89 protein-coding genes and 2 riboswitches (1 of these 91 cut by a window edge) are annotated in these 115343 nt (G+C 57.7%); of the genes, 11 read left to right on the top strand and 78 right to left on the bottom strand.

Translation table 11 applies throughout. The features are described from left to right. The 6 genes from EAV92_RS23860 to EAV92_RS23835 form a co-directional block, all read right to left on the bottom strand. Positions 1-416, bottom strand: the 5' end (the start) of a protein-coding gene (locus tag EAV92_RS23860; RefSeq protein ID WP_123043389.1) for a carbohydrate ABC transporter permease. Its footprint begins 472 nt before the window's first position; 416 of the gene's 888 nt are visible here — the first part of the coding sequence; the start codon lies at positions 414-416; its stop codon lies beyond the left edge, outside the window. A gap of 13 nt (positions 417-429) precedes the next feature. Beyond that, on the bottom strand, positions 430-1362 hold the full coding sequence (locus EAV92_RS23855; RefSeq protein WP_241158380.1) for an ABC transporter permease: 933 nt from the start codon (positions 1360-1362) through the stop codon (positions 430-432). A gap of 77 nt (positions 1363-1439) precedes the next feature. Further along, a complete protein-coding gene (locus EAV92_RS23850) occupies positions 1440-2957 on the bottom strand; it encodes an ABC transporter substrate-binding protein (protein WP_123043388.1) in 1518 nt (505 codons plus the stop codon). A 94-nt stretch (positions 2958-3051) separates the two neighbouring features. Then, the gene (locus EAV92_RS23845) at positions 3052-4647 is read right to left on the bottom strand and encodes a response regulator transcription factor (protein WP_123043387.1); all 1596 of its coding nucleotides are present in this window, start codon (positions 4645-4647) and stop codon (positions 3052-3054) included. 35 nt (positions 4648-4682) lie between these two features. Continuing rightward, positions 4683-6446, bottom strand: a complete 1764-nt coding sequence (locus EAV92_RS23840) for a sensor histidine kinase (RefSeq protein ID WP_123043386.1) — start codon at positions 6444-6446, stop codon at positions 4683-4685. A gap of 124 nt (positions 6447-6570) precedes the next feature. Beyond that, positions 6571-7314, bottom strand: a complete 744-nt coding sequence (locus tag EAV92_RS23835; protein WP_123043385.1) for an IclR family transcriptional regulator — start codon at positions 7312-7314, stop codon at positions 6571-6573. A gap of 210 nt (positions 7315-7524) precedes the next feature. Here EAV92_RS23835 and EAV92_RS23830 point away from each other — a divergent pair, with 210 nt between their 5' ends. Then, positions 7525-8559 carry an alpha/beta hydrolase gene (locus EAV92_RS23830; protein WP_123043384.1) on the top strand — a complete coding sequence of 345 codons (1035 nt, stop codon included), beginning with the start codon at positions 7525-7527 and terminating at the stop codon, positions 8557-8559. Positions 8560-8642: 83 nt separating this feature from the next. Next, a complete protein-coding gene (locus tag EAV92_RS23825) occupies positions 8643-9770 on the top strand; it encodes a Fe-Mn family superoxide dismutase (RefSeq protein WP_123043383.1) in 1128 nt (375 codons plus the stop codon). Between the two features lie 285 nt (positions 9771-10055). Here EAV92_RS23825 and EAV92_RS23820 read toward each other — a convergent pair whose 3' ends face one another. The 10 genes from EAV92_RS23820 to EAV92_RS23775 form a co-directional block, all read right to left on the bottom strand. After that, the gene (locus EAV92_RS23820) at positions 10056-12872 is read right to left on the bottom strand and encodes a hypothetical protein (RefSeq protein WP_123043382.1); all 2817 of its coding nucleotides are present in this window, start codon (positions 12870-12872) and stop codon (positions 10056-10058) included. Between the two features lie 6 nt (positions 12873-12878). After that, positions 12879-13805 (bottom strand): S-layer homology domain-containing protein, encoded by a 927-nt coding sequence (locus EAV92_RS23815; protein ID WP_123043381.1) that lies wholly within the window; start codon positions 13803-13805, stop codon positions 12879-12881. 712 nt (positions 13806-14517) lie between these two features. Then, entirely contained in the window at positions 14518-15594 is a 1077-nt protein-coding gene (locus EAV92_RS23810) for a Gfo/Idh/MocA family protein (RefSeq protein WP_123043380.1), read from the bottom strand. 164 nt (positions 15595-15758) lie between these two features. Continuing rightward, the gene (gene folE / locus EAV92_RS23805) at positions 15759-16352 is read right to left on the bottom strand and encodes a GTP cyclohydrolase I FolE (RefSeq protein ID WP_123043379.1); all 594 of its coding nucleotides are present in this window, start codon (positions 16350-16352) and stop codon (positions 15759-15761) included. A gap of 64 nt (positions 16353-16416) precedes the next feature. After that, positions 16417-16638 (bottom strand): YneF family protein, encoded by a 222-nt coding sequence (locus tag EAV92_RS23800; protein WP_123043378.1) that lies wholly within the window; start codon positions 16636-16638, stop codon positions 16417-16419. Between the two features lie 134 nt (positions 16639-16772). Beyond that, entirely contained in the window at positions 16773-17795 is a 1023-nt protein-coding gene (locus EAV92_RS23795) for an HD-GYP domain-containing protein (RefSeq protein WP_123043377.1), read from the bottom strand. 75 nt (positions 17796-17870) lie between these two features. Beyond that, entirely contained in the window at positions 17871-19010 is a 1140-nt protein-coding gene (gene queG, locus EAV92_RS23790) for a tRNA epoxyqueuosine(34) reductase QueG (protein ID WP_123043904.1), read from the bottom strand. Positions 19011-19074: 64 nt separating this feature from the next. Then, on the bottom strand, positions 19075-19668 hold the full coding sequence (gene lepB, locus EAV92_RS23785) for a signal peptidase I (protein ID WP_123043376.1): 594 nt from the start codon (positions 19666-19668) through the stop codon (positions 19075-19077). After that, complete coding sequence (locus EAV92_RS23780; RefSeq protein ID WP_123043375.1) at positions 19665-20246, bottom strand: DUF402 domain-containing protein; 582 nt, start codon at positions 20244-20246, stop codon at positions 19665-19667. Before EAV92_RS23780 ends, lepB (EAV92_RS23785) begins: the two co-directional genes overlap by 4 nt. A gap of 159 nt (positions 20247-20405) precedes the next feature. Further along, complete coding sequence (locus EAV92_RS23775) at positions 20406-20828, bottom strand: GNAT family N-acetyltransferase (protein ID WP_123043374.1); 423 nt, start codon at positions 20826-20828, stop codon at positions 20406-20408. 336 nt (positions 20829-21164) lie between these two features. On the opposite strand from EAV92_RS23775, the gene EAV92_RS23770 reads away from it, so the two are divergent. Further along, a complete protein-coding gene (locus tag EAV92_RS23770; protein ID WP_123043373.1) occupies positions 21165-21776 on the top strand; it encodes a superoxide dismutase in 612 nt (203 codons plus the stop codon). A 109-nt stretch (positions 21777-21885) separates the two neighbouring features. Here EAV92_RS23770 and mutY read toward each other — a convergent pair whose 3' ends face one another. The 8 genes from mutY to EAV92_RS23735 all read right to left on the bottom strand — a co-directional run bounded on the left by mutY (position 21886) and on the right by EAV92_RS23735 (position 28086). Beyond that, positions 21886-22992, bottom strand: coding sequence for an A/G-specific adenine glycosylase (gene mutY / locus EAV92_RS23765; RefSeq protein WP_123043372.1), 1107 nt, complete (start codon positions 22990-22992; stop codon positions 21886-21888). Next, positions 22989-23867 (bottom strand): AraC family transcriptional regulator, encoded by an 879-nt coding sequence (locus EAV92_RS23760; RefSeq protein WP_123043371.1) that lies wholly within the window; start codon positions 23865-23867, stop codon positions 22989-22991. Before EAV92_RS23760 ends, mutY begins: the two co-directional genes overlap by 4 nt. A gap of 45 nt (positions 23868-23912) precedes the next feature. Then, positions 23913-24305: a holo-ACP synthase gene (acpS, locus tag EAV92_RS23755; RefSeq protein ID WP_123043370.1), complete on the bottom strand. Its 393-nt coding sequence runs from the start codon at positions 24303-24305 to the stop codon at positions 23913-23915. Between the two features lie 14 nt (positions 24306-24319). Then, complete coding sequence (gene nadE / locus EAV92_RS23750) at positions 24320-25129, bottom strand: ammonia-dependent NAD(+) synthetase (protein WP_123043369.1); 810 nt, start codon at positions 25127-25129, stop codon at positions 24320-24322. 88 nt (positions 25130-25217) lie between these two features. Continuing rightward, positions 25218-25652 (bottom strand): BrxA/BrxB family bacilliredoxin, encoded by a 435-nt coding sequence (locus tag EAV92_RS23745; protein ID WP_123043903.1) that lies wholly within the window; start codon positions 25650-25652, stop codon positions 25218-25220. 100 nt (positions 25653-25752) lie between these two features. Further along, a complete protein-coding gene (locus EAV92_RS23740) occupies positions 25753-26202 on the bottom strand; it encodes a DUF3905 domain-containing protein (protein WP_123043368.1) in 450 nt (149 codons plus the stop codon). A 24-nt stretch (positions 26203-26226) separates the two neighbouring features. Then, positions 26227-26352 (bottom strand): hypothetical protein, encoded by a 126-nt coding sequence (locus tag EAV92_RS25090; protein WP_277424212.1) that lies wholly within the window; start codon positions 26350-26352, stop codon positions 26227-26229. Positions 26353-26421: 69 nt separating this feature from the next. Beyond that, the gene (locus EAV92_RS23735) at positions 26422-28086 is read right to left on the bottom strand and encodes an ATP-binding protein (RefSeq protein WP_241158379.1); all 1665 of its coding nucleotides are present in this window, start codon (positions 28084-28086) and stop codon (positions 26422-26424) included. A gap of 138 nt (positions 28087-28224) precedes the next feature. On the opposite strand from EAV92_RS23735, the gene EAV92_RS23730 reads away from it, so the two are divergent. After that, entirely contained in the window at positions 28225-29511 is a 1287-nt protein-coding gene (locus EAV92_RS23730; protein ID WP_123043367.1) for a BaiN/RdsA family NAD(P)/FAD-dependent oxidoreductase, read from the top strand. 22 nt (positions 29512-29533) lie between these two features. Here EAV92_RS23730 and EAV92_RS23725 read toward each other — a convergent pair whose 3' ends face one another. The 11 genes from EAV92_RS23725 to xylA form a co-directional block, all read right to left on the bottom strand. Then, the gene (locus tag EAV92_RS23725) at positions 29534-32131 is read right to left on the bottom strand and encodes a carbohydrate-binding protein (RefSeq protein WP_241158378.1); all 2598 of its coding nucleotides are present in this window, start codon (positions 32129-32131) and stop codon (positions 29534-29536) included. 156 nt (positions 32132-32287) lie between these two features. Continuing rightward, the gene (locus EAV92_RS23720) at positions 32288-38566 is read right to left on the bottom strand and encodes an S-layer homology domain-containing protein (protein WP_123043366.1); all 6279 of its coding nucleotides are present in this window, start codon (positions 38564-38566) and stop codon (positions 32288-32290) included. A 102-nt stretch (positions 38567-38668) separates the two neighbouring features. Then, a complete protein-coding gene (locus EAV92_RS23715) occupies positions 38669-40108 on the bottom strand; it encodes an ABC transporter substrate-binding protein (protein ID WP_241158377.1) in 1440 nt (479 codons plus the stop codon). Positions 40109-40245: 137 nt separating this feature from the next. Further along, positions 40246-41124, bottom strand: a complete 879-nt coding sequence (locus tag EAV92_RS23710) for a carbohydrate ABC transporter permease (RefSeq protein WP_241158376.1) — start codon at positions 41122-41124, stop codon at positions 40246-40248. Then, the gene (locus tag EAV92_RS23705; protein ID WP_123043365.1) at positions 41121-41993 is read right to left on the bottom strand and encodes a carbohydrate ABC transporter permease; all 873 of its coding nucleotides are present in this window, start codon (positions 41991-41993) and stop codon (positions 41121-41123) included. Before EAV92_RS23705 ends, EAV92_RS23710 begins: the two co-directional genes overlap by 4 nt. Before the next feature lie 86 nt (positions 41994-42079). Further along, positions 42080-43435, bottom strand: coding sequence for a response regulator transcription factor (locus tag EAV92_RS23700; RefSeq protein WP_123043364.1), 1356 nt, complete (start codon positions 43433-43435; stop codon positions 42080-42082). Next, positions 43428-45239: a cache domain-containing sensor histidine kinase gene (locus tag EAV92_RS23695; protein ID WP_123043363.1), complete on the bottom strand. Its 1812-nt coding sequence runs from the start codon at positions 45237-45239 to the stop codon at positions 43428-43430. The genes EAV92_RS23700 and EAV92_RS23695 overlap by 8 nt, the downstream gene beginning before the upstream one ends. A gap of 242 nt (positions 45240-45481) precedes the next feature. After that, the gene (locus EAV92_RS23690) at positions 45482-45856 is read right to left on the bottom strand and encodes a hypothetical protein (RefSeq protein ID WP_123043362.1); all 375 of its coding nucleotides are present in this window, start codon (positions 45854-45856) and stop codon (positions 45482-45484) included. 57 nt (positions 45857-45913) lie between these two features. After that, on the bottom strand, positions 45914-46774 hold the full coding sequence (locus tag EAV92_RS23685) for an SDR family NAD(P)-dependent oxidoreductase (protein WP_123043361.1): 861 nt from the start codon (positions 46772-46774) through the stop codon (positions 45914-45916). A gap of 121 nt (positions 46775-46895) precedes the next feature. Next, entirely contained in the window at positions 46896-48395 is a 1500-nt protein-coding gene (xylB, locus tag EAV92_RS23680; protein ID WP_123043360.1) for a xylulokinase, read from the bottom strand. Positions 48396-48417: 22 nt separating this feature from the next. Beyond that, positions 48418-49731 carry a xylose isomerase gene (xylA, locus tag EAV92_RS23675; protein ID WP_123043359.1) on the bottom strand — a complete coding sequence of 438 codons (1314 nt, stop codon included), beginning with the start codon at positions 49729-49731 and terminating at the stop codon, positions 48418-48420. A 147-nt stretch (positions 49732-49878) separates the two neighbouring features. Between xylA and EAV92_RS23670 the strand changes: the two genes are divergently transcribed. Both EAV92_RS23670 and EAV92_RS23665 read left to right on the top strand, forming a co-directional pair. Beyond that, the gene (locus tag EAV92_RS23670; RefSeq protein WP_123043358.1) at positions 49879-51042 is read left to right on the top strand and encodes an ROK family protein; all 1164 of its coding nucleotides are present in this window, start codon (positions 49879-49881) and stop codon (positions 51040-51042) included. Between the two features lie 114 nt (positions 51043-51156). Beyond that, a complete protein-coding gene (locus tag EAV92_RS23665; protein WP_241158375.1) occupies positions 51157-51483 on the top strand; it encodes an ArsR/SmtB family transcription factor in 327 nt (108 codons plus the stop codon). A gap of 50 nt (positions 51484-51533) precedes the next feature. Here the strand turns inward: EAV92_RS23665 and EAV92_RS23660 are convergent, their stop codons facing one another. Beyond that, the gene (locus EAV92_RS23660; protein ID WP_123043357.1) at positions 51534-52511 is read right to left on the bottom strand and encodes a quinone oxidoreductase family protein; all 978 of its coding nucleotides are present in this window, start codon (positions 52509-52511) and stop codon (positions 51534-51536) included. Positions 52512-52669: 158 nt separating this feature from the next. On the opposite strand from EAV92_RS23660, the gene EAV92_RS23655 reads away from it, so the two are divergent. Next, the gene (locus EAV92_RS23655; protein WP_241158589.1) at positions 52670-53236 is read left to right on the top strand and encodes an Hcp family type VI secretion system effector; all 567 of its coding nucleotides are present in this window, start codon (positions 52670-52672) and stop codon (positions 53234-53236) included. An 8-nt stretch (positions 53237-53244) separates the two neighbouring features. Here the strand turns inward: EAV92_RS23655 and EAV92_RS23650 are convergent, their stop codons facing one another. The 13 genes from EAV92_RS23650 to EAV92_RS23590 form a co-directional block, all read right to left on the bottom strand. Next, positions 53245-55005, bottom strand: a complete 1761-nt coding sequence (locus tag EAV92_RS23650) for a glycoside hydrolase family 2 protein (RefSeq protein WP_123043355.1) — start codon at positions 55003-55005, stop codon at positions 53245-53247. 14 nt (positions 55006-55019) lie between these two features. Next, positions 55020-57029, bottom strand: a complete 2010-nt coding sequence (locus tag EAV92_RS23645) for an alpha-L-arabinofuranosidase C-terminal domain-containing protein (protein ID WP_123043354.1) — start codon at positions 57027-57029, stop codon at positions 55020-55022. A 20-nt stretch (positions 57030-57049) separates the two neighbouring features. Continuing rightward, on the bottom strand, positions 57050-57943 hold the full coding sequence (locus EAV92_RS23640; protein ID WP_123043353.1) for a carbohydrate ABC transporter permease: 894 nt from the start codon (positions 57941-57943) through the stop codon (positions 57050-57052). A gap of 15 nt (positions 57944-57958) precedes the next feature. Further along, complete coding sequence (locus EAV92_RS23635) at positions 57959-58867, bottom strand: ABC transporter permease (protein ID WP_123043352.1); 909 nt, start codon at positions 58865-58867, stop codon at positions 57959-57961. Positions 58868-58974: 107 nt separating this feature from the next. Next, positions 58975-60570, bottom strand: coding sequence for an extracellular solute-binding protein (locus EAV92_RS23630; RefSeq protein WP_123043351.1), 1596 nt, complete (start codon positions 60568-60570; stop codon positions 58975-58977). A 126-nt stretch (positions 60571-60696) separates the two neighbouring features. After that, entirely contained in the window at positions 60697-62301 is a 1605-nt protein-coding gene (locus EAV92_RS23625) for a response regulator (protein ID WP_123043350.1), read from the bottom strand. A gap of 3 nt (positions 62302-62304) precedes the next feature. Continuing rightward, positions 62305-64098, bottom strand: a complete 1794-nt coding sequence (locus EAV92_RS23620) for a sensor histidine kinase (protein ID WP_123043349.1) — start codon at positions 64096-64098, stop codon at positions 62305-62307. Positions 64099-64166: 68 nt separating this feature from the next. Further along, positions 64167-65024, bottom strand: a complete 858-nt coding sequence (locus tag EAV92_RS23615; protein ID WP_123043897.1) for an AraC family transcriptional regulator — start codon at positions 65022-65024, stop codon at positions 64167-64169. Between the two features lie 274 nt (positions 65025-65298). Further along, complete coding sequence (locus EAV92_RS23610; RefSeq protein WP_123043348.1) at positions 65299-66042, bottom strand: hypothetical protein; 744 nt, start codon at positions 66040-66042, stop codon at positions 65299-65301. Positions 66043-66191: 149 nt separating this feature from the next. Further along, positions 66192-66983: a class F sortase gene (locus tag EAV92_RS23605; RefSeq protein WP_123043347.1), complete on the bottom strand. Its 792-nt coding sequence runs from the start codon at positions 66981-66983 to the stop codon at positions 66192-66194. After that, positions 66971-67999 carry a sugar-binding protein gene (locus EAV92_RS23600; RefSeq protein WP_123043346.1) on the bottom strand — a complete coding sequence of 343 codons (1029 nt, stop codon included), beginning with the start codon at positions 67997-67999 and terminating at the stop codon, positions 66971-66973. Before EAV92_RS23600 ends, EAV92_RS23605 begins: the two co-directional genes overlap by 13 nt. 171 nt (positions 68000-68170) lie before the next feature. Continuing rightward, complete coding sequence (locus EAV92_RS23595) at positions 68171-69409, bottom strand: MFS transporter (RefSeq protein ID WP_241158374.1); 1239 nt, start codon at positions 69407-69409, stop codon at positions 68171-68173. Positions 69410-69560: 151 nt separating this feature from the next. Then, complete coding sequence (locus tag EAV92_RS23590; RefSeq protein WP_164472911.1) at positions 69561-70514, bottom strand: ROK family protein; 954 nt, start codon at positions 70512-70514, stop codon at positions 69561-69563. A 236-nt stretch (positions 70515-70750) separates the two neighbouring features. Here EAV92_RS23590 and EAV92_RS23585 point away from each other — a divergent pair, with 236 nt between their 5' ends. After that, the gene (locus EAV92_RS23585) at positions 70751-71977 is read left to right on the top strand and encodes a WD40/YVTN/BNR-like repeat-containing protein (protein WP_123043343.1); all 1227 of its coding nucleotides are present in this window, start codon (positions 70751-70753) and stop codon (positions 71975-71977) included. A gap of 51 nt (positions 71978-72028) precedes the next feature. Here EAV92_RS23585 and EAV92_RS23580 read toward each other — a convergent pair whose 3' ends face one another. Next, complete coding sequence (locus EAV92_RS23580; protein ID WP_241158373.1) at positions 72029-72574, bottom strand: VUT family protein; 546 nt, start codon at positions 72572-72574, stop codon at positions 72029-72031. A 15-nt stretch (positions 72575-72589) separates the two neighbouring features. Next, positions 72590-73093 carry a preQ(1) synthase gene (gene queF / locus EAV92_RS23575; protein ID WP_123043342.1) on the bottom strand — a complete coding sequence of 168 codons (504 nt, stop codon included), beginning with the start codon at positions 73091-73093 and terminating at the stop codon, positions 72590-72592. A 159-nt stretch (positions 73094-73252) separates the two neighbouring features. After that, a riboswitch (PreQ1 riboswitch) is annotated at positions 73253-73296 on the bottom strand. A 140-nt stretch (positions 73297-73436) separates the two neighbouring features. Then, positions 73437-73523, top strand: a riboswitch (cyclic di-GMP riboswitch). A gap of 164 nt (positions 73524-73687) precedes the next feature. On the opposite strand from queF, the gene EAV92_RS23570 reads away from it, so the two are divergent. After that, entirely contained in the window at positions 73688-74716 is a 1029-nt protein-coding gene (locus EAV92_RS23570) for an HD-GYP domain-containing protein (protein ID WP_123043341.1), read from the top strand. 75 nt (positions 74717-74791) lie between these two features. Here EAV92_RS23570 and EAV92_RS23565 read toward each other — a convergent pair whose 3' ends face one another. The 10 genes from EAV92_RS23565 to EAV92_RS23520 all read right to left on the bottom strand — a co-directional run bounded on the left by EAV92_RS23565 (position 74792) and on the right by EAV92_RS23520 (position 85667). Next, complete coding sequence (locus EAV92_RS23565; protein ID WP_123043340.1) at positions 74792-75892, bottom strand: Gfo/Idh/MocA family protein; 1101 nt, start codon at positions 75890-75892, stop codon at positions 74792-74794. Between the two features lie 30 nt (positions 75893-75922). Further along, on the bottom strand, positions 75923-76588 hold the full coding sequence (locus tag EAV92_RS23560; protein ID WP_123043339.1) for a ThuA domain-containing protein: 666 nt from the start codon (positions 76586-76588) through the stop codon (positions 75923-75925). Further along, the gene (locus EAV92_RS23555) at positions 76585-77628 is read right to left on the bottom strand and encodes a LacI family DNA-binding transcriptional regulator (RefSeq protein ID WP_123043338.1); all 1044 of its coding nucleotides are present in this window, start codon (positions 77626-77628) and stop codon (positions 76585-76587) included. Before EAV92_RS23555 ends, EAV92_RS23560 begins: the two co-directional genes overlap by 4 nt. A gap of 128 nt (positions 77629-77756) precedes the next feature. Then, positions 77757-78677, bottom strand: a complete 921-nt coding sequence (locus tag EAV92_RS23550; RefSeq protein ID WP_123043337.1) for an NAD(P)/FAD-dependent oxidoreductase — start codon at positions 78675-78677, stop codon at positions 77757-77759. A 54-nt stretch (positions 78678-78731) separates the two neighbouring features. Continuing rightward, a complete protein-coding gene (locus tag EAV92_RS23545) occupies positions 78732-79217 on the bottom strand; it encodes an RrF2 family transcriptional regulator (protein ID WP_123043336.1) in 486 nt (161 codons plus the stop codon). A gap of 127 nt (positions 79218-79344) precedes the next feature. Beyond that, positions 79345-80739 (bottom strand): MDR family MFS transporter, encoded by a 1395-nt coding sequence (locus tag EAV92_RS23540; RefSeq protein ID WP_241158372.1) that lies wholly within the window; start codon positions 80737-80739, stop codon positions 79345-79347. 84 nt (positions 80740-80823) lie between these two features. Then, entirely contained in the window at positions 80824-81657 is an 834-nt protein-coding gene (locus tag EAV92_RS23535) for a sugar phosphate isomerase/epimerase family protein (protein WP_123043335.1), read from the bottom strand. Positions 81658-81956: 299 nt separating this feature from the next. Next, positions 81957-83411, bottom strand: coding sequence for a nicotinate phosphoribosyltransferase (locus EAV92_RS23530; protein WP_123043334.1), 1455 nt, complete (start codon positions 83409-83411; stop codon positions 81957-81959). 22 nt (positions 83412-83433) lie between these two features. After that, positions 83434-84552 carry an acyltransferase family protein gene (locus EAV92_RS23525; RefSeq protein WP_123043333.1) on the bottom strand — a complete coding sequence of 373 codons (1119 nt, stop codon included), beginning with the start codon at positions 84550-84552 and terminating at the stop codon, positions 83434-83436. 131 nt (positions 84553-84683) lie between these two features. Beyond that, a complete protein-coding gene (locus EAV92_RS23520) occupies positions 84684-85667 on the bottom strand; it encodes an aldo/keto reductase (RefSeq protein ID WP_123043332.1) in 984 nt (327 codons plus the stop codon). Between the two features lie 166 nt (positions 85668-85833). On the opposite strand from EAV92_RS23520, the gene EAV92_RS23515 reads away from it, so the two are divergent. Further along, a complete protein-coding gene (locus tag EAV92_RS23515) occupies positions 85834-86046 on the top strand; it encodes a hypothetical protein (protein WP_123043331.1) in 213 nt (70 codons plus the stop codon). Here the strand turns inward: EAV92_RS23515 and EAV92_RS23510 are convergent. From EAV92_RS23510 to EAV92_RS23495, 4 genes are all read right to left on the bottom strand, one after another. Next, complete coding sequence (locus tag EAV92_RS23510) at positions 86043-87479, bottom strand: amidase (protein ID WP_123043330.1); 1437 nt, start codon at positions 87477-87479, stop codon at positions 86043-86045. The genes EAV92_RS23515 and EAV92_RS23510 overlap by 4 nt on opposite strands. 118 nt (positions 87480-87597) lie before the next feature. Further along, entirely contained in the window at positions 87598-89322 is a 1725-nt protein-coding gene (gene cysI / locus EAV92_RS23505) for an assimilatory sulfite reductase (NADPH) hemoprotein subunit (protein ID WP_123043329.1), read from the bottom strand. 40 nt (positions 89323-89362) lie between these two features. Then, positions 89363-91189, bottom strand: a complete 1827-nt coding sequence (locus EAV92_RS23500; protein ID WP_123043328.1) for an assimilatory sulfite reductase (NADPH) flavoprotein subunit — start codon at positions 91187-91189, stop codon at positions 89363-89365. Positions 91190-91380: 191 nt separating this feature from the next. Beyond that, entirely contained in the window at positions 91381-93021 is a 1641-nt protein-coding gene (locus EAV92_RS23495; protein ID WP_123043327.1) for a cellulase family glycosylhydrolase, read from the bottom strand. A 417-nt stretch (positions 93022-93438) separates the two neighbouring features. Here EAV92_RS23495 and EAV92_RS23490 point away from each other — a divergent pair, with 417 nt between their 5' ends. Further along, positions 93439-94341 carry an aldo/keto reductase gene (locus EAV92_RS23490; RefSeq protein WP_123043326.1) on the top strand — a complete coding sequence of 301 codons (903 nt, stop codon included), beginning with the start codon at positions 93439-93441 and terminating at the stop codon, positions 94339-94341. A gap of 58 nt (positions 94342-94399) precedes the next feature. Here the strand turns inward: EAV92_RS23490 and lepB (EAV92_RS23485) are convergent, their stop codons facing one another. The 13 genes from lepB (EAV92_RS23485) to EAV92_RS23425 all read right to left on the bottom strand — a co-directional run bounded on the left by lepB (EAV92_RS23485) (position 94400) and on the right by EAV92_RS23425 (position 115309). Further along, positions 94400-94948: a signal peptidase I gene (gene lepB / locus EAV92_RS23485; RefSeq protein WP_206424264.1), complete on the bottom strand. Its 549-nt coding sequence runs from the start codon at positions 94946-94948 to the stop codon at positions 94400-94402. A 91-nt stretch (positions 94949-95039) separates the two neighbouring features. Beyond that, positions 95040-96194 carry an SGNH/GDSL hydrolase family protein gene (locus EAV92_RS23480; protein WP_123043325.1) on the bottom strand — a complete coding sequence of 385 codons (1155 nt, stop codon included), beginning with the start codon at positions 96192-96194 and terminating at the stop codon, positions 95040-95042. 15 nt (positions 96195-96209) lie between these two features. Then, on the bottom strand, positions 96210-101090 hold the full coding sequence (locus tag EAV92_RS23475; RefSeq protein ID WP_241158371.1) for a X2-like carbohydrate binding domain-containing protein: 4881 nt from the start codon (positions 101088-101090) through the stop codon (positions 96210-96212). An 84-nt stretch (positions 101091-101174) separates the two neighbouring features. Beyond that, positions 101175-102872, bottom strand: coding sequence for an extracellular solute-binding protein (locus EAV92_RS23470; RefSeq protein WP_420888794.1), 1698 nt, complete (start codon positions 102870-102872; stop codon positions 101175-101177). Positions 102873-102972: 100 nt separating this feature from the next. Then, on the bottom strand, positions 102973-103872 hold the full coding sequence (locus tag EAV92_RS23465) for a carbohydrate ABC transporter permease (RefSeq protein WP_123043324.1): 900 nt from the start codon (positions 103870-103872) through the stop codon (positions 102973-102975). Positions 103873-103887: 15 nt separating this feature from the next. Then, positions 103888-104811: an ABC transporter permease gene (locus tag EAV92_RS23460; protein WP_123043323.1), complete on the bottom strand. Its 924-nt coding sequence runs from the start codon at positions 104809-104811 to the stop codon at positions 103888-103890. A 393-nt stretch (positions 104812-105204) separates the two neighbouring features. Continuing rightward, positions 105205-106851 carry an extracellular solute-binding protein gene (locus EAV92_RS23455; protein ID WP_123043322.1) on the bottom strand — a complete coding sequence of 549 codons (1647 nt, stop codon included), beginning with the start codon at positions 106849-106851 and terminating at the stop codon, positions 105205-105207. A 15-nt stretch (positions 106852-106866) separates the two neighbouring features. Beyond that, positions 106867-109167, bottom strand: a complete 2301-nt coding sequence (locus tag EAV92_RS23450) for an AraC family transcriptional regulator (protein WP_123043321.1) — start codon at positions 109165-109167, stop codon at positions 106867-106869. A 182-nt stretch (positions 109168-109349) separates the two neighbouring features. After that, on the bottom strand, positions 109350-111659 hold the full coding sequence (locus EAV92_RS23445; protein WP_123043320.1) for a glycoside hydrolase family 95 protein: 2310 nt from the start codon (positions 111657-111659) through the stop codon (positions 109350-109352). A gap of 10 nt (positions 111660-111669) precedes the next feature. After that, on the bottom strand, positions 111670-112569 hold the full coding sequence (locus EAV92_RS23440; protein ID WP_123043319.1) for a fumarylacetoacetate hydrolase family protein: 900 nt from the start codon (positions 112567-112569) through the stop codon (positions 111670-111672). 36 nt (positions 112570-112605) lie between these two features. Further along, positions 112606-113379, bottom strand: coding sequence for an SDR family NAD(P)-dependent oxidoreductase (locus EAV92_RS23435; RefSeq protein WP_123043318.1), 774 nt, complete (start codon positions 113377-113379; stop codon positions 112606-112608). Between the two features lie 21 nt (positions 113380-113400). Continuing rightward, positions 113401-114498 carry a mandelate racemase/muconate lactonizing enzyme family protein gene (locus EAV92_RS23430; protein WP_123043317.1) on the bottom strand — a complete coding sequence of 366 codons (1098 nt, stop codon included), beginning with the start codon at positions 114496-114498 and terminating at the stop codon, positions 113401-113403. Positions 114499-114523: 25 nt separating this feature from the next. Further along, positions 114524-115309, bottom strand: a complete 786-nt coding sequence (locus tag EAV92_RS23425; RefSeq protein ID WP_123043316.1) for an SDR family NAD(P)-dependent oxidoreductase — start codon at positions 115307-115309, stop codon at positions 114524-114526. Positions 115310-115343 lie beyond the last annotated feature (34 nt).

Here is a 115343-nt window from a genome sequence, read left to right as displayed (position 1 = left end):
ATCGTGTTCTTCATGTCGAAGTACTGCGTGTAGATGAGGTAAGTCGGAACCAAACCGCCGTTGAACAGGATCGTGAAAAAGACGATGAACGTCAGCGGCTTGCGGGGGCCGAAGCTCTTCTGCGATAACGGAAAGGCAAGCATGGCCGTTAATATCAGCCCGGCCGTCGTGCCCACGATCGTAATGAGCACGGTGATTCCGTAGGCGCGAAGCAGCTGCGAGGATTCCCGCGCCAGGTACCGATACGCCTCGCCGCTGAACGCCGACGGAAACAAGGAGTAACCGTCGCGGATGATCGCTTGCTCGTCGGCGATCGAACTCATGAACAGCAGCAGGAACGGAAGGATGCACGCGAGCGCGATCAGCATGAGGAAGACGTGCGCCGTCCATTGAATGAGTCGGTTTTGTTGGGTCATGGTCGCGCTCCTTTCAGAACAATGCGTGGTCTTTGTTGATCTTGCGTACGACGTAGTTCGAGAGAAGGACGAGAAGGAAACCGACGATGGACTGGTAGCAGCCCGCGGCCGCCGACATTCCGATATCCCCGATCTGCATCAATCCGCGGTAGACGTACGTATCGATAACGTTGGTCGCGTTCATGATCGGACCCGATTCCATCGGAACCTGGAAGAACAGTCCGAAATCCGCGTAGAAAATGCGCCCGATCTGGAGAAGCAGCATCATGACGATAACGGGCGAGATGAGCGGAATCGTGATCGTGCGGATCTGTCTCCATTTGGAGGCTCCGTCCAGCGTCGCGGCCTCGTAATATTCTTTGTCGATGCTGATGATCGCCGCCAGGAATACGACGCACAGGAAACCGGCGTTTTTCCATAGGTTGACGAACACGAGAATGAATGGCCAGTAGACCGATTCGTTATACCAGGAAATCTCATGGATGCCGAGCATCGGGAGAATCGTGTGGTTCATCATGCCCGTATCCGAGCTTAGCAGAGCGAATACGAGGTAGCTGACGATGATCATGGAAATCAGATAAGGAAGCAGCAGCACGCTCTGGTAGAAACGCGAGAAAAACTTCGAAGTGATCTCATTCAGGAAAATCGCGATGGTGATGGAGAACACGAAGTTCACGACGATGAACACGGCGTTGTAGCCGATCGTATTGCGCGTGATGATCCACGCGTCCGACGTTTTGAACAAATATTCAAAATTTTTAAAACCGATCCAGTCGCTGTGCAGGATGCCTATGGCGAAATCGACGTCTTTGAATGCGATGACGAGGCCAAGCATCGGCAAATAGTTGTTGATCAGCAAGTAGAGGATTCCTGGGAGAACCATCAAGTACATGGCTTTGTTCCGGGAGACGTTCCTCAGCACTCGTTGCCATACGGTCAAACCCATAGGCTCCTCCTTCCTGGGGGTCGAACGGGCCTCCGCGATGGAGGCCCGCCGCCTTTCCGGTAACGGTCAAACGTCCGTTACTTGGAGGCTGCCCACTCGTCCAGCTGTTTTTGTTTTTCCGTGATGATTTTTTCGAGGCCAGCGTCTTTAAGCTTCTTGTTGAATTCCGGCAGCACTTTGGCCGGGTCTACGGTGCCCCACTCGAGCGCCATCTTGTATTGGTTGAGCACGTTCTGCACCGCCGCGACTTCCGTTTTTACCGGGGTTTGGTCGAACGTGAAGCCGAGCGCTTTCGATTGGACGGCAGAGTCGTTAAACGCCTGCAATTGCTTCCACAGGTCGGTAGAATCCCCTTGCCATACGTGAGTCAGGAACTGGTTGCCGAACATCCAGCCTTGGTTCAGGTTGTACCCGCTGTTGTTCTGGTCGACGCCTTGCGGGTATCCGGCCGTTCCGTCCGAGTTCACGACGTAATGCTTGCCTTCGATGCCCCAAGCGAGCAGGTTGGCTACATTGGTGTCCGTGAACATCAGGTTGAGCAGCTGCATCGCTTTCTCCGGGTATTTGGAGTTGCGCGGGATGCCCCACATCATGTTCGCGACGGAGCTCGTCCGTGCTTGCGGCTGGAGCAGCGGGATCGTGACGACCTTCTTGCCGATCAGACGGGATTCTTGTTCCGCGTAGCCCGGCTTGATCCGGGTCAGCAGGACGTCGCCGCGGCCTGCTTTCACGAGCTCAAGTCCGCTGTCTTTGTTCGTTGCCGCATCCTTCATGATGTAACCGGCTTGATACCAGCTTCTTACTTTGTTCAGCAGGGCGGCATATTCCGGCTGCTCGAACCAGTTGACGACTTTGAGATCCGTCGCGTCGCCTTTCAGTACGCCGAGCTTATCGCCCAGGTTGTCGTAAGTCATGTAGTTGTCGAGCAGGGAATCGCCGGGGCCGAACGGCACCAGAGGAGTCGAGTTCGGGTCGTTCTTTTTGATCGCGGCGAGCAACTTCTCCACGTCGTCGAACGTCTTGATGTCTTCCGCCTTGACGCCGTTCTTGTCGAGGATTTCCTGCGGAACGACAAGTCCGTACTCGTCGGCGAGGTCGCGCATCGTGGCGACGCCGTAGGTTTTGCCTTTGACCTTGCCGGCGGAAACGTATTTATCGCCGAGCGTCTTCACGACGTCTTGGCCGTATTTCTGGAGCAAATCGTCGATCGGCTGCAGCTGATTTTTCGCCACCTGGGTGGTGTAGTTGAACCAGGTACCGACGACCATCAAGTCGACTTGCTCGTCGCCCGTCAGCATCAGGTTCGTCTGCTGCGCGTAGGTTCCGTAGCTGATCGGCAGCAGCTTCACGGTCGCGTTGATTTTCTCTTTCGTGATTTTGTTGATTTCGTCGTTGACCAGTTGGATGTCTTTCGGTACGCCGTTCAAGACGAAGAAAGGCATCACGAGCTCGGCTGTCTTGCCGTTATCCGCGGAAGCCGATGCCGAACCGGAACCGGAGGATTCCGACTTGGATCCGCCGCCGCATGCCGACAGTACCAGCATCAGCGCCAACACGAACGATAAACCGCTTACAACCTTGCGAAATCTGTTCATACCTGAGCCCCCACGCGTTCGTTTTGTGAATCTGAGTTGATTGTAGGACAGGAGGCCATGGTGACTCTACCTGCGGTCTGACGTGTTCCTAGCTCTAATCTGACCTCCGGTTTTGAGGGTCGGCATGTGAACGCCGATAATCGACGGGGTTCATGTCGGTGGCTTGTTTGAACATTTTCGAGAAATAGGAGAAGTTCGTGTACCCGACCCGGGCCGCGATTGACTGCACCGACATGTCGGTTTTCTGCAGCAGGTCCTTGGCGATCTCCACTCGCAGCTGCGCGGTATATTCGGTGAGAGACAAGCCCGTTTTCTTGCGGAACAGACGCGAAATGTAATCCGGATTCAGGAAGACGTGCTGCGCGATATCGTTCCGGGTCAGCTCTTTGTCCAGATGGTTCCGGATGTGGGTCTTGATGCGTTCGATCACCATCTCCGGTTTTTGCTCCACGTTCAAATAGGTTTCGGCCTTCTCGGTCACGTGCCGGAGCCAGCGCTTCATGTCTTCCAGGGAAGACGTCGAACGGGCGGTTATGTCCACGGAGGTTTTGTCCCGGTACAGTTCTTCCGCATGGATGCCTTTTTCGTTCAACGACAAATAGAGGGCTTCGAGAAAATGGTGATAAAACCGGTGAAGCATGTCCGAATCCAACGCTTTCTCGTCGACCAAGCGGTGCAGGAAACTTTCCGAGTCCTGCAGGAGAAGCTGCGTTTTGCCCTCCTGGAGCATGACCTTCCACAGCCGGCCGTCCGGCAGTTGAACCGTCCGATTGGACGCGGCGGTTTCTCCGGGCATGAACACCTTATTCAGCATGGCGACGTTCGACTTCATCCCTTGTTTTAAGCGCTCGAACGATTCGTGCAAGTCCGTCATCGGACCGGCTTGGCCTACGTAACAAGACAGGTCCCAATCGCAAGTCTCCCGGCAGTAAGCGATAAAACCTTTGCATGCGCTCCGCAGGGACTCAGGGTCATACGGTACATCCCGCTGCAGCGGGTTGATTATGACCAGCGACTTCGCGTCGTGAGCGACGGAAAAAACTTCGACGAATCGTTCCGAGACATAAGACGCAGCGGCTTCTTTGAGCTTATGCTCCGCGGAACCGCCGTCTACTTCCCGTTGGAGACCGACGAGAACGGGAACGTATTGCTCGGAGTCCGGCAAAACGATGTTCCGCGACGCCGCCGCTTCTTCCAGTGCCCGGCTTTCCGGCGGAATTGAACCATGAAGGACGTCATGCCAAAAACGCTCCATCACGAGCGGTTTGTTCTTCTCCCACAGCTCGCTGTTCTTGTGATGGCTCTCCCGGACTTGCTTGTCGAGCAGCAGATCCTTCGCCTTGCCGACCGCCTCGGACAGCTCATCATACGGAACCGGCTTCAGCAAATACTCAAGGCCGCCGAGCTGAATCGCCCTCTTGGCGTAGGTAAACTCCGCGTGGCAGGTCAGGATGATGGTTTCCACCCTCGGGTGAAACTCCTTCACCCAAGCGAGCAGCTCCAGGCCGCTTCCTTCCGGCATCTCGATATCGCAGATCATGATGTCGACGGATTCGTTCTCGAACACTTCCTTGGCCTGACGGATATTGTTGGCCGTGAAAACGGACGATATGCCCAAGCCGTCCCAATCCAGAGCGTCGCGAAGGCCCTCCAGCGCATGAACCTCGTCGTCTACCAGAAGCATGTTCATCTTGTATGCAACCTCCTTGAGGAAATCGGCTGATTTTAAACGGGAATGAGCATTTCGACCGAAGCGCCGCCCTCGGGCCTGTTGGTGAACGTCAGTTCGCTGCCCGGGTTCAAATGGTGTAGGCGTTCGCGGATATTCGAGACCCCGATGTGTTCCCCGTCTTCATCCACGATGCGCTCTCCTGCCCGCAGCTTGGCCAGCGCCTCTTCCGAAAATCCGGTGCCGGTGTCCTGCACGCGAATCCATAGCCGGGTACTCTCCTCGTCTTTTCTGAGCTCGGCATCGATCGTCAGCTTCATCACCCTGTCCATGGACATGGCGTGTTTCACCGCGTTTTCCACGAACGTCTGCACGGCCAGAGGCGGCACGGGGATCGGAAGCGCTTGGTTTTCCACGTTGATTTCGTATTGGAACCGGTTCGGAAAACGATGCTCCTGGATCACGAGGTAATTCCGGATGTGCTTGATCTCCTTGTCGAGTGGAACGGAATACTGGTTCGTCTGCAGCATGTAGCGGAAATATCGGGACAGGCTGATGGACAGCTCCTGGATGAGCTCATATTTCTTCACTTGCGCCAGGTTGTAAATGATGTTGATCGCGTTCAGGAAAAAGTGCGGTTTGATTTGCAGTTGGTAGTATTTGAGCTCCGCCTGCTGTTTCTGGAGCTGTTCTTCGTAGTAGCTGATTTTCAGCGTTTCGATCTCCTGGATCATGCCGTTGAACGAGTCGTTCACGATTTCGAATTCGTCGGACGTCCGGTAAGGGGTGATGGCGGCTTTCAGGTTGCCTTCCTTGACCAGCTTCATCGCCATTAGAATGCGCCTGAGCGGGAGCAGCACCGTCTTACGGAGCATCATGAGGGAGAACGGAACGAGCAGCGCGACCGCCAGAAAACAGAGAATGATGACCCTCGTCAAATAAGGAAGCCCTTTCAAAATGTCGCTGTCCGGGACGAGCGCGATGAGACTGATGTTGCTGATGCTCGATTTTTGGCCGACGACAAGGAATTGCTCTTTCGATCCCGACATGTAGTAGGAGTCCGTTTGCCGGTTGAGGTCGATCTGATGCTCGCGGACGAAATCCTCGTTAACGAGCGGCTCTCCCCGGTCCGTCGCGAACAGAGGGGTGACGTTTTCTCCCTTATTCACGTAACTGATCGGCGTCAGCAGGTTTTTCACGTTCACCCACGCGCCGATGATGACGTTGTCCGTTTTGGAGTAGGTGACGAGGTAATGCTCTTTGCCGATCGTTTCGGCGTACCACTGCTTCGTGATGTCCTCGTTCGATTGCATTTCAGGCTGCAGCCTCGTCATTAATTGCGAATAAACGAATAAAGCGTCGGACGGGGAGTTCCGGTACGTTTTCAAAATGTCTTGGTTCGGAATCGAATAGACGAACATGGAGTCGACCGCCTTGAGCAGAAGGATGTCCTGGGACAATTCGTTGGACAGCCGCACCTTGGAGAGCATGTAGCTGTCCGTCAATCCCTTCTGGTTCAACTCGATCAGGTCGGGGTCGCTTAACGCCAGTTTGTAGATGTATTTGGAGACGTCGTCGAGATTCTCGTCGATCTGGCGCATGTACAGCGAGATGGTGTTTTTGTTGGAAACGGATATTTGGTCGCGGACGACGTGAATGGCGTAGTAATTGTTGAAAAAGAGGAGAGCAATCAAGGGGACCAGGACGATGAGCACGCCTGAGAATAATTTGAACTGGATGGAATTCCTTTTGAGCTTGAGCGGATTCAGATAGATCCCTCCCATGAGGACTGCAGGCTGCCGGTCTGCCGAGGGCGGCAAGGTTAACGGTAACCTCCATTCTAGCAGAAAACGTGGGAGAATCGTCAGGGAGCAAAATGGAAAAGCCGCCAGTCCGACGACTGGCGGCTTCTACCATTGTTCATTTGTCCACTTGTTCCTACTGTTACCCTAACAGCCGTCCCATCCGCTTGGCCGCCTCCATGATGGCCGGCGCATGCTCGTGCATGACGTCCGGCGTCAGCCGGTTGGATGGCCCCGACACCGCGAGCGCGGCGACCAACTTGCCTGCGCGATTGAAGATCGGAGCCGATACGGCAGCCGCTCCCGGCTCGCGTTCCTCGAAGCTTGTCGCGTAGCCCAGACTGTGGATCTCGTCCAATTGCCGGGCGTAAGCCGTCCGGTCCAGTCCCGCGGGCCATGTGGGCTCCGCCATGGCGGAATCACGAACGGATGGCTCGTCGAACGCCAGCAGCACTTTGCTGGACGCGCCCACGGACAAAGGCAGCCTCGCCCCCACGGTGGCAACCCGGCGGATCGCCTGGCCGCTCTGCACGGCTTGGATCCGAACCCTCTCGTTCCGGTCTCTCACATAGAGGCTGACCGTCTCGTCGATTTCGTCGCGCAACCGCTCCATATCCGGCAGCAGCACCACCGACGGATCGCCTTCGCGGGCCAAGTTGGATGACAATTCAAGTACGCGCAGGCCGAGCCTGTATTTTTCCGTCGCGTCGTCCCGAATGACGAAGCCCCGGTCCTCAAGCGTCGCGAGCAGCCGGTGAACCGTACTCTTGTGAAGCCCGATCTGTCCGGCGATTTCCGACAATCCCCACTCCGGTTTTCCCGTAAAACACAATAAGACGTCCAACGCTCTCTCCACGGCGCGGACGGTTCGTTTTTCTTCTTCCATTTTGCGTATTCCCTCGTTTCATCCTATGAAACACCGTTATGCCTAGTATAACGCAATCGCCCGCCGGAGTAAATGACTTCCAGCTTGGATTACAGTTTGATTACACCGGATTTACATTTCGTTCAGGCTCATTGACGCCCTAGGTCTCTGGGTCTAAGATGAGAACAACCCGCTCCATAAAAACGCTTACAAAAAAGAGGCGATGCCCGAATGACAACGCTGCCCGCACCAGTCGCCCTTGGAGGAAACATCCCCCTCCCGCTCCTTCCGGAACCCGGAGAGCAATCCCTCGTCCGCCGCATCGGCCGTATGATGATGTATGTTTTCCTATCGGGCGTACTTGCCCTCGTTCTGATATATGCAGGCTTTCATGCCTATATGGCTTGGAAATTGACCCATCCTAACGTGTCGCCGCTGACGTCGAATCCGATGTTGGCGAAAAATCTGGCGTATTCCGACGTGACATTCCCCAGCTCGGACGGCAAAAGCACCGTAGACGGCTGGTGGATTCCGGTAGAAGGCAGCCGGCAAAGCATCGTCCTCAGCCACGGGTATGGAGCGAACCGCGAGGAAAGCTGGGTTCCGATGTACGACTTGGCGGACATGCTTCACAAACTCGGTTATAACGTCCTCATGTTCGATTACGGGTTCGCGAACGGCAAGCACCGCCTCTCCGCGACGGGCGGCGTGCGCGAGTCCAAGCAGCTGCTCGGCGCCATCCAATACGCGCGTCAGCAAGGCTCCGAAGAGCTGATCGTCTGGGGCTTCTCCATGGGAGCCGGAACGGCGCTTCAAGCGGCCCTGCAGCATGCTCCCGTCGACGGGATGATTCTGGACAGCACGTTCCTGCCGAACGAAGATACACTATACTATAACCTCGAACAGACCCAGTTGAAACTTCCGAGATATCCGACTTTGTCGCTGATCAAATGGTTCCTGCCGATCATGGGCGGAACGTCGCTGGACCAAGTTCCCGCAAAGCTGGCGCAGGATACGCCGTTCGACTTCCCGATCTTCCTGATCCACGGAACAAACGACCGCAAAGCTCCCGTTTATTTGGCCGAAAACGTCGCGAAGGTCCAGACCAATCCCTACTCGCAGCTGTGGGTCGTCAAAGGCGCCATTCACGAAATGATTTTCCGCACGCACAAAAAGGAATACGTAGACCGGCTCACCGTGTTCCTTAAGGAAGTGCACACCGCGACGGTTACGAAAAAGTTCGGCACCCATGCCGTCAGCGTTTGATTTTCATAGGTCGGCATATTCGGCCCCTCCCCGGCATACGTTGGGTACGTAAAGTACCCAATCGCCTCGGGAGGGGTTTCGCCATGCTTCGGGTATACGGGGACAGGATGCCGATCCGCATTCTGGAGGAAATCGTGTTGTGGAAAAGGCGCGAAAAAGAACATGCGGCGGTCATCCGGGAAATCGTGCCCGGGCTGGAGTGGCCCTATGTCCGATTGATGCAGGAGTGGGAGAGCGTGTTCGGCCGAACGTCGGAGCAGGCGCAAGATCAGCTTCGTTCTGCAATGGAAGGCGGGGGCAGCGAGGAACTGTCCAAGCTGCTGGAAGGAGCGCGCCACCAGACGTTGGAATTCGTCCGCCAGCTCGGCCTTCTGCAACAGCATAGCGCCGCCGTGCGCCGAATGCCGTCCGCGCCGGCGTTGCTCGACTTCGTTCGCAAGGAGTCGGAAGCTTTCCGATCGGACGTCGACGAGCCCGAAGGAATGGACGATTTCGTCGGTCCTGAGCCTGCGGACTCTCCTCTGCGCCCCGAAGGAACGTGGTCGAATCCCCTCGGCATTGCAGGAGCCTGGGGAGGGACCCGAGCGGTGGCGATCGGCGGGCATACGCTGCCTCCATTGCCTTATCCCTATAACGCGCTGGAGCCCTGGATCGACGAGAAAACGATGCGCATCCACCACGACAAGCACCACCAATCCTACGTCGACGGGTTGAATAAAGCTGAAAAGAAGCTCGAGGAAGCCCGCAGGACCGGCGACTTCGATCTGGTGAAGCATTGGGAACGGGAACTCGCCTTTAACGGCGCGGGCCACTATTTGCATACGATTTTCTGGGACGCGATGACGCCGAGAGCCATCGGCCAGCCCAGCGGCGCGCTCGCTGCCGAGATTGGCAGGAGCTTCGGCAGCTTCGACGGGTTCAAGAGGCAATTTTCCGAAGCGGCTATTAAGGTCGAAGGCGGAGGCTGGGCCATCCTCGTCTGGAGCCCCCGCAGCGGGCGGTTGGAGATTCTGACGGCGGAGAAGCACCAAAACCTGTCGCAGTGGGACGTCATTCCTTTGCTGCCGCTGGACGTGTGGGAGCACGCCTACTACCTCAAGCACCAGAACGACCGTGCCGCCTACGTCAGGGATTGGTGGAACGTCGTCAACTGGCCCTTCGTCTCCGACCGCTTCGCCCGGGCGCGGACGCTGCAGTGGGTGCCTTATTGAGGGATGCCGGTGCGCTGAAAGACGATCCATCGATTCAATTGATGCAAATGTGCATTAATTTCGAAACCGGTTCTCGGCGGGGATTCAATTGATGCCAAAATGCAGGTATTCCATGACGAATCCGCTTTGGGAGCCATAACGGGGCTCAATACCTGCACGATTGCACCAATTTACGTCCGTTGAACGGGATTCGGCTAAAATACATGCACATTAGCAGGTATTTGGAACAACGGTGACTTGCACAATAAAAGCCGACAGGAGCTTAACTCCTAGTCGGCTTTTGATTCAGGGTTGCCCTGCAACTGGAGGATAGTAAAAGGTTGAGGGGTCGGATTCTGCCTTTCCGACGCTCTCTCTCGTAATGGATAGAATGCCTCCTGTGTCATCCAAGGAAACGCCGGTGATAGTTATTGTTGATTTTCCCGGGGGCACGATTTCGGTTTTTACGGGTATGCCCAAGGGATTCATAAAGTCCCTGACTCGAATAACGTCCCCTTCCGTTATTTGACTGACGATGATCTCATCTTCTACACCTGCGACGTTATGCAATTGTACCTGGTTAGAAACTAAAGTCGGGGTTATCGCGAGACGCACCTCTTTAGCGCCCCCTCCGAGAGCAATAAATAAATAGCGGCCGGGTGAAAGACCCGTTGTCGCAAGAGACAGGAGTTGGTTGGCCGTTTCCTGTGTAATCACTATTTTCAATGCTTTACCTTGCGCGATTAACTGTTCGAGATTTTCCGGAGTTAACGGGCTGCCAAAAGGCGTGAGATAGATCGTGGACGGCCTGTCGACCATAAACGTAAAAGAATCTCCAATATTGTTCAAGATCACGGGCCCAGGTGAACTTGGAACCGTCACGATCGGCCCTTCTGCGAACGCTGGACTGATGATATCTTGTGCCAACGCTTCTTGCGTTTGCTTATTCTTCAACGCTCCATGGGCAATCTTGATCCTATTAACGGTTCCTGTATAAGGTTGACCGAATGTAATGAAAAGCAAATCCCCGACAGTGGACACTGTGTCGTCTGCAGTAAGCGGCTGAAAATTCACTCCATCGTTGGCGAACGAAATGCTCGCTTTTAAAGATGCCATGTTCTCCTTGTTGTTCTCAATTTGCGCATTAAATCGTAAGATGACGCCATTATTGTACATTTGGGAAAGCGTACCCGTACTGCTGAGATCAAGCGGCACCGGTGCGGGATCACCTATCGTAATGGCTATCGGCGAAGTAATGTTTCCGTTTACGTCAATACCATAGAGATTCCAAGACCCTGCAGGCAATTCGTTCAGAGGCATAAACGTAAGGTTTCCAGTCTTCATTGCTTGAGCTGTCCCTTGCCCCGATTGCACCTTTTGTTGAAGTTCCATCCTCGAGTTGTAGGTAGTTCCTGAAGGTACCAGGTACGCAACTCCTTCTTCGCTGCTGGTCAGTACCAACTCGCTTCCGACGGGAACCACCGAAGATACCACGGAAAGGGACGGAGCTGATACGTCTGAAGGATTCAGAATGGGCGACGCATTCTTCATCGCCGTTGCCCCATTGCTTACATGTTCTTCGTCGTATTTAATCAGTATTGCCATGTATCCTATAGGATGTCGTTCTTCGTCATATAAAAACAGATATACATAGCTATCATAAACTTGTGAGATTTCGAGATCATAGTGCCGATAAGAAGCACCCAAGAACGCAATATCTATCGGTGAAGCTAATGGGATAATCTGCTTCACATCTTCCTTGACTGCAGCGTAAGGTACAGGAAAGTTACCCAAAGTGGGTGTGCTGTAAATATCGATAAACTTTGCGCTTTTCAAAAGTGGACCCATCGCATCGCGGTTAAAGCTTACTTCGTAGCCATTTGTAATACCTGGATTCGTTTCGCTCGCAATGTTTAACTCATTCCGGTTCAACGGTCGGACTGCTACGCCAGCACTATCGGTTATAACATTTAACGGTTCCCCATCATAGTGGTAATCGCCTTCGCTGATCGTTGAGCCTGCGCGTTTGACTTTTATATATAGATCGGAATCTTGACCTGAAGTTGGATGATAGCCAGAAAGACTTTCAAATGCGTAACCAGGGTTGACTGTCAGCGTCCAGCTCGGATTTCCATCTGTTGGCTTTCGGTAAACTTCCACTTTATCTCCAGGCTGAAGCACCAAATGGTCAGCAATCAATGAATAATATTTCATATATTGGCCTGCTTCATCGTAAAAGGCATGACTGCGGATCAGGAACTCTTCTTGTATCGTTCTGTGGTAATAGAAGATAAAGTGGTAATACTGGCCCTGACCGTTCGGACTCGTGACGAAGACTTCGATATCAACATCCTCAAGAGGCTTTAGCATGATATTAAAATGAGCCGTTCCCTTTTGCGTCCCCGTTGGGGTAGCGCCAATTGGCACTTTTCCGTACGAAATATAGTAAACAATTTCCGCATCCGGGTCTTCCGGTGTCAATGTAATAGGTACCGTTGAAGAAGCAAGATCCCTCGGAGTTTCAACTGAGTACCGAAAAATATTTTTATCGAATCCCGTGCCAACCCTGACACTTTGGTCATTTCTTTTTTCCCAAACATAGCCCTCTGCCGTTACCATGGACAAAAGAGCACTATGGCATTGGGTACAAGACGGACCTCCGCCATCTCCATTCCCGTTCCCATTTCCATTTCCGCCTCCACCACCTCCGCCGCCTGCGAAGATAGGAATGAACGGCGCCGTCACATCAATTTTATCCTTGCCGGTGCCGTCCACTTCCGCGGGCTTCTTCTCGAAAGAAGAGCCTTGGGCGCCCTCGTTCACCGTCGCTTTATCGATTGAGCCTCCGCCCGTTACCTTGATCACGGCATTGAGGACAAGTTTCAAAATCTTTGCTTCGTTCCCTACGTCGACCGTGTTGCCGGAAGCGCCCCCAGCTACCGTTACATTACCGACCGAACCTTTCGGGATGTTGATTTTGACGCTCATAGAGGCAACGCTCACATCATCGAACATTCCGATCAAGTCGACCGTCGCATCTTTCGGAAGCAGCTTTGCCAACTCTACATCGGCAAAACCGGTTCCGGTTAGACCGTTTTCCTCAATGAACGCGGATGATTGCACGACGACCTATTGCACGCTTGTCGAACCGGATGCGACGATCCGAACTTTACCGCCGGTCTTATCCACGATAACCCGAACCAACACGGAGTCGGTCACATGGATGGAATGCTCCCCTCCGCCACGCACGGTCGTCGTTCCTTTAACGTTTACGTGATCCAGAGTGACGTCGCCATCTTTAATTTCTTGGCCGAGCAGCAGATTGCCCGTGATGACCATATTGCGTAATGTGACACCTGCCGAAGTGATGGCCACATTGCCGACAATCGTCTCGGGTGCGGAAGCCGCCGAACCGTATTCACCGGGTTTGTCAAAAGTCTTGGTCGCTTGGGAGAGACCTAAGGCGGCATCCAAAGAAGCTACCGTTTCCGCACGCGTGATGAAGGCTTTCGGACGGAATTTGCCACTGGCGTCGCCTTTCATGATTCCTGCCGCAGCCACGGCCGCGATGGAGGATTTGCTCCACTCGGCGATTTCGGACGCATCGCTCCATGCAGACAGGTCAACAATGGTCGGAGCAGGAAGCTTCAGCAATGCCGCGATCATGACGGCGGCTTCTTGCCGAGTCGTGCGGCTGTCCGGGTTCACTTTGTTTTGGTCATTTCCCTTCAAGTATCCCGCCTCTACCGCAATGGCGATCTCATGAGATGCCCAGTGCGAGGCCGGAAGATCGACAAATGAGACGCCGGCCTTCTCCTCTTTCAACTGGAAAGCTCGGTTGATCAGGGCTGCGAACTCTGCCCTCTTTACAGGTGCGTCAGGCTTCAAGGAGCCATCCGGATACCCGTGGATCCAGCCATTATCTTGCCACTTCTGCAACACGGATGCCGCCCAATGGGTTCCGGTTTGCGAATCTCCTGCCGCGAATGCCGTCGCAACCCAAGAAAAGACGAGAATCAAGCATAAGGCCCTGCACGTCCACTTGCGCAATATCATCACCAAACGTCCTCCCCAACGCGAACCGAATCGAATCTCACAAAGGATAAACCGTTTTCTTTTGCTATTATATAAACTTCTGGTAACTTCTTCCTACGGTTCCAAAAGACTATAAAAGTGTGCCTTTTCAACACGCCGCGCGTTCCAGGTCGATTCTGCTCAAAGGATGAACGATCAACCATCAGATTTCGATTGTGTTCGCTAATTGTGGCGGATGGCGGGAGTGCGTGCGAGGTTAAGTAGTCGTGGTTTACTTATTGCGGCGGATGGCGGGAGTGCGTGCAAGGTTAAGTAGTCTTGGTTTACTTATGGCGGCGGATGGCGGGGGTGCGTGCGGGTTTAAGTAGTCGTGGTTTACTTGTTGTGGCGGATGGTGGGAGTGCGTGCGAGGTTAAGTAGTCCAGGTTTACTTAGCGTGGCGGATTGCGAGGGTGTCTGCCCCCACTTCGTCACCCATTTTAAAATAGAAGGAAAAGTTCCCACTAAAATGGCGGCTTTCTCGAAAATCACGCAAATAGCTCCGAAAACTCCCACTAATTCAGCCCGGACATAAGCGTTGGCAAGGAATCGGCAAAATTTGTTGGAGCTTTTCCCACTAATTCGCATCAACCCCCTTCCAGCGGCTAAATAGTTGGAGTTTTTCCCACTAAATAAAAAAACGGCAGCCCCAGGGCTGCCGTTCGCTCGTTCGGCTATGTCGCGATAAGCTCGCTTACAAACTCCAGTCCAGCTTCACTTCGTTGCCGGTGCGGGAAGATTCGTAGATCGCGTCGATGATCAGGTTGCTGCGGAGGCCCGTTTCGGCGGACGTCCAAGGCTGCTTGCCCTCGCGGACGCACTCGAGGAAGTGGCGGCTGAGGCGCACGCGGCCGCCTTCGTCGCCGGCAGGCTCCGAGAGCGCGGCTTCCATCGGCTGATCGAACTGTTCCGTCAGGAACTTGCCTTCGGAACCGCGCAACACGGCGCCGCCTTCGGTGCCAATCAGCTTCACGAACGGCATGTCATCCGTATCGGTGTGGACCGCCCAGCTGACGTCCAGCGTCAGCGTACTGCCGTCTTCCATCTTGATGATCGCGGTCGCCAAGTCTTCGACGTCATAGGTGCCGTTCCAATCCGGCTTGCCCCAGGTGCCGATCCCTTTCTTGCGCGGACCGAACTCCGCGTATGCGGCGCCATACACCGACACCGGCTTCGGCTCGCCCATCAGGAAGAACGTCAGGTCCAGCATGTGCACGCCGATATCGATCAGCGGGCCGCCGCCGGATTGGGCTTGCTGGGTGAACCAGGTGCCCCAGCCGGGGATGCCCTTGCGGCGCACATAGCTGGCTTTGGCCGTATAGATGCGTCCCAGTTTGCCCTGCTCGACCTGCTGCTTCACTTGAAGCGGCAGCCACTCCCAGCGCATCTGGTGCGCGACCATGACGGTCAGCCCGGTGCGTTGCTGGGCGCGGACGATTTCCTTCGCCGCGGCGGCGTTTAGGCCCATCGGCTTCTCGACGAGCACGTGCTTGCCGTGCTCCAGCGCGAATATAGTGAGCGGAGCATGCGCCTGGTTCGGCACGGCCACAATGACGGCATCCACGTCTTCGCGCATGATGAGCTCCTCCGGGGAGCTGGCCACGACCGGAATCCCGTATTGGGCGGCGCGCTGACCGGCCAGCGGCAAATACGCGTCCGTAATGGCGGTAAACTCGCATTGGTCCTTCAGCTTGCCGAACTCCTGCAAATGCACGTTGCCGATATTGCCCGCTCCGATCAAGCCGATGCGGATTTTCTTCATGGTACTCATGGGTGGTCCTCCAGTCAGTTTCCCTCAAACGGGTGATAAGAATATCATAGACGATGGCGCCGGACGAACGTCATACCCGCAATAGTCTTGTTTCTCCACTTATTTGATATACCCATGGCACGCAAAAAGGCACCCTCCGCCAAGGAGAGTGCCCTCACGCCTGCTTATTGTTTCAGCAACTCAAGGAATTCCGAGCGCAACGCGGCGCTGTTGCGGAACTGACCGCGTACCGCCGACGTCACCGTTTTGCTCCCCGGTTTTTTGACCCCGCGCGCGCACATGCACAAATGCTCGCCTTGGACGACGACCATCACGCCGTTCGGCTTAAGCACCTCGTCCAGCGTATCGGCGATCTGCGACGTAATCCGTTCCTGCACCTGAAGCCTCCGAGTGACCGCCTCGACGAGCCTCGCCAGCTTGCTGAGACCCGCGATTTTGCCGCTCGGTATGTATCCGATATGCACTTTCCCGAAGAAAGGCGCCATATGGTGCTCGCACTGGCTGTAATAGACGATGTCTTTCACGATGACCAGTTCTTCGTGCTGTTCGTCGAAGGTCACGCCAAGCACGTCCCGCGGGTCGATCGAATAGCCTGCGAAAATTTCCTCGTACATGCGCGTCACGCGAGCCGGCGTCTCCAGCAAGCCTTCCCGCTCGACGTCCTCGCCGATCAGCTTCAAAATCTCGCGCACGTGCGACTCGATTTTTTCCCGGTTGCTTTCCACGTTCCGATTCACGTAATCTTTCATGCCCGCCATGAATACTCCCCCTCTTGCCCGAACCCGGCCCTGGCCGGATTCCGACGCCGCCCCTGGCCGCCGATTACCGGCGCTTCTGGTTTTGGCCTTGGTTTTTCATCATTTGCTGGGCTTTCTGCAGCTGTTGTTTGTTCATATTGTAGCCCATTTGCTTGGCCATCTTGGCCAGCATGTCCGGATCGTTCTGCATTTTGGTGAGTTGGTTCTTCAAATAGAAGACCCCTACGGCAAACCCGATAATCGCGCCGACGACCAGCGTGACGATCGGAATGATGATGCTCCACATATGGAAGTTCCCCCTGCTTGATCAAAATAAAACCCTGCTGCCTCGGGCACGAGTGCGCAGGGTACTTGCCTACATGATAGCATGGCGTCCGGGTTCTCGCAAACCGCCTGTCCGTGACGAAAATCCCCGGAAAATCAGCTTAAAACGGCTTCGATGAAAAGGGTATGATGCTGCGCGAGATCGATCTCTTTGGCCTCGACGGTATCCTCGTCTTCCCGGCTGATGATCCGCACGATCGGCCGTGTCGGCAAGCCGCGGTGCTGGCCGACGACGACGCCGATTTTGCGGTTCGAGAGTTTGACCGAAATGCCGTTCGGATACACCGAGACGACCTTCATGAACTGGGTCAGCACCTCGTGATCCAGCAGCGTTCCGGACATTGCGCCGAGGCGCTCGCAAGCCTCGTGGGGCAGCATCGGCGTTCCTGATTCCGGCTGGTAAAGCAGATTATCATAGGTGTTCGCGACGGCGACGATTTTGGCGTACGTATGGATCTCGTCTCCCGTAATGCCCCGCGGCAACCCCGACCCGTCGACCGCCTCATGATGCTGGAACGCCACGTGGGCGACCAGGAGACTGTACTCGCGTTTCATTTTCAGGATTTCGAATCCCCGCCAAGCGTGATGCATCCGGCCTTCCTGTACTTCGGGCGCGTTCAGCTTGCCGATGTCGTGCAACAAAGCCCCGATGCTGAGGTCCTTCAGCTGGAGCATGTTCAGGCCCATGTTCAAGCCGATGAGCGTGGACAGCATGCAAACGTTCATGGCATGCACGTAAGCCGCATTGTCCGCCGTCCGGATATCGGACAGGTGGACCATCACGCCCGAATTGCGCATCACGTCGTCGAGGAGCTGATCGATCGTCTGGCTGATCGCTCTCGTGCTGAATTCCTTGCCGGAGCGCAAAGCTTCGAACGTCTCCGACATCTGCTTGATGACGGCTCGCTTCGTTTCGTCGGACAGCATGTCTTGCGATTCGATGTCCCGGAATTGCGGGTCGTCGATGTAAATGGTCGAAACGCCGAGCCTTTTCAGAGTGCTGATCATGAAAACGGTCAACTGGACGCCGGTGGACAGAAGCACCGTGCCGTTGTCCGAAAATATCGTTTTGCCGAGATACTGCCCCGGTTCGACGGATTCGATGTTAATGAGTCTCATCCAATATTCTCTCCCACGGTGTATATCTGGATGTCTTCTATTCTACCGTATTCAGGCAATTTTCGACAGTACCTATCAAAGTTCGCCACGGCTCCCGGAAGAAACCTTACGGATCTGCCGCAAAGCCCGTTCTGCAGCCTCCCGAACGGCAGGCTCCTGCTCCCGTTCCCCGGCAAGCGCTTCGGACAACGCGGCTTCCGCCGCTTCCCCGCCGATGCGTCCGAGCGCCCAAGCCGCCGTCGCCCGCAGCTCCGGACGCGGATCTTCCGTGAGCACCCGCGCCACGTCCGGCACGGATTCGGAATCGCGGAAATTGCCCAGCCCGATCAGCGCGTTGCGCTGGATCGGCTTGCGGCCCCGCCAGGCAGCCGCGCTGGCGCCGAACTTCTCCTTGAATTCGCGGTTGCCCATTTGGAGCAGCGGCCGGAGCAGCGGCTTGGCCACCTCCGGATCGGGGAGCAGCTCTTCATGATGCCGGAAATCCACGCCTTTATTGATCGGGCACACGATCTGGCACGTATCGCAGCCGTACAGCCGGTTGCCGATTTTGAGCATCAGCTCTTCTTCTACGTACCCTTTGGTCTGGTTGACGTAGGAGATGCACCGCTGCGCGTTTAACTGCCCCGGACCGACGAGTGCGCCGGTCGGACAAGCGTCGATGCATCTCGTGCAATCGCCGCATCCTTCTTCGACCGGCTGATCCGGCGGAAGCGGCAGATCCGTGAGCATTTCGCCCAGGTAAATCCACGACCCGAACTCATGCGTAATGATGGAACAGTTTTTTCCCGACCAGCCGATGCCGGCCCGTTCAGCCACCGCGCGGTCCGACAATGCGCCGGTGTCGACCATCGACATGAGGCGCGCTTCCGGCACCCGCTCGATCAGCCAAGCCGCCAGCTTATCCAACCGCCTGCGAAGCGCATGGTGGTAATCCTCGCCCCAGGCGGACCGGGACAGGATGCCTCTTCTGAGCCCCGGCTCCGACACCGGCGCATCCTTCAGCTTGGACGGATAAGCCACGGCGATCGACAAAATCGTCCGGGGCTCTGGGAGCAGAAGCGACGGATCCGTCCGCTTGTCCAAATCCGGCTCCTCGAAGCCGGATTCGAAGCCTTGTTCCCGGTGCTTCACGAGACGCTCTTTCAACACGGTGAACGGATCGGCCGCGGCCACGCCGATTTTATCGATGCCGAGACCGGGAGCCGCGGCGACCATTTCTTCTTTCAGCAGGCGCCAGAATTCCGCGTCCCGCTCCGATGGAGCCACTTGGCATCCCTCCTTACAGTTTCGTCCAACGTACGATCGGCCAGATGACGGCTTCTGCCTTTCCTATAATCATGTCCTCGGGAACCTCTTTAAACGCGCGGCTGTCTTTGCTGCCTCCGGCGTGACGGTTGTCTCCCATGACGAAATAATGGCCGGGACTGACCTGCGTCGGCCCGAAATCGCCGTCCTCGATCGCCGAGTCCGTATACGGTTCGACGGTCAGTTCGCCGTTCAAGTACAGCTGGCCGCTCCGGATTTCGAGCTTGTCTCCCGGCATGCCGACGATGCGTTTAACCAGGTAATCTTTTCGGTCAGCCCCGTCGCTCGGATCTTTCAGAATGACGACGTCTCCCCGCTCGGGGTGGCCGAACTCATACGAAATTTTATTCACGAACAGCCATTCCTTCTCTTGAAGGGTGGGCTGCATGGAGTGCATTTTGACCGTGGAGAGCTGGAAAACGTAAGCCCGCAGGAGCAGCACGACAACGGCGGCGACGATGAGCGCTTTGGCCCAATCCCACAATTCCTTGCGCCAGCCGGTCAGCCAAGGCCCCCGATCGGGTTTCGTTCTGCGCGCGGACGACAACGTTTCGGTCTCTTGGGTCATGGCCGATCTGGTCTCCTCTGCGTTTTTTTCCACTCTTCGTAATAACGGCGGACCTGCTCGTCCCCAAACGGGACGGACCGGCACTCCAACCGCTCCTTCAGCCTTGCGAGCCCGTCGTCGATGCGGGCGAGCACTTCGGCGTCATAGCGGTACTCGAGCCGATGGCGGTTGAATTCGTCGCGGTCCAACTCCATCACCGTGCCGTCCGGAAGCTTCACGATGTCCAAATCGTAGTCGATGTACGTCCATACGTCGTGATATTGGTAAAAAGGAGAGGCGACGTTGCAATAGTAGCGGATACCCCGGTCTTCCAGCAGCGCCACCACGTTAAACCATTCTCCCGGAAGGAAAAACGCGGCGGCGGGCACCCGGCTGATCCACTCCTTGCCGTCCGCTTCCCGGATCAGCGTGCGCTCGTTCAGCAGCACCTGCACGCCGGCTTCGGCGTGCTCCGGTTGAAGCAATTCGGCAGGCACGATCCAATTCTCCAGCCACATCCGATGCAAGGAGCCGTCATGTTTGAAGCTTTTGATAATGCCGCGGCGATATGTCGTTGAGATTCTTTCGCTTTCTGCCATGCCTGCCCTCCGCAGCATCCCGTGATCGCAAGTAACCGCTTCGCCTATCCTCCGGATTGGCGGATTAATTTAAGAAAAGCATATCCCCCCGCCAAATGCAATGGCGTAACGGATATGCTTTCAAAAGAGCGAATAGGTAAGGCCTATATCTCCATAAAATCAGCCTGCTACGATAGCAAGCGGCCGGGACGGTCTGGCGAAATCGACCGGCGCGAGACCGAGCGCTTCGTAGAACGGTCGAAGCACCTCGTTGTGCTTGTCCCCTGCGATAAGTACTTTCAAAACATTGCGCTGGCGGAACCGGGCGTTCATCGCCGATACAAGAGCCTTCCCGACGCCTTGGCGCTGATATTCCTTATGAACCGCGATGCGGTAAACGTAACCCTTCTGCTGATCGATCGTGCCGATCAAAACCCCTGCGATGACGTCATCGATCGAAGCGACAAGCACCAGCTCGCTGTCCCACGACAGCTGCCGCGCGAACGCGCCCATCGTCTCCTCGCAGCACTCTTCCGACAGCACTTCCTTAAGAAGCTCGGCAACGGACCGGTAGTCCGAAAGTTGGAAAGAACGGATCTGCATGTTGCACAATCTCCCCGGGCAAAAGATTTACGTCCATTTAACGCACTATTAATATTACGACAATAATATGAATTTTTCATTCCCTTTTGTGAAAAAAACATAAATTAATTTTGGGAAAGCCAGAGAAATCCTTATGAAAACGCTTTATATCGGATGATAACTATAAATTTACGTATAAAAATGGGGGAATCGGACGAAGGATGTCTTTTTTTGCGCGTATTTGAGTTATTTACCCGGGTTTTCGACTTTTCAAACATCCGTGTTGATTTACTCCGGCAAATTTAGGATAATAATAAACGTGAGTTACATATGACACCCAATCAGGAGGTATTTCACATGGCACACCAACTGCCCGAACTGCCCTACGCGAAGGACGCGCTGGAGCCGAACATCGACGCGACGACGATGGAAATCCATCACGGCCGCCATCACAACACGTACGTGACGAACCTGAACAAAGCGCTGGAATCCGCTCCCGAGCTGGCCGGCAAAACGGTCGAAGACCTGATCGCCGACCTGAATGCCGTTCCGGAAAACATCCGCACGGCCGTTCGCAACAACGGCGGCGGACATGCCAACCACTCCCTGTTCTGGGTGACGATCTCCCCGAACGGCGGCGGCGCTCCGTCCGGCGCGCTGGCTCAAGCCATCGACAGCGAGCTCGGCGGCTTCGAGAAGTTCAAGGAATCGTTCGCGGCTGCCGCGACGACCCGTTTCGGCTCCGGCTGGGCATGGCTCGCCGTGGGCAAAGACGGCAAGCTGAAAGTATACAGCCTGCCGAACCAAGACAGCCCGATCATGGAAGGCGACAAGCCGATCCTGGGCCTGGACGTATGGGAGCACGCTTACTACCTGAAATACCAAAACAAGCGCCCGGACTACATCGCGGCGTTCTGGAACATCGTCGACTGGAACAAAGTCGGCCAACTGTACGAAGCTTCGAAATAAGCAGCTGCAGACGAACGCTCTCTCCCGCTTGGGAGGGAGCGTTTTTCCATTGCGGACAAAACAAAAAACCACGATACCCGTGGGTCGAACCCCGGACATCGCGGCTTAGCTATCCTATATTCCGTTCCTGCGAGAAGTATGCTCCGAGCAGCGTCTTGAACACCTTCGGCCAAGCCAGCCGTTCGAAATCCGCCCGGTCGATCCAGCGGTAAACTTCCGTTTCCGGGGAGCCTGCCAGCTCCGCTGACCATACGCGCACGAACCAATGCAGATGCGTGAACACGTGCTCCGCGCTCGCCACATGCTGCTGCGCTTTGACGCTCAGCCCTTCGGCGGCCAGCGCCCCCGCAAGCCAGACCGGCGCGTCGTCGCCGGACGACCAGACCGACTCATTCGGTGCTTCCACGTGAGGCAATTCCCACATGCCGGCAAGAAGCCCTTCCGCAGGACGCCTCCTTACGAGCACGCGGCCCGCCCATTCCCCCTCGCCTTCGATCAGAACCGCCAGCCGGTGCACCGGTTTCGGCGGCTTGGCTTTCGACTTCACCGGCAGCTCGCGCTCGCGGCCCGCCAGCCTGCCGGCGCAATGCTCCATCACGGGGCAAGACAGGCAGCCCGGAGACCGAGGCGTGCACACGAGCGCGCCCAGCTCCATCAGCGCTTGGTTGAAGCTGGACGCTTCTCCTTCGGGAATAAGCTCCTGCGCCAGCCGCTCCATGCCGACGCGGACCGAGGGCTTCGCGATGTCGTCGTCCAGGTTGTAGAAGCGCGACAGCACCCGCATGACATTGCCGTCCACAGCGGGCTCAGGCAAGTCGTACGCGATGCTGAGAATGGCTCCCGCCGTATAAGGGCCGACGCCCTTCAATGCGGAGACCGCGGCCTTGTCGCGCGGCACGGCGCCGCCGTGAAGCTCGGCCACTTGCCGTGCGGCCGCCTGAAGATTGCGGGCGCGGGAGTAATAACCGAGCCCTTCCCAGGCCTTCAGCACGTCGGCTTCAGGCGCCTCCGCCAAGCTGCCGACCGTCGGGAAGCGTGCCATGAACCGCTCGAAATAAGGGATGACCGTGTCGACCCTCGTTTGCTGCAGCATGATTTCCGATACCCATATATGATAGGGGTCCCGGCTTCTCCGCCACGGCAGATCCCGGCGTTCCCGCCGGTACCAGGCGAGCAGCTCCGTACCGAAAAACCGGTTGATATCGTCTCGGGTCATTCTTCCGCTCCCGCTCCCGGTTCCGCATCCGTACCCGATTCGGCGATGCCGAGGCTTTGCTTGCGGTACCGGCTCGGCGTGAGGCCGGTGTGCGCCTTGAACATCCTCGAGAAGTAATAAATCTGCATGCCGACGCGGGCGGCGACGTCGGAAACGTTGCACTCCGGCTGAAGCAGCAACGCTTTGGCCGTTTCCATGCGCCTATGGTTGACGTACTGGATCGGCGAGTAACCGAGCATGGCCTTGAAGAACACGATGAAATAGTTCGGATGCAGATACACCTGGCGGGCCAATTCCTCTACCGTGATGTTTTCCGCCATATGCTCGTCGATATATTGCAGGACCGTGTCGATCTTCTGCAGCTCCTGCGTCGGATAAACCTTGCCGATTCCCTTGGGGAGTTCCTCCAAATACATGCTGACCAGCTCCAGCATGATGGCTTTGACGCGGAGCCTCGACGTGAGCTGGTCCTTCTTCAATTCTTGGATCAGCCTGTCGAACAGCTGGCTGACGGCCGACTTGTTCTCGACCCAGACGGAAATCGGCAGGTTCAGCGTACGGTAAATGTCCCTGTCCCCATAGCTCGCGTGAAAATGGCACCATTGGATGTTCAGGACTTCCCCCGGATCCACCGCCACCCGGTGGGGCGTTCCCGCCAGCAGGATGCACAGGGTGCCGGGCACCAGCTCCAGCTCCTTGCCAAGCGCCCACAAGCGGCCTTTGCCCGACCGGACGTACAAAAAGCGGTTGCAGTCATAGACCACATCCCGCGGTTTCACCGATATAGCCCCTACTTCCGTTTCCGATGCGGAGGCGACTTCGATTTGCATTTGCTCCAGGTGCTTCATCAGGATGGTAAAATAAGTCGTTGTCATGTAGGCTCCCCGTTATTTGTTGCCATGTGAATGCTCCGGATTCCGTTACGTACGTTCGACGATCGCGGTGGAAGCGGCAAGGGTTCTTTCGTGGGTGATCGCCACATGGATCGTCCACTCTCCTTCCCGCAAATCCAGCCGCTCCCGGCAAGCCTCGGACAATCGGCATACCGGCTTGCCGGCCGCGTCCGAAAGGATTTCGACGTCATGAAACCCCGCCGACGAACCGATCCCGCAGCCCAGGGCTTTGACGACCGCCTCCTTGGCCGCGAAACGTCCGGCGATGAACTCGAGGGCGCGGCGGGCGGGAAGTCCCGCCCACCGGCTCCTCTCCTTCTCCGTCAGCACCCTCTGCGCGAATCGCTCGCCGGAGGGCTTCGACAGGAGACTCTCGATCCGCTTCAACTCCACAACGTCCAGGCCGACTCCGACGATCATCGCGCTCGCCGGGGTCAAATGCCCGGAATAGGGCGCCGCTTATGCTGCGTGCGGAGGTAATGCTTCTCCAGGATCTCGCGGGCTTTCGGATCGACTTCCTTGCCTTCGAGGTAATCGCTGTTGGCTTCGTACGAGACGCCGAGTTCCCCTTCGTCCGTCTGCCCTTCCCACAAGCCTGCGGTCGGAGCTTTGTGGATCACGGAGTCGGGTACGCCGAGCGCTGCCGCGAGCTGCCCGATTTGGCGCTTGTTCAGGCTGCTGAGCGGAGTGACGTCCACCGCGCCGTCGCCCCATTTGGTGAAGAAGCCGGTCAACGCTTCGGAGGCGTGGTCCGTGCCGACGACGAGCAGATTCAGGTCGAACGCGAGCGCGTATTGCACGACCATGCGGGTGCGGGCCTTGATGTTGCCTTTGCCTCCGCGGCTGACGTGGCGGGACATGTTCAGAGATTTGAAGGCGAATTCGGTTTCCAGCGCGATTTCGTCCACCGCTTCCTGGATGTTCGTCTCCGCCGTGTGCGTCAGCTTGAACGCTTCGGCCACCGCGTAGCTGTGCCCGATGTCCACTTGTTCCCCGTAAGGTTGGAACACGCCGAGCGTCATGTACTCTTTGCCGGTTTCCAGGCTAAGCTCGTCCGTCGCGCGTTTGCACAGCCCCGCGGCTACCGCGCTGTCGATGCCGCCGCTGATGGCGATCAACAAGCCTGTTGCGCCTGCTTGCTTAACGTAATCCTTCAGAAAGCCGACCCTGCGGGTAATCTCTTCTTGGACGTCGATGAGCGGTTTGACCTTGAGCTCCGAGATGATTTGCTGCTGCAGGCTCATGTCCCATTCCTCCAATGCGCGTAAATTCCTTCCTAAATACACAAATAACCCGGAGGTTCGGCTGCCGAACCCCCGGGATGCGCGTTTCTTACCGGCAATAGCGGTCGAATGCGGCGGTCAGGTCGCCTGCGATCTCCGCTGCGCTTCGGTTTTCGATTTGATGGCGCTCGATGAAGTGGACGAGCTCTCCGTCCTTCAGCAAGGCGATCGACGGAGAGGAAGGAGGATACGGCGCGAAGTATTCGCGCGCTTTGGCGGTCGCCTCTTTATCCTGGCCGGCGAATACCGTGTACAGATGATCCGGCGTGACGTCGTGGCCCAGCGCTTGGGCGACGCCCGGGCGCGCTTGGCCGGCCGCGCAGCCGCAGACGGAGTTGACGACGACGAGCGTCGTGCCTTTGGCGTCAGGCAGGTGCTGCTCGACGTCATCCGGCGTTTTCAATTCCTGGATGCCCAGACGGGTCAGTTCGTCCCTCATCGGCTGAACCATATCCAGCATATATCTTTCAAAAGACATCGACATGTAAAACTCCTCGCTTTCCATATGGACGCTTGAATATATCGGCAATGCCGCTTTTTTCATTATACCGCGAGTGCAGACAGAAAGAAAACCCCGACGCGCGTCAGGGTTCGTCCAATACGTATTCGTCATCCGAGTCGAGCCAATCATAGAATCCGGTCTCCTGCTTCCCTTCGTCCAGTTCCGGCTCGTCCCCGGCGGACACCTGGAGGGTCGGGTGCATGAACGTCCCGGCTTGCGGCCGGATCCCTCTCTCGAATAAATCGCGGTTTTCCCGTGTCCGGAATCCGATGTCCTTGTAAGGATGGACCCATTGCTCTCCCGCCATGACGGCCGGGTCGGTGTCGCGGTTCCATTGCTCCAACGGGGATTGGGGCGACGCATAATCATGGTCCCCGATCACGACGCCTTGCGCATTGACGAACGGTTCCTGCGGCCCCCGATTCCCGCGGAATTCCGATTTGAACTCGATTTCGAACGGATCCAGCGAGGAGTCGTCCCGTCCCGGTGCGGGAGTAACTCCTTCATAGGAAGCGGACGGTTGCTTGTTCATGTCGGGAATGTCGCCGTTCCTTCTTTAAGTAGAAGGACGGTTCGGGCCATCCAGCTTCTTGTCGAATCCCGGGGACAAAGGCGAACGTTCGCGTTGCGGGTTGCGGCCTTTCCGTCCGGTCACGGATGGGCCTTGGGGCGGTTTGGTCATGGCGAGATCCTCCTTACTGGCTGATTCTCCCTTATTATTGCCCTTCTCCGCGCCATTATCCGCCGCGGATCAATTTTTTGCCGCCGCCATCCGATACTGTTTGAAAAACGATACGATAAACGTCGTTCCTTCGCCGACCTTGGATTCCACCTGGATTTTTCCGTTGTGCCGCTCCACGATGCTCAAGCAGAGGGCCAAACCGAGGCCCGTTCCGTTCGTCTTGGTCGTGAAAAACGGCTCGAACAGCCTTTCCAGCTTTTCTTGGGGAATCCCGACGCCGTTATCCGTGACGCGAAGCTCGACGGCGTCTTCCCGGTCGGAGGTCTCGATCCGCAGGACGCCCTTGTCCGACATCGCCTCCATCGCGTTCCGCGCCAGATTGAGCACGAGCTGCTTGATTTCCTTGCTGTTGATCTCCAGCGGACTCGCCTCTTCGCACAGACGCATCTCGATCAGTTGTCCGCGCATATTGGCATCCGCCGAGATCAGCGGCACCAGTTCGTTCAGAACGTCGTGCAAATTGCCGGTCTCTTTCTCTACGATGCGGTTTTGGGCCAAGGACAGAAAATCGTTGATGATGCCGTTAGCCCGATCCAACTCTTCCATGACGATGCGAAAATAGGACTGCTGATCGTCGGAACTCCTCTCATTAAGCAACTGGACGAATCCGCGGATCACGGCCATCGGATTACGGATTTCGTGCGTGATGCTCGCCGCCATTTGGCCCACGAGGCTGAGCCGTTCCATTCGTCCGACCTCGTCTTTCAATTGGTTAAGCTCGGTGACGTCATGCCCGATAAACAGGATGCCTTCCGAGGACTGGCCGGGAATCCCCCGCACCGCGCGCGTAACGGTATAGACCGTTCTTCCCCGGATTTTCAGCACCTCCACGACCCGTTCTTCCCCCCGCATCACCTTGTCGAAAGGTGAGGGGAATTCGAATTGCATCAGCCGGGCGAAAACGCGGTAGTGCCGGTTCAGCACTTCGGTCGAGACGGTAGGTTGTATCATTTGGAGGGTAAAATCGTTGATATGGGTGATGATGCCCGTGGTGTCGGCATACATGACGGCGAGCGGCGCCTGGTCGATGAACAGCTGCAGCCGCCGAACCTCCCCGCGGTAATTCCGCGACATGACTTGGAGTTCGTTTTGAAGGCCGACTCTCTCGAATCCGAGTTCGATGAACATCGTGCCGGCGATCAACGCCAAGAGGAATACCGCCCAGTTCACGGACAGATCGTAGAGATGGTTATTCAAGACGGCTGCCGGTCCTCCATGGTACCATACCGGAAACGAAGCGCAGAAAATAAGGAACATGGCGGAGAAAAAGAGAAGCACGATTTTCAAACGTTTGACGCGAGGGCCTTGGCGGAACGTGGACGAAACGCGAATCATGGGAACAAGGACGGCGAGGAGAAAAACGGTCAGATAGACGTACTCCCACCAGTTTCGAATTTCCGTGCCGCTATAGAGGAGGAACTCTATCGTGAGAATGACGGCAGCGGCCATTCCTCCGTATAAAGACCCGATCAAGAGCGGGACATAGCGGAAATCGGAAGAAAGCCCCCCATCGATGTTGATGGCGAACTTGGCATTCAACAGGAAAGCGATTCCACAAACGATCGCCATGAAGTGAGGAACGTAACGGGTGCGCTTAGGACGGTCATACCATACTAAAAAAAGGAATACAGGCAATAAAGCGATCAAGCCTTGCAGCAGCGTATCCTTCCACACACCTGGGGCCCCCTGTGACGAAACGGTCGGTGCAATCGGTACCACGGTTATCTTGAATTAAAACATATCTCCTAATAAGTTACAATGATTTCGGTATATAATGGTAAGATACGACAGCAGATAACGGAGATTGCGAAAATGGACAACTACGATATTACGATCCTGGGCGGAGGCTCCGCGGGACTGATGGCGGGAGTCGCGGCCGGCCGGCATGGCTTGAACGTCATCCTCGTCGACAAAGGGGACAAGCTCGGCCGCAAGCTGGGCATCTCCGGCGGCGGCAGATGCAATGTGACGAACAACAAAGAACTCGACGAACTGGTCCAACACATTCCGGGCAACGGCCGGTTTCTTTACAGCGCGTTAAGCACCTTTTCGAACAAGGATATCGCCCGTTTTTTCGAGGATTTGGGCATCGCATTGAAAGAGGAAGACAACGGCCGAATGTTCCCCGTGACCGACAAAGCCAAGACCGTCGTGGACGCATTGGTGGGGCAGGTGCGGAACGAAGGCGTGAAAATCCTCGTCAACTCGCCGGTCGACCGCGTTCTGTTCGACGACAATGGCGTTGCCGGCGTTAGACTGCAGAACGGGCAGGAGTGGCGCAGCAAAGCCGTCATCGTCGCCGTCGGCGGCAAATCGGTCCCCCATACCGGGTCGACCGGCGACGGATATGCTTGGGCGGAAGAGGCGGGCCATACGATCACCACGCTGTTCCCCACCGAAGTGCCGCTGACCTCCCGGGAGAAAATCATCGCCAGCCGGGAGCTTCAGGGCCTGTCGCTGCGCGACGTGACGCTGTCCGTCTGGAACGAGAAAGGGAAGAAAATCGTTTCGCACCGCGGCGACATGCTGTTTACGCATTTCGGCCTGTCGGGCCCGATCGCTTTGCGGTGCAGCCAATTCGTCGTCAAGCAGCTCGCGAAAGGGCATTCCGCGGTGAAGTTGACGATTGACCTGTTCCCGGACAGCACGGTGGACGAACTGTACGGGGAGACGCTGCAGCTCATGAAAGAGGAGCCGAAGAAAGCGGCGGTCAACGTGCTGAAAGGGACCGTCCCCGAGAGGCTGCTGCCCTTCCTGTTCGGCAAGGCTTCTCTCGACACTCACGTCACGTACGACAACATCCCCAAGCAGCCCTGGCGCGAGCTGTGCCAAACGATGAAAATGCTCCCCCTGGACGTGAACGGAACGTTGTCCATCGAGGAAGCCTTCGTGACGGGCGGCGGCGTCAATTTGAAGGAAATCGACCCCAAAACGATGCAGTCCAAACTCAAAAAGGGGCTGTTTTTCTGCGGCGAGATTTTGGACATTCATGGATATACGGGCGGCTACAACATTACCGCGGCGTTCTCGACAGGCTATACCGCAGGCACCAGTGCCGCGTTGTTGGTGAAAGAGACGCAAGAAGCCCCGCAGTCATAGACTGCAGGGCTTCCGACCCGTGTTACCAGTTGTTGCCCGAACCCGAAACGGTAAAGCTCGGGGAAGCATTCATGAATTTGCCCGAAGGAGCGCCGTTTACCGTATTGCCGTTAAAGGTCGAGCTTCCGGTCGCGGAGGCTCTGATATAGACCCCGTACGTGCCGGCATTCGTGACGGTATTGGAGCCATAAGTAACGGATATTCCAGGCGCCGGTTCTTCGATGAAAACGCCGGAGTAGACGCTGTCTTGAACGGTATTTCCGGATACCGTTACGGTGAGGTTCTGGGCTTTCCCGTTGTTGTTCACCCAATAAGCCCAAATCGCGCCGATCTGATAACCGTAATCCTTGTGATAGGAGCCTGCCCGCACAAGCAGGTTGTTTTGAATCGTTAACGTTCCGGTCATGGACGGAGGATTGAAATCCGTGCCCAAGGAGATACCCGATCCGTTGACGATCGTGTCCGTGCACAGGTTCCAGATGACCTTGTTGTTCTGCCCTCCGTATATCGCGATGTTGTTTGCCAGGGTCGGAGTTTGCACCGTATTGTAGCTGAACGTGTTGTTCGTATCCAGGTAAGTGTCCGACCACATCGCCAATCCGTCGTCTCCGCTGTTGCGGATCGAGTTGTTGGTGACGGTGGTATTCGACGTGCCGTAATGAAGATTAAGGCCGTCCGCCCAGACGTCCCGGATCCGGCTGCCGGAAACCGTGGCGGCATTCGTCTGGTTCGTGAGCCAGACGCCGACTTTCGTATGCTCGATCCACAGGTTGGACAGGGTCGAGTTGGTTCCGTTGCCTTCCACCCCCGCCACGCCGTTGTAGTCATCCCGGATCAAGTCGTTTGCGCTGATTTTGAAATCGGACAGGGTGACGTTGCCGCCCCGCAGGTAGATGCCGGCGAAATTGCCCGAAAGCGCGGAATACCAAATGCCTGCGGCTTTCACCGATACTCCGCCGTCGAGGTACAGTCTCGTGCCCGTGCCGTCCCAGCCGGCGCCTCTCGTTCCGTTATTCAAGGTAAACGTTCCGGACGGAATCCAGATGCCTTTATACGTACCTCCGGAGTTTTTCACGTTGTTGATGCAGGCGTTGATGGCAGCCGTGTCGTCTAGGCCGTCGTTCGCGGCCGCCCCGCAGCTCGTAATGGACAGATAGCCCGCGGGCTGCGTTAACGGAGCAGGAACGGCTTCGGTTTCGATGAGATCGATCGTGACGTAAGCCGTGGAGCCGAAGTTCAAATTGTTGGAGTTCCGTTGCAGCTTGATGACCGTACCGGCCGGATAGGACTGATCCAGAATAAAGGACACTTCGTCATACATATGGTGCGGCGTCGTCGGCACGGCATTCGGGTTGTTCGACCAGCGGATCTGTCCGCCTTCCGTCCCCCAGGCTCCATAATTCCAGCTGTATTTGGAAGTGAGCGGAATGTCTTTTTTGAACGTTCCTCCGACATACAGTCCGATCGCCGAATCGATTCCCGTGCCTGCGGCGTTATCCGGAATGGAATAACGGACCGTAACGCCTTGCGCGGCTTTCGTCAACGTGATCTGGACGTACTGTCCCGCGGAGGTCAGTTTGACCGCTTTTCTTCCCGAAGCCTCGGAAGCCGGATCCCCGAACGTGGTGGAAGGACCGATCAGCGTTCCCGTGAAGGAGGCGTTTTCCGCTTCATAAGTGTCGTACGGCATCGTGGCGCCGTAAGATCCCGGAGGCGGGGGCGGCGGGGAAGCCGATGCGGACAGCTGGATGTTATCCAGGTTCACGTTGCCGGAATCGGTCGTTTCGAATTTGTAGGCGATCGTGTTGGTTCCCGCGTTCAAGGTCAGCGTTTCCGTCTGGGTGCCCCAAGCGTCCCAGTTGGCCAAGCTGGCCATCGAAGCTTGCTTGATCTTCGCGCCGTTCACGTAAATCGTCAGCGTGCGGGCGCTGCCCGTCGCGTTGGCATATCGCAGCTTCACGTCGTAAGTGCCCGCGCTTGCCGCGCTGACCGTGAATTGGGCTTGCGCGCTGCCTTTGTTCGCGTCGACGAAACCGGCCGCGAAGCCGGTCCCCGTATAGCCCGCGTGGTCATTCGCCACGACCGCGCCGCCCGTCAATGCAGCGGATTCCGCCTCGTATTGGCCAGTAGGGGGCGAGGAAACCGGGTTGACGTCGATTTTGTCCAAATTGACGTTTCCCGTGTCCGTCGTATCGAACTTGTAACGGACCGTATTGCTCCCCGCGGTCAAAGCGACGCTGTCGGTTCGGCTGCTCCAGGTATCCCAGTTCGCCGTGGCCGGAAGCGAAATTTGCTTCACCTTCGTATTGTTCACGTACAAGCTCAACGTTTGGGCGCTGCCCGTCCCATTGGCATACCGGAGAACGACGTCATAGCTGCCGGCCGACGACGCGCTTACCGTGAACTGCGCCGCCGCATTGCCTTTGTTGGCATCCGTGAAACCGGCTGCAAAGCCGCTGCCCGAATAGCCGGCGTGATCGCTTGCGGAGACCACGCCTCCCGATAAAGCGGCGGATTCCGCTTCGAACGATGCGGCCGAAGCCGCGGGAACGAACGCCATTTGCGCCCAGACGAGACAGGCCGCCAACAGAACCGTCAACGCTCCTTGTTTCCGCAACACTCGTTGCTTCACCTTCATTCTCATTCACCCCGTTTTCCGATTGTAACTTCCTCCATCCTCCCGACTGCCGACATCCACGGATTGCGCGCCTGCCGATCCACCTCCTTTCCAAGAGAGCGGGCCGGCGGAACTACGGCCGGCCAGCCCACGATCGTTTTACTGGGCCGCATCCGCCAAGCCCGACGCAACGAGCAGCCGGCTGACGACGGAAGCCGCTTCCGCCCGGGTTGCGGGATCGCGCGGAGCGAACGTGTCGGCGGATCGGCCGGTCATCACGCCGCTGCGAAGCGCCTCGCGCACCGCAGGTTCCGCCCAGCCGCTCACGCGGTCTTTGACGCCGGGCCGCGCGTTCCAGCCGGCCGTCTCCGCTTGTGCGGCATCCGCCGGCACGGTCATCTTCAGCGCGGCCGCCAGCATGACCGCCATCTCTTCGCGAGTGATGGTGCGTTCCGGCCGGAAAGTGCCGTCGGCGAAGCCGTTCACCAGCCCGTAAGCGGAGGCGGTTCGCACTGTACCGGCATACCAGGCGGCGGGCCTGACATCGGCGAACGATACGCCGCCGGAAGCGGACGTTTCGGGCAGTCCGAGCGCCTTCACCAGCATCGCGGCGAACTCCGCCCGGGTCACCTTGGCTTCCGGCACGAAGGCTGCTTTCGAACTGCCGATGACGATTCCTTTGGCCGCCAGAAGCTCGATCGCTTTCCTTGCCCAATGCCCCTCCAAATCCGCGAACGATTTCCGGTTCACGATGACGCCGTACAAGCTGTTCGTCACGCTGCGGACTGTCACGATCGTCCGGTTCCCCTCTTTCCGGAATAGGGCCGGCACCGCGCGGAAGCTGCCGGTTTCCGGATCGAAGACGACGACGGAAGCGGCACTCGAATCGATCTCCCCCTCTACCGTCATCGTCCTTGTCACGAACGTACGGCCGAAGGATCGGATCGGAACGACGGAACTGCCCGATTGCAGGCTGACCTCGAAAATCATCGGCGAGCCGACGAGTGCAGCACCCGTGCTCTGCGCGGCTTTCTTCATCGCGTCTGCGATTGTCGGCGCGGCAGGCATGATCTTCATCGTCAAAGTTCCCCCGGACGGATCGAAGGGCACGTCGTTATTCTGGAGCACCGTGTCCAAGACGCCGATCGGAAGCTCATAGGCGGCATCCCCGTACTCCAGCCGAATGACGGCGTCTTTCACCGCTTTGCCCGTTTTCCGCAGCGCATCCAGCGACACCGTCGTTTCCGCGCTCGGTTTGGCGGTGTCGGCTTTGAAAATGATCAATTTATCGCCGGCTGCCGCCGCTTGCTCCAATCGCATGTCGTTGTCCGACACGCCTCCGTCTTTGCCGCCGCTTCCGTTGTCCTTCGGATTGCCGGAAGGGCCGGGATCGGGGTTCCCCGGCGGAATGGGCGTCACGTCGCGAATCGCGAACGCATCCCCGACGGCGTTGAACATCCGCCCTACCTTGGCGTTCCGGATGATGACGTTGTTCGTTTCCACGGACCCGGTCACGCTGCCGTTCACATGGATGCCCCATGTTCCGGCCTTATCGATCACCAGATTTTCGATGCTCACCTTATGTCCCCCGGCCTTGTTGATCCCGAAGGGCCCGTTGATGTAAAGCCCCTGGAACGTACTGTCCAGCACGGTATTGTCGCGAATCGCGATATCCGCATCGATCGCCTTGTCGCCGGTGAACAGCCAGATCGCGCCGAAGTCCTGGTTCCAATTGAATTCCCGTCCGCCCGTACGAATCAGCGTGTTCCTTTCCACGATCGTGGTGCCGCTGAACGGCACCGGGTTAAATCGGGTGGAGACGGCGATGCCCGCTCCGAATCCCATCGTGTCGGACACCAGATTGTCCTGGATGCGGTTGTCCTTGCCGCCGAAGACGGCGATGTTGTCGGCCAGCCAAGGAAGCTGGACCGTGTTGAAACGCACCGTGTTCGAGTCAGTCTGCGCTTCCTGATCGGACACGCCGTCCGGCTTATTCGACCAGAGCGCGATTGCGTCGTCCCCCGAATTGCGGATTTGGCTTTGCTCGACCATGGCGTTCTTCGTACCGGTCGAGAAATGCACGCCGTCCGCATAGGTGTCCCGAATGCGCACGTTACCGATATATAGTCCATCCGTAGAGATGCCGTCCTCGCTCCGCACGGTCCAAATGCCGGCTTTGGCGTGTTCGATCCAGACGTTCTGGATCGTTGAGCCGGTACCGAACGTTCCGTCGAAGCCGGATTCCGGCAGCTCGTCATGGCGGCCGGCCACGCCGGCGTCAATGGCCAGATCATACACGCCCACGTTGCTGCCGGTTCCCATAAATCCCGCACCCTTGAGCACCGTGTGCCACATGCCCGCTCCGCGGATCGTGACGTCCGACACCTCCAGAGGCCCCTGCTTCAAATCGAACGTGCCGGCCGGAATCCACACCCCCTTACCTTGCGAGCGCGCATCGGCGATCGCCGCTTTCAACGCGTCGGTATCGTCCGCTCCGTCGTCCGCGGCCGCGCCGTAATCCGCCGCGGAGAGATATCCGGCCGGCAACCCGTAAGCATCGGGCGCCTGCTCCAATTCCGCCAGATCGATGACGTAGTAATCGGCGCTGTCGCCGGCGTCCTTCTGCAGCCGGACGGTCGCTCCGGCGGGAATGTCGCCGACGATCCGATGGATTTCATCGTAGAAACGATGGGCATCCCCGTCCGCCGGGTCGTTCGACCATGGGTATTTCCCGTAAACCCAGCTGTGGCGGGAGCTTAAAGTAAGCTTTCTTTGGAAGGTGCCGTTGACGTATAAGCTGATCGTCGCCGTCTGTCCCAGCCCGTCCGGGCTGTCCGGAATGACGTAGCGGAGCGTCATCGCGTTCGCCTCCCGCGACGTCCGGAATTCCACGTATTGGCCTTGGGTATCCAGGCGCACCGCCTTCCGGCCCGAGGATTCGGCCGCGATCGTATAGTAGCTGCGGTCAGGTCCGAGGACGGTTCCGTTCGTCACGCCGTCTTCCGCTTCATAAGCGACATAAGGCAGCGTGGCGCCCCGGAAAACCGGAGCGACGGCGTCCCGGACGGTCAAACGGTCGATGTCGGCCAATCCGCCGGTCCCGGTGTCGTTCTGCAACGCGACCGTGTTCATCCCTTCGCGCAGCGGCAGCACGATATCGATCGTACCCCAGCTTTTCCCCGGGGTAACCGGCAGAGAGAGCGGCGTCTGCTTTAAGCCGTTGACATAGAGAGACAAGCTTTGGGGGGACGTCTGGGTGTTGGCAAAGCGCAGCGTTGCGGTATAGGCGCCCTCTGCGGCGGCGTTCACGGCGAAAATCACCCGGGCACCCGCAGCCCCGCCGGCGTGGAAGGCCGATTCCGCTTCATAGATGACGTCCTGCGCCACGGCCGTCGCGAACCAGCGTGACGCCGCGGAATCGTCCGCCGCCAAAGCGGCCGTCCCGCCGTTCGCGGCCAAGCGCTGGCCCGGCGATTCGGCGCTGGTCAGCGTAAGGGCGCCCAGCGTTTCCGCAAGCGACCATTCCGCCGAATCGCCGCTGCCGCTCGCGGACAACCGGAGCGTCCGGCCGGCACCTGCAGCCAGATAATGGCCGGTGAGCCGGTTTTTCAGGCGTTTGCGGCCGTCGATCTCCTCGAACTGCCATTGCGCGGACCGGTCTTGCGCTGTGGGACTTCCCAGCGTGAGCGCGTTGCCCGACTCGTACAGCCACCCGCCGGTCAACTCATTGCGCAGCTTTACGTAATTCGGATCCGAAAACGCGCGCGTAGGCAGGGTGGCCGGCCCCGTATCGGCCGGGGGAACGAATGCATCGGCCGGTGCCGGCCGGAAAGCCCATTGCACCCCGGAGCTTTCAACGGATCTCAGCTCATGCTGAGGATATCCCTGGTTATCCTCCGCATGGACGTACTCGTCCTCATATCCGGCCGCGAGACTTCGCAGCAGGTAAGAGGAAACGGCCGCAGCCTTCTCTACGGCCCAATCAGCCCTTCCGCCGTATACATCGGCAGTCACCGAAGTCTCCAAGTATGGCTTCAGGTTCTCCATGGACAAGTAGTGTCCGGTCGCGCGGTTTTTCACCCGCACCGTTTCCCCGCTGCTTTCCAGCAGCCAATGGGAGGTTGCGTCGCCTTCGGCCGGCGTTCCGTAAACCACGACTTGGCTTCCGTTTTCGTAGAGATACTTGCCGTTCGCCTTGTTCTGGATTCGGATCGGGCCGGACGGAAGCTCCGGAGGCAGCTCAGGCGCGGGCTCCAGCAGCCAGTGGCCGCTTCCCCAGGCCGGATCGAGCCCGCTCGCTTGGACGAACCCCTTGTTATCTTCTTCGTGAAGGATCCAATCCGGTTTCCAGACGTTTCGGAGCACTTTCGCGTCAGAGTTCGCGACCGCATCGATCGTCCATTGAACGCTGCCCCAGGTCGGGTCGAGGTCCAAGCTTTCCACCGGGTCGTTATAAGTTTGGACATGCTCGACCGTTATGGAATGACCCGTTGCCCGGTTCACGATCCGCTTGCCCTGCGTGGAATCCACGAAAGCCCAATGAGACGACGGATCCTTCGCGTCGGGCGTGCCGAACTTCACTTTCCCGTCTTCTTCGTATAGATAATTGTTGCGGCAATCGTTTTTGAGCCTTACGTAGGCCGGGGCCGCCGAAGCCTCTACGGGGACGAATTCCCATTTCGGACTGCCCCAATCGCGGGTAACGATGCCGTATTGCGCGCCCTTCAGCTTGTTTTCCACGTGGATGTAGGACTGGCTCCCCGGCACGTCGTTCGCGTCGCCGGCACTGTGGATCTCTTTGAAGCCCTGGTAGTCTTCGATCACCCAATCGCCAAGCGCGGAGCCGGCCGCGATATCGGCCGCATGCAGCAAATCCCGCGCTCCCGTTTGCCCCTCGAGCGTGATATAGTGGCCGGTTGCCCGGTTTTGGATGCGCTTCTTGCCGTTCGCCGCCACGATTAGCCATTGGGCGTTGTAGTCATCCGCCTTGGCGTTGCCGTAATGGACGATGCCGTCCTTCTCATAGAGGTAGAGCTGCAGCCAGTCGTTCTTGATCCGGATGTACGGAACGGAAGGTTCGCCCGAATCGCCGGACGGAGGCGCCGGATCTTCCAGCTTCCATTGGGCGCTGCCCCAAGTCGCTTGTGCCCAGTTGTTCCCGTGCGCATAGCCGTCTTGGCTCTGGACGTTGAGGTAGCTGGCGGCATTCTCGGCGCTTTGGAACGTGAAATACCCCTCTACCCCGTTGCCGTCTCCGTCCTTGGCTCCACCCCTATTCCAATAGGAGCCGGCCGACGCGGAATATACGGCGTCCGTCACCGCGGCTTCTCCGCCCGCATGATCCACGGTCGCGATATAATGGCCCGTCGACACGTTGCGCAGCCGGACCTGAGCGCCCGCGTCCTCCACGATCCATTGGGAAGCCGGATCGTCATAGGACGGGTTCCCGTAAGCAACCCGCCCGTTCTGTTCGAACAAGTATTGGCCCTTCCATTGATCCTTGAGCCGTTTCGGCGTCGTATCCGCCGCCGTTTCCAGCTTCCACTTCGCGCTCCCCCAGGACGATTGCGCCCAATTATTCCCGTGCGCGTACCCGTCCTGGCTCTGGACGTTCAGGTAGCTGGCCGCGTTATTAACGCTTTGAAACGTGAAATACCCGTCCCCCGCATCCGCCATCCTCCATTGCGCGCCGGTACTCGCGCCTGCGACCGCTTGCGCCGCGCCCCCGCCCGTATGATCCACGGTGGCGATCTCATGGCCGGTCGCCCGGTTTTGAAGCCGCTTATATCCGTTATCGTCCACCACAAACCATTGGGACGCGGGATCGTTCAACGCGGGCATTCCGTATTTGACTTGGCCCGCATCCTCATAGAGGTAGTTCCCTTTCCATTGATCCTTCAGGCGGATGGGTTCCTGCTCGGCCGCGGGCTCCAGCAGCCAGAGAGCGCTGCCCCAAGCCGGCTGGGCCCAATCATTGGCTTGCGCAAAGCCGTTCTGGATTTGCACGTTCAGCAGCCGGTTCGGATAATCGACGCTGACCACGTTGTAATACCCGGGCTGGCCCGCGGCCGCCGCCACCGTCCACTGGTCGCTGGTCCAAGCGTCGGCTACGGCGCCGCTCTCCACGGGGTCGGTGATATGATCGGACGCGATTTCGTTCTGCATGTTCAAGTAATGGCCGGTCGCCCGGTTCTTGATCCGCTGGTGCGTGCCTTCCGTTTCGACGAGCCATTGCGCCGCCTGATCCGTGATGGCGGGAAATCCGTAACGGACTTTGCCGTCGGCTTCATAGAGATAAGTGCCTTTCCACTGGTTTTTCAGCCTGACGTAATCGCTTACATTTTGGGCCGATACAACCCCGTCCGACTTCCAAATCACGGACGGCAGCAGCAGCGCCAGCGACAGAACGAAAGCGAGCAGCTTGCGGAAACGTAACATTCAGAATCACTCCTTGCCTGAATATTGGGAGACCGAGAAACGGCCTTTTTGTTAAGGAAACCGGCTCTGCGGAAGCGGAGCCGGTTTCGGACGGGTTCTTGTTTACTGGACTTTGACTTTATCGAAGTTTTCCTTCTGTACCTTCTCCACGGCCTGGTCGAGCAGCTTCTTGGAGTCCGCGTTTTTATTGGAAAGCGCGCCCTGCACCGCGATCGTCATCGCCGCATAGTAGGATTGGGCCTCATATTGCGCTTCCGGTTTGCCAACGGCATATTGGAAGAACTGCGGATCATACTGCCAGACGTTGTCGTACTTGTCGTAGACGGCTTTCATTTTCAGGCCGTAATCGGAATCCGCCTTCCAATAGCCGAGCTCGCGCTGCACGAAATACTTGCCCTGGTCTTTCAGTTGTTTGATGGAATCCTCCGTCGATTTCAGTCCGGCGTCGCCGAAAAAGTCGAACGTTACCCAGTCGAACGCCGCTTTCTGCTGGTCGCCGGAAGCGTTGGCGTTGATGACCCAGCTGTTGCTGCCGAGTACGCCGACATGCTCCCCGCCCTTTTCCATCGAAGGCATCGGGTACGCCGCGAAGTCCTCGATTTTGCCTTGCCCGTTATTCAGCGCGCTTACGATCGCGTCGGTCGGACCGACGTAGACCATGGCCGCGCGTCCTTGCGTGAATGCGCCTACCGCGCCGCCCCAATCCAGGGACCAGCTTTCCGGGAACGCCTTCGCTTCCCAGTTCAGCTTCTTGTAGAAGTCGAGCGCTTTGACGCCGGCGTCGGAATTGAACGTGGCCGTCACTTTGCCGTTTTCCACCTTCTGTACGTCTCCTCCGGCTTCGTAGAAGAAGTTCGTCCAACCCCAGCCGGCTTCGTTGCCCTTGCCCATCACTGCGATGCCCGCGATGCCTTTGGCGGGATCGCTTACCTTTTGCGCGATTTGCAGGAAATCGTCCCACGTCCAATCCATCGGCGGAAGCGGAATCCCTTTGTCCGCGAGCAGCTTCTTGTTCAGCGCGATGCCGATCGTATAACCGCTGTCCGGTATGCCGTAAATTTTACCGTTGATGGTATACGGCTTGAGCAGGATGTCGTTGAATTGGTCTTTGTAGGCATATTGATCGAGGAGTCCCGTCAGATCCGCGATCCAGCCCTTGCCGGCCAGGAAGTTGCCGTCCGTCGCGTATGCGCTGTACACGGTCGGCGCTTCGTTCGCGGCCATCTTGATGCCGATTTCGTTCGGGCTGTACGCCCAATCCGTCGTGTTGACCTTGACGTTCGGGTAAGCCTTCTGGAACCTCGCGATTTTGTCGTTGAAGTTCTGGACGTCGGCTTGGTTGTTCTTGTCCGGCGCTTGAACCGTGATTTCAACGTTCGCCGGCGCTTCGGACGAAGCCGGAGCCGATGAGGATGCGGACGCGGAAGGCGACGAGGCCGCGCTTGCGGGGGATGGGGAATCGGATCCCGATTTGGATCCGCAGCCCGCGATGATCAATGCCAGAATGATCGTGCAGGAAGCCAGAATGTTTCGCAATTTCACGTTGAACCCCTCCGTATTTGGGTCTAGGTTTTCTTACAGTTGCATCATAGCAAACCCTTTCGGGGACCACGATGTGCGTTCCGGGGAGAAATGTGTCCGATTCGATTATCGTGGCGGCACCCCTCTCCGAGGCCTCGTTACCCTTTGACCGCCCCGAGATTCATCCCCCGCACGATGTATTTCTGGAAGAAGACGAAGAACAGGACCGGCGGGATCAGAAGCAGCACCAGCACCGCGAATTTCACGTTCCAGTCGATCGAGCGGGATGGAATCACGTACTTGTAGACGGCCGATGCCAGCGGATACATATTCTCCTTCTGCATGATCAGGGAAGGCCAAAACCAGTCGTTCCAGCTCGAGCTGAACGTGAAAATGAGCAGCGTGATGAGTACCGGCACGGAGAGCGGAACGGCGATGCGGAAAAAGCAGCGGAGCTCGGAAGCCCCGTCCAGCCGGGCCGACTCGAACAATTCCTTATGGATGGTGCCGAAGAAGCTCCGGATCAGCAGCAGATTGAACGCGTTCGCGGCCGACGGAAGCCAGAACGCCCAGAACGTGTTGAGCAGGCCCAGGCTTTTCAGATTGAGAAAATTCGGAATGATGTAGGTGGAAGGCGGAATGAGCAGCGTCAACATGAAGAACATCGTGAACCATCTGCGCTTAGGCACCTCCAGATGCGCAAGGCTGAAAGCGGCGAGCCCGATGATGACGAGCGAGAACGCCATGTTTCCGGCCACGATGAAGATCGTGTTCTTCAAATAGTGCCAGAGCTGCAGGAACTTCCACGCTTCCGCGTAGTTGTGCCATTTCAGGTGATGCGGCCAATATTGAACCGGGAAAACGAACACCTCTTCCCTGGCCTTAAGCGAGTTGAGAATCGTAACGGTGTAGGGGTATAGAGTAAACAGTGCCGCGATGACGACGAGCAGAATCAACAGCGCATAAACGGCCAAGACGGTCGGTTTCTTATAGTCATAAGGCGAAAGGATGCCTCTCTCGGCGATCGACTTCTTCATCTGGATATCACCCCGTCCTTGTCCAATCTCATGTAGAGCACCGACAAACCGCCGAGCACGATCAGCATCAACACGCCCATGGCGGACGCGGTCCCGTAATTGAGGTTCGTGAACGCCTCGCGGATGATCATGAGTCCGTAAGTCAGCGTGGCGTTAACCGGACCTCCGTCCGTGATGGCCTGCTGGCTTTGGTAAGCTTGCGAGGTGGCGATGAGCTGCATGATGAACATCAGGACGAGCAAATGCCGGATGCCCGGCAGCGTAATATGGCGGATGCGCTGCCACACGCCGGCGCCGTCGATTTCGGCCGCTTCGTATAAATCTCTCGGTATGCCGGCCATGCCCGCGATGTAAATGATGAAAGCTCCGCCGAACTGCTGCCACGTTTCCATCAGGACGATGGAAGGCATGGCCCAGTGGGTGTCGGTCAAAAAGGGAATTTTATCGAGCCCCAGGCTGGCGAGAAAGGAATTGAACGGGCCGACGCTGTCGTAGAACCACAGCCACATGCCGTACAAGGCTACGGAAGGCACGAGCGTCGGAAAATAGAGGAGCGATCGGGCGAAGCCTTGGAATCTCCGAAGCTCGGAGACGATCACCGCGAACAGGCAGGGAACCCAAAAGCCGATCAAGACGCAGAGCACCATGTAGTATAAAGAATTGCGGACCGATTGGAGGATCTCGCTCCTGCTCAGGATATCGCGGTAATTGTCCAGTCCGACGAATTGAATGCCGGCGACGAAATCCACCTTTTCGAAACTGTAGACGATTCCCCTCACGATCGGGACCCACAGGAACAAAAGGAACACCGCGATTTCCGGAAGCAGAAAAAGCAATCCCCATCGGTATTTCTTGATCCATTTCGCCATGCTGCATAACCTCCACTATACGGTATCGCCCGTATTATAAAGGGAGGCCACCGAAAGAACGATGTGCGTTCCGACCAGAAGTGTGGTCAATCCGGGGTTTCGCTTCCGGCGCTTCGGATTTCCGAAGGGCTGACCCCGTAATACTTCTTGAACAGCTTGCTGAAATGCTCCGGCGCCTCATAGCCGATCGCTTCCGCGATTTCGTAGCGCTTCATGTCCGTCGTGAGCAGCAGCTTCTTCGCCTGCTCCATCCGGAGCTTCAGCACGTAGTCCCATACCGTCATTTTCAGGAATTTGCGGAACAGATAGCTGATATGGTTCGTGCTGAGATGAACGTGATCGGCGATATCCTGCAGCTTCAGCCCTTTCTGGTTGCAGTTATCCTTCAGGAAAGCCTGGATCTTCTGGAGAAGGCTGTGGTTCACCACCCCGAACGCTTCTTTGCCGGTCTCGGAGCCGTCGGGCTCGGCTTTGTAGTCGTCGAAATCCTGGATGTAGAACACGGATTGGTCGGGCATCATTTCCTGCCAGGCCAACGCTTTGGAACTCTCGTTCTTCAGGTCGTGAAGGCTTTGAAGGCCGAATTTCACGCTGCTGATGCCGACCGCGTTCGGAATCCGCAAATAAGTCGAGATATTGTCGCGGACCAGTTGGCCGAGCATGCCGAGACGATGCCCCGGCTGAACCGGCAGCCGCCCGTATTCTTCCTCGTTGAACGGGAGGACGATCGTGATTTCCGACCCGGGCTGAGGGATGATGACCGGTGCCCATTGCTGCAAGGATTCCGCGATCACGTTCGCCGCGGCGTATTTGAACAGGTTCCGGTCTTTCAGGGAAGAGACCGCCTCTTTGCGGCTGCCTCCCTCTCCCAGCGCCAGACGCACCCTCATCAAACAGAAATAAGGTCCAGAATCCGGCAAGCCTGCCCGGTTCCATACCGCTCGGACCTCGCGTTCCGTCAATCCCGGCGTTTCGAGCAGCTCGTTGAGCACGTAGGTTTCGGGAGGCGGCAGGTCCGCCCGCTCGAAAGCTTTCGTCAGCGACGATGCCGTCATCTCCCGGGCGGCGATCTCTCCGGCCTCCAGCCATTTACGCACCGATTTCAGGAACAACGGAACGTCGATCGGTTTTACGAAATAATCTTTGGCGCCCATGCGCAGCACTTCCTGAGCGTATGAAAACTGTTCATGCGCGGAAATGATGATGACGGGCAGGTTCGGTTTTTCGAGATTTACCGCCCCGAGCAACTCCAAGCCGTCCATCTCGTCCATTCGGATATCCGAAATCATCAGGTCGACCGCTTCCATGCGCAGGTAATCCAACGCTTCGTAGCCGTTCCGCGCCATCCATACGTGTTCGATGCCGAAGCCGGCTTCCAGCAAGACCGTCCGGATGCCTTCGCAAATGTTGATTTCGTCGTCCACGACCAATACGTTACGCATGATGTTCTCCTCCCGTTTCCCCTGAACGTTCTTGATCCGGAATCGTGATCCTCGCCGTTACGCCCCCTCCGGGGTTCGATTCGTAGAAGAGGCCGTACCGGTCGCCGAAATGAAGCTTCAGGCGCTTCTGCACGTTGCGGATGCCGTAACCTTCGTTCGGACTTTCCTCGCCGGCGATCGCGTTCAACCGATTCGAATCCACCGGTTTATAGCCGTTGTCCGAAACGGTTATTTCGATATCCGCCTCGTCCATCCGGCGAATTCGGATGACGATGCGGCCTTCTTCCTCCATTTTGGCGACGCCGTGCTGAATGGCATTCTCGAGCAAGGGCTGCAGCGTGATTTTCGGGATTTGCGCCTGCAAGCAGGCTTCGTCGATCTCCCACTCGACCCGGAACGCCGTTTTATCCCGCCGCTGCTGCAGCCGCAAATACGCTTCGGCATGCTCGATTTCTTCCCCGATGGAGATCACGTCCCGGCCCCGGCTCAGCCCGATCCGCATCAGCTTGGACAAATCCTTCACCATCTCCGCCACGTCTTTCTGCCCAAGGGCGATGCCGTGCCAATAAATCGATTCGAGCGTGTTATAGAGCAGATGCGGGTTGATCTGCTGCTGCAGCATCGACAGCTCGGTTTCTTTTTGCTTGATTTCCATCACGTACCGCTCATGGATCATTTCGTTCAAGCGTCGGGTCATCCGGAAGAAAGAAAGCGTCAACTCCCCGATTTCGTCCCGCTTGCGTCCCGGCGGATGCGCCAGCACCAGCTCCTTGCCGGGCACGAAAGACCGGACGAGCGCGCCCAGCTTGCGGAGCGGTCTGAGGAACGTGCGAATGAACAGGCTGACGGTCAGAAGGATCAGGAACACGTAAAATGCCGTTATGAAGACGATCAGCCGATGGGTTTGGGTCGCTTGCGAGGTAATGATGGACACGGGCGTGAGGATAATCAGTTTCGTATCATAGGGATAGCTGCGGTGGTACGCGAGCAAATAGGTTTTCTGATCGAGCGTGACGACCGAATTGCTCTCCTCCTGCTTCAGCCATTCGCCCGGAATCCGGACTTTCTCCCCCATCTGTTTGTTCGTCTTGCTCGCCAGGATGCGGTTGTCCCGGTCCGTGAAATAAATTTCGCTGCTTTCCGGCAGTTCGATCGCTTTCATATCGTTGGAGAGCACGGTTTGCAGATCGGTCACGGCGATGATGCCGATGTCGGTCTTCAGGTCCGTGGCGAAATCTTTGACGACCCGCAGGAACGTGAGCGATTTGCCGGCCCCTTGGGCTCCGAAGTGGTCCAACACCTGCAAATTCCCTTTGCCTTTCAAGTCGAATACAGTTTTGTACCAGGGACTGGTTTTGGGATCGACGAAAAAAACGCCGTTGGCGAGCTGCTGATAGCTCGGCGCGAATTTGTACCGGGAAGGGTCGTTTACGGGGATGAGGAGCGAGTATTTGAGACCGGAGTAGAAGGAGTCGCTGACTCCGTATTTGTTCATCAGTTCTCCGAGGGCGACGTATTGCCGAACCAATTCGAACGGGGTGCCGGCCATCTCCTTCGCCATCGATTGGACGAGCGGCTCCTGGATCATCTTGATCGTGTTTTCGCTGATGCCGAGAATGTCCCGGTCCAGCGTGGTGTGCGTTTGCTTCGCGAGCTGAAGCAGCGCGCTGCCCACCTGTTTTTTCGTCTCGTTGCCGGATACGACGGACGCGTACCAGCTGAAGACGAAAATCGGCGTCACGATGGCCATCAGGTAAATGAGCGTTTTGGTGCGCAAGCTAAGTCCGATCGTTCGGTTCGGCATAGTCGGTTTCCCTCATCTGCAGCTCGAATATCCTCGCAATAAGAATATTTTACAAGATTATGGGCAAGCGGGAATACGTAAGCGCTTCCTAATTCATCAAAATAACAGAAGAAATTTGCGGCGGCGAGGAGCGAACCGACGAAAAATGGGAGTGATACGGAGAAGCTTTCATGCGAACGCGAAAAAACCCGGCCACCGCTGGGGCCGGGGTCACTGTCGTCTTTATTCGGCTGTCGTTCCGATCAGGTCGCTTCGAAATGGTCGTAAGAGCCGTCATCCGTTCGGTAAGCCGATTCCGCGGATTCGGCGCCCGGCTCGGACGTGGCGTAGGCGTCGACCCAGTCCTCGTTCACGGTGTGGGCCGGAATCGGGATCGCGTCCATATCGTATGCTTCCTCCGTCAGCGAGAGCGTCTCGGCGGGCGCCCGCTCGACGATGCGGCCTCCGTGGCACTGCAGGATTTCCAGCGCCGAGGTCAAATCTTCGTTGCGCACGTGGATGTGCATTCTCCCGCCTTCGTGAACGCGGGGCTCATAGCCCAGTTCCTCAAACGTATCCGCGGCAAGCCGGGCCGTGGATTCGTCGCGGAATTCGAACATCAGGGCATCGTGTTCCATCGGGCTCCATCTCCGTTCGTGGATTGATCCTTCGTCCCGAATAGGATACCCTTTCCTTTACCGTTTGACTCCCAATACACGCAAAGCCGCACGCTCAATCCAGCTCCAAGGAAGAAACCGTTTCGCCCCGACCGTCCAGCGTTCGCTCCAGCTCGGCAAATAGCGCAGCTTGGGCTTCTTGTCCCGGACCGCCCGGACGATTGTTTCAGCTACGAGTTCCGGGTCTCCCCCGCGGGCGGCGCTTTGCTCGAGCATCGGCCGGATTCTCGCGAACAGGCCGGCATACGGAGATTGCGGCCCGGGAGCCGTCACGCTTGCCAGGCTTTTCTGCCAAATCGGCGTCCGATACGGGCCGGGCTCGACCAGGCTGACCGCCACGCCGAACGGCGCCAGCTCGAGCCGCAGCGACTCGCCCAGTCCCTCCAAGGCGTGTTTGGACGCGCAATACGGACCCAAAGCCGGAAAACCGATCCGTCCGCTGATGCTGCTGACGAGCACGATCCTTCCTCCACCGCTCTGCCGGAGCAACGACAGTGCCGCGCGGGTGACCGCCACGACGCCGAACAGATTCGTGTCGAACTGCTCCCTCCATGCGGACAGCGGCAGCTCTTCCACGAACCCGCCGACGGCGAGGCCCGCGTTATTCACCAACGCATCCAACCGCCCCGCCTCCCGCTCGATCCGCGACAAGGCTTCCCGAATGCCCGCTTCGTCCGTTACGTCCAAACGAACAGGGCGGATCCGATCGGCGCAGCCGGACGATGCCGCTTCCGCCGCCAACGTTCCGCTTGCCGCGACATCCCTGAACCCGGCGTAAACCGTCCACCCCAGCCTGGCTAACCTTAGCGCCGTCAAGTATCCGAACCCGCTCGAAGCTCCCGTCACCAGCGCCGTCCGTCCCCTTTGGTCCCCGCTCATCCCGCCGACTCCTCCTCCGCCTCATGAAAAAGAGCCCCCGCCCGGTTACCGGCCGGGAATGCTGGGGGCTCTTGCCGGAAAAGGGAGGCAACCCTTTCTCCTGTATTTATTGTAGCTTACGTCAGCCGTTTCGGAAAGATGAGAGCGCTTGGTTCAGCCCGCGGGTTTGGGCGTACACGTCTTGATAGACGCGGAACAGGGATGCATAGCGCTCAGCGTTGGCCGCATTCGGACGGTAGGACCGGGACCGCTTGACGAACGCGGTTGCGCAATCGTCGAGGCTGCGGAACCAGCCGCAGCCGACGGCGGCCAGCATGGCCGCTCCCAGGCCGGGGCCTTGTTCGTTCTCCAGCGCGATCACTTCGGCGTTGAAAATGTCCGCTTGCATCTGCAGCCAAACCGGGTTTTTGGCCCCGCCGCCGATGGACACGATCCTGTCGGCCTTTTTGCCTGCCGCACGGAACAAATCCACGGACTCGTTCAGTGAGAACGTGATCCCTTCCATCACGGCACGCGCAAAATGGGCCCGGGTGTGGCTGCCGTCCATGCCGATGAAGCTTGCCCGGATGTCGGGGTCGGCATGCGGCGTGCGTTCGCCCACCAAGTACGGCGTGAACAGCAGTCCGCCGGAGCCCGCCGGAATGTCCTCGACGCCGCTCAGCAGCGAGTCGTAAGACTCGCCGGCCGCGAACGTCTTGCGGAACCAGCTCAGCGAGTAGCCCGCGGCCAGCGTTACGCCCATGGAGTAGAAAGCGCCGGGCTTGCCGTGGTTGAAGAAATGGACTTTCCCGCCATAGTCGGCTTCCGAGTCGCCCTCGTAAGTGAGGATGACGCCGGACGTTCCGATGCTGCACAAGGTGAGTCCTTCCTCCAGAATCCCCGCCCCGATCGCGCCGCAGGCATTGTCCGCGCCGCCGGCGAACACCTTCGTATCCGGCGACAGGCCCGTCGCTTCCGCCGCCTCGGCGGTGAGCGTGCCTATGCATGCCCCCGCTTCGACCAGCGGCGGGCAGAATTCCGCGCCGATGCCGAAAGCTCCGAGAACTTCCGGGCTCCAATTCCGGTTCGCGACGTCCAGCATCAACGTGCCCGCCGCATCCGACAGGTCCATATGGATCCCGCCGGTCAGCCGGTACCGCAAATAATCCTTGGGCAACAGGAACCGCTTCGATGCTTCGAAAGACGCGGCTTCGTTTTGCCGGACCCACAGGATCTTCGGCAGCGTGAAGCCTTCGAGCGCCGGATTTCTCGTCACCCCGAGCAGATTATCGCCCAACGTCTTTTCGATTTCCCGGCATTGCTCCGTCGTCCGCGTATCGTTCCACAGAATCGCCCTGCGCACGGGGCGGTTCTCCCCGTTCAGCAGCACGAGACCGTGCATCTGTCCGGAAAAGCTGATGCCTTCGATATCCCCGGCAGACACGCCGGAAGCCTGGACCAGCTCGCGGAGGCATTCCGTCGTGCCCCGCACCCAATCCTCGGGCTCCTGCTCGCTCCAGCCGGAATGCTCATGGTACAGCGGGTATTCGCGGGACGCTTCCGCCGTTACCGTGCCTTCCCGGGACACCAGCAGCGTTTTGACCGCGCTGGTTCCCAGGTCGACTCCGATCACGTATTTCATCCGGTCTTCCTCCCTCCGGCGATTATACGCTGAAAATGATTTCGTTGACCGTCGCGCGGATTTGCTCCAGACGGCCGGATTCGTTGCGGATCGGATTGTTCTGCAGCGCGTAGGCCTCGAGGGACGCCAGCGTCGCTTTGCCGGACACGATGTCCGCGCCGATGCCTTCCTGGAAGCTGCGGTAACGGCGTTCGACGATCTCGTCGAGCACGCGCTCTTCGACCAGCTTGGCGGCCGCTTTCAAGCCGCGGGCATAGGAATCCATGCCGGCGATGTGCGCGAAGAACAAATCCTCGTCGTCGAAGGAGCTGCGGCGTACTTTCGCGTCGAAGTTGACGCCGCCTCTGCCGAGACCGCCGTTTTTGAGGATTTCGTACATGGCCAGCGTCGTCGTGTACAGATCCGTCGGGAATTCGTCGGTATCCCAGCCCAGCAGGACATCGCCTTGGTTGGCGTCGATCGATCCGAGCACGCCGTTGATCCGGGCCACGTGCAGTTCATGCTCGAACGTATGGCCGGCCAGCGTGGCATGGTTGGCTTCGATGTTCAATTTGAAATGCTCTTTCAAGCCGTAGTTTTGCAGGAACGCCAAAGTGGTCGCCGCGTCGAAATCGTATTGGTGCTTGGTCGGCTCCTTCGGTTTCGGCTCGATCAGGAATTGGGCGTCGAAGCCGATTTCCTTCGCGTAGTCGACCGCCATGTGCAGCAAGCGGCCGAGGTTGTCGAGCTCCAGCTTCATGTCCGTGTTCAGCAGGGATTCGTAGCCTTCGCGGCCGCCCCAGAAAACGTAGTTCGCCGCGCCGAGCTCTTTGCCGACTTCAAGGCCTTTTTTGATCGTCGCGGCGGAGTACGCGAATACGTCCGCGTTGTTGGTCGTTCCGGCGCCATGCACGTAACGGGGGTTCGTGAACAGGTTCGCCGTGTTCCACAGCAGTTTTTTGCCGGTCGATTTCATGTTGTCTTTCAGCAGCGCGACGATCGTGTCGAGGTTTTTGAAAGACTCGGCCAGCGTAGCGCCTTCCGGAGCCACGTCAACGTCGTGGAAGCAGTAGAACGGAATGTTCAGCTTCTCCATCAGCTCGAAGTTCGCTTCCACGCGCGCTTTCGCCTTATCCATCGGGGACAGCGAATCCCAGCTGCGGACGGCCGTGCCGACGCCGAAAGGATCGGTGCCGGAGGCCACGAAAGTATGCCAGTAAGCGACGGCGAAGCGGAGATGCTCCTCCATCGTTTTGCCGAGGACGACTTCCTGCGGGTTGTAGTGCTTGAACGCGAACGGGTTTTTCGAGCCCCGTCCTTCATACTGGATTTTCGGCACGTTCGGGAATAAGCTCATGCGATGAATCCTCCTTGAAAGCGGTTTTAGTAAAGCTTTGCTATTAGCATATCACCCGAAACTTAGTTTGTCTATTCAATAAACTAAGTCAATCGACTCTTTTTATGCTATGATGTTATCAATATGTTCAAAGGAGTTTCGACAGCGATGAAGACGACCCCCACCGGCGACCAAGCCCTGATCAAACGAATAAACACGGCGATCGTGCTGGAGGCGATTTTGCGCGGCGCGCCGCTGTCCCGGGCCCAAATCTCCGAAAAATCCGGGCTGAACAAAGCGACCGTTTCCAGCCTCGTGCAGGATCTGATCGACGGCTCCGTCGTCCGGGAGATCGGAACCGGCGTTTCGAGCGGCGGCCGCAAGCCGGTGATGCTGGAATTCGTCGCGACGGCCGGTTACGCGGTCGGGATCGACTTGGGCGTCAATTACGTCCGCGGGGTGCTCACGGACCTTCGCGGCGCGTTAATCGCGGAAACGAACCTGCCGCTGGATGGCCAAGAGCCTGAACCGGTTCTGGCGAGCCTGCAAACGTGCATCGATTCCCTGATCGCGAAGGCGCCCGCATCCCCGTACGGAATCGTAGGCATCGGAGTCGGCGTGCCGGGGCTCGTCAACGAATCCGGCGCCGTGCTTTATGCCCCCAACCTGCAATGGCGCGATGTTCCGCTTCAGCGCCAACTGGCCGACAAGTACGGCGTCCCCGTCACGATCGACAATGAGGCCAATACCGGCGCCATCGGGGAGCAGGTTTTCGGAGCGGGCCGCAGCATCGACAACCTCATCTACGTCAGCGTAGGCATCGGGATCGGCACCGGTCTCATTTTGCACAGAAGCCTGTACAAGGGAGCATCCGGCTTTTCCGGTGAAATGGGGCATCTCTCCGTCGAAGCCTTCGGGAAACCGTGCGCTTGCGGGAACCGGGGGTGCTGGGAAATGTACGCCTCCGAAAAGGCGCTTTTGGAAAAAGCGGCTGCCCATGGCATCTCCGACTGGGAGGCGCTCCTCAACGCAGCCGAATCCGGACAGGCCGGCGTGCTGGCCGATCTGGAGACAACCGGGGAATACCTCGGCATCGGCATCGCGAACATCGTGAACGTGTTCAACCCGGACGCGGTCGTGATCGGGAACCGGATCAGCCAAGTGCGGCCGTGGATCGAAAACTCTCTCCGCCGGACGGTCGTGCAGCGTTCGCTCGGCTTCCACCTCCGCAGCGTCCAGCTGCTGTTCGCGGAGCTCGGCGAGCGCTCGGCCGTGCTCGGGGCGGCGCAGATGGCCATCTCCGGGTTTTTCGACCGGCTGAAAGCAGCCTGACGTTCAGATCGATTGATGACGTCAATGTTTCATGGCATATATCATTAAGTAAATATATAATGAAACGGTAGAGGAAGATTCCAAGAAACGGATCCGAAAAGGGAGAGGCCGAGCATGCACGAAGACGGACCGATGGCGGAATTGGCGGAAATGGCGGAGCTGCTCAAGCTGCTCGGGGATCCGATGCGGCTGGCGATTTTGGCCTTGCTTCAGGAGAAGGATTTGAGCGTAACGGAAATCACCGGCCTGCTTCGGGCCAGCCAGCCGAATACGAGCCAGCACCTGCGCAAGCTGAGGAGCGCGGGGCTCGTGCGGGAGTCCAAACGCGGCCAGTGGGTCTACTACTCTCTGAATTTGGCGGAGTATCCGGACCTCAAAACGTTCCTGTCCCAACTTCCGGGGCGGGATAAACGCCGGTTGGAACTGGCTCAATTGGAATAGAAACTATGGCATGAATAAGGCCCTCCTACCGGAGGGCCTTTTGTTATGCGTCAGGAGCGAACGTCCAGCAGCACTTTCCCCGTGCTCAGACGGCTCTCGATCCACTCATGCGCTTTCCCGGCATCCCTGAGAGGAAACCGTTCGCCGATCTTCATTTTCAAACGTCCCTCCCCAAGATATTGCAAAACCCGATCCGCGGCTTCCCGCAACGTATGCGGCCGTTTGCTTCTTGTCGTCCCCAAGCTGTAGCCCAGCACCGAGCGGCAGCTGGCATGCAGGTCCGCCGTTCTGAACGCGCCGGACTCCCCGCTCGAATTCCCGAAATGAACGAGACGGCCGTATTCGGCCAAACAATTTAGGCTGCACTCCGCGACCCTGCCCGACACGGAGTCCAGAATGACGTCGGCGCCGGCGCCGCCCGTGAGCTCAGTCACCCTCCAAGAGAAATCTTCGGTTTCGTAATCGATAACGTGATCCGCGCCCGCTTCAAGCGCAGCCGAAACTTTCTTCCCGCTCCCCACCGTTCCGATGACGAGACCGGCGCCCAGGAGTTTGGCCAACTGGATCGCCGTCGTCCCTACCCCGCCGGCAGCCGCGTGGACCAGCACCGTTTCTCCCGCTTCCAATCTCGCGATTTCGGCCAGCAATTTATAGGACAGAATTGACACGGTCGGACAAGCGGCCGCCGTGTCGAAATCGACGGAGTCGGGAATCGCGAACGTGAGCGCTTCGTCGGCGACGACGTATTCGGCGTAGGACCCGCCTTTGGGAAAAGCGATGACGCGTTGTCCCGGCTTGAAGCCTTGCACCTCGGAGCCGACGCGCTCGATCACGCCCGCGGCGTCCAATCCGGGAATGAACGGAAGCGCCGCCCCTTTTTTGCCGTAACGGGCTTTAATGTCCGCGAAGTTCACGCTGGCCCTTTCCACGCGGATCAGCAATTGGCTCGGCTGAACTTCCGGAATTTCTACCTGGGCATATTTCATCGTTTCGGGACCGCCGAACGCGGTGACGAGGATGGCGTTCATATAGGAAATTCTCCTTCTGCTGGGTCTATAGGAATGATGCTCGTTTATTTCATCATAGCCTCAGCTGGCAGGGACATCAAACAGGGGCATAAGCGCATCGTATTCTGAATTAGATAGTTTTATATCCACAAAACAAAGGAGTGTCTCCCTTGTCCAAGATGAAAGCCCTTTTGCTCATTGTGGCGACCGTCTTCCTTCTCGTCGCCGGTTCCGGCGCGACGGCGGTTGCGGCAACCACGTCCGTGGTGCAGCCGGCGCAGAACCATGACGTCTATTTGAAATTGGACGGCGTATGCGGGGAAGCGAAGGCTGCTAAATTCGCGAATTGGATCCAACTGACCGGAGTAGACTTCGGCGTGACGAATTCCTCATCCGGCGCCCCGACAGGAGGAGGTTCAGGGGCCGGCAAGGCGAAAATGGACCCTTTCACGGTTTCGAAAACGTATGATTGCTCGTCCGTTCCGATCCTGACGAACTCCCTGTCCGGCAAGCATATCAAAAGCGGCGAAATCGACTTTGTTACCCGCGGGGAAAAGCCGTTTACCGTTTTGAAGGTTGTCATGACCGACGTGATGATATCAGATTATCAATTCAGCAACATGAAAGAGACCCTTACGTTCAGTTTCGGCGCCATTGATTTCAGCTACTATGCAATGGATAGCGGCGGCAAGAGCAAGCTTCCGGTACAAGGAGGCTTCGACTTTAAAACGGGCAGCGTGAAGTAGGGTATCCGTTATGCCAGATTAATCTCTCTTATTTTCTCCAACGGAACTTTCGGCTTACGGTCTTCCGTCAGCAGGCCGTTGATTTCCTGCTGCACGTCTGTCAATTGGGTATAGCAGTATCCGCAAATGGAATCCACGCTCTTGATCGCACGGGTCAGCCCTTCGAACCGTTTCAGGAACTCCTCGTCCGAATCCACCTGGCGGCCGTAACCCCATCCTTTGTCCGACTGATAGGCGATGCCGCCGAACTCCGTGATCATGATCGGTTGTCCCTGGTATCGATAGCCTTCGGCGAAGGCGTATTTCCACTGGTTGCAGGTCGTCTCGTTGCCTACGACAGCGTCTATCTTTCCATACCGCTTCTGGAATCCTTCCCCTGTTTCCACATAATCGTGCAGAGTCAAAATGTCCGATACGGTATGCTCCCAACCGTCGTTCGTAATGACCGGACGGTACGGATCGATCGACTTCGTCAGATGGTAGATGCCTTCGGTAAACTTCTGCTGTCTCTTGTCCCGCAGGATGGACGAGATGCCCCACGATTCGTTAAACGGAACCCAGGTAATGATGCTGGGATGGTTGTACTGCTGCTTCACGATTTCCAGCCATTCCTTCGTAAATGCATCGACCGCACGATCATGGAACTCGAAGGTGGCCGCCATCTCGGACCAGACCAGCAGTCCTTTCACGTCGCACCAATAGAGAAAACGGGCATCTTCGATCTTCATATGCTTGCGCACGCCGTTGTAGCCCATTTCCAGGATTTTATCGATATCTTCGATGAGGGCTTCCTCGCTCGGCGGCGTCAAATGGCTCTCCGTCCAGTACCCCTGATCCAAAATCAATTTTTGGTAGATCGGCACATTGTTCAGCAGCACCTTCCCATTCTCGATGGAGATTTTCCTCATCCCGAAATAGGAAAACACCCGATCCACGACTGCATCATCCGAGTACAGAATGAATTCCACATCATACAAAGCCGGTTTCTGCGGCGACCAGAAGTTTCTCTTCCACGGTCCGTTCGCCTCATGCACCAAATCGACTTCAACCGTCAAGCAAGGGCGGTCCATCGTCAAGCTTACCCGCTTCACGGGCTTGCCTTTTAACGTAACGATGGCTTCCAGCTTCAAATCGCCGCCTTCATCCACTCCGTTCACCTCGTAATCGAAGCGAACGACCTGGCGGTCGATATCCGGAGTGATTTTGACCGAATCCAGCCGCCGTGCATCCACGTATTCCAACCATACCGTCTGCCATATGCCGGTGGTCTGGACGTAGAAGCATTCGAAATTGTCCTTCGTCCAGCGCTGCTTGCCCCGCGGCTGCGTGCAGCTATTGGAGTCCTCCGCTTTCACCGTGATCCGGTTGTCGGCCCCTAAGGTCAGATAAGGCGTAACGTCGAAAGAAAATGCCGCATACCCGCCTTGATGCCTGCCGACCAAGTCGCCGTTTACCCAAACTTTCGCGACGTAATCGACGGCTTGAAAATGCAGGATGACCCGTTTTCCTTCCGCTTCTTTTGGGATATGAACCGATTTATGGTACCAAACGTACGGATGGAACGCTTCCTCTCCGATTCCGCTCGCTTGCGTTTCGTAGGTGAAAGGGACGTTGATCGTATGGGTGCCTTCGAACTTGCTGTGCCACCTCTCCCTTTCCCCCATATTGCGGTCATCGAAGCGGAAGCTCCATTCGCCGTTCAAATTCAGCCAATTCTCCCGCACGAATTGCGGTCTGGGATAATCCTTGATATATGCTGCTGTCGTCATGCCTGCCTCCCGTTTCATGCTTGAGCCTTGATCTCGAGTGCGTATATCGATGATGGACGTAATGCATATCCCCTCTGCCAATCGGCAGCTGGAACGATGCGTGACGTACAGCCGATTAGGTTCGGTTCGAATACTGAATTGATATCATCCGCGGAGTTCCCGGTAATCTCATGCAAAATCGTTTCCCCGGTAGCCTGGAAGGCGTCCAAGTTCAACTCGGTGTTTACTTCCTGCAGGCTGCGGTTCACGATAAATACGGTGACGACGCTCCCGTCTTCATTCGCGCAGGCCGCGACGTCCAGGTCAGGAAGTGCGTCAAGCTGGATGGGGGTCGGCTTGTTGGCCTGGATGGAGAAGCTTCCGCAGACGGTCTCGACCGGCAGCATCCGCCGGATGTCCCGATTGGCATAGAGCTTCATGACTTCATAGGTCGGGGTTCCGTATACCGTAAGAGGGAACCCGCTCCAACCCGGTTCCTTGCCGCGATATTGGTCCGCATAATAGTCCCCTACTCGGATGCATCCCCCGAGCCAGCCGTTAACGAGATCCGAGAAGCTGCCAATTTGCACCATGTCGCTGCAACGAAGCATCTCGTTCAGGTTGGCCGCGTTGGCCGCCGCCGCGCCCAGCGTGTGCTCCTCCGGCAGCCCTTTGCGAATCGTATTCGGATAGTACATGGTGTTGTATTCGGTAATGGCGATCTTGACATGCGCGTGCTTCGGGTTCGCGAGAATTCGCGCCTTCGTTTCATGAAGGTCGCGGCGCGTCCACTCGGAGTACGCCGCCATCGCCTTATAACGTTCCTCCGGCGGCGTATCCCGGTTCATTCCGAACCGGCCGTAGCCGTGATACAGATGCAGGGTCAAATAGTCGAAATGTTCGCCTGCGAGGTCGAGTACCGTCTCGTTCCATTCTTGATCGGTATGCCCGCAAGCTAACAGTACGAGTGAAGGATCGGCCGCCTTCATGGCTTTCGCGAACGATGCGCACCGTTCGGCAAAACGGTTCGCGGAGCAAGTGCCGACTTGCCACTGCCCCCACACTTCGTTGCCGATTTCCCAATAGCGGACGTCGTACGGTTCGGGATGGCCGTTCGCAGCCCGCCGCGCGCCCATCGGCGTATCGATGCCGCCATTGCAATATTCGACCCATTGCGCCGCTTCTTCGGGCGTGCCGGATCCGTCGTTCACGCAGATGAGGGGCTCTACCTGCAGTTCCCTGCAAAATCGGATGAACTCGTCGGTGCCGAAATATTTGCTGGTCCATCCTCCCCACGCCTCGTTGTACATCACCGGCCTCTCCAGCGCGGGTCCGACGCCGTGCTCCCAGTGATAGGCGCTGATATAGTTGCCTGCGAGCCTCATCATGCCCGCGTTCAGATCGCGCGTCATCTCCACGACCTCTCGCTTCACCAGTCCGATATTGTCGGCAGGCAAAAGAGACAGGTGGTCGATCCATAACATGCCGGTGGACACATGGTCGATCCATCTCGGATGCTCCGCCGGAACGTATAGCCGGATTTCCGAGGCGGAACAGGCTCGGGCTACGGCCAGGTCCGCCTCGTATTCCTTCCAATTATGGCTCGCCAGCTCGACCCGGACCCGTCCGAGCGACTCATCCGAACGTCGGTCTACGGCTTCTACGAACACATATTTCAGCTCGATGGAAGCGCGGGCGACCAATTTGACTTTGTAGGTCATCGGACCTTTCAGCGCGGCCTTCTGGGCGATTCCCGCATAGGCTTCGTCGTCGCTGAGCACGCGAATGCGCTGGGCGCGGCCCGAATGCCTGGGAGCCGGCGCTTCCAGCGCATATTCGGTGTTTCTGCCGTTCGTGAAGGGACTCCAGTTTCCGGATACCGCCTTCTTCGTCTCGGATTCGCTTTCGAAATCCATATCCTTCAATGGAAAAGCGAGCATGGCCTCCATGTGGTCCCGTATGTCCTCCACGAAGTGTCCGAACAGATACGGATTGACGATATGCTCGCTTGGCTTTCCGCAATCAATCTTGATTTTCGCGTTCATCTTCTACGTAGAACCTCCGTTTATCCTTTGATTGAGCCGATCATGACGCCTTTCACGAAATGCCGCTGCACAAAAGGATACATGATCAATACGGGCAGACTGGAAATGATGATCACCGCGTATTTGATGCTCTCGGCGAGCAGGACTTTCCCCTCCATGCCGACATTGCCGTCTGCATCGGCGTTTTGACCGATCAATAAAATCTCCCGAAGGACAAGCTGTAACGGATACAGATTCTCATGGCGAATATAGATAAGCGCATTGAAGAAGGAATTCCAATGGCCCACCGCATAGAACAGCACCATGACCGCGATGATGGGCTTGGACAGCGGCAAAATGATGTTGATCAGCAGCCGCCAGTTGGAGCATCCGTCGATATGGGCGGCTTCCTGCAGCTCCCAAGGTATGCTGGATTGAAAATACGTACGCATGACGATCAGATTATAAGTGGCGATAGCGCCGGGAACGATGAGCGCCCACATCGTATCGACCATGCCCAGATCCTTGACCAGCAGATAGGTGGGAATGAGCCCGCCGCTGAAAAACATGGTAAGCGTAATGAAAACCATCAGCACGCCGCGCCCCGGAAGATCCGGCCTGGACAGCGGATAAGCCGCCAATATCGTCATGATCAAGTTAATCAGCGTGCCGACGACTGTATACAGAATCGTATTTCGGTAGCCGACCCAGATTTTCGCGTTATGGAAAATGTTCGTGTACGCGTCCACGTTAAAACCTTTCGGCAACAGCCATACTTCTCCGGCCAATACGTTCACCGGATTGCTGAACGAAGCGCTGACGACGAAGATCAGCGGATACAACACCACAAGCATGATCGCGGCCGCTATGGCATACACGACGGCGTCGAACACCCGATCATCCGAAGAACGGCTTATGGCTGATTGTTTGGACATCGCGTCATCCCTCCCCTACCATAAGCTCGTTTCCGCCGTTTTGCGGGCGAATCGATTGACAAGCAGCAGCAAAATCAAGTTGATGACCGAATTGAACAGTCCGATCGCCGCGGTGTAACTGTATTCTCCCTGTAGGACGCCCGTGGTGTAAACGAAGGTGGAAATGACGTCGCTGGAATCGAGGTTCAAGTTGTTCTGCATCAGCAGTATTTTCTCGAAACCGATGTTCATGAAATGGCCGACATCCAAAATCAGCAGGATGACGATGACGGGGATGATGCCAGGCAAGGAAACGTGCCAGATACGCCGCAGCCGGGAAGCTCCGTCCATCTTCGCGGCTTCATACAACTGCGGATTGACGCCGCTAAGCGCGGCGATATATATAATCGATTGCCATCCCATGCTTTGCCAAATATTCGAGCTGATATATATCGTCTTAAACCACCCGGCAGACTCCATGAAAGAGATGGGTGAACCGCCGAACGCTTCGATCAGTTTATTGACGGGACCGCTCGTCGGCGAGAGAAAGACCGAAAGAATGCCGACGATGACCACGACGGAAATGAAATGGGGAAGGTAGGTCACGTTCTGCAGCCATTTGCTGAACGATTTGCTCCGGATTTCCGTGACGATAAGCGCCAGGAAGATCGGAATCGGAAAGGCGATGAGCAGCGAAAACAAATTGATGGTGAGCGTATTCCAAAGCAATCTGCCGAAGTAATACGAATCGAAAAAACGCTCGAAGTGATCAAAACCTACCCAACGGCTGCCAAGAATGCCTTTGCTGGGAACGAAATTTTTGAACGCGATTTGCAGCCCGTACAGCGGACCATACTGAAAGATCAAATACCAGGCGATCGGCAACAGCAGCATCAGGTAAAGGTCATACCGCCGGGCCATACGCGTCAGCAACCGGCTGCCCATGTGAATCGACTCCTTCTCCGATAGCGAAAGGCGCTCCTCTCTTCGGGGGCGCGTTCCTTGCAAACGCCGATTCCCGAAGAGACGGAGCCCTCTCTAGCTACCGCGATTTATTGCTTCATCTTGTCGTACGCATCTTGATAGTACTTCTGCAATTGGTCGATCTTCAGCTTCTTCAGCGTAGACTGGAATTCTTCCCACTTATCGAAGCTGAGGGCGCCCGCGATGAACTTCGTGCTTTGCTCCTCATAATACTTGTCGAGGTCGTTGCGCAGCAGGTTAACCTCTTGCGCCGTTTGCTCATCGAACATCGGCGCGCCGTACTTCACCTTCGGCATATACGGATCCAGCTGCTTTTGGGCTTCTTGAACCTGCGGCGGGTTGATGAAGGACGCGACCTTTTCGCTGATGATATGCGGGGCTCCTCCGCCGGCATACGGCGTCATTTTCCCTTGAGCGCCCTCTTTCGCCAGAAAATCGTCCTTGTAGTACGGAATGCCGTCCTTCAGCTCGTATTGCTCGCCTTCCCTGCCGAACCGCAGCAAGGTGGAGCCTGCGTCGCTGTAGAAATAGTCGATCCAACGCATCGTGATTTCCGGATATTTGTTCTCGGACGTGATGGCGAATGCGCCGAAATCCCGAGCGATCGGAGCGGTTTGCGCCTGCAGCCTGTCCCCGTGCGGACCGGCCGGAGGTGCGATGCCTACGTACTGGTTTTGAATCGGCAGGAAGTTGTTGTTCGTTTGGTCGAAGAAGAATCCCGTTTTGCCCGAGCCTTGCTTCGCCAGGTATTCCGCTTCCTTCTGCGAGAACAATTGCGGATCCAGCAGCTTCTCTTTATAGAGCTTGTTGAGATACATCAGCAATTCTTTATTGCGGTCGCTGCCCATCCAGATCTCGACTTTATCGTTCGCGATATTGATGTTGTAGCCAAGCTGCTGATCCAGACCGAACGAGCCGCTCATCATGTTGACGATCGGCAACCCTTGGCCATTCCCGCCGGCACGGGCAGTCATCGGAATCTCGTCTTTCTGGCCGTTGCCGTTCGGATCCTGATCGCGGAACGCTTTAAGCGTCTCATAGAGCTCATCCGTCGTCTCCGGCACTTTCAGGTTCAGCTTCTTCAGCCAGGCCTGGTTGATCCATTTTTTGTCCGTACGCGCGGAGCCCAGCGTCACGATGCCCGGGATCGCATAGATGTGGCCTTCCGGGGTCGTGATGCCTGCGCGGATTTCGGGATATTGTTCCATGAGGGCTTTCAAATTCGGCGCGTATTTATCGATCAAATCTTCCAGCGGAATCAATTGTCCGGCGGCCCCGTAACGGGTCGCTTCCAGCGGGGAAAGAGCCGAACGGTAGATCGCGTCGGGCAGCTCGTTCGAAGCGAACAGCAGGTTCTTCTTTTCTTGGAAGCCGTCCGTCGGCGCTTCCGTGAACTCCACGTGCACGTTCGTCATTTTCTCGTAATCCTGGAACACCGGCATATCCTTGAACGGGCCGTTTGCCGGGGCGATCCGGGTGAACATCTTGAGCGTGATCGGTTCCTTGACGAGCGGGAAACCGCTCTCACTGACGGCATTCCCTGTCGACGAAGATGCAGACGGTTCCGACTCCTTCTTATCGCCGGATCCGGAAGTGCATCCGGCCAGCGTCAGACCGGCTGCGATCGTCGCGATCAACGCCGTTTTTTTCCAGTGCTTGCGCATGAAATCTGTGACCTCCGTTATTCGATTCACCGGACGGATTTGTAAGCGTTGCCGCGGTGTGAGTTCATTATATTTCACGAATGAAAGCGCTAAATTCCAAATATATGACTTTTTACTCTACTTATTTTACTGCTCCGACGCCTTGGCCAAGCCGAGGCTGTTCACATACGCTTGCGGCGTCAAACCGGTCATTTCCTTGAACACCTTGAAAAAATAATTGTAAGTGGAAAATCCGACGCGATTGCTGATCTCCTTGACCGAGTACCGTCCGCTTTCGAGAAGTCTGCGGCCTGCTTCGATGCGAACCCGGTTCACGTATTCGGAAAACGTCGACCGCGTCTCTTCTTTGAATATCCGGCTCAGGTACGAAGGGTTTAAGCCGATCGCACCGGCCGCCAGCTCCAATGTGACGTCCCCCGAATATTTGTCCCGTATGAATTGGATCGCTTGCGTGACATGCCTGGAATAGGAGCCGCCGGCCTGCTGCCGTTTCAGCAGCTTCAGCAAACCGGCATAATAGCTTCGCAGCCATTGCTCCAATTCCTCGACGCTGCCGACTCTCTTCAGTTCGTCGCGTGAGGGCAGCGGCTCCGCCGTATCCGCGGCATGCAGGCATTTGGCAAACGCTTTTTCCCCAAGCCGCACAAATTCGCTGACGATCATCTGGACGGCATGGGAATGAACCGGATGTCGGCAAAGCGTTGCGAAAACGGAGGCGATCAACTGATGCATGGCTTCTTCGTCCAGTCTTTCGATCGACAAGAGGAGCTGCTTCTGCTCTTCGATGGTCAAAGAACGACGCGGCTGAATGCGGATTGCCGGCTCCGTGGATGGAGAATGGTCAAGAACGTTCGCCGCCGCGGCGAAACTAGCCCCGATTTGCGGCAAACTCCCGCATACATGACCGATGGCATAGGTAGATTTCAGATTCAAATACAGCTCCAGAGAGTGCTGGAACTTGCTCATCCATCTGCCGGCCTCGCTTGCGACCGCATGCTCGCTGCGTTCCCGAAACGAAAGGACGACAATCAATCGGCCGTCTTCCACGTAGGCCGCCGGCATCTCTCTGATGTCGCCCAAGCTTTGCTGCATGAGATCGACGGCCTGCTGGACCAGGCGGTTCGTTTGCACGTCACTATAGAACTCCGTGAGCAGAAGGAACGGAACGATCTGCACGGCCGCCGCTATGAAGCTGACGGCTTGGGGGAACAAGCCATGCCTGCGAGCGTATTGATCGAACTCTTTACCGGAGTCCGGCTTTCCTCTGGCCATATCCGCAAGATAGTCGCGAATACAATGAGGATCCGGTCCTAGCCCCCGTTCGGCAGGCAGGCGAGCAAACGTCCGATCGTGCCGCCTCAGCACCTGGACCGCTTTATTCAAACTGGACAGAAGCGTCGCGTCATCCAGCCGGTGCTTCAGCAAATAATCGACGGCGCCATTCCTCAAACACTCGCGGACGTAATCGTAATCGTCGTAGCTGCTGAGCATGATCGTCTGGATGGAGGGAAACCTTTCCCGAATCGTTCGATTCAGCTCCACGCCGTCCATTTCGGGCATATTCACGTCGATAATGGCAATATGCGGAGGTTCTTGCTCGATCATCGTTAAAGCCATCGCGCCGTTGAACGCTTCGCCGCATAGCTCGAAGCCGTGTCTTTTCCAATCCGATAATGTCGACAAATGATGGCGGACCAAGGGCTCGTCGTCAACGATCAGCACGTTGATCATGTCTTAACCCACCTCTTTCGCGGAGCTTCCCTGTTCCATGAATCGCGGAAATCTGATTTCCGCCTTCGTGTACTGTCCCGGTTCGCTGTAAATCTTGACGCCGTACGGCTCACCGAACATCCGAACGATCCTTTCATGTACGTTGCGAACGCCCATGCCGCTGAAGCGGGAAGAACTCTTCTCCTTGCCCGCCTCGCCCAATAGGATCGCGATTTCTTCCTCGGACATCCCTTTGCCGTTGTCCGTGACCTCGATTCGGAGGTCGTGAAGCTCCGCGTAGACGCGAATCCGCACGAATCCTTCCTGGCCGAGCCGTCCGATACCATGGATGATGGCGTTTTCCACGAGAGGCTGCACCATCAGTTTGAGCACCCTGCACTCCAGCAAGGAGTCGTCTTCTATTTGCGTCGTCACGCGAATCGGCTCCATATACTTGTATTTCTCGATCGACACATAGCTGGAAACGTAGTCCAATTCCTCCCGCAGGGTTAGAAATTCATTGGAGTTGCCCAGCACGCCCCGCATGAGTTCGATTAACGAACCCGACACTTCTTCGATATTGGGCACTCCGTTAAGCTTGGCCAGATACTTGATGGTATTGAGAGAGTTGTATAGAAAATGCGGGCGGATCTGCGCCTGCAGAGCGGTCAATTCCGCCTCGCGTTTGTTTTTCTCGCTGACTCGAATCCCTTCCATCAGCCGTTTCAATTCCTCGACCATATCGATAAAAACGCGGTAAAGATCCCCGATTTCGTCCTTGGATTTGATCTCCGTCCTCGGAAAGGATAAATTACCTTCCCTCACACGAAACATCATGGATTTCAGCTTCCGGATATGGATCGTCGTCCGGAAAGACATCTGCAGCGATCCGATCAGAACGAGGATAAAGACGATGACCGAGACTTCGATCATCAAATTCCGGATTTTGGTGGATTCGCTGAGCAGGGAATCCATGGGGATGAGCGCCAGCGTCGTCCAGCCGGTATAAGCCGACTGTTGTTTGACGACGATATAGGATTTCCCGTCGATGACTCGGTCCGCCACGCCTCGTCCCGCGAATTGCCTGTTCACCTTGACGATCGTCTCCACCGCGGGAGCGACGGAATCCTGCGAAGATTCGGATTGGTAGACGAATCCGTCGTTTTCATCCAGCACGTACAGCATGCTGTCCTCGGTCGGCTTTACGCCGTACGTTTTCTTGATGAAAGCATAATTCAAATCCACCATGACGACTCCGATCGCTTGGCGGTCGTAACGGATTTCGCGGCCGACGGTAATGGCGTCGTCCGTTCCGGCCGGCTTGAAATACGCGTGGCGCGACCCGTCACGGAGAATCGCCTTTATCATCGGCGTTTCTATAAAGCTGCGGTCTAGCCAAGGACTTCCGGTAAAGAACACTTTTCCGTTCGTGCCGATTACGGCAATCCTTGTTATGTAAGGCTTATAATCGATAAGTCCCGCGAGGAACTCCGTAATCCGCTTTTGCTCCATAAACCATTCATAGCTGATTTCCTCATTCGGGCTCAGGATCGTATCGATTACCGTATTCTTGTTGGTGACGACGACCGTGTTCAACCGGTCGATTTCTTGGAGCATGATATTGAGAGACTCATCCGCCTGACGGATACTGTCCGATACTGAGGTGACCGCATTCTGCTTGATCGTATCGCGCATATTCACGTACACGATGCTTGTAACGGAGACGATGGACAGCAGGGTAACAAGAGCGAACCCGATAAATATTTTCCCTTGCATACCTCTGGGCGTTATCCACCTGCGAGGGTTCAAAAGCTTCATGTCGCAAAGTCTCCTTGTACATGATGTGGGAAATCAATGGAAAACGCTTACATTTTTTTGAGAAAAAACTATTCGCTGCCCGCTGCCCGAAATGCGACGGGAGAGACTTTATGATAAACCGAGAACGCTCTGGTGAAGGCATATAAGTTTGGGTAACCCAAAGACATGGCGATTTCCGTAACCGTCGCGCCCGTCTCCTTCAGCAGCCGCTCAGCCTTCTCCATCCGGATTTTCTGGATGTATCTCTGGGGCGTCATGCCGACTTGACCTGTAAACACGCTGGTAAAGTAGGAACGGTGCACGCCCGCGAAAGCCGCGACTTGCTGAACGGTTATCCCCTCGGTAGCGTGAAGCTCCATGAAATCCATGCATTCGTGGATCCATCCGGAAGGCTCGACTGCATCATGGAGTGCAGAATCCGAAATGAAGTCGGAGAACAAACCGCAAATCGACGTCTGCAGCTTCATGGCAGTGGCCGGCGTCCACCGTTCTCCGTCGGATAGCGCTTGAATGACCCGTTCGGCCGAATCCCAAACCGCAGGGGGAACCGTTTTAAGAAACGGCTTTCCCGGCGTCAGTCCGGAGAGCTCCAATAAAGGTTTGACCCTGTTGCCGTTCAAAGCGAGCCAGCTCAATCGGAGAGGATTTTCCGAAGGCACCTGGCGATAGTGGTAAGTTCGTCCGGGGAACAAGCAAAACAGGTCCCCTCGCCGCAGGTCGATCCATTTGCCGTCGTCAAATTCAAATCGGACGATTCCTTCATGGACGAAATGAAGGCTGTAACATTCGATCCTTTTCGGTCCGACCTTGTAGTGGGGTTTGGCGATGCTCCGGCCGGCGCGCACGGGCCACAGCTGCCCTTCTTTCTCGATATATCCGGGCGTATAGTAGAGGAATTGCGCGAACTCATAGTCGTATTCCTGCAGCAACAAAGCCTGCCCCCTCTCTTGCTCTTATCGTCTCATCCATCTTACAAAATGGCGATTCGTTTTTCAACAAAAAGCCATTAGCGTATTTCCTTAAATCCAATAAAATAAAGACATTACGAGGTATCCACTGCCCAAATGACCTAACACTTTGCAAATAACCTGATGGACAAAATTCCGGCTTATGCGCGTCATGTGGACGGGAGCACGGCGGTGCGAACATGAAAAAAAGCGGCTGAAAGCCAGCCGCTTTTCCGGTTCTATTGTAAGTATCTCACCGATGTCCTCTGCCGCCGCCGTGACCGCGGCCGCCGCGCTCGTGCGTGTCGTTGACGAACTCTTGCGCCTCGGCGGCCGCGTTCGCCAGCAGCTTGTCCGCTTGGGCTTGCGTCAGCTTGCCGTCCGTTACGGCTTGGTTGATCGCCTTCGTGATGGCCGCTTTTTCCGCGTCGATCAGTTTCTGCACGTCCACGTTCTTCTCCTTCGCCAGATCCGCCAGCGATTTGCCGGATTTCAGGGAAGTTTGAAGATCGCTTTCCGTTACTCCCAAGATCGTTGCCGCGGCGCTCAGATCATGAGCTTCGAAGCCTTTGAAGCCGCCTCTTCCTTGCCCCAGGAAAGCCCCGCCTTTCGAGTCGATCATGTTGTCCAGGTTGGAGGAGAACGCCTGCTTCTGCTCTTCCAGCCGCTTGTTGTTCGCATCGGTCAACGCCTGCTTCAGCGCGTCGCGCGAAACGCCCTGCTCAGTGGCGATCTCCGCCAGCGTTTTGCCGGATCGCAGTTTCGATTGAAGCGTCGCTTGGTCCAGCTTCAGCAGATCCAGAACGGTTTGGTCCACTGCGCCTTTGCCGAAATGGAACCCTTTGGCCGCCGATTTCGCCGCATCCGTCGTTGCCGTAGATGTTGACGTCGACGTCGATCCCGATGACGAAGTGCCGACCGTTGCCGCATATGCGCTGAGAGGAACCATGACAGCCAAGGCTGCCGTCAGGCCGATCGCTTTTACCGTCTTTTTCATTTCATTGCCTCCTGCTTATGGGTTTGGTGTTACAAGGTACAGTTTGGACTCCTAGGCTTAAATGGGGATGAAACCCCGCTGAAGATCGGCTGAAAGTTCGGAGAGTGCGAAAAGAGGCCGTCCCATCATGGGACAGCCCCTTTCTTTGTTCAGGCAGCCGATGGAGGAACCAGTTCGGCCGTCACAACGAGCCTTTCCTGGTGCGTCCCTTTCGAACGGCTGAACAGGCCGGTGCAAGTAATCAGGTTCAGCAGAGGCTTGTCCGAAGGCCCGAAAATTTTCTCGAGCGGGGCGTCGTTGTAAGGGTACTTCTCCGAGCCCACGACGCGGAACACCATCTCTTCGCCTTTCTTGCTCCGCAAAATGATTTTGCTGCCCTTCTTCAGCGTTTTCAGCTTATAGAATACGGCAGGTCCCGTTTTGGAATCCACATGGCCCGCGACGACCGCGTGCCCCGGGATGCCGGGACGGTAACCCGGCTTAAACCAACCGACATCGTCCGCGTCCGAGGGAACGTCCATGGCTCCGTCCTTGGTTAAACCAAGGGAGATCACGTCCGCGTCCACTCCGATATCCGGGATATCGATTTCCGACGGCACGATTCCTTCGACCGTCTGTTCCGCCTTGGGCTCTGTCTGGGGCTTCGCCGCCGGTTGGGACGGGCTTGCTGACGGAGACACGGACGGAGACGGAGAATCAGATGCAGAAGGAGATGCAGACGTAGACGGGGACGCAGACTGGGACGGGGAAGCTGCCGGATCCGAGCTCGGCAGGGACGGGGTCTCAGACCCCGTCTCGGCCGCCGGAGATGCCGCTGGTTCGACGCTCTCCGTAGAGATGCTGGCTTGCGGCTCTTTCTTTTCCCCGCCGCAGCCGGCTATCAGCAGCGAGCATACGATCGGAATCAGAAAGAGTTTGCGCATGTTGCTCAGTCCGTCCACTCGCTCGCGCCGCCGCCGCCCGTTTGCGGCATGCCGCCCGGAATGACGCCTTCGTCCGTTACGCCGCCGACGGCCGTGCCGCCGCCAGTGTTACCGCCGGTGCTGCCGCCGGTGCTTCCACCCGTGCTGCCGCCGGTGCTTCCACCCGTGCTGCCGCCGGTGCTTCCGCCGGTGCTTCCGCCCGTGCTTCCACCCGTGCTGCCGCCGGTGTTGCTGCCCGTGCCGGTGTCGCCGCCGGTGCTTCCACCCGTGTTGCCGCCAGTGTTGCCGCCCGTGCTACCGCCGGTGCTGCCGCCCGTGCCCGTACCCGGCAGATCAACGCCTGCGCCGATCGTCGTGGCCAGCCATTTCATCGGAGTGACGGAGAATACAGTGGGTTTGCTGGCATTGATGATGGCATCCGTGAGGATCGGGAATTGGATCGTGCCGTTAGCGTCGATCGCGGCTTGCAGCTGGACGAAATCCAGATTCAGGCCGAACGTCGAGTTGCTGTTCAACTTCACGCCGTTGGCGTTTTCCCAAGGAAGCTTGAACTCCAGCACGACGTCGTCGCCTACGATGGCGTAAGACTTCACGAGCTTGCCCGGCTTGAACCATCCGAGATGCAGGCCGTTGTCGTACACCTTCATGTCCGGCCAAGTCAGAACGAGGTACCCGTCCGATTTGACCGTGGCGTTCTGGTCGTCGCCGTTGAACCAGAGAGAGAACATGATCGGCTTGTAAGTGTCCTTCCAAGCTTTGGCGGCTCCGTGCAGTTCCACCAAACCGTACAGATTATCCTCGTCCCACATCAGGCGGTAGTGTCCGGTCAGTCCCGATTTCGCATCGTCGAACGGGGCACGCAGCGCGAATGCCCAGACCGGATCGACTTTGCCGTCGATCGAGATCGTCGCGTCCTCTTTGGCGGCCAGGACGACCTGAGATTTGGCGTCGTCATTCTTATCCGTCGCAAAAGCGCTTACGGGCGTAGCGAACGCGACGACGGCACCAAGCAGCACAGAAACCCACTTTTTCATACTCCATCCTCCTGTCCCATTTAAGGGAATGATGTGTTTCTTCCTTCTTTTCACCTCGTCCTCGGTGACTCAAACCAACATTCGCCATTTTTTTTGAAAAAAGGATTGACAAAAATAACCACCCGTGATCCCGCTTAGGATCCAGGTGGTTATCGAAGGAAAAAGAGATCGTCAGCTCGCCTTGCGCGTTTCCCGATCGGAAGGAAGCAGTATGGCTAGCAACCCAACAAGCGGCAGAAAACTGCAGAATCGCATGACGTCCGTCAGTCCGAACAAGTCGGATGCTTTACCCAAGGCGACGGCGCCGATCGCGCCCATGCCGAACGCGAGTCCCGTGGTCAAACCGGAAGCCATGCCGACTTTGGAAGGCATGAGGAATTGCGCGTAGACGACGGTGACGGAGAACCCCGAAAGAATGATGAATCCGAGCACCGTGATGAGCGGATAAACCCAAAACAGCGGCAAATAGGGAAGCGCGAGAGCGAGCGGAGCACCCCCGGCGATCGAGAAGACGATCGTATTCTTCATGCCGAACCGGTCGGCCATGACGCCTCCGAAGAAGGTGCCGACCACGCCCGCCGCCAGGAACAGGAAAAGCGGGATTTGCGCTTGTTCGGTCGTCAGCCCATAATCGTTTTTCAAGAAAAACTGATAAAAGCTGCTGATCGAAGCATGGTACCAGGATCGCGCGAACACGAGGAAGATGAGCAATCCCATGGCGAATTTCACGCGCGGATGGCTGGTTTCCTGCCCCGGCAGAACGCCCGGCTTCGAGGAGGCACGGCGCTGCGCCTTGAGTTCTTCCCAATCGGCCAACCGCTTCTTGTACCACGGCGCAAGGACCAGCAGCACCGCGATCGCCAGCGCAGCCAGAATCGTCCCCCAAGCCGCGCCGATCTGTCCGAGCGGGGCGAAAATGTACACCGTCATCAGCGGAGCCAGCGAACTTCCCGCATTGCCCCCGACTTGGTAGACGGACTGGGCGAAACCCCGCCGCCCTCCGGCCGCGAGATAGACGATCCGCGAGCCTTCAGGATGGAATATGGCGGATCCCAGGCCGATGAACACGACCGCCAGCAGCACGTACCAGAAGTTCGGAGCATAGGCGATGCCGACCATTCCAAGCAGGCTCAATCCCATGCCGAACGGCATCATATAGGGGGATGACCGGCGGTCGGTATAGGACCCGACGACGGGCTGCATGACGGAAGAGGTCATGTTGAGCGCGAACAGGATCCAGCCGACCTGGGTGTAGGTCAAGTGCAGCGATTCTTCCAAAATGGTGAACATGGCGGGCACGACGGCCTGCATGGAATCGTTCAGCAGGTGAACGAGACTGACGGCGAGCAGCACCGGCAATACGGTAACCGTAACGAGCGTTGCTTTGCGAGAATCCGCGATTGACGACAATGGGGTCCCCCCTTTATGTATGTCCCTCAGTTTAGAAGCGGTTCCCGGCCCCGTCAAGGCAAAAACCCGCCGATTTAGGCGGGTTTTGGCTACGGAAATCCACATTATCCTGACGGTTCTGGCGCTCGCCTACTCTTTCGCAGGCAACGGTTTACTCCGTAATCAAAGCCGCGCCGATCGCGCCCGCCGGAACCCCCAGCTGCGGAGGCACGATGCGCACGTTCTCGCCCAGCGACGGGATCACGTGGCGCCGAAGCGCTTCTTCCATCGGCTGCAGCAGAGGTGCTCCGATCTTGGATGCGCCTCCGCCCAGAATGATCAACTCGGGATTGGCCAAATGAACGACGCTGGCCAGACCGACGCCGAGCGCCCTGCCGGCATCCCGCAGCAGCTTCGAAGCCAGCGGGTCGCCGCCTGCCGCGGCAGCCGCCACTTCCCGGGACGTGATGCGGGAAGCCTCGCCGCCCGCCAAATCCAGCATTGCGCGTCCGGCGGCGGGATCCGCCGCGGCAGCCGCCGAGCCGGCCTTGCCGATAGCCGTCCCGGAAGCATACAGTTCCATGCAGCCGACGTTGCCGCAGCCGCATACCGGTCCATTCCAATCGATCGTGATATGCCCGATCTCTCCGGCGCTCGCCGTGAGCCCCCGGACCAAACGGCCGTCGCAAATCAACCCCCCGCCGATGCCCGTTGAGACGGTGACGAACACGCAATGGCGCGTGCCCCTGCCGGCTCCCGCTTTCCACTCCCCGTAAGCCGCGGCGTTGGCGTCGTTTTCGACCCGTACCTTCAGGCCAAGCTCGCGCTCCAGCGTCTGCCCGAGCGGCACGCGGGTCCACCCCAAATTCCCCGCGAACAGAACGGTCCCCGTTTCCGGATCGAGCGTGCCCGCCGTCGCCACGCCCAGCGCCGACACTTCTCGGCCGCTGGCGGCGATCAGCCGCCGGACCATGTCCGCCATTCTCGCCATCACGCTCTCCGGTCCCTCGGCGGCGAGCGTCGGCTGCTCTTCGGAAGCCAACACCGTTCCTTCCGGGTCCACGATAACCGCCAATATTTTCGTCCCGCCCAAATCAATCCCGGCATATGCCCGTTCCGTTGCCATTATTTTCGCGCTCTCCCTTTCGAATGGACGGTCTCTTGTTCCCGTCCGATCTCGTCCCATCGATCATAATCGGAAATCGCCGGCAGCGTAAAGGAAAAAATCAGAAGAAAAAGGGTGAAATATACATATCTGCCCCTTCCGGCGTATAAACGGGCTCTGCGAAATGCATCATAAAAATTTAACTTTATCGAACTTTCCACCGTCTAAAAGGTAATCGAAAAAAGGAGATGGCCAACATGGGAAAACTGAGACGATCGCATACCCTCCTGCTGCTTTGCTCGATTCTGCTAATCGGCGCCGCCGGCTGTTCCGCCGGCAACAACGGAGCCTCGCCGTCCGGCAGCTCACCGGTGTCGTCGCCGGCCGCGTCGCCCGCCGCATCGCCGAACGAATCGGCATCCGCCGCGCCAACGTCCGCCAGCCCGCCTGCCGATTCGGCGGATCCGGGTACCGATTCGACGAAGACGGGCAAGGTCACGGCGGTCCGGCTGGCGAATCCGATGATCGGCTGGGCGGGCGGCGACGGATGGATCGCCGGAACGGCCGACGGCGGCGCACATTGGAGCATCCAGCTTCGGCCTCAGAACGTCGTGCATCAGATTTTCGCCCTGAATAAGGACAAAGCGTGGGCATCGCTGGCCAGCGGGGATCACAAGAGCGTGAAGCTGGTCCGTACAACTGACGGAGGCAAACACTGGGAAGATGGCGGAACGGTGCCGAACGACTCGTTTTTCCACTTCGTATCGGACCTCGAGGCGTTCAGCGGCGACGCCCATACGACCGACGGCGGCAAAACTTGGACCCCTATGACGACGCCGGGCAAGACGGTCGGGGACGTCTACTTCCACGACGCCAAGAACGGATGGGCGGTCACGAACGGGCAGCACGGATTCTCGATCCGCAAGACGTCGGACGGCGGCAAAACGTGGACGACCGTACTGTCGAAAGACTCCGACGTCCCGCCGACGAATTCGGTGATCCGGTCGGCGGGCAAAAACGACGCCTGGGTCGAAGTGGTGGGCGGTTCGGGCATGTCCCAAACCTCCTACTCGCTGTTCCATACCCGCGACGGCGGCAAGAGCTGGCAGCCGGTCCTCGCCAACTCCGGCGCGGGCTCCGGTCCGGCCCCGGGCTTCACGATGGATGAGAAAAAGGTGCCCCGTAACGGCGGAAACTCCCCCGGCACGCTGTATGTCGCGAGCCCGGACGTCGCCTTCATGGGCGGCCAATGCCAAGCTTGCGACAAACCGAACCGGCTCGGCAAAACGACGGACGGCGGCGAAACCTGGGTCAACCTGAAGCCGGAGTATTCCGGCTTCGACGTCCAACAGATCGCCGCGGCGGACGCCGATCACGTCTGGTGGATCAACACGGACGGCCAAGAACCTTCGAAAATGTACGTGACTTCGGACGGCGGCGCGAATTGGAAGCTCGTTCATACGTTCGACAAACCCTCCGCCTAAAACGAAAAAGCCTTCTTCCGTCGAACCGGAAGAAGGCTTTTTTCCGAAATCTCAAGCTTTCGCCGTAACGCGCGGCTTCGGCATGAGCTGCACGATGAGCGCGCCGATGCATTGCATCCCGACTTTGACGACGATCTGCCCCGCGATCGCGTAGCCGACCAAATCCCACGGCAGGAAGCCCGCGCCGATCGGCGACAAGCCGATGACGACGAAGATGACGCTGTCGAACATGCCGCCGACGAGACCGCTGTACAGCACCCTCAGCGACATCGGAAGCCGCAGCCTGGAGTAAATCTCCGTATCGGCCGTCTCCGAGAACAAGAACGTGATCGTGGACGCCGCCACGATCCACAGCGTATCGCCGAGCAAATACGACGAGACCGCCGACAGGACCATCGCCGCTCCGATCGCGCCGTACGTGAGTTTGCGTCCGATCGTGTTCTGCACCAAGTCTCTCAGAATGAACGTCGCCCCGATCAGGAACGAGCCCGCCGGGATGATCAATTTGCCCCACAGGACAGGATCGTTGTTCGCCGTAATGACGTTCGCCATCACGATCGCCAGCAGATACAGCAGAACCAGCACCGTTTTCAACATTCGTTCTTCTCCTCCTTAACGGTTGTCGACTTTCTCGGGATACATATCGTGATTCATCAAACGATGGAAAGCCATCTCTTCGTACTTCGTGCCCGGGCGCCCCCAATTGCAATAAGGATCGATCGAAATGCCGCCTCTAGGGGTGAATTTTCCCCATACCTCGATGTAGCGCGGCTCCATCAGTTTGATGAGGTCGTTCATGATGATGTTCATGCAATCCTCGTGGAAATCCCCGTGGTTGCGAAAGCTGAACAGGTAGAGCTTCAGGGACTTGCTCTCCACCATTTTCACGTCCGGAATGTAGGAGATGTAGATCGTCGCGAAGTCGGGCTGGCCCGTGATCGGGCACAGGCTCGTAAACTCGGGACAATTGAATTTCACGAAGTAATCCCGGCCCGTATGCTTGTTGTCGAACGACTCGAGCACTTCCGGCGCATAGTTGAACGGGTATTTCGTGCCTTGATTGCCAAGCAGCGTGATATCCTGCAATTCTTCCTTGCCGCGTCCTGCATGGGACATAAAAAAATCTCCTCCTTGTCTCCCTCGGCTCATAGGTACGGCAGCCGGGACCGGGAACAAGAACGAGATTCGCATCCGAAGGAACTCCAAAAAAACAGCGATCGTCTATCTGCCGAATCTCTGCGCACAAAGCGAAGAGCGAGCCGGCTGAAGCGGTCGCTTGCTATAGTTTTTTATAGAGGGAGTTCGCGAACCTCTCCCGGATCGCCGAGGCGAAACCGGATTTTCTTGTTCAGTTGTCATCCGATAGGATAGCACAGATCCGGGCCGTTGACTAGACTGGGACGCTGGTCCCATTATTTGTATGGACTTCCATGCCAAAATACCTTATAATCTGACCTGACCACGAGAAAGGCAAACTTATCGAAAGATAAGGACGCAAAGCTACGGGCCTACCGGGCGAAAGCCCCATGGCGGCCGAGTTGCCGAAGCATAGGGAGACCCCTACTTCTTTGTCCCGACAAAACATCCTATCTTCTTGAGCGAAGGTTGGATGTTTTTTTATACCCGGATACGCGGCAAAAGGTAAGCGTTTTCTCGCTGCTCCAAGGCTTTGTGGGCTGTCTGACGGCACAACACCCCAAGGAGGCTGCCATGCGGTACGACGAATATTCCCATCTGGGCGGCAAACGCGTTCTTCATCACGTCATGGACAACAAAGGGCTGCTGCTCATTCCAGAGGGCACGGTTTTAACGGAGCACCATATCGAGCTGATGGCCAACTTCAAGGTCGACGTTTTCGACGTCATCGTCCAGGAAGTCGAAACGGGTCCCGCCAATCAGGCGGAAGTGAGGGAGCTGGTCAACAAAACGGCTGCCCGGCTGCAGGACATCGATCATTTCGTGCAAGCCAACGGAACGGTTCCGGTGCTCGAACTCGAGGAGAAAGTGCTCCCGGTCATCATGGAGGCCGCCCGTAAACGCAACCTGTTCCAACTCTTCGCGGATCTCAAGTCGATGGCGGATTACCGCTACAAGCAGAGCATCGGCGTCGTCGTCATGTCCGCCATGCTGGGCAAATGGCTGCACCTCGACCAGAAGGAGCTTTCCTTGCTCAATTCGGCGGCCAGCCTCTACGATATCGGCTCGGTCAAACTCCCCTCCTATTTGCTCAAGAAACCGGAGAGGCTGCTCCCCAGCGAGCGGGAGATCATGAAAGAGCACGCTATGCTGGGATACGAGCTTCTTCTGGAGTCAGGAGTGGACCCCCGCATCGCCCGGGTCGCCCTGCAGCATCATGAGCGGGAAGACGGCAGCGGTTACCCTCAAGGGATTAAAGGGAGCGAGATCGACCCCTTAAGCAAAATCATCGCCCTGGCCGACGTGTACGTAGCGATGACTTCGGCGCGCCCCTACAGGGAGGCGTATGCTTTCTACGAAGTCATCCACGAGATCCACAAGCAAATCATCCAAGGCCGCTTCGATTCGGCGATCGGCCTGACCTTCCTGAACGGGCTGATGGCCGCGCAGATCGGCAGCGAAGTCATTCTCTCCGATGAACGGAAAGGCCGGATCTTGCTCATCAATCCGAACTATCCGACGAGCCCCCTCGTCTCGCTCGACGACGAGTTCATCGACCTGAGCAAAGACGGTTCCGTCAAAATCAAGGAAATCGTAGGTTAGATGACAACCGGCCTTATAGACGGAAAGCTCCTCCTTCGCCTGTTGGCAAGGGAGGAGCTTTTTTAAATTAGCGGCTCAGTCCAGCTCGTGGTCGCCCAGTCCGAGCGGCAGCGGAGCCGGCTTCTCGCAGGTGCTTTGCATGATGTAATGCTTGCCTTGCGCCGATGCATCGTGGAAGCCGTGCATCGCCTCGAGCACGTGGTTAGCCATCGCGCCGTTCGCGCGGTGCTTGCGGCCGGTCAGGATGGCTTTGGCCATGTCCGCCGCGCCGACGCCGCGGGCGTTCTCCGCTTTGCCGTGGGTGAGCGGAATCTGCGACCACTCGCGGGATCCCGCGCGCCAGACGGACACAGGGCCGCCGAACGTGTTCGGATCCGGCACCAGCAGCGTGCCTTGGCTGCCGTACACTTCGATGCGCGGAAGCGTGGAGCCGCCCGCGATGTCGAAGCTGGTGAGCAGCGTGCCCACCGGACCGGAAGCGAAGTCGAGTACGCCCGCGATGTGCGTCGGCGTTTCAACCTTCACGACTTGCCCGAATTTCGGCTGGCTCGTGATCGTCCGCTCCGCATGGGAGATCCGCGCAGAGCCGGTGACGCGGGTGATGGGGCCGAGCATGGCGACCATCGCCGTCAAATAGTACGGTCCCATGTCGAACATAGGGCCGCCGCCGATTTGGTAGAAGAACTCCGGAGCCGGGTGCCAGCTTTCCGGGCCGCTGCTGGTCATGAAGGCCGTGGCGCCGATCGGCGTGCCGATCCAGCCGTCTTCGATCAGCTTGATGCTCGTCTGTATGCCGCCGCCGAGGAACGTGTCCGGCGCGCAGCCGACGCGAAGTCCCTTGCGCTCGGCAAGCTCCAGCAGCTGTTTGCCTTCCTCGCGGGTAACGGAGAGCGGCTTCTCGACGTAAACGTGTTTGCCCGCTTCAAGGGCTTTCATGCAGACCGAGGCATGCGCCTGCGGAATCGTCAGGTTGATGACCATTTGGACTTCCGGATCTGCCAGCAGCTCGTCTACCGAGCATCCGCGCACGCCGTGCTCGGCCGCTTTCGCTTTCGCGCGTTCGACGTCGATGTCCGCGCAGGCGACGACTTCCATCGACTCGAATCGTTTGCCGTTCTGAAAATAAATGCCGCTGATGTTGCCCGTTCCGATAATGCCGACTTTCAGTTTCTCCATAAGGTTCCCGTCTCCTTCATTGATCCCCGATCAGGATTGTTTGCCTTGCGCGGCCCAGAGAAATCCCCGCCGCATGAGTTCCAGCACCGGCGGCATTTCCACGATGTTCGCCTGATGGCCGAGCGAGTTGTAATACACCCGGCCGACTCCCCAGCGTTTCGTCCAAACCACCGGCATGTCGACCGCTTTGTTGAGTGAATGCGGCCCCGGCACGACCGGAAAGCGCGTCGTCGCGAGCACTTCGACCGCAGGGTCGACGTGCATGTAATATTGCTCGCTCCGCACGGTGAAATCCTCGAGTCCCTCCACTAATGGGCTGGAGCTGTTCGATACGTTGACCGTGTACTCCACGCCGTCATTGCCGGGATGAGCAACCCATTGGCCGCCTGTCATGAACTGCCAGTCCACGTTCTCGCGGAACGCGTCGCACATGCCGCCGTGGCAGCCCGCCAATCCCACGCCGGACTGCACCGCTTGGGACACGTTGTCCACGAGCTTCTGATCGATTTTATCCATCGTCCATACCGGAATGATGAGATCGAGGCCCTTCAGCTTCTCCCCGTCGGCGAAAGCCTGCAGGGTGTCCGATACTTCGACTTCGAATCCTTCCTTCTCGAGCAGTTCCTGGAAAATGCCCGCAACCTCTCTCGGTTGATGGCCGTCCCAACCGCCCCATACGATAAGCGCTTTTTTCAAAACGAATCCTCCTTCGTTGTCCCGCACGACTTCCGGACCACGAGCCTGGGCTCGAGCACGTCGCAAATCGGTTCCTGTTCACCTTCCGCGGCATCTAGAATGCGATCCAACACCCGCTCCGCCGCGAGCTTGCCCATGTCGTAAAACGGCACGTGAACCGTCGTCAGCGGCGGCTCGCTGAACCGGGCGGCATCGGAATCGTCGTAAGCGACGATCGCGAGATCCTCGGGCAGCGAACACCCGCGGTCGCGAAGGCCCTTCATGAGGCCGATCGCCATCCGGTCGTTGGACACGAACAAGGCGTCCAGCCGGTCCAAGTCCGCGTAGATTTTCTCCGCCGCGGCGTTGCCGCTCGTCCAACTGTAGTTCCCCGCATACAGCAGGGAATCGTCCGGCTCGATGCCCGCCTCCGCCAGCGCCTTGCGGTATCCGGTCAACCGGTCCGCGCTGTTGGAATACTGGGGCGAGCCGTTCAGGAATCCGATTCGCCTGTAGCCCTTGCCGAGCAGGTGCTTCACCGCGCGGTAAGCGCCCTCCACGTGGTCCGCGGCGACCGTGCCGATGCGGATATCTGCGAAGTGCTGGTCCATGACGCAGCAAGGCAATCCTTCCGCCGCGGCCTCGCGGATTCCCGCCATCTCGGACGGGAGGGAGCTGGCTCCGAGCACGATCGCGCCATCGACCCGCAGCGTTCGGAACAACGAAACGTAGTCGTAGACTTCCGCCGGATTCCGGAACAGCAGCAGCAAGCCGTAGCCGCGCTCATGAACCGCTCCCCCGATTCCGCTCAAGAGCTCGGAGAAGTAGTACGTCGAAAACAAGTGGACCTTGGGCACGTGCGGCATGACGACGCCGAGGTTTCCGCTTCTTCCCCTCGCGAAGCTCGACGCGACGGCGTTCAGGTGGTACCCGAGGCGTTCGGCCGCCTCGAGGACACGTTTGCGGGTCGATTCCTTCATCGGCCCGACGCCGTTCAGGACGCGCGATACCGTCGCCTCCGAAACGCCGGCGAGCTCGGCCACCTCTTTGCGTGTAGTCATCGGATCGTTCCGCTCTTTCTTGTGGTTTGCAAAATGTACACGCGTACATTATCCCCCTGTACCGGCTCGAAGTCAACGGGTTTTCGAATTTTCGGGAACAAAAAAAGTCATTCGGAGCATGAAATCGATCATTCGTTTCTTCTCCAAGCCTCTGTATTCAGTGCACCGTTGATGACCGCGGCGACAAACGCCCCCCTTGAAGCCGCAGCGATGGCCTGATGCATTCGCGATGCTGCATCGCCGGCACTGTATACACCCGGAATGTTCGTTTTACCGAATTCATCGACGACGATCTCCCCGAATTCCGAAATCTCGCAACCGATCGTCTGCGGCAAGTCCGATCCTATAACCAGATTCGGTTTGAAAAAGATGCCCCTACATGGAACGGTCGTCCCGTCTTCCAGGATGACTTGACGAACGATCCCTTCGCTAGAGTCGATGTGCCGGATCGGCGAGTCGTAAAGAGGCACTCCATTCAGCAGGAGTTCCTCACGTTCGGCATCCGTCAGTTCATCAGGTCCGTTCGTGCAGACGGTAAATCGGTTCGTCCATCCGGATATGACGGGAGCAAAGTGCATTAGCTCAGTTCCTTTATGGATGATGACAAGCGGCTGATCCCTTAATTCCCAGCCGTCGCAATACGGGCAGACGAAAGCGCTCTTCCCGTATACCTCCGCAAGTCCCGGAACGTCAAGCGGCCGATCCTTCATGCCGACGGTAAACAATATTTTTTTGCTTGCGAACGTTTGTCCTTGCTCCGTCTCCACTCGAAACCGGCCGTCGGCTCCCGCGATGGACACCGCCGTATCCGCCGCGAAAGATACGGAGGGATAGGCACCGATCTCTTCCTTCGCAATTCGCCGAAACTCGCTCGGACTGATCCCGTCGCGCGTAAGAAACCCGTGAACTTCGCGAGTCACGGCGTTTCGGGGACGGCCCGCATCGATCACCGCCGCTTTTTTCTTTGCCCTCCCAAGCACCAGGGCCGCGTTCAATCCAGCCGGTCCGCCGCCAATAATGGCCACATCGAGAAGTTCTTTATTCTCCATAAGTCACAACCTCCATAGATCTATAATATCCATATTTAGAATACAAGAAGTGCGTCACTTCTTGTTTACCTCGCGGTTCGACCGCTGGGATGCCTCATTCAAAACCGACTGAATCGTATGTTCTTGCAAGTATTGGTACAGATGCTGTTCCGCGCCGTTCATGACCTTCTCCACCAAACATTCGTTTTTGATCGGACGTTGCTGATCCCCTTGCGCACCCCCTTCTTCCGCCAACAACCGATGCTGCCGCGAATTCGAATTGGAACACTCGAATAACTGCTGTCTTCCTTCAATCACTTGAATGACATCCAGAAAGGTAATCTGATCGGCCGGCCTCGCAAGTTCGTAACCCCCGTTAACTCCCGGAACGGCACGTACGATTCCATCCTGCCTCAGCTTGGACATGATTTTGGATAAATAACTCTCGGAAACGTTAAGCGCCCCGGATAATTCCTTGATCCCGACGTTGCTGGAACGCTCCGAGTGTCCCAGATGAATCAAGGCGTGGAGGGCATAATCCGTACTTTTGGAGAATTGCATGTTTTCACCTCGCTTTTGATCATCCTTATTGTAGACCTGTATTGTCCATAATAAAGGATTCCAATCCAAAGTTCAATGCCAAATAAAACGACGAATCCGAAGATTCGCCGTTTGGGTGTCTTTGCGATTAACGGGACTTCTGCTGCTCCATGATCCGGCCGTGGGAGGGCAGGAACGCCATCGTGAGCAAATTGGCGGCCGTAATCGCGAACAGCAGCACGAATACCGCATGCATGCCCGCGGTGAGCTCCGGGATCGTTCCCGGATCGGAAGTCACGTAGTGGTTGAAGATCGTTCCGAAAATCGCCACGCCCACGGTCTGCCCGAGCGAGCGCATCAAGGAGTTCGAGGCGTTGGCGACGCCCCGCATTTCCCAGCCGACGACCGACTGGACGATGACCGTCTGAGGCGTCGACACGAACCCCATGCCGAAGCCGAAAATGATCATGATGCCGACCCAGAAGGCGTACGGGGAATCGACGTTCAGCCCGGTCAGCCATGCGCCTGCGGCGACCACGGCGACCGATCCGAACACCACCGAGGCTTTGATGCCGACGCGGTACATGATTCTTCCGACGATCGTGGCGGCCAGCGGCCAAGCCAGCGACATCGGCATGACCGTAAAGCCGGAATTGGTCGCAGAATGGCCGAGCACCGACTGGATCCAGATCGGCGCGTAAATCGTGACGCCGGTCGTGACGCTGAAGGCGAGGAACCCGCTGACGTTCACCACGTTCAGGACGCGGATTTTGAAAATCGACAGCGGCACCATCGGCTCTTCCGCGTATTTCTCGACGAGCAGGAACAAGGCGGCGAAAATGACCGCGACGGCGAACAAGCCAATGATAAGGCCGGAATCCCAAGGGTGGTCCCCTCCTCCGCTAAGCAACGCGTACATGAGCGAGGAAAGCGCGACCGTAAACGTAAGGGCGCCGAGGTAGTCGATTTTCTTCTTTTTGCGTTCGAAATTTTCGTGCAGGAACCCGACGACGAGAACTGCGGCGACGATACCGATCGGCACGTTGATGTAGAAAATCCAGCGCCAGGACACCTGATCGACGAAATAACCTCCGACCAAAGGACCGAGAAGTCCGGCGATGGACCAGACGGAGCCGAACACGCCCATCATGCGCGCGCGTTTCTCGCCGGGGAAAATGTCCCCGACGATCGTGAAGCAGACCGGGTTCAACGCGCCGGCGCCGATTCCTTGCAGGGCACGGAACAGCACGAGCGCCGTCATCGATTGGGCCATCCCGCACAGGATCGAACCGAGCACGAAAAAGACGATGCCGATGACGAACACCATTTTGCGCCCGAACAGGTCGGTCAGTTTGCCGAAAATCGGCGTGGTGACGCACGTCGTCAGCGTATAAATCGAGAATACCCAGCTCATCAGGCTCATTCCCTGAAGCTCTTCGGTAATTTTGGGCATGGCCGTCGCCACGACGGTAACGTCGAGCGCGCCGATGAACAGCGCGGCGAGCAGGCCGGCGGTAACCATTTTGACATTGGTATGGGTCATGGGAAGTGCGCCTTCTTTCGATTAAGGAGATACGAAGCAAGCTAAATCATTATCGGAAACGCCCCAAAACTTGTCAATCCCGTCTTACAGGGAGATTCCCAGCTCGGATGCGGTACCGCGGATGAAAGCCGCTGCGGCGGCATAGTCTTGCTCCGTGGCGAGATGTTCGATGATCAGCGGCGTATCGGGTCCCAGCTTGCCCAGCTCCGTCAGAAACGTCCGGTAATCGAGCGCGCCCGTCCCGGGCAGCACCTCGTCCAAGTGAACGGTCAGTTTGCCGGCCAGCTTGATGTCCTTCGCATGGCAGTTCTTGATATAGGGCCCGAGCTTGGCAATGAAATCACGGATCATCTCGCCGTTCCGATAATACGTGCGGGGGCTGGAGATCATGTTGACCGGGTCCAGATGGACGGCGAACGCCGGACGGTCGATGGCCCTGAGCAGCGCCAAATAGGTGTCCGCAGAATCGGGGTACGTCCAAGGCATCGTCTCCAGCGTGAAGAACGTCCGGGACGGGTTCACTTGGTCGATGATGCCGCGCACCGTCTCCACGATGAGATCGAAGGTCTCGTCCGAAAAATTGTCCGGGTGCGGCCCGTCCCACTGTTCGCCTCGCGACCCCGCGATATTGACGCAGCACCCGGCCCCAATCTCCTCCGCCAAGGCGAGCTGCTTCGCGCAATACTCCATGGCCTGACGCCGCACTTCCGGATCCGCGCTGATCGGATTGCTCCACGCGCCTACCTCGGCGATGAAGATATCGTTCGCGGCCGCCGCGTCCCGGTAAGCGCGGATGAGCGCTCCGTCCGCTTCGTGGTTCACGGGACACACCGCCGCGCGGAATCCCGCTTTGCGAACGGCGTCCACCCAGCTTTCCGGATCCTGCCGTTCCGGATACACTTGTCCTCCCAGTCTCATTCCGTTTCCCTCCTGATCACGATGGCTTTCAGAACAGGTACGCATGAATAGCTAACGTTAAAAAGTAACGCTGGAGCGCCGCAAACCCCGTCCTCTCTTGCTGCAGCGCTAAAAAGTAGCGTTGCAACACTTCAAACTTCTACAAATCCTACTCCAACGTTAAAAATTAACGCTGGAGCGGAACAAGTTCGATCCTTCGTCTCTGTAACGCTAATAAATAACGTTGGAGAAGGAAAAACCCGGTTACGGCAGAGACTCCCCGTGCACCCCTCCTGCACGCGAAATAGCGGCCGAAGCCGCTATTTGCCGAATTGCTGGTGCTGCTTCATCAGATCCGCTTTCAGCTGCCACAGCTTCTCGCTGAGCGACACGCGGAACACTTCCGGATTCAGCTTGCGCATGTATTGCGGCCAGAACAGCTCGAGCTGCCGCTCGTGATACGCGCGGATCTCCTCCAGAGAGGGCAGCTCATATACCTGCTTGCCGTCCGCGAAAATCGGCGTCAGCAGCGGAACGGCTTCGTAATCGTCCAGATGCTTGGACAGGTACGGATGAACCGGATCGAACACGCGGATCGTCTCCCCGTTCCGGACATCGTCCTCGTCCGTCATCGCCAAGTAGCCCGCTTCCGCTTTGCCGGTCTTCCGGTTCACGAGCCGGTACAGCTCCTTGCGCCCCGGGTTCGTGACCTTCTCCGGATTGCCGGACAGCTTGATGACCGGCTCTTCGCGGCCGTCCTTCTCCCGGGCGACGAGCTTGTAGACGCCGCCGAGCGCCGGTTGGTCCGCCGCCGTGATGAGCTGCGTGCCGACTCCCCAGACGTCGACTTTCGCGTTTTGGGCTTTCAGGTCGAAAATGATGTTCTCGTCCAGATCGCCTGAAGCGACGATCCGCACGTAAGGCAGTCCCGCCTCGGCCAGCATCTCGCGGGAACGCTGGGACAAATACGCCAGGTCGCCGCTGTCGATCCGGATGGCCATCATGCGTTTGCCCTGAGCCTCGAGCAGCTTCGCGACCCGGATCGCGTTCGGAACGCCGCTTCTGAGCGTATCGTAGGTGTCGACCAGCAGCGTCACCTGATCCGGCAGCGCCTCGGCGTATTGCCGGAACGCGTCTTCCTCGTCGTCATGGCCCTGCACCCAGGCGTGCGAATGCGTCCCCTGGACCGGGATGCCGAACAGCATGCCGGCCCGCAGGTTGGAAGTGGCGTGAAAGCCGGCGATATAGGCGGCTCTGGCTCCCCACAACGCGGCATCCGCTTCCTGCGCCCGCCTCGTGCCGAATTCCAGCAGCAGATCGTTCGGCGCCGCCCGTTTGATCCGGGACGCCTTGGTGGCGATCAGCGTCTGATAGTTCATGAAGTTCAGCATCGCCGTCTCGATCAATTGCGCTTCGAACACGCGGGCTTCGACCCGGATCAGCGGCTCGTTCGGAAAAACGATCGTCCCCTCCGGCACCATGTCGAGTTGGCCGGTGAAGCGGAAGTTCCGAAGCTCCTCAAGGAATTCCTCGCGGTAATTCTCCTCTTGCGTCCGCAAATACGCGATTTCCTCTTCCTCGAAGCGAAGCTCCTGCATGTAGCGGACGATCCGCTCCAAGCCGGCGAATACGGCATACCCGTTGCCGAAAGGAAGCTTGCGGAAATAGGCCTCGAAAACGGCCCGCTGGTTCAACGTGCCCTGAACCCAGTGGGCGTACATCATGTTGATCTGGTATTTGTCCGTATGCAGGGTTAAATGATGTCGGTCGTTCATCCTCACAACCTCCCTTGGACTTTTATAACATTTTCCTGGCGCCCGGAATCATCCGGATGAGCCCGGCGGCTCCGAAGCAAACGGCGACGGCCAGCACCGAGACGATCACCCATTTGACCATCGGAGGAAGCGCGACGCCGTGGAACGCGATCGTCCATCCGACGACGATGGGAGGGTGGATCAGAAACACCGTATAGGCGTGGGCGGAAAGCCATTTTCGAAAAGGACCCGCGTCGGCGAATCTGCGCTGAAACCAGGTAATCAGCGTGATGACAAGGCCGATGCACACGAACGGCTCCCACATCGCGTACAAGAATGCTTGCGGATTCGCGCCGCCGTCTACGGATATTCCCGTATCCAACGCCCCCATGGCGATTAACCCGACGGGCAGTACGGGGATGGCGCCGACGCCGATCCATTTCCAGACGGTGCGCAAGCGGGGCGGGACGTTGAACAGCCACCCGTTTCGATAGGCGACGATCCCCACGATGAACAACAGGATATAAGACGGAAAATAGCCCAGCTGAAGCTCGAGCGGCCCCGTGCCCGTCGGATACGCGAGACGGACGGCGAAGGCGATCAGACCAAGCAAAACGGCTGCCACCAGCAGTTTGGGCGTGCTCGGGAACGGAACCGGAGCCCGATCCTCCGCCGGCCTCCTCGCGATCAAACGATACAAAACGTACAGAATCGCGAAATAAATCGACGCCTCCAGAAACCACGCGGGTCCGAAGAAAGTACTGTCGAAGCTCCAAACGTATTTCCGGTAATACTCCCCGAGCCCCATTTCAGTCCGATTCCGTGCGTACCACGCCGTCACCGGGCCGATCGCGAAATAATAGAACGCTAGCGGAATGCCGAGCCGTACGAACCTGTCTTTCAAAAAGCGGACGGGCCCCTTGCGATCGTAAGAAGATGGAATGAAATAAGATGACAGGAAAAAGAACAGTCCCATGAAGTATGCCTGATTTACCGCCGTAAAAATCGTCAGCAGGATGACCGAGATCGTCATTTCGCTTTTGTCGACGTCTTCGAGTATCCAAGAGCCGGCGGCCCCGTAGGCGATGGAGGTATGGAACACCACCACCAGCATCGTCAAAGCCGTCCGCAAATTGTCCAAATAATCGAGCCTCTGTTTCAACGTTCCGTCTCCTCCGCCTCACTCCCGCCAAGAACCCCGCTGATAAGCTCAGCGGGGTTCGGTACGGGATCGGCCATTGGCCGATATGACTCGATTATATGCGATATGCGGAGGAAAATCCTGTATGGTTTTTACAGATTGACGGATTTCATGCTCGCTTCCGGATACCGGGTACCGTGAGCCGCTCCCTTGGGAGCCGCTTCGTCGATTCTCGCGAGATCTTCCCTGGACAGCCGGATTTCCGCGGCGGCCGCATTCTCCTCCAGCAAAGCGCGGCGTTTGGTCCCCGGAATCGGCGCGATATCCTCGCCTTGCGCCAGCAGCCAGGCCAGCGCCAGCTGGGAAGGTTTGCAGCTCTTTTCCTTCGCGATGTCCTCGATCCTTGCGACGAGATCGAGGTTTTTCTGGAAGTTCTCCCCCTGAAAACGCGGCGAAAAGCGGCGGTAATCGTCCTCCGCCAAGTCCTCGAACGTTCGGATTTGCCCCGTCAGGAAACCCCGGCCGAGCGGACTGTACGGCACGAATCCGATGCCCAGCTCGCGGCAGGCCGGCAAAATCTCGTCCTCCACGTCGCGGCTCCAAAGCGAATACTCGGTTTGCAGCGCGGTGATGGGATGGACGGCATGCGCGCGCCGGATCGTGGCCGGTGCCGCTTCGGACAGGCCCAGATACCGGACCTTGCCCTCGCGCACCAGCTCCGCCATGGCGCCCACCGTCTCCTCGATGGGGGTATTGGGATCCACGCGATGCTGGTAATAGAGATCGATGTGATCCACACCCAGTCTACGCAAGCTCGCCTCGCAAGCGGATCGGACATATTCCGGCCGGCCGTTCACGCCGAGGAATTTGCCGTCCTCGCTTCTCACGTTGCCGAACTTCGTGGCGATGACGGCTTCGTTGCGGCGGCCTGTAAGCGCCCGGCCGACCAGCTCTTCATTGCGCCCCACGCCATACATGTCAGCCGTGTCGAAGAACGTCACGCCGAGTTCGAGCGCCCGATGGATCGTGCGGATCGCTTCTTCCTCGTCCCTGCCCGCGTAAAAGTCGGACATCCCCATGCAGCCGAGCCCAAGCTCCGACACTTCCAGCTTTCCGCCTAGCAATCTTTTTTTCATCTTCGTCCCTCCCGTTTTATGAGAAACATGACAATCCTTTAAGGAATGAAACCTTGACCCGGCAAGCGTGCTAGAATCGAGCCGTCGACGGTTTGCCATCCATCATTCCCCATTAGACGCGAAACGATCCGGGCAAACCGAATATGATCAACAGGGGTCCGAACCAATGAGAAACGTCACGCCGATTCAGCACGAAGAGAGAGTAGAAGCGGTGCTGAACATCATCCATGAAATTTTTCGCCCGGAGGACATCGCAGATGAGCGAATCGAATCCCATATCCGGGAGATGTCTTACGAAGATTTGGGCATGCTCGTCCTCGAGCTCGTGAAGACCCGATCCTTGGACCGGTTCGATCGCCGATCGGCTCCCGATCACTAAGACAAGTTCGGAGGAACCCGCACCGGATAAGCCTGCTCGAAAGCGTAGGCGAAACGGAGCAGCGCGGGTTCGCTATACGGCTTGCCGGCGAACGATACGCCGAACGGCAAGCCGTCCTCGCGGTAGCCGGCCGGGACCATCACCGCGGGATACCCCGACACGGCAGGCGAGTCGGTGACTCCCGGGCAGAACAAGGCGTCGAGCTTATGCTTCTCCATCAGCTTGTCGATGCCCTCTTCCCTCGACATCCGCCAATCCTTCAGCCTGTCGCGGATATATTCCGGTTCCGTCATCGTGCCGGACGTCTCGTATTCAGCGCGCAGCATCCAGGTTTGCCCGAACTTCAGCGCTTTCTCCTGGTTCCGGTTATTGAAGTCGATGACGTCGCGCAGCGATTTGACCGGCGCATGGGGACCCAAAAACGCGAAATACCGGTTCAGCGCGGACTTGAATTCGTTCAGCAAAACGGAGGAATGGTCGGCCACGTGATGCAGGTTGGTATCTTCCACGATTTCCGCCCCGCACTGCCTCAGCACCTCGACGGCTCGATCGACGAGTTCCTTTTCTTCTTTCGTGAAATCGCCTTGGTAGCCGCGGTTGATGCCGATTCGCGCGCCTTTCAATCCCTTACGGTCCAGAAACTTCGTGTAGTCGGGATGCGCTTGTCCGCGCGACGGCCGAGTCGCGGCGTCCTCGGCGTCTTCGCCGGCGAGCGCCCCGAGCAGGATCGCCGCGTCTTCGACCGTTCGTCCGAACGGCCCGGCCGTATCCTGCGTGTAGGTAATCGGGATGATGCCGGTTCGGCTGATCAGGCCGAGCGTCGGTTTGATCCCGACGATGCTGTTGTAGCAGGCGGGATGCAAGATGGAGCCCGAAGTTTCCGTGCCGACCGCGACGGCACATAGATTCGCGGCGACCGAGGATGCGGAGCCCGAGCTCGAGCCGCCCGGCGTATGCTTTCCGGGGCCGTAAGGATTCAAGACTTGGCCGCCGCGCGAGCTGTAGCCGCTGGGCATCCCCGTCGTCATGAAGTTGGCCCATTCCGTCATGTTGGCTTTGCCCAGGATGACGGCTCCCTCTTCCCGCAGACGCCGCACCAGGAAAGCGTCCCGCTGCGCGAACGAATTCGCCAGCGCGAGCGAACCCGCGCTCGTATGCATTTTGTCGGCGGTGTCGATGTTGTCCTTCAGCAGCACCGGAATCCCGTGCAGATGGCCCCGCACTTTGCCCTCCGCTCGCTCGATGTCCAGATTTTCCGCTATGTACAAGGCGTCCGGATTGATTTCCAAAACGGTATTGAGGCGTATGCCGGATTTGTCGTGCTCCGCGATCCTCTCCAAATACATCGCCGTGAGTTGCCGGGAAGTGATTTCCCCCGCCGCCATCGCAGCCTGCATGCCCCGTATCGTCGCTTCTTCCACGTTAAATGCCAATATCGATGCCCTCCATTCGCGATTTCGCTGCCTTTATTATGCTACTCCCCAAGTCCTTCGTCGAGCGCGCCAATCGAAAAGGAGCGTACCCCTTGGACGGGATACGCTCCTTTGTCGTTTAAGCGTGGAACTCTTGACCGGAACGGACTTCCTTGACGTAACCGGCCCGGATGGCGAAATCGCCGAAATGCTCGCCTGCATTCCGCTCTTTGGCATAGTGGGCCAAGAGTTGGCGCAGGGAATCCAGGATTTCCGCTTCTCCGATGTTCTCCTTGTACATCTTGTTCAATCGGTCGCCGGCGAAACCGCCGCCCAGATACATGTTATACCGTCCGGGCGCTTTGCCGATGAACGCGATTTCCGCGAGCGCGGGTCTCGCGCATCCGTTCGGACAGCCGGTCATCCGGATGACGATGTCCGTCTCGCTCAAACCGTTTTCTTCGAGGATCGGCGTGATTTTGTTCAGCAGCTCGGGCATATAGCGCTCCGACTCCGCCATCGCCAGTCCGCAAGTCGGAAGCGCGACGCAAGCCATCGAGTTGCGGACGAGGGCGGTCAGATGCGCGCCGTCCGTCAGCCCGTATTTCTGAACCAGTTCTTCGATTTTCTTCTTCTGCTGGGATTTGACTCCCGCGATGATGAGGTTCTGGTTCGGCGTCAGCCGGAAATCCCCGCCGTGCACCTTGGCGATTTCGCGGAGGCCCGTCATCAGTTGATAGCCTTCCTCGTCCTTGACGCGGCCGTTCTGGATGAACAGCGTGAGATGCCATTTGCCGTCGCTGCCCTTCACCCAGCCATAGCGGTCTCCATTATGATCGAAATGGAACGGGCGAGCGGGCTGCAGCTTCCAGCTGAGACGCTCGGTCAGTTCGCCGATGAACCAATCGATGCCGCGGTCGTCGATCGTATACTTGAAACGGGCGTGCTTGCGCACGGAACGATCCCCGTAGTCGCGTTGGATCGTGACCGTTTTCTCCGCCACGTCGATGATCTGGTCCGGCGTAATGAAGCCGATCACTTGGCCGACCTGCGGGTACGTCTTCGGATCGCCGTGCGTCATGCCCATGCCGCCGCCGACGCTGACGTTAAAGCCGGCCAGGCGGCCGTTTTCCACGATCGCGATGAAACCGAGGTCCTGGGAAAACACGTCGACGTCGTTGGAAGGCGGTACGGCGATGCCGATTTTAAACTTGCGAGGCAAGTAAACCGGCCCATAGATCGGCTCTTGCTCGCGGTCGAAATCCCGGCTGTCCGCCACTTTCTCCTCGTCCAGCCAAATTTCGTAATAAGCGCGGGATTTGGGATCAAGATGGCTGCTGATCTTGCCTGCCAGCTCGTAAACTTCGCCGTGCACATCCGACTGGTACGGGTTCGGGTTGCACATGACGTTGCGGTTGACGTCGCCGCACGCGGCCAGCGTGCTGAGCATGGCGTCGTTGACTTCGCGGATCGTTTTCTTCATGTCCCACTTCAGCACGCCGTGCAGCTGGAACGATTGGCGCGTCGTCAGCCGGATCGTGCCGTTCGCGTACTTCTGCGCGACGCTGTCCATCATCAGCCATTGGGCGGGCGTGACGACGCCGCCGGCCGCGCGGACGCGGAGCATGAATTGGTAGGCGGGCTCGAGCTTCTGCTTCTGGCGTTCGCCTCTCAGGTCCCGGTCGTCCTGCATGTAACTGCCGTGGTGTTTCATGAGCCGGTTATCGTCTTCGGGAATCGAAGCGGTGATCCGGTCTTCCATGGTCTCGAGCAAGCTGCCCCGCAAATAGTTGCTGCGTTTTTTGATCTCCTCGACGTCGCTGTGCGGCGCGCTGTTCTTGGAGAGCAAATGGTTTTCCGACATGCTGGTAATCTCCTCTCGCGGTCTTTCTACGGGAACCCGATCAATACACGTCCCGTTGGTAACGTTTATCTTGCTGCATGCGGGCCAAGTATTCGGCCGCCTGCTCGTCGTTCATGCCGCCTTCTTGCTTCAAAATCGTGATCAGCGCCGCATGGACGTCGTGAGCCATCCGGCTCTCGTCGCCGCAGACGTACACCACGGCGCCTTCCTGCAGCCACTCGTACAGATCGCGTGCCTTCTCGAGCATGCGATGCTGTACGTACACTTTCTGATCCGTGTCGCGGGAGAACGCTACGTCCATCCGGGTCAGCACGCCGTCCTTGAGCCAGCGCTGCCACTCGGTCTGGTACAGGAAGTCGGTTCTGAAGCGCTGGTCGCCGAAGAACATCCACGTTTTCCCTTCGGCGCCGCTCTCTTCCTTGTCCATCATGAAAGCCCGGAACGGTGCCGCGCCCGTGCCCGGACCGATCATGATGATCGGCGTTTCCGGGTTTTCCGGCAGCTTGAAGTTCGGGTTATGCTGGACGAACACAGGCAGCTGGGCGCCCGGCTCCGCGCGTTCCGCGAGATGGACGGAGCAAACGCCGTACCGTTCGCGGCCGTTCGCCTCGTAACGCACGGCGCGGACGGTGACGTGCACCTCGTCCGGCGTCGCTTTCGGGGAGCTCGAGATCGAGTACAGCCGCGGCGGAATCTTCCGCAGGAGGGACACGAAGTCGCCCGCGGGCACGCCCTTCAGCCCGTAATCCTGGACCAGGTCCAGAAGGTCCCGGCTCTTGATGTATGCTTTGAGCTCCTGCTCGCTTCCCGGTTCCAGGAGCTTGCGGAGATCGCTTGTCGCGGCCAGCTTGGAAACTTGCTCGATCAGCGGCTTCGTCAGCACGGTGATTTCGTAATAACGGAGCAGCGCATCGCGCAGCTTCAGGCTCTCCCCGTTTTTGTCGGAGACGGTTTCGTCCGCATTCCAGCCCGCTGCCGCGATCAGCTCGTCCACGAGCCTCGGGTCGTTTTCGGGATAAATGCCGATGCTGTCGCCCGGTTCGTATTGAAGGTTCGACCCTTCAAGGGAGATTTCCACGTGCCTCGTTTCCTTCTCCGAGCCGCGCCCGTTCAGGTTCAGGTTTTCCAACACTTCCGCATGGAACGGATTCGAACGGGAATACTCCGACTCCGCTCCGGCCGTTGCGGCGGTTGCCGTGGTAGCCGCAGCTGCCGTGCCGCCGGACGTTTCGCCCATAGCCTTCGCGACGGCTTCCAGCCACCCCGCCGCCGGCTGCTCGAAATCGACGTCGCAGTCGACGCGGTCGGCCACACGACGTGCACCGAGCTCTTCCAGCCTTTTGTCGAAGTCCTTGCCGGTCTGGCAGAAAAATTCGTAAGACGTATCGCCCAAAGCCAGCACGGAGAAACGAGTGCCTTCCAGCTGCGGAGCCCGCTTGCTGTGGAGGAACTCATAGAAGGAAACGGCGTTGTCCGGCGGTTCTCCTTCTCCGTGCGTACTGACGATGATGAACAGGTTTTGCACCTTTTTGAGGTTGTTCGGCTTGAAATCGCTCATGGAAGAGAGCGTAACCTGGACCCCTTGGTCGGTCAGCTTTTTGGACAGCTTCTTGGCCAATCCGGACGAGTTGCCGGTTTGCGACCCGAACAGGATCGTCGCCTCTTGGGGAACCGCCGGCGCGCTCGGCGCCTGAACGGACGCCGCCGGAGCCGCTCCGGTCAGGCCAACTACGGCTCCCTGAAACTGCAGCGCCGCCATGTATCCGCTCAGCCAGCTGCGCTGCGCTTCCGTCAAGGAAGGCAGCAGCCGGTTCAGCAATTCGACTTGTTCTTGGTTAAAAGGACTATTCGTGACTTGAAGTTCCAATTTACATTCACCCCGCGCAGCATGCATTGCATTTGATGGTCACACTCTAATATCCCTCTACTGAACCTACCACACACGGGGTTGCGGGGCAATTCGAATGATTTTATAAGTTCTATCAGCCCCCCTTATACGGACAACAAAAAGCCGTCCGGGATCTATGGGATCCTGAACGGCTTTCGACAAATTTGGGGTTAGGAGTTCGCGATCACGAACGCTTCCCAGCCGGAGGCCGATGCGCGGTTCGCGTACAGCACGCCTCCGACGTTAAGATCCGCGCACACATACTGGTTGTTGGCGACGGATTTCAGCGCGACCTGGCCGTTGCCGAGATCGACGCGCGTGAACTTCTCCCAGGCATTAATGAAGGAGGCGGAAGCGATCAGCCTTCCCCCGTTGTTCAAGTCGGCCTGTACGTATTTGTTGTTGGCCATCGACCAGAGCGAGATCGTTCCGTCGGCGTTGTTGATCACCTTGAACCGCTCCCAGTCGTTCACTGCCGTGCGGTTGGCGACGAGCGGATCGGCTCCGGAGTTATCGGCCGTCACGAAGTTGCCGTTGGCGATCGCCTTGAGGCTCGACCAAGTCGTCGTCACCGGCGCCGCCGTCGTGTATTTCTTCACGAGGTTGGTGAAAGTCGTGTTCGGGGTGAAATTAGCCGTGCTGAACTTGTTCCATTTGGAAGCGATCGTGGCGGAGCTGTCGTTGTTCAGGTCGGGAGAAGGATTGCCGTTGTTGATGTAATAGCCCCAGTTGCCGCCGCCCTTCACTTTGTAGGTCCAGTTCGTCCAGTTGGCGTTCAGGGCGTTCAACCCGTTCAGCCATTTCTCGTAAAGGTCGTTCTGCCCGAACGAGAACTCGCCGGCATAGATCGGGATGTTCCAGTTCCGCTGATATTGCGTGAGGTCCTTCAGCCAGCGGTCGATTTCCGAATTCGTCAGGTTCCAGTCGTCGTAGTTCGTGAACTGGTAATGATGCGTCTGGTACATGACGTTCGTCCAGCCGAAGGTGGAAGGCGCATAAGCGTTCGGCCAATCGTAAAATGCGGCGATAATGATGACGTGGTTCGGATCGATGGCGCGGACCGCTTGGTACATGCGGTTGAAAAAGTTCATTTTCTGCTGGATTTGCGACGAGCTTTCACTGCCGCTCATGACGACGAGAGGCTCGTTAAGCAAATCGTAAGCCGCGATCGTCGGATTTCCGTTATAATGCGTCGCCAGCCGCTGCCAAATCTGCACCGTCCAGTTCTGATAAGTTGCGTTGCTCCACAGTTGGTTGGAGTTCGAAATGCCGCATGATTGCCACGGGCAATCGCCTCCCGGCGCGCCGTGCAGGTCCAGGATGACGTAAATGTTGCGGGCGCTCGCTTGGGATACGAGCCAATCCAGCTTGCGGAACGTGACGGAGTCCGGCTTCATCGTCCCGTTCGTGTACATGAAATCTTCCCAATACATGGGCACGCGGACGACGTTCATCCCCATGCTCTTGATGTTGTCCAGGTCGCTCGCTTGGATCCACGTATCCTGGTAGCCGTTAATCAACGACTGCGCGCCGGCTTCCCCGAACCGGTTGATCAGCGTCCGCCGCATCGAATACTCATCCGCCGCGCCGAGCGGGGACATCCAATCCTCCTGCAGCAGCCAGCCGCCCAGGTTCGTCCCCCTCAGGTTGACGATCGCCCCGTTGCCGGAATTGTTTCGCAGCACGGTGCCGTTCGCCTTGAGAAAATCGGCGGAGCCGAACGCCGCGCTCGCGCGGGAAGGCCCGACGACCGTCAGCAGCGTAGACAGCAATACCGCTAAACAAAGCGTGGCGATGAAGCTTTTTTTCATGAATCATTACACCTCCGTTTAATGGTCAAGCTTGATTGTGCCTCTCTGTGTAAGCGCTGCCAGTATTGCCCGACATGGCGACAAGAGAATGCGTTTCTCCTCGGGACAATCACCTCCCATTGGTCCTATACCCATCATACGGAAAAATGAAATCGATTTCAATATTCGATTTATACGGGGAATAGACGCAGTGCACGCAGTTCGTTATTGCACACTTGCATCCGCCTTTTTGCCGAAAGTTTTACTGCAGTTCGGTTTTGCACACTTGCCGCGCAGTTTTGGAACAGCCTCTATGGATTCGTACGTTTTAAGTATGCATTTTCGAACTGCAGGCGGCTAGCGCGTCTGTTTCTCCCCTGTCGGATAAACCGCTATAATTAATTTCAGCGGTTTTATCGAGAAAGGACGTGGACAATCGTGAAAATGAACAAGCTCGGCTCGTCCGATCTGACGGTGAGCGAAATCGGCCTCGGCTGCATGTCGCTCGGAACCGAAGAGGGCAAAGCTGCTGCCATCATCCATAAGGCGTTGGACCGCGGGGTGAACCTGCTGGATACGGCGGATTTGTACGACTCGGGGCGTAACGAGGAAATCGTAGGGAAAGCGATCCAGGGAAGGCGCGATCGGGTCGTTCTCGCAACCAAAGTGGGAAACCGCCGCGTGCCCGGCCAAGAAGGCTGGAGTTGGGACCCTTCCAAGGCGTACATTCTATCGGCCATCCGGGAAAGCCTCCGCAGGCTGCAAACCGACTATATCGATCTCTATCAACTGCACGGCGGTACGATCGGGGACCCGATCGACGAAACCATCGAGGCGTTCGAGCAGTTGAAACGCGAAGGCTTGATCCGTCATTACGGGATATCCTCCATCCGCCCCAACGTGATTCGGGAATACGCGTCGCGCTCTTCGATCGCGAGCGTGATGAACCAATACAGTATCTTGGACCGCCGAGCGGAAGAGTCGGTATTACCGCTTTTGAAGGAACGCGGGATCAGCGTTATCGCTCGCGGGCCGGTCGCCAGCGGCCGGTTGGCGCAAGGCAGGGCGATCGAGAAGGGTTACCTGGACTACGGCGTGGAGGAGCTGCTTCTGGTGCGCGAAGGTTTGGAACGTCTGGCCGTTCCCGGGCGAAACATGGCGCAGCTGGCGATCCGCTACTCGCTCTCCCATCCGGCGGTGGCCGCCGTTATTCCCGGAGCGAGTTCGGAAGCGCAGCTCGAGCATAATCTTGGCGCCGCCGATATCCCTCCGTTGACGGAAGAGGAGATCGCGGCGATCCGGGCTCTAAGCAAGGCGAACGTATACGCAGACCACCGCTGAACGCGGGGAAGGCCGGCTGGAGTTTTCCAGCCGGCCTTCCTTATGAGGCGTGCCATTTTCAGAACTTCATGATGCCCATGACGTGATCGAGCGGAATGTACCCGATCGCCCGGCTGTCCTCGCTGTTGTTCCGGTTGTCCCCCATGACGAAAATGCTGTCCTTCGGCACGGTCCAGGTCTGATCCCCGACGTCGGTCATCGGTTCCTTCGTATAAGGCTCGTCGAGCGCCTTCCCATTGCGGTACAGCTTGCCGCCCTTGATTTCGATGAAATCGCCGGGCTTGCCGATGACCCGCTTCACGTAATAAGTATGATCATTGCCGCTTTCGAACCACGCGAAGAAGGGATGGTCCTTGATTTCGTCCATGAACGTGCGTTTGCGGTCGACCCGGCTGTCGATGATGACGATATCCCCGTATGCCGGCATGTAATCGAAGGTGTGGGACAATTTCGAGACATAAACGCGTTCCCCGTCATGAAGCGTCGGATCCATCGAATGTCCGTCCACGCGGTAAGGCTGGAACACGAAAATGCCTACGACTAGAGCGATCAGGAACGCGATGCCGAACGATCCTAACCAACTTCGGATTTCTCTCAGGTATTTCATTTGCCGCCGTTCCCCTCTCTCCCAAGGCTCACTGGTTCTATTATAGCAACCGACAACAGAGGGAGACAAATGAGGCGAAGCAGCATGGGACTCAACGCGCGAGAAGCCTTAAAATCCGAAGACCGTTGCCGATGCTCCGTTCGTCTTTGCCATCTGCGTTCCGAACCGTTACGCGCATGACGGACCGTTCTTCGCGGAAGGGAAACAACGCCAAGACGGGCCGGTAAACGCCGGGGCACCAAGCGTCGAACGGGTTGTACGGCACGAAGGATCCTTCGTCGACCGAGTATTCGAAGATGCCGGTATCCGGTCCGCAGAGCAGCAGCAGCCCTGCGCCGCGCCCTTCGGCTTCGAATGTGATTCCCGCTCCGGCTTGTTCCGTGTAAAGATGCTCCGGACCGTACCTCCAGTTGATCAACGGGATCGGCGCTTCGCCGCTCCAATCCATGCGGTCTACGGAAGTTGCCTCACGAATGCCCAGCGTGCGGGCGAACTCGAAATTGTCCCGCACGAGAGGTTCCGGGAGCAACGGTTCGACCTCAGAAGCGGCAGCCGCGCCGGCCGCCGGCCTCAGGTACCGATCGAGAAAGTCCCGCAGCCAGCCGGCGTACAGGGAGTATCCTTCGTCGTTCGGGTGGACGCCGTCCGGCGCGAGCTGCTCCCATCTTTTGGCGCCGGACGCGACCGTTTCGAACACCCCCGCCACGAAGTTGACCGACGGAATTTCATAGCGGGCCGCGACTTCTTCATGAACGGCCGCATAGAACGGCAAGCGTTCGTTTCGGTTCTTGTCGTCCGCCGCGTAGAGAAAAACGATGTCCGTATCCGGCGAAATCCGCCGGCATTGCCGGACGATTCCCTCCATTCCCCGGATCGAAGCGATCCGATCCTCCTCCGAATGGCCGCGGCCTTCGCTGTCGTTCACGCAAAACTCCACGAACAGCAGATCGACCGCGCCTCCGGAAAATACGTGTTCCTGCAGGCGATGCGCGCCGAGCGCCGAATTCGTGCCGCCTACCCCTGCGTTCACGAAGTTGAAGACCGTCAACGGAAACCTCTCTTCCAAGTAGGCTTCGGTCAAAGCCCGCCAACTGCCCGCATCGGGGTCGACCGCCCCGTACCCCTCGGTGATCGACCCTCCCAGAAAAGCAACGGTCACGGGCTCCCGTGCGCGAAGTTTGGCTTCCGTGTGAGGCAGTCCCCTTCGCGGATTCGCATAACGTATTCCGTTCAATCTTGCTTCCACCTGTTCTTCTCCTCGTTAAGGACTGACTTTCAAGGAATCCAACAGCATGAAGGTTCCCGATTTCTTGACGGCCTTTAGCGTGTGCGTGCCGTTCGAGAGGTTGTCGACGGCGTAAACGGACTGCCCGGTCAGGCGGGTCTGGCTGTAAGTGCTGACCGTCTTCACGAATTTGCCGTCGACGTAAATATCGATGTCGCCTTGGGAAGCGTCTTTCTCCGTCAGCAATTCGACTCCGCGTCCCCGGAACGTGAAAGTGAAGGCATCGCCGTTCGTTTCGGTGAAATGAACGTCATCGTTGAAATCCCCGAGGCCGCGGCCGCTGCTGACCGCCCAAGAGCCGGCGTAAGAGATGCTCGTATCGTTATCGTTGTACTGGGCGTCCCCCGTGATGACCCTGAATTGGTCCAGCAGCATATAGGTCCCGGATTTCTTCAAGGCTTTGAGCACGTGGTTGCCGTCCGGCAGCCCGGTTACGCGGTATACGGTCTGCCCAGACTTTCGTTCCGGACTGTATGCGCTGATCGTCTGCTGGTATTGATCGTCCAGATAGATATCGATCTCTCCCTCGGAGGCGTCCGTCTCGGTGACCAGCTCAACCCCCGTTCCCTCGAACTTGAATTGGAGGAAGTCGCCGTTCCGCTCGGTGTAATGGACGTCATCCCCATAGTCGCCGAGCCCTCTGCCGGTGCTGACCTTCCAATTTCCTTTGTATTTGATGCCGGCATCCGAGTCGTTCACGGACACCGGGGAAGCCACTGTATACCGCAAGCCGTCCGTGAGCATCATCTCGCCGGATTTTTTCACGGCTTTGAACGTATGCGTCCCATTCGGCAGACCCGTGAGCCGGAACAACGTCTGGGCGGTTTGGCGCGCGGCGCCGTAGGCGCTGACCGTCCCTTTGTAGACGCCGTCCACATAGACCGCCGCGTCTCCTTGCGAAGGACCTTTGGCCGAGATCCACTCCAGGCCCGTGCCGGTGAAGACGTAGGTGAAGCTGTCGCCGTTATTCGCGGCGTAATGGATATCGTCCTGGAGGTCGCCCCGGAAGGAGAAGGCCAGCTGGACCGCGCCCGTCGGACGGGTCGCCAAGTAAGATTGCTTGATCGTCACTTGGTTGCCCGAAACCGTATAATCGGTTCCCCGCGTGAGCGGCGTGCCGCCGGCCGAAACGCCGAGCAAGCCGCTGCCGTCGATCGTCAGCGATACCGTCACGTCTTCAGGCGCGGTTTTGTCGAACGCGGCTTTATCCGGCTTGATTAAATCCGGGATTCGGAATTTCAGCTGATCGAGCAGCATGTAATAGCCGGATTTCTTCACGACCTTCAGCGTATGGGCGCCGTCCGGCAGCCCCGCCGCGGCGAAGACCGTTTGCCGGACTTGCCTGCTTGGCGCGTAAGTGCTCACCGTGCGCTGGTAAACGCCGTCCAGATAGATCTCGACGTCGCCCTGCGACGAATCCTTCTCGGTGACCACTTCCACTCCGGTTCCCGTGAAAGCGGCCTCGAAAGCATCTCCGTTCGTTTCGGCGTAATGCACGTCATCCTTGAAATCCCCGAGGCCCCGGTTCCAGCTTCGGTTCCAGGCGCCCGTGTACGAAATGCCCGCGTCATCGTCGTTCAGGACCACGTAGCGTCCTCGGGAAGAATCGGTGACGGCGATGTCCATCGTTTGCGGCGCGCCTCCGCTGAACGAGAAAGTGAGTGTCTGCATGCCTTCCGGCAAAGAAGCGAGATATTGTTTGCGGATCGCAATCTGGCTTCCGGAAACGGTATAGTCTGTGCCTTCCGTCAGCGCCGCTCCGCCGTTCGCGATGCCGGTCAGCTCGTTGCCGTTCAGCGTCAACGCGGCGGAGAGATCCGCTTGCAGCGAAGCGTTCTGGTCAAAGCTCGCGGACGACGGGCTGACCGCGCTGTTCGCGGGAGTCGTGTCGCGGACCTCGATCGTCAGGGTCTGAGAAGCGCCTGCGCTGAAAGCGAAGATCAGCTTGGTGATGCCGACGGGCCGCGCGGCCAGATATTCTTTCTTGATGGCGACTTCGTTCCCGCTGACTGCGTAATCGGCGCCCGCGGACAAAGCCGTCCCTCCGTTCGAGATTCCGACGAGGGTGTTGCCGTTCAGCTCGAGCGTCGCGACGACGTCGGCCTGCGATCCGGCTTTCTTATCGAAGCTTCCCGAGGCCGGGCTGATCGCGCTGTTGTTGGCCGCCGAATCCGTCACCGCGATCGCCAGCGTCTGCGAAGCCCCGCCGGAGAAGGCGAAACTGAGGTTCGTTTGACCGATCGGCTGGTTCGCCAGGTAACTTTGCTTGACCGTGACGGTATTTCCGGTCACCGCATAATCGCCGTCCGGTACCAGCGTACTGCCGCCGTTGCGAATGCCGGAGAGCGCACCTCCGTAGACGGCGGTCGTGACGGAAACGTCGGCAGGCGCGGCTTTATCGAAACCGGCCGCGGTCGGCGTCACGAGATCGGGCAGCAGAACCCTCACCTGGTCGAGCAGCATGAAAAAGCCCGATTGTTTTTTGACGGCCTTCACCGTATGCGGCCCATAAGGAAGACCGGTAACGTTGAATACGGTTTGCTGAGCGAGGCGGCCGATGTTGTAAGTGCTGACCGTCTGCTTGAACTCCCCGTCTACGTAAATATCGATTGCGCCTTGAGACGGATCCATCTCCGTCACGAGCTCGACGCCCGTGCCCGTAAACGCGTATTCGAACGAGTCGCCGGCGGTCTCGGTCCAGTGGACGTCATCCTTGTAGTCCCCGAGGCCCCGTCCCGTGCTGCGGTTCCACGCGCCTGCGTACGAGATCGACGGATCGTCGTCGTTCAGCACGACGATTGCGCCCTGCGAAGAGTCCCGAACGACGAGAGTGACAGTCTGAGGCGCACCGCCGCTGAACGAGAACGTCATATCCGACGTTCCGGTCGGAAGGCTCGCCAGATACGCTTTCTTCAGCACGATCGCGTTGCCGGAAACCGAATAGTCGGCTCCCTCCGCAAGCGGACGGCTTCCCTGCGTAATCCCGGTCAGGCTGTTTCCGCTCGCCTCCAGGGTCAGCGAGACGTCGCCCTGAGCGGAGGGATTGCGGTCGAAGCTCACCGTCGCCGGATTCACCCGGCTGTCGCGGATCGTCGTGTCGCTCACCGCGATCGTCAGCGTCTGCGGCGCTCCCGCGCTGAAGACGAACGTCAAGCCGGTCGTCCCGACCGGACGTCCGGCCAGGTATTCCTTCCGGATCGTGACTTCGCTGCCCGAAACCGAATAGTCGCTGCCGGGGGACAAAGCGGTTCCGTCCACCCGGATCGCGCTCAGCGTATTTCCTTTTAACGCCATTGTTGTGGATACGTCTGCCTGCGCGGAAACCTTTTTATCGAATACGGCCGTCGTCGGGGCGATGGTGCTGTTCGCCGCCGTGTGATCGAGCACGTCGACGATCAGGTTCTGGGCGGCCGCGGCGAGTTCCCGGCCGTCGTTGCGCTTCCAGTCTCCCGAATACCGGATCCCGGTATCGTCGTCATTGACGGTGGACGTACCGCCGAATGCCGTCACCCGGAACAGCCGCGTACCGTGCGAGGGTACGTTCGACGCCGAGTAGCCGGAAGCGAACGTACCCAGATCGGAATGGCTCCACAGGTCGCGAACGGCGGCCGGTCCTTGCAGGCCGATCTCGCTCCAGTTCACGTTCACGTCGGCAGGAGAGCTGCCGAGATTGAACAAGGCGACCGTATAGGTTCCGTCCCCGTTGTTCGCATACCACACCTGCCGGGTCGTTGCCGTGGAGACGGGATGCGCGGGCCGGCCGGCCTGGTTCACCGCGATCACTTCGTCGTTTGTCAGCAACGACAAGCCGAAATCGTCCAGCTTCGTCATGTCATTGCCGATGTACAGCGGAGCCGACGAGACCGCCCACAGCGTCATGGCCGTGCGGCGTTCGTCCGGGGTGATGCCGTCCATGGCGCCGTTGCCGACGTTCAAGGAATCGAAATCGTTCCAGCCCGAATCGGGTCCCGCGTGCCGCCACCATTGCTCCGCTTTGGGGAACAGGCGGGCGATGTTGTCCCACTTGGTCAAGCCGCCGGTTCCGCAGTAGCACTCGATGTCCCATTCCACGCGCCAGCCGTCCGCGTATTCCTTCCAGGTATCCGCGTAATTGATGTCGAGCGCCCAAGACAGCTCCAGCCAAATGTTATGGCGCTTTAAGGCTTGCGACCAGGCCTTCACGTCGTCGCGCGCGTCGATCGTCGTATCATTATGGCCGGAGCCCGGCGTCACGCTGTCGAACTTGACGAAGTCGACGCCCCAGCTCGCGATGAGGTCGGCTATGGAATCGATGTATTTCTGGGCGCACGGGCTCGCGAAATCGATCTTATAGCCGATGCCCCAATAATCCGCCGTTCTGAGCGGCTGCGCGGCGATGTCCCGCATCGTGCAATCCGTCGTTCCGTAAATCGGCAAGTCGTCCTTGTACGCCTGCGGGGAAAGTCCGGGTATCAGATAGATTCCGAATTTCTGCCCGTTGGCGTGCACGTAATCGATCAACTTGGTAAAGCCTTCGGGGTACAGCGTCGTGCTCGGAATCGGCCGGCCGTAACCGTCCATGCCGCCGTTCCACGCGGCGTCCACGTTGATGTAGTTGTACCCGTGAGACTGGAGTTTCTCGTGCATGGCGTCGGACTGAGCTTTGATTTGGTCGGCGGTAATCCATTGTCCGTTGCCCGAGTATACCTGCATGCTGTAGCTGCTCCAGCCCATGTAAGGCTTCGAAGCCAATGGGCTGACGGATGAGGCCGAGGATGCCGACGCCGTGTTCTTGTCCGAAATCAAGGTGCCGAGCTGCGCGGCAAACAGCAAGATAACCAACAACCACATCCGGGATTTCTTCATCGCGTGAGCCACGTCATTCATCTCCTTTGCCGATGGAATGGAAAACCAGGTGCTTTATCCGGGATCGCAATAAAACACCTGGTTCCTTTAAACGCTTTATTTCTTGAACGTAGAAGAGTCGTACGCCTTTTGCAGGATCTCGAGATAACGGTCGAGCTTCAAATCCTGCAGTCCCTTGACGTAAGAGTCCCAATCCTTATCCAGGCTCTTATTGCCGGTGACGAACTGCAGCGTATTCTGGTCGATGTAAGTCCGGATGTTCGTCTGCAGGATGCTGACCTCGTCCGTCGTCGCGGGATCAACCCAAAGAGACCAAATCGGGAACAGATCCTTCGGCTCGTGGCCTTGGTACTGAAGGGTGGCTTGGTACAGCCTGCGCTCATAGTTGGCGGAATCGTAGATGTCGTCTCCTTGCACCCAGCTGTCGCGGTATTCCTTCGGCATGTAGAAGTGTGCCATGCCGCTCCATCCGGCGTTATGAGGCGCTTCTCCTTCGACGGCCGGGATCGGCTTGACTTTCGGTTGTACGCCTTCGCCCAGAGCCTTGTCGCCAGGAGCCGGATCCGTCCAGTCAATGCCTTTCATGCCGCTCGCGCCGTTCGTTTGCCCTTCCGGCGTGAACATGTAGTCGACAAGCTTGATGAGCGCGATTTGCGCCTCTTTGCTGGCTTTGTTCGTGATCGCGAATTTAGCGCCCGGAGAGACGCCGCCGCCGTCATGCGTCGCAAGAGAAACGCCGTTCGGTCCCGTCAGAGGAGGCACCGGGTTGTAATCCTTCGAGTTTTTGTTGCCTTTGTCGATGTTGACGAAGATAGCCGGGTGCATGCCTGCGCCTACGCCCAGGATTTGCGTGTCGCCGTGTTCGCCGATTTTCTTGTAAGCTTCGTTGTTTTGCGTGAACGCTCCCGGATCGATCAATCCTTCGTCGTATAAGGACTTGATATAAGCCAAGCCTTGCTTCCACTCCGGCGTGATGGCGGCAGATTGCACTTTGCCGTCTTTCAGCATCAGATGGTTGCGGTCGTCATCGTAGACGAAAGCGTTCATCAGGAAGGGCACGATGCGTACGCCGTAATCTTCCGTCGATCCGCTGAGCGGCACTTCGTCTTTGGCGCCGTTGCCGTTCGGATCTTGGTTTTTAAACGCTTCCAAAACTTTTTTGAAATCGTCCGTCGTTTTCGGCATCGGAAGCTTCAATTGATCGAGCCACTTCGTGTTGATCCAGTATTTGTTCGGATAAGAGCAATGGAAACACTGGGCGTAAGCGGGCAGACCGTAGATGTTGCCGTCCGGTGCCGTCGCGAACGCCTTGAAGTCGGAGTTCGAATCTAGCGCTTGCTTAATGTTCGGAGCATATTGGTCGATCAAGTCGTTCAGCGGAATGAGAACGCCTTGTTTGCCGTATTTCAAAATATCTCCCTGTGTAAATTGGTCGATATACGCCGTCAGCATGTATGCGTCCGGATAGTCGCCGCTGGCCAGCGAGATTTGCCGCTTTTCTTTGGCACCGTCCGAGGTTACGGTCTCGAAATTGAACTTGATGTTGAACTTTTCTTCCGCGAATTTCGTGAATTTGTTCGTTGCCAGATCGATGTTCGGTTCCTGCACGGCGAATACCTTGAGGTCAACCGGCGCGGAAGGCGCCGCCGAGCCCGATGCGGAAGGAGACGCGCCCGCGTCTGAACTCGATGGAGAAGAAGATGCGGCAGACTCGTTTTTGTTGCCGCCACAAGCCGCCAGGACCATGCTGAACATCAACACGACGGCAAGCAGGCTTACGATTCTCTTTTTCAAATTGATTCGCTCCCTTTTCATTGTAATCGTTTGAAAATTCATTTTCTTCCAGGACGGCGGGTTACATATTCATCACCCCTCCCAAATGCTTGCTCCAGGATCAGCCCTTGACGGAGCCGACCAGCATCCCTTGCACGAAAAAGCGCTGCACGAAGGGATAGATCAGCAGTACAGGCAAGGTGGCGACGACGATCAGCGAGAATTTCAGCAAATCGGAGAGCTGCTGCCTTTGGATCTGCGTTCCAACGTCAGCGACGGTATTGCCGCTGTTGTTCTGAATGATGATGCTTCGGAGGATAAGCTGCAGCGGGAACTTGTCGGCGCTCTTCAGGTAGATGAGGGCGTCGAAATACGCGTTCCATTGGCCGACGGCATACATCAGGACGAGCACGGCGAGTATCGGCTTGGAGAGCGGAAGGACAACGCTCCAGATGAACCTCAGATCGCTGCAGCCATCCATTTCGCTCGCTTCAAGCAATTCTTCCGGGATGGAAGACTGGAAAAACGAGCGGGCGATGATCACCTGCCACACCCAGACCGCGTTCGGGATGAGCAGCGCCCACCGGGTATCGATCATGCCGAGCTCCTTGACGACCATGTACGTAGGAATCAGTCCGCCGCTGAACAGCATGGTGAACGTGACGAGCATCATGAGCGCGTTGCGGCCGAAAAACGTTTTGCGGGACAGCGGATAGGCGATCATGACGGTAAGCGTGACGCTGACGAGCGTGCCGGCCGATGTATAGAACAAAGAATTCGCGTAACCCGTCAGGATTTGCGGCGTATTGAGCAGTGCTTCGTATCCCTTTATCGAGAAATCCACGGGCCACAACCACACTTGGCCGGATGATACGGCAGCCGGGCTGCTGAACGAGCTGCTCAGGATATAAATCAGGGGATATAGGACGACGATCAGCACGATGCACAATATCGTGTAGATTGCAGCCAGAAAAATCTTATCGCCCGTCGATTCTTTAATCGTAGTGCGCACGGATGCCATGAAAACACTCCTCTTTTACCAAATGCTGGTTTTCGTCACGCGCCGCGCCAATCCGTTTACCGTTACCAAAAGGATGAGGTTGATCACGGAATTGAACAGTCCGACCGCCGTGGCGAAGCTGTAATTCGCATTAAGCAGTCCGATGCTGTAGACGTACGTGGAGATAATCTCGGAACTGGCGATGTTGAGCTTGTTCTGCAGCAGATAGACCTTCTCGAAGCCGAGCGCCATGACGTTCCCCACGTTCAGGATGAGGATAATCGTTATGGTCGGCAGAATCCCGGGCAAATCGATATTCCGGATCTTCTGGAATCTCGAAGCGCCGTCCACTTTCGCCGCCTCGTACAACGTCGGATCAACTGCCGCCAGGGCCGCCAGATAAACGACGGCGGAATAACCGGCTGTTTGCCAGATGTCGGACCAAACATAAATCGAAGAGAACAATCCCGGTTTGCCGAGCAAATTAACCGAATCCATGCCGAACAAATTCAGAAACAGGTTAAGGAATCCAAGCCTCGGTGCCAGAAACAGCATGATAATCGAGACCATGACGACCGTGGATATGAAATAAGGCGCGAAGGTAACGAGTTGCACGAACCTTTTGAATTTCTGGTTTCGCACTTCGTTCAGCATCAAAGCGAGAATGATCGGAATCGGAAAGCCAGCCAGCACGAGATAGAAGCTGATTGTCAGCGTGTTCTTGATCAGCGACCAGAACAAGGGGTTCGAGAAGAACATGTCGAAATTCCGAAACCCGACCCAGGGACTTCCGAAAATCCCCTTCGTGACGTAGTAATCCTTGAAGGCCAGCACCGCGTTGATCATCGGGTAGTACTTGAAAATCAGGAAAAACAACAGCGGCGGAAGCGTTATCAAATACAGTTGCCAATGTTTGGCGAAGCTCTTTCTTACACTGAATCTTTTCGTTGCTGCCTCCAATACAATCCCCCCTGCATATTTGCGATTCTTGATGTGATAGCGCTTTCCTTACGACCGATCTTAGGGGAAACCCGCCGTTTCGGGGTAGGTACAATTACGTTGTTTTGCGTACAGTTTCCCCGATTTCGGGGGGGCCATTTGTCCGGCGGGCGGACATTTCGGCTTGTGGGTGGCGGAAAACCGAGAGACGTCGGGGTTTCGCGATACCGGGCAGAATCGGTGCGATGAGGAGGGCTTTGTTGCGGAGAACGAAAAAAACCGACCGCGGCTGCGGTCGGCTGTGCGGGTTCCATGCCATTCGTCCCGATGTTCGATTTTTTGAAAGGTCCCCTAAACGCAAGTAACCGCCGGATTCCGGAACTCGGAACCAGGCGGCGAAGCAAACCGTTCATTTCATGGATGTTCCGAGCCGTTTAGGGAAGCCCAATCGTCATACGCTCGCTGCATGATCTCGAGATAACGTGCCGACCCGAGCGTTTTCAGGCCTTGTAAGTAGGTATCCCAGTCCTTGTTTAAATCTTTGTCCCCCGTGATGAACTGAACCGCGCTCTCATCGACGTAGTTTTTGATGTTCGTCTGCAAAATGTTCTCTTCGTCCGCAGCCGCTGCGTCGATCCATACGCTCCAGATCGGGTAAACTTCCTTCGGCTGCGTACCGTCGTACAGCTTAGTAGCTTCGTATAGTCTGCGTTCATAACCGTCCGGCGCGTAAATGTCCATGCCCTGCGTCCAGCTGTCCCGGTATTCCCTGGGCATGTAGAAATGTCCCATGCCTCCCCACGCCGTATTGTGAGGCTTCTCCCCTGCCTTGACGGGAATTCGCGTGAATTCCGGCGTGCTGTCCGGACCGAGCGCATTCTCGCCCGCCGCCGGTCTCCTCCAGTCCACGCCTTCTTTGCCGACTTCCGCATTGGCCTGTCCTTCCGGCGTATACATGTAGTCGGCGATCTTGATCAGCGCGATTCTCGCTTCCTCGCTGGCCTTATCGGTAATGACGAATTTGGCGCCGGAATTAATGCCGGATTCATAGAAAACGGAATAAGCGGCATGCGGTCCCTTCAGCGGGGGCAGCGGGTTATAGTCGCTTCCCCGGCGGTTACCGGGTCCCGTATCGACGAAGATGTCCGGATGCATGGCCGCTCCCGCGCCCAGAATTTGCGCGTTCTCGTTTTCCCCGATTTTCCGGAAGACGTCCGCGCTCTGCGTGAAGGCGCCCGGATCGATCAAGTCTTCGTCATAGAGGGACTTGATGTACCGCAGCCCTTCCCTCCACTCCTCCTTATCCGGAGCCAATCCCGCTTTCCCGCCGTTCATCGTCAGGTAGGTACGATCGTCATCATAGATGAATCCGTTCATCAAATAGGGAATGACGCGCACCCCGAAGTCCTCGGTGGATCCGCTGAGCGGAATTTCGTCCGCGATGCCGTTTCCGTTCGGATCACGGTTCTTGAACGCCCGGAGCACCGACCGGAAATCCTCGGTCGTCACGGGCATTGCCAGGTGGAGCTTTTTCAGCCAAGCGGTGTTCAGCCACATCTTGTTCGGATAGGAGCAGTGATAGCACTCGCTGTAACCGACAAGACCGTAAATGTTGCCGTCCGGGGCCGTACTTAAAGCCCGGAGATCGGCGTTGCTCTCCATGGCTGCTTTAATATGAGGAGCGTATTTGTCGATCAAATCGTTCAACGGATAGAAAACCCCTTGTTTCCCGTACCGGAGAACGTCCGCCTGCGAGAATTGATCGACAAAGCTCGTCAGGATATAAGCGTCGGGATATTTCCCGCTCGCCATGGAGATTTGCCTCTTTTCTTTGGCGCCTTCCGTGGGAACCAGCTCCCAGTCGAACTTCACGCCGAATTTATTCTCCAGAAGCCTCGTGAACTCATTTGTCTTCAAATCCTGAGTCGCATCCTGCTGCGCGAAGACGCTGATCTCGATCGGGCTGGGGGAAGGCGGGACCGCATTCTTCCTTGAGGAGCAAGCCGAAAGAAACACGCTGAATAGGACGGCGATAAGAAGGATGCTTGAAGCCTTTTTCAACGCGAAACCCTCCTTTCAATCTTCCTCGGTTTGGCGGTACGAGCTGGGGGATACCCCGGTTACCCGCTTGAATGCTCTCCGGAAGGAATGCGAGCTGTTATAGCCGACCTTCATCGAAATTTCGTCGACCGTATAGGCGTTCTGCCGTAGCAGCCGGACGGCGTGATCCATTCTGACTTTCTCCAGATGGTCGGACAAATTCATCCCGGTGACTTCCTTGAACAGTTGGGAGATGTATTTCTCCGGCCGTTCGACCTGCTCGGCCACCCGGTAAAGCGTAAGCTCGGAATACGAATAGTTTTCCGCGATAAATTGCTTGATTTGCTCGACCGTTCTCGTATGGCTGTCGTTCTTCCTGCTCGTGATCAAGCCGCACAAGATTTCCATGACTCCGTCGATTTCGGCCTGGATCGTCTCGGTTTTCTCCGTCTCCTGTATGCCGATGATCCGGTTTTTGAGACTCTCGAACAGATCCGATTCCAGGAACGTTTTCTGGTCCAGCAGCTTCAGGAACGTTCCTTTTAATTCACCGACCAGCTGATGCTTCATTTCGACGGACAATTCGCGGTTCTCCGTATTCTGAACCATGATCGATTGGAAGATCCGCTTCGCTTCCTCGATCTCTCCCGCGCGGATCGTGCCGATCAGCCGCAGCTCCGCGTCGAGCGGGTAGTAATAAGTGGCGCTTTCGACCTGGATTTCGTCAAACCACAAAATGCCCTTCCTGTTGCTGTTGACGGCGTATTCCAGCGTCATTTTCGCCCGCTCGAAAGATTGGCTGACTTCCGTCTCCGCCGCGAAACGATCGCCGAGCGCCGCGGTAACGGAAATCCGGTATTCGCTGAAGGCGCGTTCGGAAAGCTGATGAAGCAAGCCCCCGATCTCGTTTCTTCCAAGCTCGCTGCCCGTTTCCGCTTCTTTGGACGCAAATACGATCACGATTTTGTCCGATCCCAGATCCGTCATCAGCAGGAACCCTGCCAGGTCGAACATGGCTTGTTTCAGAATCAAACGGGCCGCGTTCAGCTCGTTCAGGATTTCGACGCTGTCCATGCCGGAGTAGCCGTTGATTTGCAAAATGCAGACGTAACCCGAATTGCCGTAAATCCCGGTATTCGCCTGCGCCGCGGCAGCCAGAATTTCTTCCCGCGATTGGAATTCGCCGGCGATCAGGCGTTTGAGGAATGCGTCCCGGACGAGCGGGAGTTGACGGTGAAGCTCGGACTCCAGCCGCTTGTTGTTCGTGATCATGTCGGAAATGTTGCCGTGAAGGAAGTCGTATTCGTTGCGCCCCTCGCCGGCGTCCGTCCCGAACTGCTCTTTCATGACGGTGACGAGCCGGTTGATCGGAGCGCTGTTCCGGTAAGCGAGGAAGAGCCCGACGAGCAGGCCGACCCCCAATGCGATGCCGGTGACGGTCCAGGTAATCGACTTGATCTTGTTGGCGTTCTCGAGCAACACCTGCCTCGGGATACCCGCCCGGTACACCCACCCGCTCGCGTCGGAACGGATGGTGATGACCAGGTCGTCGTCGTAAAATTGGCTGACCTTATCCTTGTCGAAGCGCGCGTCCGCGGCCAAAGCTTCCATGTCGGGTTCGCCGATGCCCTTCGCGGCGACGGTGCGGCCTTCGCCGTCGCTGATGTGGGCCCAACCGCCATAACGGTCGGTGATGCCCGACAGCAGGCTCCCGATCGTATTCTTGTCGATCAGCACGACGACGGTCGCCGGAGACGACCCGCTGAAGCTGTCCAACGGAAGCGACTGCATGTACGTCAGGACGGCCGTTTGCACTCCTTTGGAAACGAACGGACGCAGCGGCAGGACCTCGCTCCGGTGCGTCTTCCCGAGAATCGTCTGCTTCCACTCGGCGAGCGTCAGATCGTTGTAATGGAAGTTCTCGTAATAATGCTCGGGCCGGAAATACGCGGACCCGGGCGTCAGGATCACGTTGTAGTTGGCGAGGTAGATGAAAAAGTTCTGCAAAAAGTCGTTCGTTTGGCCGAACGTCAGGATGTCCCGCATCATTTTCCAAATCCCGTAAACGTTTGTTTGGTCTCCCGACTTCTTCTCATTCATGAGAATGTTCAAATCCTGATTGATCGCGAGCTGCCTGGTGAAGCCTTCGACCTCGGCCATGCGGCGCTCCAGAATCTCCTTGCTTTTCTGGAGCTGCGTGACGCTGTTCTCGATCGCGAGGTTTTGCGTCACGGAAATGGACGTGCGGTAGGACATGTAGCCGGCGATGCTCGGTATGATCAAAATGACGATATAGGAAATCAGGAAGCTTCTGAAAACCCGGGAATGTCTCGGCATGAACGCCCCCCTCCCGCCATGACAGCGTTATCAAAACGTATTCCTATTATCTATGAAATCGTTGCGCGTGAACATGAGTATTTTGCATGAAACCGCTTGTCGGCACCCAATACCGCAAAAGGAAGCCGCCGCGATGCGAGGCATCGCAGCCGCTTCCCGTCCTTGCAGGTTAAGGCTGAAATCTATCGTTCGGTGATGCGCAAATCCCGGTCCACCGCGTATTCGCGGCCTGGCTCCAGCTCAAGGGTGACTGTCCTGCCGCCGTATCGCAAGCGGGTGCGCAGCGTAGAGAAAGGCCGGATGACCGCCTCCGTCAATTCCCCGTTCTCCCAAGCGGCCGATACTTCGGCGTTCCCTTTGGCCCGCAACCCCGTGAACCGCCCCGTGGGCCATCCCGCCGGCATCGCGGGCAGCAGATGGATGTCACCGGCGCGGCTCTGCAGGAGCATCTCCGCGATCGCCGACGTGCCGCCGAAATTGCCGTCCACGACGAAAATATTCGTTTCCGCGCCCGCGATGCCCGGCTTGGAATACGTGAGCAGGTTATCGAAGCAGAGCTGGCCGACGAGATAAGACAAGCTGTCCCTAGCCTTCTCGGCGTCCCCGAGACGGGCGTAGCTCGCCGCGAATAAGGCCAGCGTGAATTCGACGTCTTCGAGGCCTTCCCCTCTCATCCGGTTGTCCAGCGTCACTCTCGCCGCTTCGGCCAGGTCCGGCGTTTCCTCCGGCGTAATTTGGCTGCCGGGGTACAATGCCCAGAGATGGGCCAGGTGCCGGTGGTCAGGCTGAGCTTCGCCGTAATCCTCCAGCCATTCCTGCAGCTGCCCTTTGCGGCCGATCTGAAGGGGCGGCAACTGGACGATGGCCCGCCTCAGCCGCTCTTGAAACTCCGTGTCCACCCTGAGCCGCTCCGCCGCGGACAGACAGAAATCGAACAAGTCGCGAACCAGTTGCTGGTCCATCGTCGAGCCCATCGACAAAGCGTAGGATGAGGAGGCGGAAGCATCGGCGTAAAAGCTGTTTTCCGGCGAATTGGAAGGGCCGGTGACGAGCCAGCCATGGACCGGATGGACCGTCATGTAATCCAGGAAGAAAAGCGCCGCCTCCTTGAGCACGGGATACGCCGTTTCTTTCAGGAAAACCCCGTCCAGGTTGTATTCGTAATGCTCGCGGAGTTGGGCCGCGATCCACAAGCCTCCCGTTACGTTTAATCCCCAGGAATAGTGCCATCCCGGCGCGGAGAATCCCCATGCGTTGGTGAACACGTGCGCCACCCAGCCTTCGGAGCCGTAGAAGTCGCGCGCGGCTTCCCGGCCGGCTTCGGCCAACCGCTCCACGAACCGCATCAACGGGACATGGCTTTCCGCCAGATTGCATGCCTCCGTCGGATAGTAGTTCATTTCGGTGTTGACGTCCAAATGGTAGTCGCAGCTCCAAGCCATGCGGTTGGCTTCGCCGTCGTTCCATATTCCTTGCAGATGCAGGGGGAGAGGCGAGTCTTCCCGAGAACCGGCGATCATCAAATACCTGCCGTATTGGAAAAACAGCTCATACAGGCCGGGATCGTCGCCGGCGTCTTCCCGGAGCAGCCGGAGCCTGTGGTCCAACGGTAATCCCGTCCGTCCGGCGTCCCCCAAGTCGAGCGACACTCGTCCGAATAAAGGCCGGTAGTCCGCCAAATGGTCTTCCTTGACGCGGGCAAAGCCTTTGGCGACGGCATCGCGTAGACGGCGTTCCGCCTCGTCCGCCCAAAGCTCGCCGTCTTGGCCGTAATCCGTGGCGACGCTCAGCCAGATGACCGCCTCTTCTGCGTTCCGCACCGCGATGCCGTTTCCGCCGATCGCCACGGTTCCCCCGCTTGCCGTTATCATGACGACTCCTCGGCAAGAAACCCCGCATTCCCCGTCGCTATGGATTCGTTCCGTGGCTTGGCCGCTGAAGGCGAGCGTATCGCCATCCGGCCATGCCTCGAAGCGCTCCGTCTCCGCCTCCAGCCGCAGGGTGAACGAAACCTTGTCCGGTCCGTCGCTCCGGATTCGCGAAACGAGGACGCCGTCCGCATGGGTGGCGAAAGTTTCGCGGCAGTAAGCCGTCCCGCCCGCTTCATAGGAAAGGCGGACCGCCGCATCCTCCAAATCCAGCTCCCGTTGCAGCTTACCGCCTATATGGCCGAACGTGAGATGTACGGCGCACAAGGGCAGGTTCGTCCCGAAATTGCCCTTCTCCGGCTGCAGCAGCTGTCCCGCCAATTCTTCCCCGCGTGCATAATCTCCGGCGAAGAAACAGCGCCTCATCTCCTCCAAATCCGCTTTGCCGTTCATCTTGGCGGGGGTCCGTTCCGGTTTGCCGGACCAGTAGGTCGATTCCGTCACGCTCCACGTTTCGCGATCCGCTCCCCCGTATATCACCGCGCCCAGCCTTCCGTTACCGACCGGCAGCCCTTGCGCCCATTTGTCCGCGGGCCCATCATACCGAAGTTTCGTCTCTCCCATGCCGCATCTCCTATTCTCCGATCATTCGGTTCGTCAGACTGCCCAGCTTCTCTATTTCGACGGTTACGACGTCGCCCGCCCGCAAATAAACCCGCCGGTCCTTCGGATACCCGAGCACGACTCCTTCCGGCGTCCCGGTCAGAATGACGTCTCCGGGAACGAGCGTCATGTGCCGGGAAACGTAGCTGACGATCTCGTCGCAGCCGAAAATCATGTCCGACGTGCGGGACCGCTGGCGAACTTCCCCATTGACGGCGCACCGGATCCCCAGATCGTTCGGGTCTCCGACCTCATCGGCCGTGACCAGATAAGGGCCGAGCGGGCTGAAGCCGTCGCATGACTTGCCCAGCAGCCACTGAGGCGTCCGCATTTGCAGATCGCGCGCGGAAAGGTCGTTCGCGCAGCAATATCCGAAAACGTGCTCCAAGGCGTTCTCCTTCTCGACGTACTTGGCGGTTTTGCCGATCACGATCGCCAGCTCCGCCTCATAGTCGACTTCCGAACTTACCCGTTCCGGAAGCGGAACGTCCTTCCGATGGCCGATGAGCGCATTATGGAATTTGTTGAACAGAATGGGGAAAGCCGGAATGGCCGCGTTCGTCTCGGCCGCGTGTTTCCGGTAGTTCAACCCGACGCAGACGATTTTGTTCGGCCGCGTGACACAGGGGCCGAAGATGACCTCCTCCTCCGGGAGAAGGCAGCGAGAGTCATTTCCTGAAACTTTCAACCGCTGCAAGTAGTCCCCCAATGCGGCAAGTGCCGTCTCTCCGCCCTCGAGGAGCGCCATCACGTCCGCCGGCACTTCCGGATCCGGTACCATTGAAAGCGCAGCCCGGATATCCAGGATTCCCTCGTCCCACTTGACGCCGAGGCGGCCGCCGCCGTCCCCGTCGATCGTCACAAGCTTCATTTCGTAAACCGCCCCTTTTAAGCATGTTGTGCGCAGTTACGCGTTTTTCCCGAATACGACGCCGCCGTCGACGTAGAGCGGGGAGCCCATCATGAATTTCGATTCGTCCGAAGCCAGGAACAAAGCCGCGTTCGCCACGTCCTCCGGCTTGCCGAGGTCGCCGCTTAATTGCCTGGATTTGATGGCCGCGAGCGCCGCCTCGGGATCCTCGTAAGAGTTGCGGAGGTATTGCTCGACGAACGGCGTTAAAATGGTACCCGGCAGAAGCGCGTTCACGCGGATGCCGTAGGGGGCGTAGTCCACCTGCATCGACTTCGTCAGAGCCAGAACCGCGCCCTTCGTCGCCGAATAGGAGGCGCGGCGCGCCAAACCGATCTCGGCGATGCACGAAGACATGTTAATGACGTTTCCCGACATCCGCTGCATCATATGGGGCAGCACGTATTTGGACGGCAGGAAGACGCCCCGCAGGTTGACGCGGACGACCCGGTCCCAGTCCTCGGGTTCGATTTCGTGAATGGCGCCCACCCCGCTGATGCCGGCGTTATTGAACAGCACGTCGATTTTCGAGCAGGCTTTCAGCGCTTCTCGGATCATCGTCTGAACCGAATCGGCGTCGGTCACGTCCGCCTGAAGAAACAAGGCGTTCCCTCCGGACGAGGCGATCCGCTCCACGGTCTCGCGTCCTTTGCTCTCGTCCAGGTCATTGACGATGACCGTGGCGCCTTCCTTCGCGAACCGTTCCGCGGCTGCCCGCCCGATTCCGGAGCCCGCACCCGTGATCAGCGCCGTTTTGTCTTGGAGTCTCATCGGTCCGTCTCCCTCCCCGGCTTAACGGATTCTGTATTTCTCGAAATAGGCGGGCAGGATTTCCGTCGACGCGCCCGGCATCTCGGGCAGCACGTAAAACCCGTTCCGCACGGTGGCCGGTTCCACGAAAATGTCCCGGATCCACGGAATGTACTCCAGCATGATCGAGCCCTGCGTCGCCGCGACCAGATGCTGGTGAATCTGCCCCATGTCCCCGACGTGCGGGCAAACGGGGACGTCATATGCCGCCGCCAGTCCCGCCACCTGCAGCCATTCGGTAATGCCGGCAACGCGCGTCACGTCGACCTGGCAATACTCCACGGCGCCGTGGTGGATATAGTCGCGGAACGCGTATTTGGTATACACGTGCTCGCCCAGCGCGATCGGCACGTTCAGCTCGTCCGCCAATTTCTTATGGCCGAGGATGTCGTCGGGATTCAGCGGCTCTTCCAGCCAGAACAGGTCGAATTCCTCCAGCTTTTTGCCCCAGGTCATCGCCGTGTTGACGTTCCACTGCTGATTCACGTCGATCATGAAAATGACGTCGTCCCCGATCGCCTTCCTTACCGCCTTCACGCGGTCGTAATCCTCCCGGGGATCCGGTTTGCCCACTTTGATTTTGACCCCGGTGAAGCCTTGCTCGACGATCTCCGTCACGTCTTTAAGCAGGCGTTCCTTGCTCCAGTTCAACCACCCGCCGTTCGTGTTGTAGGCCTTGATGCCTTTGCTCTTATGTCCGCCGAGGTACTGCCACAGAGGCTTGTTCGATGCCTTCGCCATAATGTCCCACAGAGCGATGTCGACGGCGGCCAGCGCCATGTGGGTCACGCCGGCCCTGCCGATCCAGTGCATTTTGCCGAACCGCAGCGAATCCCAGATCTCCTTGACCATGAACGGATCCTTGCCGATCAGCTCGGGGGCGTAGTATCGGTCGATCGTATCGACGATCATCTCGTCCCCCTGCGCGCAAGTGCCCGTATACCCGTAGCCGACGAAGCCTTCGTCCGTGAAGATCCGAACGCCGGACAGCCCCCAATGGGTCGCGACGTTGATGGCATCGGTGATCGGCGGGGTAATCGGAACGTGAAGCACGAACGTTTTCACTTTGGTGATTTTCATCGTCGTTCTCCTTTGCGGATGCGGATTAATAGCCGAGCGAAGCGCCCCCGTCGACCGGCAGCGCGACGCCGGTGACGAACCCGGATCGCGCTCCCGCCAGATAGGCGACGGCCTGCGCGATCTCTTCGGGGGTCGCGGGCCTGCCCAACGGATGCATGTCGTTCAGAGCCTGCACGGTCGCCGCGGGATCTTCCTGCTGCCGGGTCCATTCTTCTAGCAGCGGCGTCATGACCCCGGCGGGGCAGACGCAGTTAATGCGGACCCCATCGGCCGCATAATCCAGCGCCAGCGATTTGCTCATCGCGATGACGCCGCCTTTGGCCGCCGCGTAAACCGGGTTTTGCCGCTGTCCGACGAGGCCGTTCAGCGACGCCAAATTCACGATCGCTCCCCGTGTTCTTCGCAAATGCGGGATCGCATGCTTGATCATGAGGAACACGCCCTTGAGGTTGACAGAGATCACACGATCGAAGTCGGATTCGCCGATTTCCTCCAAGAAGCGCGGCCATATCACCGCGGCGTTGTTGACGAGAACGTCGATCCTGCCGTACGTCCAGAGCGTCTGCTCCACCAACGCGGCGACTTCCATGTCCCGGGAGACGTCCGTCCGGATCGCCGACGCGCGGGGAGGTCCGCCGGCCGTTACAGCCGGAAGCTCGGCGTTGATCCTGTCGGCAGCTCGGGTCCCCTCCGCCTCGTTTCGGTCGGCAATAACCACGGAGGCGCCCCTCTCGGCGAACAATTCGGCGCAGGCTTCTCCGATTCCCGAACCTCCGCCCGTGACGATGACCGTCCGGTTTGCGAACTCCATGCGCACTCCTCCCGAATTTCTTGTTGCAAAATCA

This window comes from Cohnella candidum (genome assembly GCF_003713065.1).
Classification (GTDB): Bacteria; Bacillota; Bacilli; order Paenibacillales; family Paenibacillaceae; genus Cohnella; species Cohnella candidum.
The sequence above is the reverse complement of the archived record's forward strand: the minus strand, read 5'-3'. Positions and strand labels throughout refer to the sequence as shown.

Excerpts from the sequence above, each read along its gene's own strand:
- EAV92_RS23760 (WP_123043371.1), bottom strand. The coding sequence starts at position 23,867 with ATGACAACGACTTATTTTACCATCCTGATGAAGCACCTGGAGCAAATG.
- EAV92_RS23850 (WP_123043388.1), bottom strand. The coding sequence starts at position 2,957 with ATGAACAGATTTCGCAAGGTTGTAAGCGGTTTATCGTTCGTGTTGGCG.
- EAV92_RS23515 (WP_123043331.1), top strand. The coding sequence starts at position 85,834 with ATGAGAAACGTCACGCCGATTCAGCACGAAGAGAGAGTAGAAGCGGTG.
- EAV92_RS23540 (WP_241158372.1), bottom strand. The coding sequence starts at position 80,739 with ATGACCCATACCAATGTCAAAATGGTTACCGCCGGCCTGCTCGCCGCG.
- EAV92_RS23690 (WP_123043362.1), bottom strand. The coding sequence starts at position 45,856 with ATGGAACACGATGCCCTGATGTTCGAATTCCGCGACGAATCCACGGCC.
- EAV92_RS23745 (WP_123043903.1), bottom strand. The coding sequence starts at position 25,652 with ATGTCGATGTCTTTTGAAAGATATATGCTGGATATGGTTCAGCCGATG.
- EAV92_RS23795 (WP_123043377.1), bottom strand. The coding sequence starts at position 17,795 with ATGAGACTCATTAACATCGAATCCGTCGAACCGGGGCAGTATCTCGGC.
- EAV92_RS23650 (WP_123043355.1), bottom strand. The coding sequence starts at position 55,005 with ATGACGACAGCAGCATATATCAAGGATTATCCCAGACCGCAATTCGTG.
- EAV92_RS23585 (WP_123043343.1), top strand. The coding sequence starts at position 70,751 with ATGGGAAAACTGAGACGATCGCATACCCTCCTGCTGCTTTGCTCGATT.
- queG (WP_123043904.1), bottom strand. The coding sequence starts at position 19,010 with ATGGTCGCCGCGGCTCCCGGTCTCGGCATCGATAAAATCGGCGTGGCC.
- EAV92_RS23640 (WP_123043353.1), bottom strand. The coding sequence starts at position 57,943 with ATGTCCAAACAATCAGCCATAAGCCGTTCTTCGGATGATCGGGTGTTC.
- EAV92_RS23580 (WP_241158373.1), bottom strand. The coding sequence starts at position 72,574 with ATGTTGAAAACGGTGCTGGTTCTGCTGTATCTGCTGGCGATCGTGATG.
- xylA (WP_123043359.1), bottom strand. The coding sequence starts at position 49,731 with ATGAGCTTATTCCCGAACGTGCCGAAAATCCAGTATGAAGGACGGGGC.
- lepB (WP_123043376.1), bottom strand. The coding sequence starts at position 19,668 with ATGACCCAAGAGACCGAAACGTTGTCGTCCGCGCGCAGAACGAAACCC.
- EAV92_RS23550 (WP_123043337.1), bottom strand. The coding sequence starts at position 78,677 with ATGGAGAATAAAGAACTTCTCGATGTGGCCATTATTGGCGGCGGACCG.
- EAV92_RS23535 (WP_123043335.1), bottom strand. The coding sequence starts at position 81,657 with ATGAGACTGGGAGGACAAGTGTATCCGGAACGGCAGGATCCGGAAAGC.
- EAV92_RS23565 (WP_123043340.1), bottom strand. The coding sequence starts at position 75,892 with ATGGAGAAACTGAAAGTCGGCATTATCGGAACGGGCAACATCAGCGGC.
- nadE (WP_123043369.1), bottom strand. The coding sequence starts at position 25,129 with ATGAGCCTGCAGCAGCAAATCATCTCGGAGCTCAAGGTCAAACCGCTC.
- EAV92_RS23570 (WP_123043341.1), top strand. The coding sequence starts at position 73,688 with ATGCGGTACGACGAATATTCCCATCTGGGCGGCAAACGCGTTCTTCAT.
- EAV92_RS23770 (WP_123043373.1), top strand. The coding sequence starts at position 21,165 with ATGGCACACCAACTGCCCGAACTGCCCTACGCGAAGGACGCGCTGGAG.
- queF (WP_123043342.1), bottom strand. The coding sequence starts at position 73,093 with ATGTCCCATGCAGGACGCGGCAAGGAAGAATTGCAGGATATCACGCTG.
- EAV92_RS23740 (WP_123043368.1), bottom strand. The coding sequence starts at position 26,202 with ATGAACAAGCAACCGTCCGCTTCCTATGAAGGAGTTACTCCCGCACCG.
- EAV92_RS23830 (WP_123043384.1), top strand. The coding sequence starts at position 7,525 with ATGACAACGCTGCCCGCACCAGTCGCCCTTGGAGGAAACATCCCCCTC.
- EAV92_RS23825 (WP_123043383.1), top strand. The coding sequence starts at position 8,643 with ATGCTTCGGGTATACGGGGACAGGATGCCGATCCGCATTCTGGAGGAA.
- EAV92_RS23645 (WP_123043354.1), bottom strand. The coding sequence starts at position 57,029 with ATGAACGCGAAAATCAAGATTGATTGCGGAAAGCCAAGCGAGCATATC.
- EAV92_RS23620 (WP_123043349.1), bottom strand. The coding sequence starts at position 64,098 with ATGAAGCTTTTGAACCCTCGCAGGTGGATAACGCCCAGAGGTATGCAA.
- EAV92_RS23530 (WP_123043334.1), bottom strand. The coding sequence starts at position 83,411 with ATGAACGACCGACATCATTTAACCCTGCATACGGACAAATACCAGATC.
- EAV92_RS23700 (WP_123043364.1), bottom strand. The coding sequence starts at position 43,435 with ATGCGTAACGTATTGGTCGTGGACGACGAAATCAACATTTGCGAAGGC.
- EAV92_RS23800 (WP_123043378.1), bottom strand. The coding sequence starts at position 16,638 with ATGTGGAGCATCATCATTCCGATCGTCACGCTGGTCGTCGGCGCGATT.
- EAV92_RS23495 (WP_123043327.1), bottom strand. The coding sequence starts at position 93,021 with ATGAAAAAAAGCTTCATCGCCACGCTTTGTTTAGCGGTATTGCTGTCT.
- EAV92_RS23610 (WP_123043348.1), bottom strand. The coding sequence starts at position 66,042 with ATGAAAAAGACGGTAAAAGCGATCGGCCTGACGGCAGCCTTGGCTGTC.
- EAV92_RS23710 (WP_241158376.1), bottom strand. The coding sequence starts at position 41,124 with ATGAAGAAGTCGATCGCCGAGAGAGGCATCCTTTCGCCTTATGACTAT.
- EAV92_RS23845 (WP_123043387.1), bottom strand. The coding sequence starts at position 4,647 with ATGAACATGCTTCTGGTAGACGACGAGGTTCATGCGCTGGAGGGCCTT.
- EAV92_RS23600 (WP_123043346.1), bottom strand. The coding sequence starts at position 67,999 with ATGAAAAAGTGGGTTTCTGTGCTGCTTGGTGCCGTCGTCGCGTTCGCT.
- EAV92_RS23815 (WP_123043381.1), bottom strand. The coding sequence starts at position 13,805 with ATGATATTGCGCAAGTGGACGTGCAGGGCCTTATGCTTGATTCTCGTC.
- EAV92_RS23520 (WP_123043332.1), bottom strand. The coding sequence starts at position 85,667 with ATGAAAAAAAGATTGCTAGGCGGAAAGCTGGAAGTGTCGGAGCTTGGG.
- EAV92_RS23425 (WP_123043316.1), bottom strand. The coding sequence starts at position 115,309 with ATGGAGTTCGCAAACCGGACGGTCATCGTCACGGGCGGAGGTTCGGGA.
- EAV92_RS23545 (WP_123043336.1), bottom strand. The coding sequence starts at position 79,217 with ATGCAATTCTCCAAAAGTACGGATTATGCCCTCCACGCCTTGATTCAT.
- cysI (WP_123043329.1), bottom strand. The coding sequence starts at position 89,322 with ATGTCGGAAAACCATTTGCTCTCCAAGAACAGCGCGCCGCACAGCGAC.
- EAV92_RS23465 (WP_123043324.1), bottom strand. The coding sequence starts at position 103,872 with ATGGCATCCGTGCGCACTACGATTAAAGAATCGACGGGCGATAAGATT.
- EAV92_RS23555 (WP_123043338.1), bottom strand. The coding sequence starts at position 77,628 with ATGACTACACGCAAAGAGGTGGCCGAGCTCGCCGGCGTTTCGGAGGCG.
- EAV92_RS23430 (WP_123043317.1), bottom strand. The coding sequence starts at position 114,498 with ATGAAAATCACCAAAGTGAAAACGTTCGTGCTTCACGTTCCGATTACC.
- mutY (WP_123043372.1), bottom strand. The coding sequence starts at position 22,992 with ATGACCCGAGACGATATCAACCGGTTTTTCGGTACGGAGCTGCTCGCC.
- EAV92_RS23665 (WP_241158375.1), top strand. The coding sequence starts at position 51,157 with ATGCACGAAGACGGACCGATGGCGGAATTGGCGGAAATGGCGGAGCTG.
- EAV92_RS23775 (WP_123043374.1), bottom strand. The coding sequence starts at position 20,828 with ATGCAGATCCGTTCTTTCCAACTTTCGGACTACCGGTCCGTTGCCGAG.
- EAV92_RS23630 (WP_123043351.1), bottom strand. The coding sequence starts at position 60,570 with ATGCGCAAGCACTGGAAAAAAACGGCGTTGATCGCGACGATCGCAGCC.
- EAV92_RS23695 (WP_123043363.1), bottom strand. The coding sequence starts at position 45,239 with ATGCCGAACCGAACGATCGGACTTAGCTTGCGCACCAAAACGCTCATT.
- EAV92_RS23655 (WP_241158589.1), top strand. The coding sequence starts at position 52,670 with ATGAAAGCCCTTTTGCTCATTGTGGCGACCGTCTTCCTTCTCGTCGCC.
- EAV92_RS25090 (WP_277424212.1), bottom strand. The coding sequence starts at position 26,352 with ATGACCAAACCGCCCCAAGGCCCATCCGTGACCGGACGGAAAGGCCGC.
- EAV92_RS23625 (WP_123043350.1), bottom strand. The coding sequence starts at position 62,301 with ATGATCAACGTGCTGATCGTTGACGACGAGCCCTTGGTCCGCCATCAT.
- EAV92_RS23720 (WP_123043366.1), bottom strand. The coding sequence starts at position 38,566 with ATGTTACGTTTCCGCAAGCTGCTCGCTTTCGTTCTGTCGCTGGCGCTG.
- EAV92_RS23855 (WP_241158380.1), bottom strand. The coding sequence starts at position 1,362 with ATGGGTTTGACCGTATGGCAACGAGTGCTGAGGAACGTCTCCCGGAAC.
- EAV92_RS23435 (WP_123043318.1), bottom strand. The coding sequence starts at position 113,379 with ATGAGACTCCAAGACAAAACGGCGCTGATCACGGGTGCGGGCTCCGGA.
- EAV92_RS23635 (WP_123043352.1), bottom strand. The coding sequence starts at position 58,867 with ATGGGCAGCCGGTTGCTGACGCGTATGGCCCGGCGGTATGACCTTTAC.
- EAV92_RS23590 (WP_164472911.1), bottom strand. The coding sequence starts at position 70,514 with ATGGCAACGGAACGGGCATATGCCGGGATTGATTTGGGCGGGACGAAA.
- EAV92_RS23660 (WP_123043357.1), bottom strand. The coding sequence starts at position 52,511 with ATGAACGCCATCCTCGTCACCGCGTTCGGCGGTCCCGAAACGATGAAA.
- EAV92_RS23810 (WP_123043380.1), bottom strand. The coding sequence starts at position 15,594 with ATGAGTACCATGAAGAAAATCCGCATCGGCTTGATCGGAGCGGGCAAT.
- EAV92_RS23440 (WP_123043319.1), bottom strand. The coding sequence starts at position 112,569 with ATGAAGCTTGTGACGATCGACGGGGACGGCGGCGGCCGCCTCGGCGTC.
- EAV92_RS23705 (WP_123043365.1), bottom strand. The coding sequence starts at position 41,993 with ATGGCGAAATGGATCAAGAAATACCGATGGGGATTGCTTTTTCTGCTT.
- xylB (WP_123043360.1), bottom strand. The coding sequence starts at position 48,395 with ATGAAATACGTGATCGGAGTCGACCTGGGAACCAGCGCGGTCAAAACG.
- EAV92_RS23450 (WP_123043321.1), bottom strand. The coding sequence starts at position 109,167 with ATGCCGAGACATTCCCGGGTTTTCAGAAGCTTCCTGATTTCCTATATC.
- EAV92_RS23730 (WP_123043367.1), top strand. The coding sequence starts at position 28,225 with ATGGACAACTACGATATTACGATCCTGGGCGGAGGCTCCGCGGGACTG.
- EAV92_RS23445 (WP_123043320.1), bottom strand. The coding sequence starts at position 111,659 with ATGGGAGAGACGAAACTTCGGTATGATGGGCCCGCGGACAAATGGGCG.
- lepB (WP_206424264.1), bottom strand. The coding sequence starts at position 94,948 with ATGAAATACCTGAGAGAAATCCGAAGTTGGTTAGGATCGTTCGGCATC.
- folE (WP_123043379.1), bottom strand. The coding sequence starts at position 16,352 with ATGGCGGGCATGAAAGATTACGTGAATCGGAACGTGGAAAGCAACCGG.
- EAV92_RS23670 (WP_123043358.1), top strand. The coding sequence starts at position 49,879 with ATGAAGACGACCCCCACCGGCGACCAAGCCCTGATCAAACGAATAAAC.
- EAV92_RS23685 (WP_123043361.1), bottom strand. The coding sequence starts at position 46,774 with ATGAGCGGGGACCAAAGGGGACGGACGGCGCTGGTGACGGGAGCTTCG.
- EAV92_RS23780 (WP_123043375.1), bottom strand. The coding sequence starts at position 20,246 with ATGGCAGAAAGCGAAAGAATCTCAACGACATATCGCCGCGGCATTATC.
- acpS (WP_123043370.1), bottom strand. The coding sequence starts at position 24,305 with ATGATCGTCGGAGTCGGCCTGGACGTTGTGGAGTTGAAGCGGATCGAG.
- EAV92_RS23835 (WP_123043385.1), bottom strand. The coding sequence starts at position 7,314 with ATGGAAGAAGAAAAACGAACCGTCCGCGCCGTGGAGAGAGCGTTGGAC.